At 55.5% G+C, this 115,343-nt stretch carries 103 protein-coding genes, 1 tRNA gene and 3 pseudogenes (1 of these 107 running past the window's edge); 28 read left to right on the forward strand and 79 right to left on the reverse strand.

From position 1 onward, the window contains the following. Positions 1-98, forward strand: a pseudogene (locus tag GOB90_RS06930) (IS5/IS1182 family transposase); the annotation flags it as partial. 9 nt (positions 99-107) lie between these two features. Here GOB90_RS06930 and GOB90_RS06935 read toward each other — a convergent pair. The 7 genes from GOB90_RS06935 to GOB90_RS06965 all read right to left on the reverse strand — a co-directional run bounded on the left by GOB90_RS06935 (position 108) and on the right by GOB90_RS06965 (position 8,430). Then, on the reverse strand, positions 108-1,001 hold the full coding sequence (locus GOB90_RS06935; protein ID WP_146891428.1) for a substrate-binding domain-containing protein: 894 nt from the start codon (positions 999-1,001) through the stop codon (positions 108-110). Between the two features lie 26 nt (positions 1,002-1,027). Then, entirely contained in the window at positions 1,028-2,578 is a 1,551-nt protein-coding gene (locus GOB90_RS06940) for an acetolactate synthase large subunit (protein ID WP_146891431.1), read from the reverse strand. Positions 2,579-2,640: 62 nt separating this feature from the next. Beyond that, positions 2,641-3,501, reverse strand: a complete 861-nt coding sequence (locus GOB90_RS06945) for an HpcH/HpaI aldolase family protein (RefSeq protein WP_146891436.1) — start codon at positions 3,499-3,501, stop codon at positions 2,641-2,643. Positions 3,502-3,504: 3 nt separating this feature from the next. After that, a complete protein-coding gene (locus GOB90_RS06950) occupies positions 3,505-4,851 on the reverse strand; it encodes an MFS transporter (RefSeq protein ID WP_198912621.1) in 1,347 nt (448 codons plus the stop codon). Positions 4,852-4,906: 55 nt separating this feature from the next. Further along, positions 4,907-5,761 carry an amidohydrolase family protein gene (locus tag GOB90_RS06955; RefSeq protein ID WP_146891439.1) on the reverse strand — a complete coding sequence of 285 codons (855 nt, stop codon included), beginning with the start codon at positions 5,759-5,761 and terminating at the stop codon, positions 4,907-4,909. 85 nt (positions 5,762-5,846) lie between these two features. Continuing rightward, positions 5,847-6,872, reverse strand: coding sequence for an amidohydrolase family protein (locus GOB90_RS06960; protein ID WP_146891444.1), 1,026 nt, complete (start codon positions 6,870-6,872; stop codon positions 5,847-5,849). 298 nt (positions 6,873-7,170) lie between these two features. After that, on the reverse strand, positions 7,171-8,430 hold the full coding sequence (locus GOB90_RS06965) for a carbohydrate porin (RefSeq protein ID WP_173571972.1): 1,260 nt from the start codon (positions 8,428-8,430) through the stop codon (positions 7,171-7,173). Between the two features lie 1,141 nt (positions 8,431-9,571). On the opposite strand from GOB90_RS06965, the gene GOB90_RS06970 reads away from it, so the two are divergent. Continuing rightward, positions 9,572-10,813, forward strand: coding sequence for a LysR family transcriptional regulator (locus GOB90_RS06970; RefSeq protein WP_146891450.1), 1,242 nt, complete (start codon positions 9,572-9,574; stop codon positions 10,811-10,813). 18 nt (positions 10,814-10,831) lie between these two features. Here GOB90_RS06970 and GOB90_RS06975 read toward each other — a convergent pair whose 3' ends face one another. The 3 genes from GOB90_RS06975 to tsaD form a co-directional block, all read right to left on the reverse strand. Further along, the gene (locus tag GOB90_RS06975; protein ID WP_146891453.1) at positions 10,832-11,806 is read right to left on the reverse strand and encodes a PhnD/SsuA/transferrin family substrate-binding protein; all 975 of its coding nucleotides are present in this window, start codon (positions 11,804-11,806) and stop codon (positions 10,832-10,834) included. A 387-nt stretch (positions 11,807-12,193) separates the two neighbouring features. Beyond that, a complete protein-coding gene (locus GOB90_RS06980) occupies positions 12,194-13,726 on the reverse strand; it encodes an aldehyde dehydrogenase (NADP(+)) (RefSeq protein WP_146891456.1) in 1,533 nt (510 codons plus the stop codon). A 285-nt stretch (positions 13,727-14,011) separates the two neighbouring features. Continuing rightward, positions 14,012-15,130, reverse strand: coding sequence for a tRNA (adenosine(37)-N6)-threonylcarbamoyltransferase complex transferase subunit TsaD (gene tsaD, locus GOB90_RS06985; protein ID WP_146891459.1), 1,119 nt, complete (start codon positions 15,128-15,130; stop codon positions 14,012-14,014). Between the two features lie 41 nt (positions 15,131-15,171). Here tsaD and hemC point away from each other — a divergent pair, with 41 nt between their 5' ends. After that, the gene (hemC, locus tag GOB90_RS06990) at positions 15,172-16,245 is read left to right on the forward strand and encodes a hydroxymethylbilane synthase (protein WP_146891463.1); all 1,074 of its coding nucleotides are present in this window, start codon (positions 15,172-15,174) and stop codon (positions 16,243-16,245) included. Positions 16,246-16,280: 35 nt separating this feature from the next. After that, positions 16,281-17,015 carry a uroporphyrinogen-III synthase gene (locus GOB90_RS06995; RefSeq protein ID WP_261766006.1) on the forward strand — a complete coding sequence of 245 codons (735 nt, stop codon included), beginning with the start codon at positions 16,281-16,283 and terminating at the stop codon, positions 17,013-17,015. A 4-nt stretch (positions 17,016-17,019) separates the two neighbouring features. Here GOB90_RS06995 and GOB90_RS07000 read toward each other — a convergent pair whose 3' ends face one another. The 9 genes from GOB90_RS07000 to purD all read right to left on the reverse strand — a co-directional run bounded on the left by GOB90_RS07000 (position 17,020) and on the right by purD (position 28,400). Then, positions 17,020-17,601, reverse strand: coding sequence for a gluconokinase (locus GOB90_RS07000; RefSeq protein ID WP_242011861.1), 582 nt, complete (start codon positions 17,599-17,601; stop codon positions 17,020-17,022). Next, positions 17,594-18,322, reverse strand: coding sequence for a ribose-5-phosphate isomerase RpiA (gene rpiA, locus GOB90_RS07005; RefSeq protein WP_146891470.1), 729 nt, complete (start codon positions 18,320-18,322; stop codon positions 17,594-17,596). Before rpiA ends, GOB90_RS07000 begins: the two co-directional genes overlap by 8 nt. Before the next feature lie 11 nt (positions 18,323-18,333). Then, positions 18,334-19,065, reverse strand: coding sequence for a 6-phosphogluconolactonase (pgl, locus tag GOB90_RS07010; protein WP_146891473.1), 732 nt, complete (start codon positions 19,063-19,065; stop codon positions 18,334-18,336). Further along, the gene (locus GOB90_RS07015) at positions 19,062-19,898 is read right to left on the reverse strand and encodes a Cof-type HAD-IIB family hydrolase (RefSeq protein WP_146891476.1); all 837 of its coding nucleotides are present in this window, start codon (positions 19,896-19,898) and stop codon (positions 19,062-19,064) included. Before GOB90_RS07015 ends, pgl begins: the two co-directional genes overlap by 4 nt. 2 nt (positions 19,899-19,900) lie before the next feature. Beyond that, positions 19,901-20,776: an HAD family hydrolase gene (locus GOB90_RS07020; RefSeq protein ID WP_146891479.1), complete on the reverse strand. Its 876-nt coding sequence runs from the start codon at positions 20,774-20,776 to the stop codon at positions 19,901-19,903. A gap of 40 nt (positions 20,777-20,816) precedes the next feature. Next, positions 20,817-21,815 (reverse strand): phosphogluconate dehydrogenase (NAD(+)-dependent, decarboxylating), encoded by a 999-nt coding sequence (gnd, locus tag GOB90_RS07025; RefSeq protein WP_146891482.1) that lies wholly within the window; start codon positions 21,813-21,815, stop codon positions 20,817-20,819. A 17-nt stretch (positions 21,816-21,832) separates the two neighbouring features. Beyond that, positions 21,833-24,688, reverse strand: a complete 2,856-nt coding sequence (locus GOB90_RS07030; protein WP_146891485.1) for a bifunctional transaldolase/phosoglucose isomerase — start codon at positions 24,686-24,688, stop codon at positions 21,833-21,835. Between the two features lie 94 nt (positions 24,689-24,782). Continuing rightward, entirely contained in the window at positions 24,783-26,909 is a 2,127-nt protein-coding gene (tkt, locus tag GOB90_RS07035) for a transketolase (RefSeq protein ID WP_146891488.1), read from the reverse strand. 207 nt (positions 26,910-27,116) lie between these two features. Further along, positions 27,117-28,400 (reverse strand): phosphoribosylamine--glycine ligase, encoded by a 1,284-nt coding sequence (gene purD / locus GOB90_RS07040; RefSeq protein ID WP_146891491.1) that lies wholly within the window; start codon positions 28,398-28,400, stop codon positions 27,117-27,119. Between the two features lie 120 nt (positions 28,401-28,520). Here purD and xseA point away from each other — a divergent pair, with 120 nt between their 5' ends. From xseA to GOB90_RS07060, 4 genes are all read left to right on the forward strand, one after another. Then, positions 28,521-29,981, forward strand: coding sequence for an exodeoxyribonuclease VII large subunit (xseA, locus tag GOB90_RS07045; RefSeq protein WP_173571973.1), 1,461 nt, complete (start codon positions 28,521-28,523; stop codon positions 29,979-29,981). Next, positions 29,978-30,265 carry a hypothetical protein gene (locus GOB90_RS07050; protein ID WP_146886937.1) on the forward strand — a complete coding sequence of 96 codons (288 nt, stop codon included), beginning with the start codon at positions 29,978-29,980 and terminating at the stop codon, positions 30,263-30,265. Before xseA ends, GOB90_RS07050 begins: the two co-directional genes overlap by 4 nt. A 535-nt stretch (positions 30,266-30,800) precedes the next feature. Beyond that, positions 30,801-33,293: a TonB-dependent receptor plug domain-containing protein gene (locus GOB90_RS07055; protein WP_242011867.1), complete on the forward strand. Its 2,493-nt coding sequence runs from the start codon at positions 30,801-30,803 to the stop codon at positions 33,291-33,293. A gap of 312 nt (positions 33,294-33,605) precedes the next feature. Then, positions 33,606-34,892: a PQQ-dependent sugar dehydrogenase gene (locus tag GOB90_RS07060; RefSeq protein ID WP_146886939.1), complete on the forward strand. Its 1,287-nt coding sequence runs from the start codon at positions 33,606-33,608 to the stop codon at positions 34,890-34,892. A 1-nt stretch (position 34,893) separates the two neighbouring features. Here GOB90_RS07060 and GOB90_RS07065 read toward each other — a convergent pair whose 3' ends face one another. From GOB90_RS07065 to mutY, 5 genes are all read right to left on the reverse strand, one after another. Continuing rightward, on the reverse strand, positions 34,894-36,102 hold the full coding sequence (locus GOB90_RS07065) for a Bcr/CflA family efflux MFS transporter (RefSeq protein ID WP_146886941.1): 1,209 nt from the start codon (positions 36,100-36,102) through the stop codon (positions 34,894-34,896). Between the two features lie 110 nt (positions 36,103-36,212). Then, entirely contained in the window at positions 36,213-37,247 is a 1,035-nt protein-coding gene (gene hemH, locus GOB90_RS07070) for a ferrochelatase (protein ID WP_146886943.1), read from the reverse strand. 109 nt (positions 37,248-37,356) lie between these two features. Further along, positions 37,357-37,515 (reverse strand): hypothetical protein, encoded by a 159-nt coding sequence (locus tag GOB90_RS07075; protein ID WP_173571974.1) that lies wholly within the window; start codon positions 37,513-37,515, stop codon positions 37,357-37,359. A 102-nt stretch (positions 37,516-37,617) separates the two neighbouring features. Beyond that, positions 37,618-38,256: a hypothetical protein gene (locus GOB90_RS07080; RefSeq protein WP_242011862.1), complete on the reverse strand. Its 639-nt coding sequence runs from the start codon at positions 38,254-38,256 to the stop codon at positions 37,618-37,620. Then, on the reverse strand, positions 38,253-39,419 hold the full coding sequence (gene mutY, locus GOB90_RS07085) for an A/G-specific adenine glycosylase (protein WP_146886945.1): 1,167 nt from the start codon (positions 39,417-39,419) through the stop codon (positions 38,253-38,255). The genes GOB90_RS07080 and mutY overlap by 4 nt, the downstream gene beginning before the upstream one ends. An 11-nt stretch (positions 39,420-39,430) precedes the next feature. Here mutY and GOB90_RS07090 point away from each other — a divergent pair, with 11 nt between their 5' ends. Together GOB90_RS07090 and GOB90_RS07095 are read left to right on the forward strand one after the other, a co-directional pair. Then, a complete protein-coding gene (locus tag GOB90_RS07090) occupies positions 39,431-39,928 on the forward strand; it encodes a DciA family protein (protein ID WP_146886947.1) in 498 nt (165 codons plus the stop codon). A gap of 232 nt (positions 39,929-40,160) precedes the next feature. Then, positions 40,161-40,427 carry a hypothetical protein gene (locus GOB90_RS07095; RefSeq protein ID WP_146886949.1) on the forward strand — a complete coding sequence of 89 codons (267 nt, stop codon included), beginning with the start codon at positions 40,161-40,163 and terminating at the stop codon, positions 40,425-40,427. Positions 40,428-40,498: 71 nt separating this feature from the next. Here GOB90_RS07095 and GOB90_RS07100 read toward each other — a convergent pair whose 3' ends face one another. The 9 genes from GOB90_RS07100 to hisB all read right to left on the reverse strand — a co-directional run bounded on the left by GOB90_RS07100 (position 40,499) and on the right by hisB (position 47,298). Continuing rightward, positions 40,499-41,644: a GNAT family N-acetyltransferase gene (locus GOB90_RS07100; RefSeq protein WP_146886951.1), complete on the reverse strand. Its 1,146-nt coding sequence runs from the start codon at positions 41,642-41,644 to the stop codon at positions 40,499-40,501. Then, positions 41,644-42,108, reverse strand: a complete 465-nt coding sequence (locus GOB90_RS07105) for a RidA family protein (RefSeq protein WP_146886953.1) — start codon at positions 42,106-42,108, stop codon at positions 41,644-41,646. Before GOB90_RS07105 ends, GOB90_RS07100 begins: the two co-directional genes overlap by 1 nt. Before the next feature lie 327 nt (positions 42,109-42,435). Further along, on the reverse strand, positions 42,436-42,804 hold the full coding sequence (locus GOB90_RS07110) for a histidine triad nucleotide-binding protein (protein ID WP_146886955.1): 369 nt from the start codon (positions 42,802-42,804) through the stop codon (positions 42,436-42,438). Between the two features lie 74 nt (positions 42,805-42,878). Further along, positions 42,879-43,370, reverse strand: a complete 492-nt coding sequence (locus GOB90_RS07115) for a phosphoribosyl-ATP diphosphatase (RefSeq protein ID WP_146886957.1) — start codon at positions 43,368-43,370, stop codon at positions 42,879-42,881. 44 nt (positions 43,371-43,414) lie between these two features. Then, a complete protein-coding gene (gene hisF, locus GOB90_RS07120) occupies positions 43,415-44,176 on the reverse strand; it encodes an imidazole glycerol phosphate synthase subunit HisF (protein WP_146886959.1) in 762 nt (253 codons plus the stop codon). Next, a complete protein-coding gene (hisA, locus tag GOB90_RS07125; protein ID WP_146886961.1) occupies positions 44,176-45,549 on the reverse strand; it encodes a 1-(5-phosphoribosyl)-5-[(5-phosphoribosylamino)methylideneamino]imidazole-4-carboxamide isomerase in 1,374 nt (457 codons plus the stop codon). Before hisA ends, hisF begins: the two co-directional genes overlap by 1 nt. Continuing rightward, on the reverse strand, positions 45,546-46,202 hold the full coding sequence (hisH, locus tag GOB90_RS07130) for an imidazole glycerol phosphate synthase subunit HisH (protein WP_146887103.1): 657 nt from the start codon (positions 46,200-46,202) through the stop codon (positions 45,546-45,548). The genes hisA and hisH overlap by 4 nt, the downstream gene beginning before the upstream one ends. A 29-nt stretch (positions 46,203-46,231) precedes the next feature. Beyond that, a complete protein-coding gene (locus tag GOB90_RS07135) occupies positions 46,232-46,630 on the reverse strand; it encodes a hypothetical protein (protein ID WP_146886963.1) in 399 nt (132 codons plus the stop codon). A gap of 71 nt (positions 46,631-46,701) precedes the next feature. After that, positions 46,702-47,298 carry an imidazoleglycerol-phosphate dehydratase HisB gene (gene hisB / locus GOB90_RS07140; RefSeq protein ID WP_146886965.1) on the reverse strand — a complete coding sequence of 199 codons (597 nt, stop codon included), beginning with the start codon at positions 47,296-47,298 and terminating at the stop codon, positions 46,702-46,704. A gap of 201 nt (positions 47,299-47,499) precedes the next feature. Between hisB and GOB90_RS07145 the strand changes: the two genes are divergently transcribed. Both GOB90_RS07145 and GOB90_RS07150 read left to right on the forward strand, forming a co-directional pair. Further along, complete coding sequence (locus GOB90_RS07145; RefSeq protein WP_146886967.1) at positions 47,500-48,780, forward strand: N-succinylarginine dihydrolase; 1,281 nt, start codon at positions 47,500-47,502, stop codon at positions 48,778-48,780. Further along, positions 48,777-49,874 (forward strand): arginine N-succinyltransferase, encoded by a 1,098-nt coding sequence (locus GOB90_RS07150; RefSeq protein WP_146886970.1) that lies wholly within the window; start codon positions 48,777-48,779, stop codon positions 49,872-49,874. Before GOB90_RS07145 ends, GOB90_RS07150 begins: the two co-directional genes overlap by 4 nt. A gap of 16 nt (positions 49,875-49,890) precedes the next feature. On the opposite strand, the gene GOB90_RS07155 is transcribed toward GOB90_RS07150, so the two are convergent. Further along, positions 49,891-52,323: an EAL domain-containing protein gene (locus GOB90_RS07155; RefSeq protein WP_261765939.1), complete on the reverse strand. Its 2,433-nt coding sequence runs from the start codon at positions 52,321-52,323 to the stop codon at positions 49,891-49,893. Positions 52,324-52,865: 542 nt separating this feature from the next. Here GOB90_RS07155 and GOB90_RS07160 point away from each other — a divergent pair. The 5 genes from GOB90_RS07160 to GOB90_RS07180 all read left to right on the forward strand — a co-directional run bounded on the left by GOB90_RS07160 (position 52,866) and on the right by GOB90_RS07180 (position 59,773). Beyond that, positions 52,866-53,561: a 2OG-Fe(II) oxygenase gene (locus GOB90_RS07160; protein WP_242011863.1), complete on the forward strand. Its 696-nt coding sequence runs from the start codon at positions 52,866-52,868 to the stop codon at positions 53,559-53,561. A gap of 123 nt (positions 53,562-53,684) precedes the next feature. Continuing rightward, a complete protein-coding gene (locus GOB90_RS07165; RefSeq protein ID WP_146886972.1) occupies positions 53,685-55,316 on the forward strand; it encodes an electron transfer flavoprotein-ubiquinone oxidoreductase in 1,632 nt (543 codons plus the stop codon). 114 nt (positions 55,317-55,430) lie between these two features. Next, entirely contained in the window at positions 55,431-56,180 is a 750-nt protein-coding gene (locus GOB90_RS07170) for an electron transfer flavoprotein subunit beta/FixA family protein (protein WP_146886975.1), read from the forward strand. 2 nt (positions 56,181-56,182) lie between these two features. Beyond that, positions 56,183-57,118: an FAD-binding protein gene (locus GOB90_RS07175; protein ID WP_146886977.1), complete on the forward strand. Its 936-nt coding sequence runs from the start codon at positions 56,183-56,185 to the stop codon at positions 57,116-57,118. Positions 57,119-57,415: 297 nt separating this feature from the next. Further along, positions 57,416-59,773, forward strand: coding sequence for a bifunctional diguanylate cyclase/phosphodiesterase (locus tag GOB90_RS07180; protein WP_173571976.1), 2,358 nt, complete (start codon positions 57,416-57,418; stop codon positions 59,771-59,773). Between the two features lie 77 nt (positions 59,774-59,850). Here GOB90_RS07180 and GOB90_RS07185 read toward each other — a convergent pair whose 3' ends face one another. From GOB90_RS07185 to GOB90_RS07195, 3 genes are all read right to left on the reverse strand, one after another. Next, positions 59,851-60,885: a sulfate ABC transporter substrate-binding protein gene (locus GOB90_RS07185; protein WP_146886983.1), complete on the reverse strand. Its 1,035-nt coding sequence runs from the start codon at positions 60,883-60,885 to the stop codon at positions 59,851-59,853. Positions 60,886-60,905: 20 nt separating this feature from the next. Further along, positions 60,906-62,561, reverse strand: coding sequence for an OprO/OprP family phosphate-selective porin (locus GOB90_RS07190; RefSeq protein ID WP_242011864.1), 1,656 nt, complete (start codon positions 62,559-62,561; stop codon positions 60,906-60,908). A 451-nt stretch (positions 62,562-63,012) separates the two neighbouring features. Beyond that, a complete protein-coding gene (locus GOB90_RS07195; RefSeq protein WP_242011871.1) occupies positions 63,013-65,292 on the reverse strand; it encodes a TonB-dependent receptor in 2,280 nt (759 codons plus the stop codon). Between the two features lie 651 nt (positions 65,293-65,943). Here GOB90_RS07195 and GOB90_RS07200 point away from each other — a divergent pair. The 3 genes from GOB90_RS07200 (at position 65,944) to GOB90_RS07210 (ending at position 69,698) form a co-directional block, all read left to right on the forward strand. Beyond that, positions 65,944-67,176, forward strand: a complete 1,233-nt coding sequence (locus GOB90_RS07200; protein WP_146886989.1) for an alkaline phosphatase family protein — start codon at positions 65,944-65,946, stop codon at positions 67,174-67,176. 472 nt (positions 67,177-67,648) lie between these two features. Next, positions 67,649-68,455: an NAD kinase gene (locus tag GOB90_RS07205; protein ID WP_146886992.1), complete on the forward strand. Its 807-nt coding sequence runs from the start codon at positions 67,649-67,651 to the stop codon at positions 68,453-68,455. Between the two features lie 79 nt (positions 68,456-68,534). Continuing rightward, on the forward strand, positions 68,535-69,698 hold the full coding sequence (locus tag GOB90_RS07210; RefSeq protein WP_373322101.1) for a serine hydrolase domain-containing protein: 1,164 nt from the start codon (positions 68,535-68,537) through the stop codon (positions 69,696-69,698). 18 nt (positions 69,699-69,716) lie between these two features. Here GOB90_RS07210 and nagA read toward each other — a convergent pair whose 3' ends face one another. The 7 genes from nagA to GOB90_RS07245 form a co-directional block, all read right to left on the reverse strand. Next, positions 69,717-70,823, reverse strand: a complete 1,107-nt coding sequence (gene nagA / locus GOB90_RS07215; protein WP_146886994.1) for an N-acetylglucosamine-6-phosphate deacetylase — start codon at positions 70,821-70,823, stop codon at positions 69,717-69,719. 141 nt (positions 70,824-70,964) lie between these two features. Then, on the reverse strand, positions 70,965-72,080 hold the full coding sequence (locus tag GOB90_RS07220) for an S-(hydroxymethyl)glutathione dehydrogenase/class III alcohol dehydrogenase (protein ID WP_146886996.1): 1,116 nt from the start codon (positions 72,078-72,080) through the stop codon (positions 70,965-70,967). A gap of 181 nt (positions 72,081-72,261) precedes the next feature. Further along, complete coding sequence (gene nadC / locus GOB90_RS07225; RefSeq protein WP_146886998.1) at positions 72,262-73,119, reverse strand: carboxylating nicotinate-nucleotide diphosphorylase; 858 nt, start codon at positions 73,117-73,119, stop codon at positions 72,262-72,264. After that, positions 73,110-74,645, reverse strand: a complete 1,536-nt coding sequence (locus GOB90_RS07230) for an L-aspartate oxidase (RefSeq protein ID WP_242011865.1) — start codon at positions 74,643-74,645, stop codon at positions 73,110-73,112. The genes nadC and GOB90_RS07230 overlap by 10 nt, the downstream gene beginning before the upstream one ends. A gap of 15 nt (positions 74,646-74,660) precedes the next feature. Continuing rightward, a complete protein-coding gene (gene nadA / locus GOB90_RS07235) occupies positions 74,661-75,641 on the reverse strand; it encodes a quinolinate synthase NadA (RefSeq protein WP_146887000.1) in 981 nt (326 codons plus the stop codon). Between the two features lie 86 nt (positions 75,642-75,727). Next, entirely contained in the window at positions 75,728-76,618 is an 891-nt protein-coding gene (locus GOB90_RS07240; protein WP_146887001.1) for an NUDIX hydrolase, read from the reverse strand. Between the two features lie 492 nt (positions 76,619-77,110). Then, positions 77,111-79,366 carry an amylo-alpha-1,6-glucosidase gene (locus tag GOB90_RS07245; protein WP_146887003.1) on the reverse strand — a complete coding sequence of 752 codons (2,256 nt, stop codon included), beginning with the start codon at positions 79,364-79,366 and terminating at the stop codon, positions 77,111-77,113. A gap of 240 nt (positions 79,367-79,606) precedes the next feature. On the opposite strand from GOB90_RS07245, the gene GOB90_RS07250 reads away from it, so the two are divergent. Both GOB90_RS07250 and GOB90_RS07255 read left to right on the forward strand, forming a co-directional pair. Then, positions 79,607-79,993: a glycerol dehydrogenase gene (locus GOB90_RS07250; protein ID WP_146887005.1), complete on the forward strand. Its 387-nt coding sequence runs from the start codon at positions 79,607-79,609 to the stop codon at positions 79,991-79,993. A 17-nt stretch (positions 79,994-80,010) separates the two neighbouring features. Beyond that, positions 80,011-82,197 carry a pyrroloquinoline quinone-dependent dehydrogenase gene (locus GOB90_RS07255; RefSeq protein ID WP_146887114.1) on the forward strand — a complete coding sequence of 729 codons (2,187 nt, stop codon included), beginning with the start codon at positions 80,011-80,013 and terminating at the stop codon, positions 82,195-82,197. A 164-nt stretch (positions 82,198-82,361) separates the two neighbouring features. On the opposite strand, the gene GOB90_RS07260 is transcribed toward GOB90_RS07255, so the two are convergent. The 21 genes from GOB90_RS07260 to GOB90_RS07365 form a co-directional block, all read right to left on the reverse strand. After that, positions 82,362-82,931 carry a hypothetical protein gene (locus tag GOB90_RS07260; protein WP_146887007.1) on the reverse strand — a complete coding sequence of 190 codons (570 nt, stop codon included), beginning with the start codon at positions 82,929-82,931 and terminating at the stop codon, positions 82,362-82,364. Between the two features lie 42 nt (positions 82,932-82,973). Then, on the reverse strand, positions 82,974-84,116 hold the full coding sequence (locus GOB90_RS07265; protein ID WP_146887009.1) for a baseplate J/gp47 family protein: 1,143 nt from the start codon (positions 84,114-84,116) through the stop codon (positions 82,974-82,976). 1 nt (position 84,117) lies between these two features. Then, positions 84,118-84,474 carry a phage tail protein gene (locus tag GOB90_RS07270; RefSeq protein ID WP_146887011.1) on the reverse strand — a complete coding sequence of 119 codons (357 nt, stop codon included), beginning with the start codon at positions 84,472-84,474 and terminating at the stop codon, positions 84,118-84,120. A 60-nt stretch (positions 84,475-84,534) separates the two neighbouring features. After that, positions 84,535-85,059, reverse strand: a complete 525-nt coding sequence (locus GOB90_RS07275; protein WP_146887013.1) for a hypothetical protein — start codon at positions 85,057-85,059, stop codon at positions 84,535-84,537. Further along, on the reverse strand, positions 85,056-86,051 hold the full coding sequence (locus GOB90_RS07280; protein ID WP_146887015.1) for a hypothetical protein: 996 nt from the start codon (positions 86,049-86,051) through the stop codon (positions 85,056-85,058). The genes GOB90_RS07275 and GOB90_RS07280 overlap by 4 nt, the downstream gene beginning before the upstream one ends. Before the next feature lie 403 nt (positions 86,052-86,454). Then, positions 86,455-87,366: a hypothetical protein gene (locus GOB90_RS07290; RefSeq protein ID WP_146887019.1), complete on the reverse strand. Its 912-nt coding sequence runs from the start codon at positions 87,364-87,366 to the stop codon at positions 86,455-86,457. Continuing rightward, on the reverse strand, positions 87,363-88,439 hold the full coding sequence (locus GOB90_RS07295) for a hypothetical protein (RefSeq protein ID WP_146887021.1): 1,077 nt from the start codon (positions 88,437-88,439) through the stop codon (positions 87,363-87,365). Before GOB90_RS07295 ends, GOB90_RS07290 begins: the two co-directional genes overlap by 4 nt. Positions 88,440-88,677: 238 nt before the next feature. Continuing rightward, positions 88,678-88,815 (reverse strand): hypothetical protein, encoded by a 138-nt coding sequence (locus GOB90_RS07300; RefSeq protein WP_173571977.1) that lies wholly within the window; start codon positions 88,813-88,815, stop codon positions 88,678-88,680. A gap of 26 nt (positions 88,816-88,841) precedes the next feature. Next, entirely contained in the window at positions 88,842-89,174 is a 333-nt protein-coding gene (locus GOB90_RS07305) for a hypothetical protein (RefSeq protein WP_146887023.1), read from the reverse strand. Beyond that, complete coding sequence (locus GOB90_RS07310) at positions 89,174-89,599, reverse strand: hypothetical protein (RefSeq protein ID WP_146887025.1); 426 nt, start codon at positions 89,597-89,599, stop codon at positions 89,174-89,176. The genes GOB90_RS07305 and GOB90_RS07310 overlap by 1 nt, the downstream gene beginning before the upstream one ends. Further along, a complete protein-coding gene (locus tag GOB90_RS07315; RefSeq protein ID WP_146887027.1) occupies positions 89,599-91,161 on the reverse strand; it encodes a phage tail sheath protein in 1,563 nt (520 codons plus the stop codon). The genes GOB90_RS07310 and GOB90_RS07315 overlap by 1 nt, the downstream gene beginning before the upstream one ends. Further along, positions 91,161-91,319, reverse strand: a complete 159-nt coding sequence (locus GOB90_RS07320) for a hypothetical protein (RefSeq protein ID WP_206752468.1) — start codon at positions 91,317-91,319, stop codon at positions 91,161-91,163. The genes GOB90_RS07315 and GOB90_RS07320 overlap by 1 nt, the downstream gene beginning before the upstream one ends. Before the next feature lie 25 nt (positions 91,320-91,344). Then, a complete protein-coding gene (locus GOB90_RS07325) occupies positions 91,345-93,300 on the reverse strand; it encodes a hypothetical protein (RefSeq protein WP_146887029.1) in 1,956 nt (651 codons plus the stop codon). Beyond that, a complete protein-coding gene (locus GOB90_RS07330) occupies positions 93,300-93,974 on the reverse strand; it encodes a hypothetical protein (protein WP_146887031.1) in 675 nt (224 codons plus the stop codon). Before GOB90_RS07330 ends, GOB90_RS07325 begins: the two co-directional genes overlap by 1 nt. Beyond that, positions 93,974-94,372: a hypothetical protein gene (locus GOB90_RS07335; RefSeq protein ID WP_146887033.1), complete on the reverse strand. Its 399-nt coding sequence runs from the start codon at positions 94,370-94,372 to the stop codon at positions 93,974-93,976. Before GOB90_RS07335 ends, GOB90_RS07330 begins: the two co-directional genes overlap by 1 nt. A 63-nt stretch (positions 94,373-94,435) precedes the next feature. Further along, positions 94,436-95,803: a DUF4043 domain-containing protein gene (locus GOB90_RS07340; RefSeq protein WP_146887035.1), complete on the reverse strand. Its 1,368-nt coding sequence runs from the start codon at positions 95,801-95,803 to the stop codon at positions 94,436-94,438. A gap of 12 nt (positions 95,804-95,815) precedes the next feature. Continuing rightward, on the reverse strand, positions 95,816-96,388 hold the full coding sequence (locus GOB90_RS07345; RefSeq protein ID WP_146887037.1) for a phage scaffolding protein: 573 nt from the start codon (positions 96,386-96,388) through the stop codon (positions 95,816-95,818). After that, positions 96,389-97,894, reverse strand: a complete 1,506-nt coding sequence (locus tag GOB90_RS07350) for a phage portal protein (protein ID WP_173571979.1) — start codon at positions 97,892-97,894, stop codon at positions 96,389-96,391. It lies immediately after the preceding gene. 45 nt (positions 97,895-97,939) lie between these two features. Further along, on the reverse strand, positions 97,940-99,289 hold the full coding sequence (locus GOB90_RS07355; RefSeq protein ID WP_146887039.1) for a terminase large subunit domain-containing protein: 1,350 nt from the start codon (positions 99,287-99,289) through the stop codon (positions 97,940-97,942). Further along, positions 99,276-99,734 carry a hypothetical protein gene (locus GOB90_RS07360; RefSeq protein WP_146887041.1) on the reverse strand — a complete coding sequence of 153 codons (459 nt, stop codon included), beginning with the start codon at positions 99,732-99,734 and terminating at the stop codon, positions 99,276-99,278. The genes GOB90_RS07355 and GOB90_RS07360 overlap by 14 nt, the downstream gene beginning before the upstream one ends. A gap of 21 nt (positions 99,735-99,755) precedes the next feature. Beyond that, positions 99,756-100,187: a hypothetical protein gene (locus tag GOB90_RS07365; RefSeq protein ID WP_146887043.1), complete on the reverse strand. Its 432-nt coding sequence runs from the start codon at positions 100,185-100,187 to the stop codon at positions 99,756-99,758. A gap of 1,228 nt (positions 100,188-101,415) precedes the next feature. On the opposite strand from GOB90_RS07365, the pseudogene GOB90_RS07370 reads away from it, so the two are divergent. Then, positions 101,416-101,736 (forward strand): annotated as a pseudogene (locus GOB90_RS07370) (IS5 family transposase); the annotation flags it as partial. A gap of 967 nt (positions 101,737-102,703) precedes the next feature. Here GOB90_RS07370 and GOB90_RS07375 read toward each other — a convergent pair. From GOB90_RS07375 to GOB90_RS07410, 8 genes and pseudogenes are all read right to left on the reverse strand, one after another. Beyond that, the gene (locus tag GOB90_RS07375) at positions 102,704-102,964 is read right to left on the reverse strand and encodes a transposase (RefSeq protein WP_173571981.1); all 261 of its coding nucleotides are present in this window, start codon (positions 102,962-102,964) and stop codon (positions 102,704-102,706) included. A 377-nt stretch (positions 102,965-103,341) separates the two neighbouring features. After that, a tRNA-Pro gene (locus GOB90_RS07380) sits at positions 103,342-103,415 on the reverse strand. 513 nt (positions 103,416-103,928) lie between these two features. After that, positions 103,929-104,163, reverse strand: a pseudogene (locus GOB90_RS19910) (MerR family transcriptional regulator); the annotation flags it as partial. A gap of 74 nt (positions 104,164-104,237) precedes the next feature. Then, positions 104,238-104,531, reverse strand: coding sequence for an integration host factor subunit alpha (locus tag GOB90_RS07390; protein WP_146887054.1), 294 nt, complete (start codon positions 104,529-104,531; stop codon positions 104,238-104,240). A 79-nt stretch (positions 104,532-104,610) separates the two neighbouring features. Next, on the reverse strand, positions 104,611-105,576 hold the full coding sequence (locus tag GOB90_RS07395; RefSeq protein WP_146887056.1) for a beta-ketoacyl-ACP synthase III: 966 nt from the start codon (positions 105,574-105,576) through the stop codon (positions 104,611-104,613). A 90-nt stretch (positions 105,577-105,666) separates the two neighbouring features. Further along, complete coding sequence (gene plsX / locus GOB90_RS07400) at positions 105,667-106,767, reverse strand: phosphate acyltransferase PlsX (protein WP_146887058.1); 1,101 nt, start codon at positions 106,765-106,767, stop codon at positions 105,667-105,669. A gap of 76 nt (positions 106,768-106,843) precedes the next feature. After that, entirely contained in the window at positions 106,844-107,047 is a 204-nt protein-coding gene (gene rpmF / locus GOB90_RS07405; RefSeq protein ID WP_146887060.1) for a 50S ribosomal protein L32, read from the reverse strand. A gap of 151 nt (positions 107,048-107,198) precedes the next feature. Then, a complete protein-coding gene (locus tag GOB90_RS07410) occupies positions 107,199-107,771 on the reverse strand; it encodes a DUF177 domain-containing protein (protein ID WP_146887062.1) in 573 nt (190 codons plus the stop codon). A 265-nt stretch (positions 107,772-108,036) separates the two neighbouring features. Here GOB90_RS07410 and GOB90_RS07415 point away from each other — a divergent pair, with 265 nt between their 5' ends. Further along, positions 108,037-108,540 (forward strand): outer membrane protein assembly factor BamE, encoded by a 504-nt coding sequence (locus tag GOB90_RS07415; protein WP_242011873.1) that lies wholly within the window; start codon positions 108,037-108,039, stop codon positions 108,538-108,540. A gap of 55 nt (positions 108,541-108,595) precedes the next feature. Here GOB90_RS07415 and GOB90_RS07420 read toward each other — a convergent pair whose 3' ends face one another. The 5 genes from GOB90_RS07420 to def all read right to left on the reverse strand — a co-directional run bounded on the left by GOB90_RS07420 (position 108,596) and on the right by def (position 112,500). Continuing rightward, positions 108,596-109,885, reverse strand: coding sequence for an ATP-binding protein (locus GOB90_RS07420; protein WP_408740445.1), 1,290 nt, complete (start codon positions 109,883-109,885; stop codon positions 108,596-108,598). Positions 109,886-109,996: 111 nt separating this feature from the next. Further along, positions 109,997-110,758, reverse strand: coding sequence for a response regulator (locus GOB90_RS07425; protein ID WP_146887069.1), 762 nt, complete (start codon positions 110,756-110,758; stop codon positions 109,997-109,999). After that, positions 110,748-111,263 carry a MarR family winged helix-turn-helix transcriptional regulator gene (locus GOB90_RS07430; RefSeq protein WP_146887071.1) on the reverse strand — a complete coding sequence of 172 codons (516 nt, stop codon included), beginning with the start codon at positions 111,261-111,263 and terminating at the stop codon, positions 110,748-110,750. Before GOB90_RS07430 ends, GOB90_RS07425 begins: the two co-directional genes overlap by 11 nt. 35 nt (positions 111,264-111,298) lie before the next feature. Continuing rightward, positions 111,299-111,952 carry a ubiquinone biosynthesis protein COQ9 gene (locus tag GOB90_RS07435; protein ID WP_261765940.1) on the reverse strand — a complete coding sequence of 218 codons (654 nt, stop codon included), beginning with the start codon at positions 111,950-111,952 and terminating at the stop codon, positions 111,299-111,301. Continuing rightward, entirely contained in the window at positions 111,949-112,500 is a 552-nt protein-coding gene (gene def, locus GOB90_RS07440; protein ID WP_146887073.1) for a peptide deformylase, read from the reverse strand. The genes GOB90_RS07435 and def overlap by 4 nt, the downstream gene beginning before the upstream one ends. A 210-nt stretch (positions 112,501-112,710) precedes the next feature. Between def and rpsU the strand changes: the two genes are divergently transcribed. Next, positions 112,711-112,914: a 30S ribosomal protein S21 gene (gene rpsU, locus GOB90_RS07445; RefSeq protein WP_146887076.1), complete on the forward strand. Its 204-nt coding sequence runs from the start codon at positions 112,711-112,713 to the stop codon at positions 112,912-112,914. An 11-nt stretch (positions 112,915-112,925) separates the two neighbouring features. Here rpsU and GOB90_RS07450 read toward each other — a convergent pair whose 3' ends face one another. Continuing rightward, entirely contained in the window at positions 112,926-113,096 is a 171-nt protein-coding gene (locus GOB90_RS07450) for a hypothetical protein (RefSeq protein WP_173571982.1), read from the reverse strand. Positions 113,097-113,508: 412 nt separating this feature from the next. On the opposite strand from GOB90_RS07450, the gene GOB90_RS07455 reads away from it, so the two are divergent. The 3 genes from GOB90_RS07455 to GOB90_RS07465 all read left to right on the forward strand — a co-directional run. Further along, positions 113,509-114,768 (forward strand): tyrosine-type recombinase/integrase, encoded by a 1,260-nt coding sequence (locus GOB90_RS07455; protein ID WP_146887078.1) that lies wholly within the window; start codon positions 113,509-113,511, stop codon positions 114,766-114,768. Between the two features lie 106 nt (positions 114,769-114,874). Beyond that, entirely contained in the window at positions 114,875-115,321 is a 447-nt protein-coding gene (locus GOB90_RS07460) for a helix-turn-helix domain-containing protein (RefSeq protein WP_146887080.1), read from the forward strand. A 5-nt stretch (positions 115,322-115,326) separates the two neighbouring features. Beyond that, on the forward strand, positions 115,327-115,343 hold the 5' end (the start) of the coding sequence (locus GOB90_RS07465; protein WP_198912234.1) for a hypothetical protein. Its footprint extends 247 nt past the window's final position; the window shows 17 of its 264 coding nt (coding positions 1-17); it begins with the start codon at positions 115,327-115,329; the stop codon falls past the right edge of the window.

Genomic DNA, 115,343 nt, shown 5'->3' on the forward strand with positions numbered 1-115,343 from the left:
CGAAGGATGTCGAGACAACAATCTCGTCATCCTGCGCATGGTTGATGATTGCCCATATCCGCAGAGTTCTGCGAAAAATCAATCAAACCGCTTTCTGATTCAGGCTCTCAGGCTTCGAGAGAAGCTGTCGTTTCATCAAACAGATCATCAACCGCCATCCTGGAAGGGATGATTTTCTGCTCGAATGCCCAGTCGATGGCCAGTTGCAATCCTTTCCGGTTAGCCTCCAGGCCAATCGGCGGAAACGGATCGGGCACGCCGCCTTCCGTCAGATTGCGGCTTTCCACAATCATTCGAAAAATCTCGCGGACAATATCCGGTCTCTGACGTGAAATATCCTGATGCACAACAAACATATGGTTTATCGGTACAACGTGTTCACGCTCATACCACGCCTGCGCGGCATTTTTCGCATCCGGGATCAGGAGCTGCACGCGCGGGTCTTTAGGCAGGTCGACGCCCTGAAGCGTTGCCACCAGTTCGCCGTCCAGCATCATCTGGCCAATGTCCGAGCCTTTGGGCAGGCGGACACAGTTCGGGGGATCGGTGTATTCCGCCAGATGACCATCTCCCGTTGTCATCCACGTGACTTTGTCGAGATCGACGCCGTACTCATGTTGCAGGATACCCCGCACCCAAAGGCCGGTTGTCTGAGCGTAGGTCCGGACTCCCACGCGTTTTCCCTCGATATCTTTCGGCTTCAGATCGAACAGTTCTTTATTGAAGCCGGCGCAATGATGCTGGAAGCGGCCGGAAATCGGTGCGGGCAGAAGAACAAAGGGTTTTCCGTACGCTTTCGCCTGCAGATAGGTTACGATTGCCAGTTCGCCGCAATCGTAGGCGCCTTCACGCAGCATTGCCTTGAAGCCATTATGCGCTTCTTTCGGTCCGCAGAAATCGAGATCGACAATTTCCGAGGTAACACGGCCATCTTTCATGGCTTTTGTGACCGGATAATCCGCAAGATTGGTTTTTAATCTGGTTGTATCGGCGCCTGTCATGGCGATATCTCCGTGTTCAGCAGGGTTCAGTAGAGTTTGACCTCGATCAGCGACGGACCCGGTGTTGCATTACAGCGGAGGATTTCGGCATGCAGAGCGCCGGCGTCTTCCACTCTTACGGCCGGGACGCCCATGCTTCCGGCCATCGCCAGCCAGTCGATCGTCGGCCGGTCAATATCGATCATCGCCATGGCCTGTGCGCCCGGAGTCCCTGCTCCCATGTTGGCGTATTCGGCTTTCAGGATCGCATACTGATTGTTGGCAAAAATAACGGTCGTGATATTCAGGCCCTCCCGGGCCTGCGTCCACAGAGACTGGATCGTATACATGGCGCTTCCGTCACCAACGATACATATCACTCTGCGATCCGGGCAGGCGAGAGCCGCACCGGTGGCAACCGGGGTGCCATATCCTATCGAGCCGCCCATGTTGTTAATAAGGTCGTGTGGCTTCGCGCCCATTGTGTGACTCATCGTCTCACGTCCCGTCGTCAGGGATTCATCGACGATGATGCCGTTTTCCGGAATAGCGGCGGACAGAGCCTGCGCGATGCTGAGCGGGGTAAGCGCGCCGGTCGGAGCTGCCGTATCTATTGGTGGCTGGATGACCGGCGCCACGTTTCTTATGCCCAGCGCATCTGCCAGCATACCGAGTCCGATTGCGCTGTCTTCATCTGCTTTAATCAGAGAATGAACGACAGTGTCGTCTTTTTTCAGAAGACTCGGTTTATCGGGGTAACTGAAGAATGCAATGGGCTCGGTGGTTTCAACCGTAATGATGTGACGGATCCCGGCCAGAAAATTCTCTGCCTGCGCCACCGCATAGGGAATGCGCTCAAGCGGCGTACGTCCCGCTCCCCGTTCGATGCGGCTGCTGAAGAACTGCGTCGCAAGCCGGCATCCGGTCGCCGCCGCAATTCGTCCCGCGGCCACAAGCGCCGGTCCACGTGTTGCCTTACCCCCCAGAATCATCATGGCGGGTTCGCCACTTTTCAGAACCTGCACCACGGCTTCTATCCGGCCATGATCGGGGACTGGAGGCGGCTTCCTCTCAGAGGAAGGTGGAACCACTGGTTCCCCCGCATCCTGCCAGGAGGCATCCCCGGGAAGGATCAGCGTTGCAATTTTCCCCGGGTGGCCAGAGGCCTGGGCGACAGCGGACGCGGCATCCCAGGCAATCGACTGCGACGAATCAACGCGGCGTACCCACTGACTGAGCGGACGGGCCAGTCCTTCGATATCGGATTTCAGCGGCGGATCATACTTCAGGTGAGCTGAGGAGTGCTCTCCGATAATATTCACCATACCGGAAGATGCCCGACGTGCATTATGGATATTGGCAAGGCCATTTGCCAGACCCGGGCCGAGGTGCAGCAGTGTCGAGGCTGGTCTGTCACGCATCCGATACCAGCCATCGGCAGCACCGGTCGCGACGCCTTCGAACAGACAGAGCACACTGCGCATCTTCGGATTGTCGAGCGCCGCGAGGAAGTGCATTTCGGAAGTGCCCGGATTTGCAAAGCAAATATCGACTCCTTCCCGCACCAGCGTTGCAACCAGGCTTTCTGCGCCGTTCATGATCATTCCTTCATGACATTCGAAGTGGCGACGGATCTGTCATCCTTCCCGCCAGTCCGTGTTCAGTACCCTGCCAGTTCCCGTCCTTTGCCGACGACGCCATAACTGCGGGATGGCGCGGACATGAGGAAGCGGTATCCTTCCTGCAACAGGCGGTCGAGATTGGATGCCGTCGTATGCGGGTTTCCAAGCGGAACAGAATATTTTCTGCAGATGTCAGCTATCTTTCTCATGGCGTCGATCACTACCGGGTGTTCATACTGCCGGGCATAGCCGAGTTCCTGACTCAGATCACCTTCTCCGATCAGAATGAAACCAATACCGGGAACATTGGCGAGAATATCATCTAGATTACTGATCGCCTCGGTACTCTCGCACATAAGTCCGACAAGAATTTCACCTTCCGGCGCCAGAGGCCATACATCAGCTTTTGCGTAATAATCCGGCTGACTGAGCCCCCAGTATCGGGCGGCTGTTGCCGGACCGTCACCGCGTATCCCTTTTGGTTCATAGAGAGGGGCATTTTTTGGTCTTGCATAGCGACACGAACCGACTGCGTTATAGGCCTGTTCTACTGTCGCTACATGCGGCCATATAACGCCGTAGACGCCCCGGTCCAGCACCTGTTTGGCAAAAGCCTGATTCATTTCAGCCCCGTTCGCCGGTATGCGCGCGAGGGGGGTCACGCCGGGGGCAACCGAACCGGATTCGACGATCGCTTTCCGGTTCAGCATGAACTGAAGAGCGTTACCCAGAGCGGTGACATCGTATGGATTATGCTCCATTTCAAAAACGATACTGTCATACGGGGCATCCGCCATCTCGATTGCTGCCTGCGTATCGAGTTTGGCGAAAGCGGAAAAGGCTGGCTTACCCTGTTCCCAGGCGCGGATGATACCGTTAAGGCGTTGTGTCTGTGTCATGATTTATCCTCGATGAACAAGGCTGGTTTCAAGATGCAGTGGCATACGGGGTGGTTCGTCATTTTCATCCGGCAGAACCGGTGCCCAGCGCCGCCTCAGAAGAACCAGGCAGGTCACGGCACCCACGACCAGGAAAACGAAGATCACTTCCATCGGAGCGCGATAACCCCCGCTCCATTCCAGCAGCCACCCGGACAGGAGCGGGGCAACGATCCCGGCGAGACTGGTCGAGACATTCTGGATGCCGGTTACAAGCCCGACAGCGGGCGCCGGAATCAGCGTCAGGCGGCACAGAGCCAGATGGTTGGCTGTGGCGAGTCCAAGACCGGACAGTGACACGACGTTCCAGAACAGGGCTTCGTTGACAGAATGGGAGACTGCACCAAGAAGTTCCGTGCAGGCGAGAGCAAAACCGGCAATGACGAATGCCTTTCGCACGATCACGGCATCATGCCCGCGGCGGATCAGCACATCGGCCGCCCATCCGGACGCCAGCGCCACCAGCGCGATGCCTCCAAAGCTGAAGAACGAATAAATACCCATCGTGCGAAGAGAAAGACCACGCTGTTCCACGAGATAGGCGGGCATCCATGTCATGCAGTAAAAAACAAAGTAATTATAACAGAAATTTATGATAATGGTTCCCCAGACAAGCGGACTGGAAAGCACATTGCTCAGTGGTATGGCCTTAGCGGCTGCTTTTGCCGCCGCGTCGCGTCCGCGACTGTCGTTCCGGGCAAGCAGCAACCACGGCACAAGCCACAGCAGGCCCACAAAGCCGCACAACAGGAACATGAGTCGCCAGCTGTTCAGAACAATCAGCCACGCAGCGAGAGGCGCACCGATTGCGGGGCCTATCTTGGTTCCGATCATATAGATACCGACAGCAAAACCGCTTCTGTCCTCCGTGAAGTTTGCACGGATCCAGCGATAACTGGCTGGTACAACGACAGACTCTCCGACGCCAGTGAGAATTCGCATAATTATCAGGCCGGAGAATGTCGACATCAGCCCGGTGCAGGCAGAAGCGACACACCACACGGCGAACATGATCGCGTAAGGAAACTTGACGCCATAGCGATCGACGAGCCAGCCCATCGGGATCTGCAGGAGCGCGTAGGACCAGAAAAACGCGGAAGCTAGGGCTCCCCGGCCAATATCAGTAAGATGAAACTGAACGCGAAATGAGCCCACGGCCAGTACAGAGGCGATACTTGTCCGGTCGATGAAAGCAATTACGGCACCCACAGATAAAAGAGCGAGAACAGACCAGCGCCTGAGCTCCATGGTCTCGGTTGCGGCCGTGCGGGCTGACGCCCTGACTTCGGCCGGAGCAGACTGAACAGACATAGACACGACCTTTCTTCGTAAAACGCACAGTGATGAGCGTTTATGTTTGCCCGGATCAGCCCCGGAGCCGTGGGTAGAGTCCCTCGGCCGTCTTTGCGAAGATCCATTCCCGTTCGATTTCCGACAGGCCGGACAGGCGCTCCTCTGCCATGCCAAGAATTTCGGAAAGTGTTCCTGGCGACGTGGGAAAATTGGATCCCCAGGCCAGTCTCTGCGCACCGAACACATCCACGATTTTGCGAAACAGCGTGTCCGGCGCCGCCTTACCTTTAATGGAATCCCCCATGATACGAGGGGTAAGTTTCAGAAAGATCGAACTGATTGGAGCAAGGTCGAACAGACTCTGCGCTGCCGTATAGGGGGGACCATCCGTCACATCCGGGCGACCGAGATGATCGAGAATGATCGGGACATTCGGGAATCTCTCGGCAAGGATTCTTACCTGCGGCAGTCCGACGGGCCCGGTCTGGATGCACATTGACAGCCCCAGCTCTCCGCACAGATCCCAGGCAGGAAATGAACGGGGATCATCGAGTTCGCTCGGATCGAATTCTTTCGTGCTGCCGCCGGTAAAAAGACGCAATCCGCCGAGACCGCGCTTCACCCATTTACGAATTTCTTCCACCGCATCCGGCTGAAGAACATCCACGGAACCGACCGCAACCAGACGATCAGGATATTGCGCACAGGAGTCGACAACATAGCTGTTGTCAAAACCATATGTCGTTGATGAATGCACAACGGCGGCTTTTGCGACACCGGCTTCATCCATCGCGGTAATCAGCGTTTCCACAGTGCAGGGCCGCTCCTGCGACCAGTCAGACCGCTTGCCAAACAGGGGTGCCGGCGGGTAACGCTTCTCATCGTCCGAAATAATATGGGGATGAATGTCAATATAGTGATGAGGCATGGAATCTGTTTCCTCTCGGCCGGTTCTTCCGCCGGTTTTCTGCTGAGAGCAGGCCGGCCAGGCCTGCAGATCACTCCGCTAACGCTCAGAGGCCGCGCGCCTTAAGTTTCGCATCAAGACGGGGATAGACACGCCGCGCATTGGTTTCGAAAATTTTGTGTCGCTCGGCGTCGGTCAGTTCGACGCACGCATCCAGATAACGTCTGGTATCATCGAAATACTGTCCGTTATCAGGATCTTTGCCACGCACGGCGCCGATCATCTCTGACCCGAAGAGGACATTATCGACCGGGATGACTCTGGTCAGTAACTCGACCCCCGGCTGGTGATAGACACAGGTATCGAAGAAGATATTGTTGAGCAGACCTTCGAGGGGGCGCGCGACCATCTCCAGTGACATGCCGCGATATCGTCCCCAGTGATAAGGGACCGCACCGCCGCCATGTGGAATTACAAAGCGCAGGGTTGGGAAATCTTTGAAGAGATCGGACTGAAGAACCTGCATGAAGACCGACGTATCCGCATTCAGATAGTGGGCTCCGGTTCCATGAAAATTGGGGTTGCAGGATGCGGCCACATGGATCATTGCCGGCACGTCGAGATCAACAAGTGCTTCGTACAGCGGATACCATTCCCGGTCTGTCACCGGCTTTCCGGTCCAGTAACCTCCTGACGGATCAGGATTAAGATTACAACCGACGAAGCCAAGCTCTTCAATGCAGCGTCTCAGTTCCGGAATACTGTGGGCCGGGGGGGCGCCCGGAGACTGCGGGAGCTGGCAAACCGGCACGAAATTGTCGGGGTAGAGTTCTGACACCCGGTAGACATTATTATTCGATACTTCAGCCCATTCGAGGCTGGTGCGCTCGTTCCCGAGATGATGTGACATCAGTCCGGCTATTGGCGAAAACAGTGTCAGATCAATGCCACGCTCTTTCTGAAGCCTGAGCTGTCCACTCTCCAGCGCATCACGAATCTGGTCATCGGTCAGGATCGCATCTTTTTTATCCGGCCCGTTCAGCGGGTCATCGGCCGTTTCGACCTGCCTTGCCCGCCAGTCGCGAAAGGATTTCGGTACTGTTGTAAAATGACCGTGGCAATCAATAATCATGATATCTCCGGGGCGGGATTTCGACTGTTATTTAACCTGTGAAGATCGTAGAAGACGTGGTATCAAATGGAGAAATCCATTTTGCCGCAGATGCCATAAATACCTTGCCGGAGCAGCAGGGAATCGGGGACCGGGTGACATTCCCTGACCGGGACTGGTATATGCGGCATCGGATGGTGTTTGAGCGGCAGAAGACGTCCGGTGACTTATGGCCGACAAGAGTTGATCCCGGAAAAGAAAACCCGCTCCCAAGGGAGCGGGGTGCGGCAGAGGTCTTCCTTATCCGGGGGCCAGCTTCTTATATGTGCGCTACAAGAACACATTTAATGATCAGCGGGTTTCCTTCCTCACGATTATAAATCGCACTTGGATGAACCGCATAGGTCAGTCCGCCATTGAGGTACAGTCCCGGCAGGATACGGTAAGTATAAGCCAGTGTGAAATTGTAGACAGCATTCTGAACCTTATACCCTCTCGACACAAAATAATCCTGATAGGACCGGCTGACCTTGGTTCTGTTGGCAACAAATGACAACTGATCCCGCGGGCGCGATCTGAACAGTCCGACGACGTAAATTCTTCCTTCCAGATACTGGGAATAGGAAAATGCGCTTGGGGAAGCATACATATAACTGAACCCGGCATACAAACCTCTGACCGGGTGCGCCGGATCTGATTGCGTGAACTGCTGATCTGCCAGAAAATAGGCGCCGGCGGCCTGTGTTTTTGTCTTTGGGTCAGCATAGTTTGTAAAGTGTGAGAAATTTCCAATTCCGGCCATACGTATCCAGGTTTTCTTAACTCCTGGTGCAGAGACTTTCCGATAGCCGACTTCGTTGATAACGAGGGCACCCGATCCGATGTCGTTAAAACGAATTCCGTAGCGGTTCGCGGTCTGTGCTTCATAGTTAAAGCCACCGGGAGAAGTGCTTCTCTGAATGCCGAACAGATTGTAGAAATGCCCGAAATTAACCCCCACATTTACTCCGGGGGCTCCGATTCCCGCTACACTGAGCCCCAGTTCCGTCAGAAGCGACGCAGAAGGACCCAGTGAACCTGACGAAACCGAACCGCCAACCAGCGGATTGGCAAACTGATAGTTGTTGGCCAGATATCCAACCTGGAGATCGACATGATGGCGAAACAAAGGCTGATCGACATAGGCGGCACACAGGCGCGCCAGCCCGTTCGGGTAACTTCCTACTGTTGAGCCTTCCGTGCACACCTGGACCTGCGCCAGCCCGTTTTTCATTCCGATATGCCCGAGATCATAGGTCAGAGCCAGATAACTGTTGGATGTATCGACCTCCCGGGTCTGACCAATATAGCGTTGCACGCCCATGGTCCGGGATGGCTGGTGGAGCAGGTTTCCCGCGAAAGACGCCGAGAGCAAGCCGTTAAAACCGATACCCCAATCCGCGAGAGTGGACCGGAACCCCCCTATGTTACCCAACAGGGTATCACTCACGGTGGGCACATTCACGACCCCGCGGAGGCGCAGCGCGTCAATCCGTGCTTCCTCGGCTGTTGCGGGTTTCGTTTTTACGGGAATCCCCATAACACCCGGATCCCCCTGCTGTGAAGGAACCGGCGACTCAGCGGGTTTCAGTATCAAAGGCCGCGGCGAGCTTGCCGCCGTGATTACCGGGAGGGGATACTGGCTGTCATCGCCGGCCCATGCCGCACCTGCCGGTTGCCCTAAAGAGAACCAGGTACCGGCAGCGATGATGCCAGCGGTCTGCATCCATCGACCGGGATACACGCTAACGCCAAAACAGTTTAACATACATGATTGTTCAGACACGATATTTTTCTCCTCATGCAACGCCGGGGCCCTGGCGGGCTTCTTACTTTCTGGCGGCATGGTGCCGGCGGCTTTGCACCGCATGATCTGTGTTCATCGACATAAGCAGATTGCACTCTGACATGGGAAAGTCTGCTCTAGGTTTCGTGACATTCCTGATTGATTTGATGGCATGACCAGGCCGATAATGCCGGGTGTTCTGTCGCGGACCTCTTTATTATCTGCCGTGGAATGTGAGCGGGCATCTTTCTGTCGCTCTTTGTCTGCTTACCGGATGAGGAAGCAGGTCTTCCTGCTCCGATCCGGCATCATGAGCCCGCTGCTACAGGTCGGAATGAAATAATACGCTGACCAGGAAAGGAAGCTGCCTCCTCCGCGGAGGAACCGAATTTTCAGATTTTTTAAGTTACTTCGAAAACATAATCGCTGAATTCCAGGGTGCATCAAATAATAATTTTATTATAAGCCCCGGATGAAAATAAAATTTCAGTATAATTTGCAGTAAACCCCGCTTATCGAAAAAACCGGGTAATCATTCATCCGCATATTCATTATTAAATTAATCTTATGACATTTTTTGAATTCCTTACATTGTATTATTTTAATTTGTGAACATCCATATGATTTTATAAATTTATTTAACAGAAGAAACTTTTACCCACATCCGGAGTTTCCTGAAAAATCCGGATGTGTACGCCTTATATAATGAGTGCGCTTTCTTTTTTATCGGTCAGTCTCCGGTTCTGCCAAAGCCACCGACACGAAGCCCTGTTCCGGAAGAGACGGCAAATGGTTTCCTCGTCTTTTTCTGTAATCGCCTGAGAATCGCACGCGTTATTGTGTCTGGTTTTCCCCCGGCCACTCTGTTTAAGTAGCAAAAAATAAGGAAAAACACATGCAGGTCGACAGTCGCTTTATGCAGGCTGACACAATCAGCCTGCGACAGCTCAGATTATTCGAGGGAGTGGGGCGCCTGAAAAGCATCCGTCGTGCTTCGGAAGAATGTAATCTGTCGCAACCGGCGGTGACGCAATCGATTGCGAAGCTGGAGTCGCATATCGGCGTTACGCTGCTTGATCGCGACACGAACGGCAGTTATCTCAACCAGTCCGGTTTTATCCTGCATCGTCGGACAACGCGTTTTTTCGAACAGATTGAGCAGGCTATCACGGAGCTGGGCTGTCCGGGCGACCGGGCGGGTGCCAGAGCGGTTGCGCGACGCCTGACAAAATCACAGATACGCAGTCTGCTTTTGGTAGCGGAGCGCGTGCCTTTTGCAGATGCCGCCAGGATACAGGGACTTTCGGCCGCCTCGTTACAGCGGACTTCCCGCGACCTTGAACGCAATGTCGGCAAGCAGCTTTATTCTCGTACGCCATCCGGGGTCATCGCCACTCCGGAAGGAGATACGTTCGGACGCAGGATCAGGCTCGCCATACAGGAAATCGATCTGGGCCTGAAAGAAATTGACACGGCTCGTGGTATTGCCAGCACCAGTATCGCAATCGGGGCCATGCCGTGCGGCGGCAGCGTTATGCTTGCGTCGGTACTTGACCGGTTCGTCAGGGAGTTTCCTCAGGCCAGCGTAAAAGTGACCAGTTCCCAGTCATCGGATATGCTGGCCCGCCTGCTCTGCGGGGATGTCGATATTGCGCTCGGACTGATTCCCGAAACGCTGGAAGAAGAAATACAGGCACAACCTCTCGTCAGAACCCCTTATGAAATCGTCGCGCGGCGAGGACATCCTCTGCTCCACAAAGGCTCTGTGACGATTGACGATCTGGCTGCGTGTGACTGGATTGCCGGCACGCCCTCATCGAACCGGCGAGCGGTATTCGATCAGCTTTTCGCGGGTCACGAGGGGCCACGGGCACCTATCACAACATGTTCGATGCCGGTCGTCCGCCATCTTCTGACAGTCGGGGACCGGCTGACACTGATGACATCTTATGAACGCACCTATGAAGGTGAGACATTGATGCCGGTTCCCGTGCCGGTTTCAGGACCGGTTCCGGCCATAGGCGTGATGATACGCCGCAACTGGCTTCCAACCAGGCTGCACACAAACTTCATTGAACTGCTGCATCGGGGCATGACGCATATTCAGCCACCCCGTCTGGTTGCTCAGACAGCCTGAACAACCAGACATCCGCTTTCAGACCGGGTTAAGATCAAGAAACAGCTCATCAAGCGGCATCAGGCGAGGTGTCAGCTCCTGAGCAAAAGCCGTGCGGGCAAGCGCCTCCATGGTGGGGCGATTCACTTCGAATCCATAGGGAAGCGGATCAGCCCCGACGATTTTGCGCAATCCGGCATACCGCTTGTCGGACGCTGTCGTCGCGGTGCCGTCTTCGAGCCTTGCCAGCCATTCGTTCTTGGCGGTCGAGAAGGCTTTGAAGAGCGAAGCGGCGACCCATGGATGCTCTTTCAGGATTGATTCTTTCACGACTATTGTTCCATGCATCGGATAGATATGCGTCCGCGCGTACCAGTCGGCTTCCAGCTCCTCTGCGTTCGGGAACAGATCCGGGTAGTCGTTTTCCACTTCCTTCCATCCCCCGGTCGGAGACCCCGTCCGGCCGATACCGGCATTTCCTTCGAATCCTGCAGCGAGTTTTCCGGCCGCCATCATCCCTGCCAGGGTGTCCCCTTCTGCGACATGCACGACATTTGATGGAAGTCTGAGCTGCTGCACGTGTTCCTCGTCGTCGACGACCCAGGTGACTTTGCCACTGTCGAGACCGAACTCTTCAATGAGAACACTTCGTGTCCACACACCGGTCGTGACGGAGTAGGCGCGGACGCCCACTTTTTTGCCTTCGAGATCCTTCGGAACCACAACGCCCGAATCCGGGTGCACCAGAAGGCCGGAGTGATGAAAACGCCTTGTCACAAAAACAGGCAATGCGACAAGCGGAATCCCGTAAGAGCGGGCGATAATATAGGTTGTCGGTGCAAGCTCGCACACATCGAATTCCAGCTGGCGGACCATCCGGCGGAAGGCTCCGATCTGCGGCTGCACTGTCACGAATTCCGCATCCACACCCTCGATCGGAATGGAACCGTTCCGAATAGCCGAGGTATGCGGAAATTCAGCGATGGCGATTTTCAGTCTGAGATCGTTCGGCAACGGATTTTACTCCTGTGAGTCGGCGGTAATGCCGTGTTTCACTGTCAGTAAGCCACGGCCTGTCATGCCCGACCCGATAAGAAAATGCGCTGAAAGGATAGGAGTTCAGCAGAACGAAGCGGCTCTGAATTTCAGAAAAAGACGGAGCGGCCACATCCGATTGATTTTTTTCATTGCTTCGGGCGGCAGCCGGTCGTGGCGTCGCAATAAATCCCGGATGCCTGTGGAGATACACACTGTCTCGTCGGCTGACATTCCGGAAAACTGCCTCTGCCGTAAACATCTGTTCGCATGCACTGCTCTGTCGCAGTGCAAAACGGGAAAAATCCGGTCGCCGTCAGAGTATGTCCGACGCAGATACGGGCTTTTCCCTGTAGTCTGTTCTGGTCAGTGTTTTGCGATCTTTCCATCAATCATACGGTTGATTCCCAGTGGATTACCGTCTCTGAGCGCGCGAGCAAGCAGCGCCTGTGGCAGGTCCTGATAACAGACAGGGCGCAGGAAACGTCGGATCGCAAGAGTGCCGACTGACGTGGTGCGACTGTCCGAGGTTGCCGGGAAAGGGCCTCCATGCACCATTGCATCCGCGACCTCGACGCCGGTGCCGAAGCCGTTCACCAGAATACGTCCGGCCTTTTCCTCAAGCACGGGCAATAACGTCGTGACGACAGGGTGGTCAGGCTCGTCCATGTGCAGTGCAATCGTGAGCTGCCCTTCAAGATGCGCGAGTACATCACTGAATGCCCCGGCATCCGGCACACGGACCAGCAGAGAAGATGGCCCGAACACTTCATCCTGCAGATGGCCGTCTTCCAGGAACCCGGCAAGATCCGTCTCGAACAGGGCCGCCTGTGCGTCATGGGGGCCGGACGGCGCGTCGCCACGGGCGAGGGTTCGGACGCCCGCATGCGATGCGAGCCTGCTCACGCCCCTGTCATAAGCCGCATGAATGCCGGGGGTAAGCATCGTCTGTGGCATGGCTCCTTCGATACTGGCCGTAGCGCCCGCGATAAATGCGTCCAGTCCCGGGCCGTCCGTTCCGAGCACCAGTCCCGGATTGGTACAGAACTGCCCGGCGCCGATCTGCAGGGACGTTGCGAATGCCTGTCCAATGGCCGAGCCACGGCTGGCGAGCGCTGCGGGGAACAGCAGAACCGGGTTGATCGAACTCATTTCAGCATAGACTGGGATCGGCTCGGGCCGGCCTGCGGCAGCCTGCATCAGGGCGAGCCCCCCCTGACGCGAGCCGGTAAACGCCACGGCTTTAATGCGCGGATCGGTGACCAGCGCCGCACCGAGCTCGATTCCCGTTTCGACGACCATACCGAAGACTCCGGCGGGGAGATCACAACGGGTGATCGCCGCGCGGATCGCTGTGGCCACTATTTCCGATGTCCCGGGATGAGCCGGATGGGCTTTGACGATCACCGGGCAACCGGCGGCCAGAGCTGACGCTGTGTCGCCTCCGGCAACTGAAAAAGCCAGCGGGAAATTCGAGGCTCCGAACACGGCCACCGGGCCGGTACCGATGTTGCGCAGCCGGAGATCGACACGCGGCAGAGGCTGGCGGTCTGGCCGGGCCGGGTCGATCCGGGCGTCCAGAAAGTCGCCGTCGCGCACGACGCGGGCAAACAGCCGCAGTTGTCCGCAGGTCCGGGCACGCTCACCTTCGACCCGCGTCCGGGGCAGACCGGTCTCGACCATCACCCGTTCAATCAGCGCCTCGCCCGATTCCATAATTTCGGCGGCGACAGCTTCGAGAAAGGCTGCTCGTGTCTCCAGCGACGTGTTGCGGTAGATGCGGAAAGCTGCCGTTGCCTCGGCACAGAGACGGTCGATATCGGCTTCGTCTGACAGGGCGATACCCGGATCAATCGGTTTACCGGTTTTAGGATCGGTAGCGTGGATGAGATCGGTCATAAATTATGCTCCCGTTCGGGAAAGGGGCAATAAGCGGGAAGAAATAAGGAGAATGCCCGCAACGTGACAGGACTGCGGCGGAGCCATTGTCTCCCTGCCTTCTGTCTTGTCCGTAAAAACCGGTCAGAGCGACCCCGTAACCATCGATTTTATCGAGGCTGTCGTTAAATCAATCCACTGTCGGATTATGCCTCGTTCGGTGAACCGGAAATGTAAGGTATCTAACGAGTTCAGTCGGCCGAATTCGCCGACCGTATGAAATGAAGAGGGCGGGCAGAGACCGGATCAGACCGCTCCGAACCGCTCCGCCATCTCTGCCAGCGGCCATCGCGGACGCGGACGCATCGCGCGGTTATCGGGAAGAGGCAGGCTACGCCGGCCGGCTTCGCGGCAGATTTCGAGGGCGGCCCATCCGACCATGACGGCGTTATCCGTGCAGAGCCGGAGCGGCGGGGCGACGAATGGCAGGCCGTGGCTGCCGGCAAGGGCTGTAAGGCGGCTCCGCAATGTGGCATTGGCCGCCACACCGCCTGCCGCGACGAGTGCCGTGGGGCGTTCCATCATCGCCAGAGCATGAATAATCCGGTCTTCGATGACATCCGCGACGGCCTGCTGAAAGCTGGCGGCGAGGTCGGCGGCGACCTGGCGTGGCAAGGGCGCCGACCCGTAAGGTTCGAGCTGTCGGGCGATGGCGGTTTTCAGACCGGAGAAAGAGAAGTCGCAGCCGGCGCGGCCTTTCAGGGGACGGGGCAGAGCGAAGGCAGCGGGGTTTCCTTCCCTTGCGAGTCTCTCCAGGGCCGGGCCGCCGGGCCACCCGAGGCCGAGCATTTTGGCGACTTTATCGAAGGCTTCGCCGGCGGCATCGTCGATTGTGCCGCCGAGACGACGGTAGTGTCCGATACCTTCCACGGCGAGGCACTGACAATGGCCACCGGAGACAAGTAGCAGCAGATAAGGGAAGGTCAGATGCCCATCAAAAACACCAGGCAGCCTTGCCGAGAGCGCATGTGCTTCAATGTGATTGACGGCGATAAACGGCTTTCCGAGCGCGATGGCCAGGCCTTTTCCGAAGCTGGCGCCAACGATCAGGCCACCGATCAGGCCGGGGCCGGTGCTGGCGGCGACGGCGGCGAGATCGCTCCGCGCGAGGCCGGACGATTCCAGGGTTTTTCTTGCCAGATCGGGCAACAATGCCAGATGCGCCCTTGCGGCAATTTCGGGCACGACGCCCCCGAATGCGACATGATCTTCCTGGGAGACCAGGCGTTCGGCGAGGACGGTTCCGTCCGGGGCAAGGATGGCGCAGGCGGTCTCGTCGCAGGAGGACTCGATGGCCAGGAGGGGACCTGCGGGAGTCGCTGCCGGCACGGGATACGCGTTGCCATCGAGGCTGTCTGGCGTCATGTCACCTTTCCTTCATCCTGCGCTGGTAATAAAGACGCCACATGGTTTCCGCACAGCCAACCTCACCGTCCCCGTCCGCAGCGCTGCAGAAAATTGCGGCGCAGGCGGCAGCCCGCAAAAAGGCCGCTGTTCCGCAGCACCGGCGGCAGCAACTGCCGCTCCGCGTGGGCACGCGGGGCTCCCCGCTGGCCTTATGGCAGACGCGAGCCTTTCTGACACGCCTGACCCGGTTTTGTCCCGTTCTGCGGGACATGAATGCTTTCCAGGAGCATCTGATCAACACCACGGGCGATCAGATTCAGAACCGGGCGCTGGCGGAGATCGGCGGCAAGGGTCTGTTCGCCAAGGAAATTCACGAGGCGCTTCTGGACGGGCGGATCGATTTCGCGGTCCACAGTCTGAAAGACCTGGAGACGACGCTGCCGGAGGGGCTGGTTCTGGCCTGCACGATGCGGCGCGAGGATGCGCGGGACGCGCTGATTCTCGGGCCGGGGCTGACACCGGGCAACGATCCGGCTGATCCTTATTCCGCCCTGCCCTATGGCGCGCTGGTCGGCTGTGCCTCGGTGCGTCGTCAGGCGCAGATGCTGCATGTGCGACCCGATCTGCGTTTCGGGCTGCTGCGCGGCAATGTGCAGACGCGGCTGGACAAGCTGGCGGCCCGTCAGTGCGACGCGACTTTGCTGGCGCTGGCCGGCCTGCGGCGTCTCGGAATGGAAGACCGGGCTTCGATCGTGATCGATCCGAACGTGATGGTACCGTCCGCCGGGCAGGGCATCGTTGGCGTGACGGTGCGCGAAAGCGATATTGAGCTTCGTGAACTGCTGTCGGCGATTGAAGACTATGAAGCGCGGGCGGTTTCGACGGCGGAGCGGGCTCTGCTGGCGGAGCTTGACGGGTCCTGCCGGACCCCGATCGGGGGGTATGCCCGCCTGCTGACTCCGGTGGCGGGACCGAAGAGTGAACTACATCTGACGGGCCTTGTTGCCTCTGAAGACGGGACGTTTCTGCTGAAGCGTGAGATCGTCGGGCCGGCCAGGGATGCGGAGCGGATGGGTCGCGAACTGGCACGCAGTCTGCGCGCGGACAGTCCGACCGATATTTTCACGGACTGAAAATGGTCTGCGGGGCGGACCGGAGCGGAGGTGTCGTGAGCGATCCTGTTCTGTCGTCCCGCTTCCGCAGAGGGGTGCTGATCGCCCGGCCTGAGCCGGGTCTGTCCGAGACGGTCAGAGCTGTTCAGGCCCTGGGATGGATTCCGTTTGCGGCACCGGCGCTGGCGATCAGCCCGGGGACTGTGCCCCGGCAAAGCGGGATCGTGGCGGCTCTGGTGACCAGTTCTCAGGCGATTCCGGCGCTTATCGATGCTGTGGATATGCATGTTCCGGTTTTTGCGGTGGGTGACGCGACGGCGAAGCGGGTACGGGAGGCAGGCTTCCGGTCGGTGGAAAGTGCGGGCGGTGATGCACGGAAGCTGGCTGAGCTGGTGCGGACGCGTCTTGTCCCGTCTGCGACTCCGGTGGTGCTGCTCTCCGGCAGCCGGCAGGGACTGGAACTGGCGGCGGCTCTGCGGCAGGCAGGTTTTAAGGTACGGCGGTGGATTGCTTATACGGCGTCTGCCGTGCGCACGCTTCCCGTTGATGTTTTGCGGGCGCTGGAGGCCGATGAAATCGGCGTGGTGCTGGCTTATTCCGCGCGAAGCGGCGCGGCGACGACGGCGGCCATTCGTGCGGGCGGTTACAGTTGCGACCAGATACGCGGAGTTGCGATTTCAGAGAATGCGGCTCGGGCGCTGGGAAAAAACGGGATTGTTTCTGTCGTGACCGCAACGCACCCGGACGCGGAGAGCGTTCTGGATGCGCTGGGGCCTGCACCGCGAGACTGAAGCCTCAGAGTTCGTGGTGTTTTCTCTGGTCTGCTTTCAGGGCCTCCAGGGCGCGTGCGATTTCTTCGGCGGGCGTCTCGCAAACGTCCATCTCTATGGCGTGCTCATCGCGACCGGGCATTTCGAGCGTTTCCAGTTGGCTGCCCAGCAGGCTGGGCGGCATATAATGGTCTGTCCGCAGCGCCATCCGCTGTGCGAGGATGTCTTTTGGAACGCGCAGGAAAAGAAAGGTGATGTCCGTTTTGTGCGCCCGGAGGCGATCACGGTAGATACGTTTCAGAGCCGAACAGGAGAGGACGCCGCCGGTACCGGCCGTGGCGCAGGAATCGAGCCAGGCGCGGCATTTATCCAGCCAGGGCCAGCGATCCTCATCCGTCAGCGGAATACCGGCTTCCATTTTTTCGACATTCGCGCGCGGGTGCAGACCGTCGCCTTCCTGAAACGGCCAGCCAAGAACATTATGCAGGCCGGTCGCCATCGTGGTCTTCCCGGACCCTGAGACGCCCATAACGACCACCACACGCGGGCGCAGATGGAGTTCGGCTTTGACAGATGTGACGGCATCCTGCCGCGGCATATCAGACATTACTTGCACCACCAGTGACGGTCAGATGAGCGAGACCTTTCGGCCCGCATATGACGGCTTCCGCCGCGAGCCCGGTGAACAGGCCGGAATCCACGACGCCGACGACGCGACGAATGGCGTCTTCAATAGCGGGAGGATCGGAGATCGTGCCGAAATTACAGTCGAGGATCAGATTTCCGCCATCGCTGACGAAGAACTGGCCGGTCGGCGTGCGGCGCGGGGAAACGCGCGCGCCGAGAGCGCCGAGATGGCGTTCGGTGCTTTCCCAGCCAAAGGGCGTGGCTTCGACGGGAACGAGGGTGTGCTCACCGAGATGGTCGACGAGTTTGCTTTCATCAGCCACGATGATGAACTTTTTCGAAGCCGCCGCGACGATCTTTTCGCGCAGCAGGGCGCCTCCCAGTCCCTTGATAAGGTTGAGCGTTCCCCGCTCGACTTCGTCCGCGCCGTCGATGGCGAGATCGACTGATTCGTGCTGAGCGAAACTCGTCAGGGGAATCCCGAGACTGAGCGCCAGCTTTTCCGTGGCGACCGAAGTCGGTATTCCCAGGAAGCGCAATCCCTCGCGATGCCGGCGTCCGAGGGCCTGGACCAGAAAAACGGCTGTGGTGCCGGTGCCCAAGCCGACGATCATGCCCTCCTGCACCATGTCGGCCGCGAATTCCGCCGCCTGTTTTTTATATTCCTGTGCCTGATCGTTTATGACCGTCGCAGAACTCATCTTCTTTTTCCTTATGCTGCGGCATCTTTATCAACGATCCACTCGATCCGGCCTTCCGAGGTGATATGGCTGGCTGGCTCGGCGGGATCGCCTTTCCGGACGCGTGCACAAACCGCTGCCTTGGCGGCGCCGGTGACCAGAAACAGCACATAGCGGCTGGAGGCAATCGCGGGATAGGTCAGAGTCAGGCGTGTATGTGGCGCGTCATCGGGGGTGCAGGCCGCGACCCAGCGGGTTTTTTCCTGAAGAACAGGCTGGCGCGGAAATAGCGAAGCGGTATGTCCGTTTTCGCCGAGACCCAGCAGGACGACATCGAAAAGCGGCTTGTCCTTCCGGAGGGTTGCCGCGCCGTACTGTGCTTTCAGGACCGTCTCGTAGGCGCGGGCGGCGGCGTCCGGATCGCCCTGATCGGGCATCGGGTGAATATTTTCCGGCGGGACGTCCACCTGGGAGAACAGAATTTTCTGAAGCATCCCGCGATTGCTGTCGGGGGAATCGGCCGGGACGAACCGATCGTCACCGAAGAAGAACTGCGTGCGTGTCCAGGGAAAGCGGGTGGCGTAGTCGGGCTGCGCCATCATGGCGTAGAGACGCTTCGGAGTGGAGCCGCCGGAGAGGGCGATACGGAATACATCCGTGGCACGGAGTGCTTCTTCAAGAAGGAAATCCGCGGCATGGCGGGCAACGGCTTCGCTGTCGGAGAGGACGATCTCCTTTGCGGAGACGACATCATGACCGTTCACTGGCTGTCTCCCAGGACATACCGTTCGATGGCGATGGCAAAGCCTTCATCCTCACACGATTCCGTCACATGGCTGGCTTTAGCCTTAACTGTGTCGTTTGCCTGCCCCATGGCCACCGAAAGTCCGGAGACCTCGAACATTGGCACATCATTCGGCTGATCGCCCAGCGTGGCAATCTGTGAGGCGGGGATATCAAGCAGTCGTGACAATGTCCGGACGACGCCGCCTTTATTGGCATCCCGGTGCGTGACGTCGAGGTAGTAGGGCTGCGAGAGGGCCGCGAAAGCGCTGTTGCCGAGTGCTTTCCGCGTTTCCGCTTCCAGGCGCTTCATGGCGTCCTGGTCATCGCTGACGCCAGTGATTTTGACGATATTGTCCGTAATGGAATCGATATCCGCGCGAACGGTCGGGTCGAATTTCACTGTCCAGCGTTCGCGGGCGACATGGGGATGACTGATATCAGGGACAATCCAGTCGTTGCCGCGATAGAGCCAGACATCGATACCGGCTTTATGCATCAGGGCCGTTGTCTTTTTCACACAGTCCGGTGACAGGGTCAGCGACCGGACGACGGAAGAATCCGGATTGACCATCAGACCGCCATTGAATCCGGCGATCGGGGTATCGATTTCAAGCGGCCCGATCAGCATGTCCATGCCGCGCGGCGGACGGCCGGAGGTGATGGCAAACCGGATGCCGCGTTCCCGAAGGACGCGAACTGCTTTGATGGCCCGTGCCGTCAGCACTTTTTCCCGCGTAACGAGGGTACCGTCCACATCCGCCAGCACCAGACGGATGCTGACGCTGTCGGGCTGTTTCGCGGCAGCGGTCATTGTCACTTCACCGGGGTAAGGGTTGCGGGAACACGCGGCAGCACGAACTGTTCGATTGCTCTGGCCCAGCCATCCTGCTCGTTGGTAACGGTCTGCACATGCGCGTAGGAGGCAACCTCATCGGTCGCGTTGCCCATGGCGATGGCGAGTCCGGCAATGCTCAGCATGGGGATATCGTTCCGCATATCGCCAAGGCAGGCGATTTCGTGCACCGGGATATTGAAGAGGCGCCCCATTTCCCGAAGCGCGTGTCCCTTATTGGCTTCGAGCGGTGTGATATCCAGGTAATAGGGCGCGGACCGGGCAACGCTGGCGCGGCCTTCCAGCATCTGACCGATTTCGCCTTCCAGGCGCTCCAGCAGATCATAATCGGCGCTGGAGCCTGTCACTTTTCCGACTTTCCCTTCCCAGGGCGTAAAGTCTTTTGTCTCATGCGGCGTCGTGCGGATCACACGCGCTTCGTGCGGGACGTAACCGATGCTGGCATCCCGGACTATCCAGTCATTGCCGCAGAAGAGCCATGGATCGATTTCATGCACATCGAACATGTCGATTGCATCGCGTACCGCTCCGGCATCGAGGCTGAGGGAGGAGATCAGGTGTCCGTCGGCATCGAAAATCGCGGCCCCGTTGAGTCCGGCGTAAGGGGTTCTGATCTTCAGCGCATCGAAATACATCGAGATGCCGTGAGGTGCGCGGCTGCTGACGAGGCAGACCGGCACGCCCGTCGCGTTCAGCTTTGCTATGGCGTCCAGGCTCGCATGCGTGACCTGTTTTTCAGGAGTCAGCAATGTGCCGTCCATGTCCGTGACGACAAGGCGAACCGTGTCGGTCGGGGCCGGCTTGGCGTCGTGCCTGGCAATATCGTCAGTTTTCACACCTGAATCTCCCGAAAGGCTGAACGGCGCCCGTTTATGATCAGTTCTTCTGTTCGACGTGCCCGCCGAACCCGAAGCGCATGGCGGACAGCACTTTTTCGGCGTAGTTATTACCGGTGCGCGAGCGGAAGCGTGTGAACAGGGCGGCGGTCATGACCGGCACCGGCACGGACTCCTCGATCGCGGCTTCGATGGTCCAGCGACCTTCACCGGAATCCTGAACCTGTCCGGTAAATTCGGACAGTTCCCCGTTTTTCGCCATGGCTTCGGCTGTCAGATCAAGCAGCCAGGAGGAGACGACGCTGCCGCGGCGCCAGACTTCGGCGATGTCGGCCATGTTGAGCGGGAAGCGCTGATCCTCCGGAAGCAGCGGAGAATCCTTGCTTTTCATGACGTCGAAACCTTCGGCGAAGGCCTGCATCATCCCATATTCGATGCCGTTATGGACCATTTTCACGAAATGACCGGAACCGGCGGGGCCACAATGGAGGTATCCCTGTTCGGCGCGGGGATCGAGACCGGGGTGATCGCGGCCAGGGGTGACGGGCACGTCGCCTTTGCCGGGGGCGAGAGCGTTCAGGATGGGATCAATATGCTTCGCGGCCTCGGGTGTGCCGCCATACATCATGCAGTAGCCACGTTCGAGACCCCAGACGCCTCCCGAGGTGCCGACATCGACATAGTCGATGCCTTTTCCGGCCAGTTGGGCGGCGCGGCGGACATCGTCCTTATAATAGGAGTTGCCGCCGTCGATCAGGATATCGCCTTTGCCGAGGAGATCACTGAAATCGGTTACGGCTTTTTCGGTGATTTCGCCCGCCGGGAGCATCAGCCAGACGATCTTTTTCGGTCCCTGCAGTTTCGAGGCGAGATCGGCCTCGCTTGCCGCTGCGGAGGCCCGACCGTTTTCGCCATGGGCGACGATTTTCTGAATGGCGGACGGGTCGCGGTCATAGACCACGACATCATGTCCGTGCCGGGTCAGTCTGACAGCGATGTTGCCGCCCATACGGCCAAGGCCGACGATACCGATCTGCATGGTTTTCTATCCTTTTTTCAGATTGCAGCGCGGATCGCGGAGGCGAGCTTTGCCAGGCCTGTTTTCAGATCACCTTTGATATGAACGCGCAGAGCGCGGCGACCGCGTTCAGCGAGGACATCGAAATCGCCACGCGCCTGCGCCGCTTTCACCACACCGAAGCTGTAGCGCTCTCCCGGAACGGGCAGATCGTGCGCGTCATCGGCTGTGATCTGCAGGAACACACCGCTGTCAGGGCCGCCTTTATAGGCCTGCCCGGTTGAGTGCAGGAACCGTGGTCCGAATTCTGCTGCTGTCGCAACGGTTTTTGCGTCCCGGATGGCCAGCCGCGTATGCTGAATCCACTCGATTGTGGCCCGGTCACGCTCGATATAAGCGAGCAGCCCGACATAATCTCCAGCCTTCACGCGGTCGAAATGCGCTTTCAGGATGATCTGCGCGGTTTCTCCCCGGAGAGCCGCCACATTTTTCTTATCCGCGAAGAAGGCAAGATCGCCATCGGTCGCGAACGGCGCTTCCGGCGGGAGGTGTCCGGTTTCGTTATAGGCTGCTGTCAGCTTCTTTGTTTCGATCTTGCTGGCCTCGACATCCGGCTGATCGAACGGATTGATCTTCAGGTAAGCACCGGCAACGGCCGTCGCGATCTCCCAGCGGAAGAACTCCTGCGCGATCTGGCGGCGGTCATGCAGATTGATGGTAACGACCGGCTCACCCGCGTCGATCAGCGTACGGACGGCTTCGTCCTGCTCATGCGAATGCTCGCTGGCCAGACGGAAATAAACGAAGAGACGGTCCTTGCCGTAATGCTTTGGCCCGGCCAGCGTCTCTTCGTCGATGGGAATCAGACCCTTGCCGAGTTTACCAGTGGATTCAGCGATCAACTGTTCCGCCCAGGCGCCGAAATCAGCGACCTGTTTCGTTGCGATGATGGTGATTTTGTCGCGGCCGAATTCCGTCGCGCCGACGCCGAAAACCGTGCCGAGCAGCACGCCCGGGTTGATCGCGGGCGGCACGCTGCTGTCGCAGGCACGAACGCCGTGCAGCGCGTCTTCAAGAAACAGCTTCAGCGGCACGCCGGACGCGGCGGCCGGCACCATGCCGAAATTGGACAGGACGGAATAACGACCGCCGATCTGCTTCTCACCGGAAAAAACTTTCCAGAACCCGTCTTTTTTGGCCAGCGCTTCCAGCTTCGAGCCTGGATCGGTCACGGCGACGAAATGCTGGCCTGCTTTTTCGCCCAGCGCCTTCTTCGCCACATCGAAGAAATACGCGAGCATGATGTTCGGCTCCAGCGTGCTGCCGGATTTCGATGAGACGATGAACAGCGTGTGGGCCGGGTCAATTTTCTTCTCGAATGTCCGGACCTGCTGCGGATCGGTGCTGTCCAGGACATAGAGATGCGCAAAACCTTCGTGTTTTCCGAAGGTTTCCGCAAGGACTTCCGGGCCGAGGCTTGAGCCGCCCATGCCGAGCAGCAGGATCTGCTTAAAGCCGCGCGCTTTCACCTCCGACTGGAAAGCTTCCAGTTCTTTCAGGTGATCATAACGGTCATCGACGATGTCCAGCCATTTCAGCCATTTCGCCTCATCCCTGCCTGTCCAGACGGATGCATCACGCGCCCAGAGCTTGCGGATCGTGCCGGCTTTGCGCCATGTATCGAGGCCTTTTTTCACGGCTTCACCGAAGGCCGCGGGCAGGGCAAGTTTTGTTTCCGGCAGCTTCTTTCCAAGGATAGCGTTTTCCTTGGTGCCCACGGAACCGAGCAGACTATCGAATGCCTCGGCGAAGGATGCGACGCCTTCATCGACGAGTGTGCGGGTGACGCCGTCGAGATCGAGCCCGAGGCGCTTTGCCTCTTTCATGACATGCGCGGCGTCTTCGACGTTTTCGGCCAGGGAGGCGCGGCGTTTGCCGTGATCGCGGTAAGCGTCCAGCGTCGCGGGCGGGATTGTATTGACGGTTTCCGGGCCGATCAGTTCCTCGACGTAAAGCACGTCGCTGTAGGCCTTGTCCTTGGTGCCCGTGGAGGCCCAGAGCAGACGCTGCGGCTGGGCGCCGGCGGCTTTCAGTTTTGCCCAGCGGTCGCTTTTCATCACGCCCAGCCAGTACTGGTAGGCCATTTTCGCGTTGGCGATGGCGACCTTACCGCGAATGGCGGTCAGAGCTTTGCTCTCCGCGTCACCCGCTTTCACACGGCGGTCGATTTCCGCGTCGATCTTGCCATCGATACGGCTGACGAAGAAGGAGGCGACGGAGGCTATGCCTGCGACGGAGTGACCGGCCTTTGCGCGGTCCTCAAGTCCGGAGAGCCAGCCTTCGACGACTTTTTTGTAGGCGTCGAGCGAGAACAGCAATGTGACATTGATGTTGATCCCGTCCGCAATCGACTTTCTGATCGCCGGAACGCCTTCCTCAGTGCCGGGAATCTTGATCATGAGATTGGGTTCGGCGACGGCTTTCCAGAGGCGCGCGGCTTCGTGTTCGGTGGCCTGCGTGTCGCGGGCCAGGTAGGGAGACACTTCGAGGCTGACATAGCCGTCGAGCGCTTTCGTCTCATCGAAAACCGGCTTCAGAAGTTTAGCGACTTCCTGAATGTCGGTGATGGCGAGGCGCTCGTAAAGCTGGCCGGCGGAGACGATGTCATGCGCCAGAATGTCTTTCATCTGTGCGTCGTAATCCGTGCCTTCGCCCATGGCTTTCTGAAAGATCGCGGGATTGGACGTGACGCCTTTTACACCGTCTTCGGTGATGAGTTTCGCCATGGACCCGTCACGCGTATAGCCGCGCCGCACGAAATCCAGCCAGGGAGACTGATCGAACTGTTCAAGATCACGCAGCGGACTTTTTGCAGTGCTCGACGTGGCGTTCATGGCAACTCTCCTCTTTCTCAGCATCAGCAACGATACTGAAACACTTCAATCGAAAAGCTCCGTGCCGCAATGGCACAGGGCGTCATATCAGATGTCAGACACCCGCCTGTTTTTTCGCGGCAGCCACAACCGCGTCGACCGTGAATCCGAATTTCTTCATCAGTTCCGGCGCGGGCGCCGATGAGCCGAAGCCATACATGCCGATCGCCTCGCCGGTCAGACCGACGTAGCGATGCCAGCCAACGGTCGATGCGGCTTCGATCGAAACACGGCCTGTCACGTCCGGCGGCAGGACTTCGTCACGATAGGACTGCGGTTGTTCCTCGAACAGTTCCCAGCAGGGCATGGACACGACACGGGCGGCGATCCCGTCCGCGATGAGTTTTTCGTAAGCCTCGACGGCCAGCCCCAGTTCGCTGCCGGTCGCCATCAGGATGACGGCCGGTTTTTTCCCGCTGTCGCCGAGAATATAGGCGCCTTTCGCGAGACCGCTGGCCGGAGCGTATTTGTCACGGTCGAGCGTGGGCAGGTTCTGGCGGCTCAGTGCCAGCGCGACCGGGCGATCCTTAAACGGGATCAGCGTGCGCCAGGCTTCCGCCACCTCGTTGGCGTCGCCGGGGCGCATGGTGATCATGCCGGGTGTCGCGCGAAGCTGCACGAGTTGCTCGACGGGCTGGTGGGTCGGACCGTCCTCACCCACGCCGACGGAGTCATGCGTGAAAATGAAGATCGACGGGATTTCCATCAGAGCCGAAAGCCGGATCGGGGCCTTCATGTAATCGGAGAAGATCAGGAAGCCGGCGCCGTAGGGACGCAGGCCGGACAATACGATGCCGTTGACGATGGAGCCCATCGCGTGTTCGCGGACACCGAAATGCAGGTTACGTCCCGCGTAGCTGCCGTTCCACTCGGCGGGCTGGAAAGCGCCACCATCTTTAATAAGCGTCTTGGTGGAAGGCGCCAGATCAGCCGCCCCACCCAGGAGCCAGGGTAGTTTTTTCGCGACGGCGTTGAGCACTTCGCCTGAGCTGGCGCGGGAGGCCACGCCTTTCGGGTCGGTCTTGTAGGTCGGGATTTCGGAATCCCAGCCTTCGGGCAGGCCGCCGGAGAGGATCAGTTCGATCTCTTTCGCGAGATCCGGATACTCCTTTTTGTAGGCGGCAAAGAGTTCGTTCCACTTTGCGTGGGCCTCTTTCCCGCGCGCGCCGAGCTTCTCCTGAAAACGCTCCATGACGCCGTCAGGAACGTAGAAGCTTTTATCTTCCGGCCAGCCGTAAGCGCGCTTGGTCTCGCGGATCTCTTCCGCACCGAGCGGCTCGCCGTGCGCGGCGGCGGTGCCTGCCTTGTGCGGGGCGCCCCAGGCGATGATCGAATGAACGAGGATGAAGGTCGGGCGGGTTTTTTCCGCCTTTGCCTGCTCAAGCAGCTTCAGAAAGCCTGCCGTGTCGTTCGCGTCTTTCAGGACGAGAACCTGCCAGCCATAGGCTTCGAAACGCTTCGCCACGTTCTCGGTGAAGGCGATGTCGGTCGAGCCTTCGATGGAGATGCGGTTGGCATCGTAGATCCAGGTAAGGTTGTCAAGCTTCAGATGCGCCGCGGTGGAGGCGGCTTCGCTGGACACGCCCTCCATCATGTCGCCATCGCCACAGATCGTATAGATATGATAGTCGAACAGCGGATAACCGGGCTTATCAAAACGGGCGGACATCCATTTTTGCGCGATGGCCATGCCGACCGAGTTACCGCAACCCTGACCGAGCGGGCCGGTGGTAGTCTCCACGCCGGTTGTATGACGGTATTCCGGATGCCCGGGGGTTTTCGAACTGAGCTGACGAAACTGCTCGAGATCACCGATACTCAGCGAGGGTTTGCCGGTGGGTTTGCCGTCTTTCACGTCGCGGATGCCGCTGAGGAAGATCAGCGAGTAGAGCAGCATGGACGCGTGGCCGACGGAAAGCACGAACCGGTCACGCCCCGGCCAGACAGGATCGGCGGGATCGCAGATCAGGGCGTCCTGCCACAGGGTATAGGCGACAGGGGCGAGGGCCATGGCGGTGCCGGGGTGGCCTGAATTCGCCTTTTGCACCGCGTCCATCGACAGGGTGCGGATCGTGTTGATGGCTGTCCGGTCAATGTCGTTTGACGCTGCGCCACCTGTCTCGGGCGCATGAACCGCTCCGGCGCACCCTGGACCGAACTCACTGGCATGAAGAAAACGCATTACAACCGATTCCTCTGTAACAGGCCTTCAGCGGGTTCCTGTCTTTTCGGGACCGGAAACACCACAGACTTAAAAACTTGGCTTACATTCCCACGGCGCCGATCGACCGGCAAGGCGAGGCGCGAAAACGGGGAATTCGTTTGCTGGCCGCGTGAACACAAGCACATTTGCGGCGGACGGTTGCGCCGATCACGGGCTTGTGAGGTTTTACCGGCCTTCTTCGGCAAGGGCGCGGGCACCGATATCGGTGCGCCACACGGCATCGTCCCATCGGATGGCCTCCACGCCCCGATAAGCGCGGACCAGAGCGTCCCGCAATGTGGGCGCGGTGGCACAGACGGTCAGGACCCGTCCCCCGGACGCGACCAGATCGCCTTTTGCGTTGCGTGCGGTGCCGGCCTGGAACACGCGGACACCGGGAATGGCTTCGGCCTCTTCGAGACCTTCGATGGTGCCACCTTTGATATAGCTGCCCGGATAACCGCGCGCGGCCATGACCACGGCGGCCGAGGCCTCGTCCGAGAAGCTGATCGTCACCTCCGGGAGAGACCCTTTTGCGAGAGCGGTAAGCGCGGGCAGGAGATCGGTGTTCAGGCGCATCAGCAGCGCCTGGGCTTCCGGATCGCCGAAGCGAACATTGTATTCGATCAGTTTCGGGCCGTCGGTGGTGAGCATGAGGCCGGCGAAGATGACACCGTGAAACGGCGTGCCGCGCCGGACCATTTCCTTCAGCATCGGACGGACCATCAGGTCGAGCGCGTGGTCCTGGGCGGCGCGATCGAATCTCGCGGGGGGCGAGATGGCGCCCATGCCACCAGTGTTCGGGCCGGTATCGCCGTCACCGATGCGCTTGTGGTCCTGGGCGGCGCCGATAAGCACGGCGGTTTCGCCGGAGCAGAACGCGAACAGGGAGACCTCCTCGCCGACCAGACATTCTTCAATGACCACCGAGCGCCCGGCGTCGCCCAGTTTATCGGAGGTCATCAGATCGCTGATCGCCGTTTCGGCTTCGGTAACGGTCTGCGCGACGACGACGCCTTTTCCGGCTGCCAGGCCGTCCGCCTTGACCACGATCGGGGCGCCGCGGCGGCGGACCATGGCCATGGCGTGGGCGGGATCGTCGAAGCGTTCCCATCGGGCAGTGGGGATGCCGGCGGCGTCGCAGATTTCTTTTGTGAAGGTTTTGCTGCCTTCCAGAGCGGCGGCGGCCTGTGTCGGGCCGGCGCAGGCGATACCGGCTTCCGCGCAGGCATCGGCGAGGCCGGCGACGAGCGGGGCTTCCGGACCAGGGACGACAAGGTCGATGGCTTCCTGGCGGGCGAATGCGATCAGTGCGGAGACATCGCCGGAGGCGATGGCGACATTGGTGCCGCACAGGGCCGTGCCGGGATTGCCGGGCGCGATAAAGAGCTGTGTGAGGTCCGGCGAAGCGGCCAGGGCCGCTGCCAGGGCGTGTTCGCGTCCACCCGATCCAACCAGCAGAACCCGCATCGTTTCACCCTTTCCGCACTGTCCGGCACAGCGTCGCCATTCTGATGTCGCACCCTGCGCGGGGCTGCCTTTCCGGAGCCTCTTGTTGAGACTGCTGCGTCTGTAGCATAGGGTCAGGCCATGGACGATGCCCCCCCTCCCGCGCCTTTCGGCAATGTTCCCGAATACTCGGTTGCTGAAATCTCCGGCGCGATCAAACGGACGCTTGAAAGCACGTTCGGGCGCATTCGCGTGCGGGGCGAGATCACGGAGTTCAAGCGCTACAGTTCCGGCCATCTTTATTTTTCGCTGAAGGACGAGGGCGGCAAGATTTCCGGTGTGGTCTGGCGCGGCTCCGTCTCGCGGCTCGGACTGGTGCCGGAGAACGGTCTGGAGATCATCGCGACCGGGCGGATTTCCTCTTATGGCGAGCGGTCGAGCTATCAGCTGATCGTCGAGAAGATGGAATATGCCGGCGAGGGCGCGCTGCTGGCGCGGATCGAGCGGCTGCGGTTGCGGCTGATGGAAGAGGGCCTGTTCGACCGCGAGCGGAAGAAGCGGATTCCGCGTCTGCCGAAGGTGGTCGGGATTGTCACCTCGCTCCAGGGCGCGGTGCTGCACGATATTCGCACGACGATTGCGCGGCGGTTTCCCCGGCATCTGCTGATCTGGCCGGTGGCGGTGCAGGGCGAAGGAGCGGCGGCGCAGATCGCGGCGGCCATTCAGGGCTTCAGCCAGCTCGGAGTGTCCGGCCCGGGCGCGTCTCTGCCCCGGCCGGATGTGCTGATCGTGGCGCGGGGCGGCGGCTCGCTGGAAGACCTGATGGCGTTCAACGATGAGAGCGTTCTGCGGGCTGTTGCGGCCTGCCCCATTCCGCTGATTTCGGCTGTCGGGCATGAGACCGACACGACGCTGATCGACTATGTGTCCGATATGCGCGCTCCTACGCCGACGGCGGCGGCGGAGCTGGCCGTGCCGGTGCGCGATGAACTGCTCGCGGATCTTGCACACCGTTCGGCGCGGATGGGAAATGCGCTGACCCGGATCTGGCAGACGGCGCGGCTGCGGCTGGACCGGGCCGCGTCCGGTCTGCCGGATCTGCCGTCGCTTCTCGATACGGCCCGGATGCGGCTGGACGACCGGGCGCACCGGCTGGAACTGGCGTTGCCCGCGCTGCTGGAGCGGCGGCGGACGGCGCTGATGGTAGCCGAGCGGCACATGCCGACGCCGCAGAGTATGATTGCCGAGCGGCGGGCGCGGCTGGCTTTACGGGCGGCGGCGCTCGATGCGGCGGCGGTGGCGGCCCTCCGGGCGACGGAGGCCAGGCTCGGGCGCAGCCGGCTCTCCCCTGCCCCGCTTCAGGCTCTGTGCCGGGAGCGGCAGGCGCGGCTGACGGGTCTGGGCGGGCTGCTTGACTCCGTTTCACCTCAGGCGGTTCTTGAACGTGGCTATGTGCTCGTGAGGGATGCCGCCGGCGAGCCGGTCACACGGGCGAAGAAACTCCCGGCGGGAGCCCGCGTCACGCTTGTATTTGCCGATGGCGACAGGGCCGCGCGTATTGAGGGTCGCAAAGATACACCGCAAGGACACCTGGACCTGTGAAAAAGAATTTTCTGGAGTCGAAGCTCGAGAGCCTGAAAGCCCCGGCGATGGATACGAAGCTCGACCGGCATCCGGCCGCGAAGCTGGTTGTCATCGGGCTGATCGTTCTCGCGGCGCTTGGCATGCTCGTCTATATCGTGACGTCTCTGATCTCGGCCTATCACGCGTCCACGCAACCGGGCGCGATCCGGAACCAGACGCAAAGTCTGGATTGCCGGATGATCTCTTCCGATAAGCCGGGCGGCGATCCGGCACGGTGCGCGACGGACCGACCAACCCGGTAAACAGGTCTGCGTCTGTCTCCGGCTCGCCTGATGCCGGGACACAGCGCCGCCCGGTTTGTATCGGGTGCGACCTGTAACAGGAGCGACCGGTGATCCGGTCCGAAGGTTTTCTTCTTCCGCGCAAAACCCGGAGCTGAACGGCACGTTGCTGTCCTGCTTACGACGGGACACCGCGTGAATTATCCGATGTCTGGCGGCGGGTATGACCTTGTTCTGTCCGCGCCGGGTGGTTTCATATTTCGAAAACGTAACGCTTTGTGTCCCTGAAGACACAGTTATGCCGGATACGCCTGGGACGGCCCGACAACAAATACACATCAACTCATGGTGATGATATTAAACACGGAATTATGTGGTTTGATTAAAAAATCAACCATGAAATTTCGTGGATTATGGAGCCATCACCGTGCCATCACTCATTGCGCCAGCCACGATCTTTGTCCGTGCCCGCCGCAGAAAATCCGTTCTGAGAGGCGGTTTGCGGCACACGTTGCTGGCTGCCTCCATCCTGCCGTTCTCGCCGGTCGTGCAGGCTATGGCCGCCGACGAAACAGGCAGCGCCACGGTGCGGCCGGCTGTCTCCGTCCGGCACCATCGGGTGCCGGTCAGCGCGAAAGCGCGGCCGGCAGCGACCCTCGCGCGGGTGCGGCCGGCGAGCGCGACCGCAGTAAATGCGTCGTCCACTGCCGGTTTGCCGCCGCGCTCCATTGATGCGGCCTCTGACGCCGGCGAGACCGTTATTGTGACCGGCACGCGCGAAACCGGCAAAAAGGCGCGGGACAGCGTAGCGCCGATCGATATTATTTCGGCGAAACAGCTTTCGCAAACCGGGCAGCCGAATGTGCTCCAGGCGCTGGCTCAGGTGCTGCCGTCCCTGACGATTCCGACAGGCGGCTTCGATACCGGCGCTCTGACGCGCTCCTTCAGTCTGCGTGGGCTCAGCCCGAATGAGACCCTTGTTCTGGTGGACGGCAAACGCCGCCACACGACGGCGAATCTTTACGCGGATGGCGGCCCGCAGCAGGGCTCGACACCTGTCGATGTCAGTCTGATTCCGATGTCCGCGATCGACCATGTGGAAATCCTGCGTGACGGTGCGTCCGCGCAGTATGGTTCAGATGCCGTCGCGGGCGTGGTCAATATCATTCTCAAAAAGCAGGATCACGGGTTCAGCGCCCAGTCGATCACCGGCATCAACGCTGCGGAAGACGGTTTTCAGCAGGGCGTGGATCTGGACGGTGGCGCGAAGCTCGGTGATCGCGGCTATGTGCATGTGAGCGGCGAATTTTTCCACCAGGATCACACCTATCGTAGCGCGCCGGATGCCAGAACCGGGACGAAGGTGAACAAGGTGCTCGGGCAGCCGGAAGAGACGCGCGAAAGCGTGGCGGTCAAGGCGGGCTATCACATCACGGAGGATATCGAACTCTACGGGCTTGCCACCTACGCACATCGTCATGCGGAGTCTTTCCAGAATTATCGGCTGGCCAGCTCTCTCGCGAACTATCCGGCCTACGCGGCCATTTACCCGGATGGCTACTCTCCGCTGGAAACCCTGGACGAGAATGACTGGGAGGTCACGGCGGGTGTCAGGGGCATCTTTCGTGGCTGGAACTGGGATCTGTCCTCGGTTTACGGCCGGGATTACGACCAGATCGGTCTGAAGCAGTCCGCCAATCTGGCGCTTTCGACCGCGACGGGCCAGACGCCCACTCGCTTTCCGAACGTGCAGGGATTCAGCAACTCGCAGTGGAGCAACACTTTCGATCTGAGCCGGGCGTTTCACGTTTCGGGCTGGCCGCACAGCATCAACGTGGCCGGCGGTGCGACCTATCGCTATGAGAGCTATTCGGTCGGCACCGGCGAGCCGGATTCGACTTACGGCAGCGGGTCCGACGCTCTGGCCGGTATCAACGCGGGCAATGCCAGCAATTCCAGCCGCGATGTGGTTGGCGGTTATATCGATGTCGCCACGCATCTCATGAAAAACTGGCAGCTCGATCTCGCGGGCCGGTTTGAGCATTACACCGATGTCGGCGATACGGAGACCGGAAAAGTCTCGACCCGTTATGACGCTTTCAAATGGCTGGCTTTCCGCGCCACGATTTCGAACGGCTTTCATGCCCCGACACTGGCGCAGGAGCATTACAGCTCGCTGACTCTGTCCCCCACGGCGGCGCGGGGTCTGATTGCCGCGAACTCCCCCGGCGCGCTGGCAAACGGCGCGTCCCAGCTCAAGCCGGAACGCTCTACCAACGCAACGGGCGGGGTTATCATCGAGCCGGTCAAAAACCTGCACATCACTGCCGACGTGTATCAGATCAATCTGCGCGATCAGATCCTGCCGGGCGGCAACATCACCGGAGACCAGGCGCGTTCCGCGCTGGGGCTGAACGGCTTTACCCTGCCAGCGGGATCGGAGAGCTGGTCGGCTTCCTCGCTGTCCGCGAACTGGTTTGCCAATGTGGCCAGCACGCGCACGCAGGGCGTGGACATTACCGCGACCTACCCGACTCAGCTTGGCAGTATCGGTATCATCAACTGGGATGTTGCGATCAACCTGAACCGGACCCGTCTTTCGCATCAAACCATGAACAGTCAGACCGGCCTGCCGCTGCTGAGTGCCCAGAGCGTGGCCTACATCACCACGGCCTACCCGCGCAGCAAGATGATCTGGGGCGGCCGGTTCACCAGCGGCAAATGGACGGTTGGCGTGCATGAGATCCGTTATGGCCAGACGACCTCCGAGCTGACCTATTATGGCGGCACGGGCAATACGAGTTCGCTGTCCAGCACGATCTTTCGCGAGTTTCGCAACACACCGAAATTCGTCACCAATCTGGACATCACCTACCGGGTGAACCGGAACTGGTCGTTCACGCTCGGCGCGAATAATATCTTCGACGCACGGCCGAGCCGGGTGCCGGACGGCAACCGTTATCTGGGCGCTCCGGAATATTACATGAGCACGTCTCAGCTCGATATGAATGGCGGGTTCTATTATCTGCGGGCCAATCTCACTTTGTGAGAGCGGCTCTGTCCGGCGTGTGTCCACCGTGCAGACAGATGCCGGATGCGGGGAGTTTTGCAGGATTTTATCCGGAGCGGACGATGTATTACCCGGTTGGTCCCGGTTCAGGCAGCTTCCCGCCCTGTCTCCGCACCGCATAATTTGCGCTGATTTTTCTGAAAACGGACCGCGATGACTGCCTGCCCCGATCTTCACTTTTTCTGCGATCCGCTGACGCTCCGTGACCCCGGCGCCAGTTACGGCGTTGCGGCTGGTGGAGACCAGGATCACGCCGCACCTTGCGGGTGATCCGTACGGTGCGGGGACCTCATGCTGGCAAAAAAACATCTCGTCCGCTTTACGGGGCCAGGACGTCTGCGCTCTGTTCTGATTTTTCTGTTTCTGGCAGTGTTTATTCTGGCAGTTTTTCCGGGTCTGCCCGCGGGACAGGTTCGTGCCCGGCCTGATTCCTACATACCGCACGGGGCCTGTGATGCTTTTCCCCGGGCCGATCTTCTGACACCTGACGGGCTGTGTGTCGGCGTCCTCGCCACCGGACTGGGGTTTCCGCGTGGCGTCGCGGTAAAGGACGACACCATTTATATCGCCGATATGGGCGGCTGGCAGCCTGGTCAGGGTCGTCTGCTGGCTCTGGGTCAGAACGGACATGCGGCACCGAGGGTTCTGCTCAGTGGGCTGGATCGCCCCGACGGGCTGGTGTTCGGCGCAGACGGTCAGCTCTATATGGGATTGCCGGGCCATGTCGTGCGCGTCGGCCTCCATCCGGACGGCACGGCGGAGATGCAGCAGGTTCTGACGGGTCTGCCCGTTACAGGACGGAATATTCTGACTGTCATGGCACCAGATCCGCGCGGAGATCTGTATGTCAGTGCCGGGTCTTCCACAAATAACTGCGAATCAGAAACGGGAAAAGCGCCCGATACCACCCGGCGTTGTCCGGAACTGGACGAGCCGGTTCCGCGCGCCGCGATCCTCCGGTTCCGGCCTGGCACCACGACGCAGGCAGCCGGGCGGGGCGATGTGATGGCGACGGGTCTTCGCAATCCGGTGGCAATGACGGTGATGCCGGGGGGCACCCTTCTGGCCGCCGTCAATGCCCGTGACAATATCGACAGTGCCGATCCCGATCTTTCCGGTAATGATCTGCCGCACGATACGTATCACGTCATTCAGCGCGGCCGTGATTACGGCTGGCCCTATTGCTACGATAAAGGACGCGCGGCACCGGAATATCCGGCGCATATCTGTGCGGCCACGACCTGGCCCGATCTGTTATTGCCCGCTCATTCCGCTCCTCTGGGCATGATTTTTTACAACGGGACCACGCTGCCGGGTCTGAGGGATCACGTTCTCATCGCGTATCACGGGTATCGGGATCAGGGTCATCGCGTGGTCAGTCTGGCGATCAGGCCGAACGGGAAGCCTGCCGGAGACCCGCAGCCGCTCGTATGGGGCTGGCAGGATCTCCCGGACGGGGCCGGGCCTGCGGGCTCGCCGGCGGGACTTGCTGTGATGGCGGATGGCAGTGTGCTGATCACGGAGGATCATAACGGGGCATTGCTGCGGCTGGCGGCGGAGCGACCTTCCGGCCGGTAAGCTATCGCGGTGTATGAAAGGCCAGCCGGAAGCAGCAGACCGTGCCGCCGAGACAGGTCAGCAGCAGAACCAGTCCCATTGGCACGGCGCCGGCTGAATGGCTGATCCCGACCAGCGGCGCCGCGATCGCGCCGACAAGGAGGGGCAATGCGCCAAGCAGGCCGCTGGCGCTTCCCGCTCTGTGTCCCTGATGCTCTATGGCGAGCACGAAGGTCGATGTCAGGACAATCCCGATGCAGATCATGTAAAGAAAAATCGCGATGACCAGCAGAGCGAGCGGTCCTCTGATCAGTCCCAGAACGGTAATCAGGACGCTTACCGTCGTTATGGTCAGCACGGCGTAACGCAGGATCTGTCTGATTGAGTCCGGGCCGGAGGCGCGACCGACCAGCCAGCTTCCCGCGACCATCGCCAGTCCGTTTATCCCGAAAAGGATGCTGAAAACCTGCGGGCTGACTCCGTAGAGTGTCTGGTAAATAAACGGCGTGCCCGCGACATATGCGAAACTGCCGCCGTGGATCAGTCCGACCGTCAGGGCGTAACCGGTGAATTCGCGATCGCTGAACAGGCTGTAAAACGTGCCGAGTGTGGTGCGGGACGAATGGACGTGCCGGCGCGACGGATCGAGTGTTTCATGCAGTCTGAGCAGGGTCAGCGCCGATGCGATCAGACCGACAGCGGCGAGAAACAGGAACAGCGTGCGCCAGGTTGCGGACGGGGCGAGAAGGATGGCGCCACCGATCATCGGGGCGACCATGGGCGCGATGGCTGTGATGATCATCAGCCGGGAGAAGAATCGTGCCAGTGCGGTACCGGAAAACACATCGCGGACAATGGCGCGGGACAGGACGAGACCGGCCGAAGCGGTCAGTCCCTGCATGAAGCGGGCGATGATGAAGGTGCCGATCCCCGGCGCGGCGGCACAGAACAGCGATGACAGGGTGAACAGGCCCATCGCGATAACCAGCGGTCCCTTACGGCCTTTGGCGTCACTGAAGGGGCCGACGGCCAGTTGTCCGGCGGCAAGACCGAGCAGCGCGCCGGTCAGACTGAACTGGACGGCAGTCTGACCAGCGTGAAAATCATGCGCGATGCCCGGAAAACCAGGCAGATAAAGGTCGATATTGAGCGGGCCTAGACAGGCCAGCAGACAGAGGATGAGAAAGAGATCGCGTCTGGTGGCTGGCGGGGCTGTCGGAACGGTGTGCATTGGCCGGCACTCTGAAAGGACCGGCGCGGGGAGCGGCGGCGGCTGGTCTGTTCACCTGGAAAGCAGACCGGACGCAAGCGGAAAGTTGTCCGGACGAGACCGGTCCGGCCTCAGGCGGCCCAGCCCTGAATCTCCGACCGGGCCAGCGTCTCCAGGAGGTCGATTGCTTCCCGACTGCCGTTCAGACAGGGGATGAGGGTAAGCTCCTCCCCTCCGGCCGCGAGAAACTCGCTACGCACTTCGTTGCCGATTTCATCGAGTGTTTCGATGCAGTCCGCCATGAAGCCCGGCATGATGACCGCGATCCGCTTAACGCCCTTCTCGGGCAGACCGGCGATGAACGGGGCTGTGTACGGCTCCAGCCATTTCGCCGGCCCGAAACGTGACTGGAAGGTCAGCGGCATATCCTGTTCTGTCATGCCCATGGCTGTCCGCAGTGCAGCGACAGTCCGCTCGCAGTCCTGACGATACGGGTCGCCTTTGGCGACGTATTCGTTCGGCAGGCCGTGAAACGATGTGACGATCATTTGTGGCGGGGCGGACAGAGAAGACAGCGCCTGCCGTGCAGTCTCCGCGAGCGCCCTGATATAGGCGGGATGATCGGCGAAGGCGGGCAGCGTGCGGACAGCGGGCTGACGTCGCAGTTTCATCAGAAAGCGAAAGAGCTGATCGTTCGCGGTGGCGGTCGTTGTCGCGCTGTACTGAGGATAGAGCGGCATGAACAGGATACGGTCGCAGCCTGCGGTCATCAGTTCCCCGACCGCCTGCGCAACGGAGGGTTTTCCATAGCGCATGCCCCAGACGACGCTGATGTTTTCGGCGCTGAATCGTTTTGCCAACTGGTCGGACTGCTCGCGTGTCCAGGTGCGGAGCGGACTCTCGTTGCGATCCGTGTTCCAGATCCGGCGATAGGCCGCGCCGCTTTTGCGAGGGCGCACTGTGAGCACCACGCCCTGCAGGATGGGCTGCCACACCGCAGGCGATGCCTCTATGACACGCTGGTCGGACAGGAACTCGGACAGATACCGGCGCACGCCGGAAAAACCGGTGTCGTCAGGAGTTCCGAGATTGGCCAGGAGAATACCGACGCGGCCCTGTCCCATGGGGGCAGGCTCTGATGCGCCTGAAATATGCAGGAAGCTCATGCCGTCCTGCTTACAGGATTCGTATCACCCGTAAAATCCGGTGAATGGCCCGCCCGGGGAAATGGTCTGCCGCCAGCCGGGGTCAGATGGAAAAAATTTTGCGTCTGTGTCAGCGCTGGCGTATGCGCACCGGAACATATCGCGGCGCAGCGCGGCGCGCGGATAAATGCCCCAGGAACACGGTTATTCCGGCCACGACGGCCAGAAGCCCCGTTTCGACAATATTCAGGTGCGGCACGTATGACGCGATGTCGTTGAAGAAAGACACTTCGCAGCTCCCACGTTTCAGCACACAACCGCGCATGACGCACGATGGCAGGCTGTTCGCTTTTGAGTAGGGCACGCCGCATCAAGGGATGCAAGCCTGAAATCATACAGGACGGCGGCTGGCCACCACGGTTAACTGAGGGTGGTCGTTCAGGGCGGGCAGAACGAGGTGGCTGCTTTCACCGGGTGACAGGGCGCCGAGCTGCGTCAGGAACGGGCTTATCAGATCCAGCGGATAAGTGCGGCCGGCCATCAGGACGGAAAGTCCTGTTTCCGGTTGCGGCGCCGGAATTTGCAGCCCGCTGCTTTTATCACGCAGGGAAATGCCATTCCCGGGGAAAAAAATCCGGGCGGTCCGGGCCGGGATCGGCGCATAACATTCCCATCCCTCGTGACGGCTGCGATCGAACTGCACTTCGCCGTCGGGCTGACTTGAGAAAAAGCAATTCCGTGAATCGACGTAAGGACCGGTCCGATCCGTGATTTTCAGCGCGATTGCGGCACCTTTCAGCGTGACCGGTTCAATCTGCGGCAGGGGCATCGGCGCTGTTGTCCGTTTCACCAGCACGAAAGGGACGTCGGCACGTTGCGGATCAATGTCGAGGATCAGGCCGGGCTTTCCGTCCGGGCACGTGTCGGGTGCCAGAGCGACGATGCGATCATGGTGAGGATCATTGTGCAGGAACCGGCCGAAATAATCCATCAGCCAGATTTCACGATCGGAGTTCTGTTCCTGCCTCAAGCACCTTCTCCCTCTGTCAGTTTTACATTCCGCATGGTCCCTGATTTTTTTGATGGCGGATCGCCATCCCGGCCGGCGGCGCCGATAAAATCCAGCCCTGTCTCCACGCATTTCCTCATAAGCGACGAGAGTGCATTTTTCTGAAGCTCGTCGGCCCGCACCAGGAAACCATCACGGTCGTCGGGATTGGGCATGACGGGGAGTCTTGCCGCGTACACCGCAACAGAAAGCGAGAAATGGGTGAAAACGTGTTTAATTTCTCCCGCGGCTTCCCATCTGATCCGTCCGGTTTTTCCGGCGGGCCGGTCAGAGAACGGGGCATGGATGAACGCGTCTTCCCGGTTCCATAGAGCGCACAGCCATTCTGTTCCCGGCAGTTCAACCGTTCCGCCGAGCAGACCTGATGGCGGGCGTTTCCGCATCAGAAGCCGTCCTGCGTCGTCGATGAGAAGAAAATGGACGCCGTAGCGGGCCGGGCGGTCGCCTTTGGGCGCGCGACGCGGCAGCAGGGCCTGGATGCCGGATTTTTGCGCCGCGCAACCGCCCTGCCAGGGACACAGGACGCAGGCCGGGGAACGCGGCGTGCAGATACCGGCGCCAAGATCGAAAAGGGCCTGCGCGAAATCGGACGGGCGGGCCTGCGCGGCTTTTTCACGGTTGAGGGTCGCGGCCTGCGTGGCCAGCAGCTTTCGGGAACCGGGCAGCGGGGCTTCGATGGCGAAGACGCGCGCGGTAACTCGCTCGACATTGCCGTCCACGGGGATGACAGGAATCCCGAAGGCAATCGCCGCGATGGCAGCCGCCGTATAGGGGCCGATCCCCGGGAGGGCTCGCAGGCTTTCGACATCCCGGGGAAAGCCGCCGTTTTCGGCGACGATCCCGGCACAGCGATGCAGATTCCGGGCGCGGGAGTAATAGCCCAGGCCGGCCCAGAGCACCAGGACGTCATCGACCGGAGCAGCCGCGAGGGCTTCAAGGGTCGGGAAGCGCTCAAGGAATCTCTGATAATACGGGATGACGGCGGTGACCGTTGTCTGTTGCAGCATGATTTCGCTGATCCAGACGTGATAAGGGTCAGCCGGATGGCCTGGCAGCGCGCGCCAGGGGAGCGCGCGGCGGTTCCGGTCGTACCAAGTGAGAAGCGCGGTTGAACTTAAGGTCACAGGAGCGTGTTATGAAAGCCACGAAGAAAGTCGGCAAGGGTGACGCGGTGAAAACGGAGCCTCCGAAGCGTGCTTTCACGGCCCGCAGTCTGTCGGCGCTTCTTCCTGCTGTCACGCGGCCTGCGTTCCGGAAGCGGTCCCCGGCGACGGTGACGCTGTTTCTGGAGTGGGGCAGTATCGTCGGGCCGGCCTATGCGTCCCGCACGCTGCCGAAGAAGCTCACGGCCGGGATGCTGACCATTGCCTGCCGGGGACCGGTTGCGATGGAATTGCAGCACATGCAGGCCGGTCTGATCGACCGGATCAATACATGGTGCGGTCCGAACACTGTCGTACGGCTCCGGCTGACGCAGGATTTTCAGGCTCCGGCGGACTCGGGCAGGACAAAACGGGTAAAACCGGCAGCGGTTGCCCCGGTGTCTCTGCCGGACATGCCCGAGGGACCATTACGGAGCGCGCTTGAGGCGCTGGGGAGCCGGATCAGCGAACGCGGCGGGCGACGACGGTGAAGGCGGCCCGGTGCCGAGGCATCGGGTTCAAGAGATCTTCCCGAAACGCATGGCAGGCATACAGATAATGTCGAATTTTTGACATTGCCGGACATGAAAAAGCCAGAGATGACACGCAACTTTTCCGACCGGGAACTATTTTACGGTTTGGTCATGGAGACATGCGAGATCAGCACGCTTTCAGGACCCGGCGCAGGCCGATTCGTGTAGCCGGTTGTGCCGGCGGGAGTAGATGATGGATTATGATGTGGCTGAATTGCCGGTTTCCGGGCAGTCGGCCGAGGCTGTGTCGGCACAGGATCCGCTTGTGCGGTCCGATCTCGATTTTCTGGCGCGCTGGGAGCACATGTCGCCCCGCGATACCGGAGCGATGCTTCGGGCGAGCCTTTTGCGGCGGACGAGTCCTCATCTGGTGCGGAAGGCCGGGGAGCCGGATGATGCCGGTCGTCAGGATGGCATGGAAGCAGCGAGGTCCGGCACCAGCAGCCAGGGTCAGTGATCTGTCTGCATCCCGGCTTTCTCTGAAAACACTCCGGCCAGCCAGGGTGAAATCCCGTCGTTCCCGTGCTGTCAGTTCTCTTTCCGGTAAGGCGAGAACGCGAGCAGGGCTTCGGCATCAGCCATCACCGCAGGCCGTTCCTCTTCGAGAAATGTCGCCACGGCATTGCGAAACCCGGTATTTCTGATGAAATGCGCTGAGAATGTCAGCGCGGGAAGATAGCCCCGCTGGATTTTATGTTCGCCCTGCGCTCCTGCCTCGACGCGGGCCAGGCCGTGTTCGATAGCGAAATCGATGGCGCGATAATAGCACAGTTCGAAGTGCAGGAACGGCCATTCTCCCACACAGCCCCAGTTCCGGCCATACAGCGTATCGCCACCGAGAAGATTGAGGGCGCCTGCGACGGGTGTGCCATGATGTTCAGCGACCATGAGGACGACTTTGTCGCCCAGTCTTTCCGACAGCAGAGAGAAGAACGGGCGGGTCAGGTAGGCCTGACCCCATTTTCGGTCGACTGTCGCGTGGTAAAATCTGAAAAAAGCATCCCACAGAGCTTCGGTGATTTCCCGGCCTCGATAAGTCCTGTAGTCAAGGCCGCAGGCATTGGCATCGCGGCGCTCACGCCGGAGCACCTTACGTTTGCGGGAGGAGAGCGCCTCCAGGAACGCATCGAAGCTGTCATAGCCGTGATTATGCCAGTGATACTGCATCCCGAGGCGCGGCAGCCAGCCCCGGTCGGAAAGACTTTCATACTCCTGGCTGGTGCAGAACGTGACGTGAGCAGAGGACAGGTCGAGTTGCTCGCAGACCTGCGCCAGAGCCTGAATCAGGGCGCCCCGGGTGTCGGCGGGTGCATCGGGACGGACCAGCAGTCTCGCGCCCGGAACCGGGGAGAACGGGACGGCAATCTGGAGTTTCGGATAGTAGGTGCCGCCCGCATTTTCGAATGCCTGTGCCCAGCCACGGTCGAAGACATATTCGCCGTAGGAGTGGGACTTCAGATAGGCCGGTGCAACCGCGACGATCCGACTGTCGGAATCGCGCAGTTCGACATATTGCGGCAGCCAGCCGGTGCGGGGCGTGGCCGACCCGCTGTCTTCGACGGCTGAGAGAAAGGCGTGACTAATGAACGGATTGTCTGCTCCCGCGCAGGCATCCCAGTCTTCGACCGGGATATCGGCAATTTTCGTATGAAGCGAGACCGCCCATCCGGACATCAGCTGACCTCGAACATCCCTTCGACTTCGACTGGCGCATCGAGGGGCAAAGACGGGACGCCGACAGTGGAGCGGGCATGGCGACCGGCATCACCGAAGACATCGACGGCGAGATCGGATGCGCCATTCATGACCGTGGCGTGCGCGGTGAATTCGGGCGTGCAGGCGATGAAGCCGCCCAGACGGACGACACGAGTAACTTTCGAGAGGTCGCCCACGGCTGTTTTCAGCTGTGCGAGGAGATTGATCAGGCAGTAGCGGGCGGCTTCCGTGCCGGTTTCCAGCGCAACCGCGTCACCGAGTTTACCGGTGGCGAGGAGCTTGCCATCTTTCAGGGGAAGCTGGCCGGAGATGACGATGAGTGAGCCGGATCGGGTCCAGGGAAGGTAATTGGCGACGGGCGTTGCCGGTGTCGGCAGAGTGATCCCGAGGGAAGCGAGGCGGGATTCCGGGGTTTCGGACATCGGTCGATCCTTGAGTCAGATGAGCGGAAATGAGGGAACAGGGTGCCTGCCTGGGTGGTTCGGGGCAAGGGTGAAGCAGGATTTTCTGCCGGGGATTCCGGCCCGTTTTTGCAGCGAGAACGTGTCGGATTCCGGATGAGGCAACAGCCGGGCGTACGTGAAGTTTTCCGTAGCAGAGGCAGACATGGAAAATGGTCTCTGCGATCCGCAGGGATGCCTGAAGCGAAAGAGCCGTTCGTCCAGGCCAATGATAACCCGTCCTGCCGGCTGGTGATGTCTGTCTGGCGAGATCCGGACTATGTCTTTATCTGCTGTCGGATAAGAAACTTACGGTGAGACGAGAGCGCCGAGACGACGACCGCCGAGAAGATGGACGTGGAAATGCGGGACTTCCTGGCCGGAATCGGGGCCGACATTGCTGATCAGGCGGTAACCGGGTTCGTCGAGACCAAGAGCTGTGGCGACGTGGCCAACGGTGCGGGTAAAGCCGGTTATTTCATCCTCTGAAGCCCTGGCGCTGAAGTCCACGAAGGACACGTAAGGCTTTTTGGGAATGACGAGAACGTGGACCGGGGCTTTCGAGCCGATATCGTGGAAGGCAAGAGCCCATTCGTTTTCGAAGACTTTTTTGCAGGGGATTTCCCCGCGCAGAATTTTCGCGAAAATGTTTTCGGGATCGTATGCGCTCACCGCCATTGTCTGCTCCTGAATGATTTTTAACTCAGGGCGAAGGGAGGATCGGAAACCTACTGCCCTGACAAATAATTTTCTCAGCTTTTATGACGCGGCCGGGAGGCTTTTTCAGCGATACCGCTTATGCCCTGCCGCCGCTCCAGCTCGGCCCAGACCTGCGCGGGGGTGACGTCGGCATCCACCCACAAAACGATAAGATGATAGAGAACATCAGCACTTTCTCCAACCAGCTCATGTTGGCGTCCGGCAACGGCCTCGATGAGACATTCGACGGCTTCCTCGCCGAATTTCTGGGCGATCTTTCCGGTGCCACGGGACAGGAGGCGGGCTGAATGACTGAGGGAGGGGTCCGTACCGCGACGACTGGTGACGACATCGAACAGACGGTCAAGAATTGAGGCGTTTACGTTCTCTTCAGGGATGGGTGCGACCGGGTGTGTCGCCGCGCTCTTTTTACCCGCCGGTTTCTGCGCGGCGGCTTTCTCTGTTTTTTTCGATTTCCCGGCGGCTTTACCCTGGACGGGCTTGCCTGTTTCGGCGGAGGACTTTTTCGTGGAGGTGCTGGGCATGGTCAATCCGGTCAGAGGCGGGGCAGGACATCAGATATCATAAGTCAGGAGACCGGACGAACCGGCAGGCCGGCGGCGGCGAGAGCGTGTTTCACTTCCGGCACGGTAAACTGGCCGAAGTGAAACACGCTCGCGGCCAGAAGGCCAGTGGCGCCGGCCCGGGCGCCTTCGACGAAGTGCTCCAGGGTGCCAACGCCGCCGGAGGCGATGACGGGCAGACGGACGGCGGCGTTGACGGCACGCAGGAGATCGAGATCGAAGCCGGACCGGGTGCCATCGCGGTCCATGGAAGTGAGGAGAATTTCGCCGGCGCCGCGTTCCGCGACGTTGCGGCACCAGTCGAGCACGTCGATGCCGGTGGGAGTCCGGCCTCCGTGCGTGAAGACTTCCCATCCGCCTTTACCGTCCGAGCGGGCATCCACGCCAACGACGACGCACTGGCTGCCGAATTTACCGGCGGCTTCATTGATCAGTTCGGGGCGCTTCACGGCGGCGGAGTTCATGGCACATTTATCCGCGCCGGCGAGCAGAAGACGCCGCATATCAGCGGTTGTGCGGACGCCGCCGCCGACGGTGAGTGGCAGGAATATCCGCTCGGCGGTGCGGCTGACCACATCCAGTATAGTGTCGCGATTTTCGTGGCTGGCGGTGATGTCAAGAAAAGTGAGTTCGTCGGCTCCGGCAGCATCATAGACGGCGGCCTGTTCAACGGGATCACCGGCGTCGCGCAGGGAGACGAAGTTGACGCCTTTCACCACGCGGCCGTTTTTCACGTCCAGGCACGGGATCACCCTGAGTTTCAGCATCAGGCCAGAACCCTGAGCGCATCGGCGGGGGAGATTCGGCCGTCGTAAAGGGCGCGACCGACAACGACGCCTTCGATACCGGCCACATCATCCGCGACCTGCTTCAGGGCGACGAGATGATCGAGTGAGCCGACGCCGCCGCTGGCGATGACGGGGACGGAGACGGTTTGCGCGAGTTGAGCGGTTTGCGCGAGGTCAAGCCCTTCGAGCATGCCGTCCCGGGTGATTTCAGTGAAGATGATTGCGGCCACGCCGGCGTCCTGCATCCGGAGGCCCAGTTCGGTGGCCTGCATATCGGAGACTTCAGCCCAGCCTTCTGTCGCGACATGGCCTTGCCGGGCATCGATCCCCGCGACGATGCGGCCGGGGAAAGCGCGGCAGGCCTCGCGCACGAGTTCGGGGTTCTTCACGGCGACGGAGCCGAGGATAACCCGACTGACGCCGGCTTCGAGCCAGGCGGCGATGCCGTCCATATCGCGCAGGCCGCCGCCGAGCTGGACGGGGACTGTCGCGTTGGCAACGATCTGGCGGACGGCTTCCGTATTGGCCGATCGCCCCGCGAAGGCGCCGTTGAGATCGACGACGTGGAGGCGCCGGAATCCGGCCCCGCACCAGGCGCGGGCCTGGGCGCCGGGATCGTTGGAATAGACGGTGGCATCGTCCATTTCCCCCCGGCGGAGGCGCACGCAGGCGCCATCCTTGAGGTCGATCGCCGGATAAAGGGTCAGGGAGCGGGTGGTCCGGGACGGGGCAGTCTGGGATTCGGGCATGGTTTCCGGGTCTTTGTTCTCGGGTCGCGTGTCCGGCGCGTAATGCGTAATGCGACTCTGGTCCTGGAGACGTCTGACGAAATACAGGCCGCGCCGGATGTGGCCATCCACAAGCGCGTAAGCCGGATGGGTACCCCACAGTTCGAAGCCCCGGCTTCGGAACAGGGCGATTGCGGCGGCCTGGCTTTCGCGGACATCGAGATTGAGGAACTGATAGCCCATAGCGCGGGCGCATTGCAGAATTTCGTCAAGCAGGAGACGTCCGAGGCCGAGCCTGCGGGCGTAGGGCGCGACATGGAAGTGCATGAGGCTGGCGTTCATCGCCTGGGCCTCATTATTGCGCGGCGGACGAACGAGCTGGGCGGAGCCGACGATAGTGCCGTTTTGCCGGACGACGAAGAGGGTTCGCTCGGGAACAAGCATGACGCCGCGGAAGTAGCGCTCCAGCGCGGTGCGGCCCTGCGGTCTGACCCAGCCGAAGCCGCCGCCGTCGAGAATGGCGGCATCCGTGGCTTCGCACAGGGCGTGGATGTCGTCCTCTGTGAGAGACTGCACACGTTCGGAGGTGAGATCGGCGGCGCTGCTGTCGGGTGTGAAATTCATGTGTCTTCCCCTGCCCTTTCAGGCTTCCAGCGGAGGAAGTTCGCCAGGATGCGCAGACCGGTGGCCTGACTTTTTTCGACGTGAAACTGGGTGCCGGCCCGGTTGTCCCGGACTACGATGGCCGGGACCGGGCCACCGTAATCCGTTGTGGCCACCAGTTCATCGGGGCTGGCGCCGGACAGGGCGTAGGAATGGACGAAATAACCGTGAGGGTGTGATCCCAGCCCTTCCGTCAGCGGATGCGGGCGGGAGAAAACGAGTTCATTCCAGCCCATTTGCGGCAGACGAAGACCGGGAACATCCATCGGCGCGATCTCGCCGCTGACCCAGCCAAAGCCCGGGGTTGTGCCGTGTTCGAGGCCGCGTTCGGCCATGAGTTGCATGCCGACGCAGATGCCGAGAAACGGTGTGCCGCCTGCGGCGGCCGCATCGATGGCTTCGCGCAGGCCAGGCACGGCGGCGAGGCCCCGGGCGCAGTCGGCGAAGGCGCCCTGCCCCGGCAGGACGATCCGGTCGGCGGCAAGGACGGCGGCAGGATCGTTTGTGATGGTGACCGAAACGGGCAGGCCCGCGAGTTCCGCCGCGCGTTCCAGCGCCCGGGCGGCGGAGGCCAGATTACCGCCGTCGTAATCGATGACGACGACCGACTGCATGGTGATGTCGCTGCGTAGGGCCTGACTGCTCAAAACACGGTTCCGCCAGCCGGGCGACCGTAAGCAGCGGCAAACGGGTCGGGCACGCCGCTATGGCCTGTCGGGGAAACCGGAGCGGCACCCGTGCCGGTGCTGCGGCCGGTCTGATCCATGTAGCGCAGAAGGGCGGCGGCGGCGTTCGGTCCTGCGACGACGCCATCCGGGGTGAAACCGTGCACCTTCATCTCCCATTCGATCAGCTCATCGGCAAATACGGCGAGCGCCAGACGGCCGGAGGCAACGACGGGCAGCCACAGCCATGTTCCTGACACGGCGCCCACCGCGAGTATCAGCAGGGCGCCGGCCACCATTCCGACGACACGCCCTCCGAGAGCGGCTAGTCCGATCCAGCCGAAGAACAGCACGAGCCAGGCAGTGTGCTGACGCACCAGCACGGGCAGCCCGTCATTCTGTCTTCGCCGAGGGGTGACCGGACCGGGCAGCCAGACCGAGTATATCTTCACAGGATCCCCTTTGTGGACGGAATCGCGCCTGCCGCGCGGGGATCGTATTCGACGGCCATGCGAAGAGCGCGAGCTGTGGCCTTGAACGCGCTTTCGGCGATGTGGTGGCAATTACGTCCGGTTTTTTTTGTGACGTGGAGGGTCATCATCGCGGCCATGGCGAAAGCCCGGAAGAATTCTTCGAACAGTTCGGTGTCCATTTCCCCGACTGTTGAGGCCGGAAATTCGACGGACCAGGCGAGAAACGGCCGGCCCGAGAGGTCGACGACGACTTCGGCGAGGGCTTCGTCGAGCGGCACAAGAGCGGAACCGAACCGCCGCACGCCGCGCTTATCTCCGAGCGCTCTGCCGATTGCCTGACCCAGAGCGATGCCGGTATCTTCGACGGTGTGATGAAAATCGATATGGAGATCGCCTTTCGCGACGATGTCGAGATCGATCATGCCGTGCTTCGCCAGCGCGGTCAGCATATGGTCGAAGAAACCGATGCCGGTATCGACGGAGGCGGCTCCGGTTCCGTCGAGACTGACGGTGACGCTGATATCGGTCTCGCCGGTGACCCGTTGCAGTGAGGCGATGCGCGGTTCGTTCATGCGGCGACTTTTACAGGATGACTGCGGCCAATGCCATCGGGGTTTAGGTTAATTCATGTGACCGGAATAGTCGGATCTGCGGTACGTGCATGCGGGTGACATGTCTATCGTGCGTCTGTTCCCTGTCTCCTGTATGGGAGGGCTCACGGGAGCACCGTGACACTTTATTAATACGTGGCGCCACAGGACGGAGGCCGCTTTATGCGCGAGATCAACTTCGACGGTCTGGTCGGACCCAGCCATAATTATGCCGGGCTGTCCTTCGGAAACCGGGCTTCGGCCAGCCATGCCGGCGAGGTTTCACGCCCCAGGGTCGCTGCCTTGCAGGGTCTGGGCAAGATGCGGCGCATGATGGAGCTGGGACTGCGGCAGGGCGTTCTGCTGCCGCATGAGCGCCCGCTGACCGGCTGGCTGCGACAATTCGGTTTCAGCGGAACGGATGACGCTGTCTGCGCGGCGGCGTGGCGTAACGAACCCGGTCTGCTGCGGACGGCTCTGTCCGCTTCTCCGATGTGGACGGCCAATGCCGCCACGGTTTCTCCGGCGCCGGATACGGCGGATGGTCGCTGCCATATATCGGCGGCAAATCTGTGCACCATGCTGCACCGGAGCATTGAAGCACCTGAGACGACGCGGCAACTTGGCCTTCTTTTCGCCGACACGGACCGTTTCGCGCTTCATCCTGCGTTACCGGCCGGGATCGGTGATGAGGGCGCGGCCAACATGATGCGGCTTTGCCCGCATCACGGTGCGCCTGGTCTTGAGATTCTTGTCTATGGCGAGACGCGTCCGGATGGTTTTCCCGCCCGCCAGTCGCGCATTGCAAGCGCGGCTGTGGCCCGCCGCCATGGTCTGGCGGCTGAACGCACTTTGCTGGCTCGCCAGAGCGATGCGGCGATACAGGCCGGCGCGTTTCACAATGATGTGGTGGCTGTCGCGAATGAATCCGTTCTGCTGGTGCATGAGCAGGCTTTTGCCGATCAGGGGCAGGTTTACGATGCCATCCTCCGGCATGTGTCGTCCGCGACGATTCTTGAGGTGCCGGCTTCTCTTGTCAGTCTTGAAGATGCGATCCGCAGTTATCTGTTCAATGCGCAGCTTATTACGCTTCCGGAAGGCGGAATGGCGCTCATTGTTCCGGATGAATGTCGCAGGACGGGCGCTGTCGCGGCGTGGCTGGATGCGGCGACCTCCGGAAACGGACCGGTTCGTCGGGTTGAAAGCATGAATCTGCGGGAATCGATGCAGAACGGGGGCGGGCCTGCGTGCCTCCGTCTTCGGATCGTGTTGGATGATGTTGCCGAAGCGGCGCTTGACCAGCGGTTTTTGCTCGATGAAGCGAAGCTGGAGGGCATTGCGACTGTGATTGACGACCGCTGGCCGGAGCGGATCAGCCCGGACGATCTCGGGCATGCGGATTTGTGGGAAGACTGCCGCAACGCCCGACGCGAGTTGCTGGATTTTCTGGGATTTGCGGCGTGAAGGATGCGATTTTTTTGCGTGACGGAATGACCCCGGCTTCTGTGCCCGACTGTGGCGCAGACCTGTATGATCCATGGATCGTGCGGGTTGCGCGTCTGGACGATCTGGATCGTCTGTTCGCTCTTGCCGCCCATACCGGGGGCGGTCTTCTCAACCTGCCCTGTGACAGGTCGGCACTGAGAAAGCGTCTTGAGTGGTCGGAAAACTCCGTCGACAGCGACCTCAGCGCGCCGGACAATGAACTTTATTTTCTTGTGCTCGAAAATGAATCCAACGGAACGATAGCGGGCTCCGCCTGTATTTTTTCGCGTATCGGGACGCCGTGGCCATTTTACAGCTATAAAATTGCGACTCACACCCATGTTTCGAGAGAGCTTGGCCGCACGTTCTCCTCACGTCTTCTTCACTTGGTGAATGATTTTGACGGCGCGTCTGAAGTCGGCGGACTGTTTCTGCACCCTGACTATCGGACCGGCGGGCTCGGCTCTCTGCTTGCCCGCAGCCGTTATCTGTTTATCGCCCGGCACCGGCGCCGTTTTGCGGACCGGATTATTGCCGATCTGCGCGGATATGCTGGTGCGGAAGGCCCACCATTCTGGAATGCTGTCGGGCGTATCTTCTTCGGTCGCGATTTCGCTGAGGCCGATCATTATAACGCGCTCCATGGAAATCAGTTTATTTCTGACCTGATGCCGCGTTATCCGATTTATATCGATCTCCTTCCCAAAACCGCGCAGGCCATGATCGGGCGCACGCATGACCTTGCCATTCCGGCGCGAAAAATGCTGGAAATGGAAGGTTTCGTCTACGATGGCTATATCGACATCTTTGATGGTGGCCCCACGCTTTCTGCCATTACCGATCATTTAAGGACGCTGCGTCTGAGTCAGCACGCCGTCATTGGCACAGAGGCAACTAACTTCAGTCATATCGATATAAATCAGGAAGTGGTTCTGATTGCGACCGGCTATCTGCAAGCCTTTCGTGTCTGGCGTGACTGTGTGACCGGACGCAAAAGCCAGATTGTTCTGCGGAACAGAACCGATATCAGCAGCGGAATGGAAGTGCTGTATATTTGCAGGAACCCGGCATAACGTCTCTGTCTGATTTTCAGGCGTTAATATCTTGCACGACAGTTATGTGATCTTTTCTGGCTGTTTTCGATTCATTTTCAGCCATTCGTGATGCATCTGTTTCAGGCATCGGGCGACCAAGCAGGAAGCCCTGCATTTCATCACAACCATGTCCCTGCAGAAGAGAAAGCTGCGCTCCTGTTTCAATACCTTCTGCTGTCACACGAAGCTTTAACTTGTGACTCATGACGATGATGGATTCAACGATGGTCCAGGCGTTCGGATCATTGGTGATTTTATTGATGAATGTTCTGTCCACCTTGACCTTATCAAACGGAAAATTGTGGAGGTAGGCGAGGCTGGAATAGCCTGTTCCAAAATCATCAAGCGCCACACGCACACCGCGTTTACGCAGATCTGTCACAAGAGCCAGAGCTTTTTCCATGTCTTCCATCAGAAGACTTTCGGTCACCTCCAGTTCGAGGCGACATGGCTCGAGTCCGGTCTCTTTAAGAACCGAACTGACCATTTCCACAAGATCAATACGCTGAAACTGCGTCGGCGACAGATTTACCGCTATACTGATATCAGATGACCAGGTTGCAGCAACTGTGCATGCCTTACGCAAAACCCATTCGCCAAGCGGAACGATGAGTCCTGTTTCCTCCGCCAGCGGGATAAACCGGTCAGGGGGGATCATTCCCCGTTCCGGGTGTGGCCAGCGGGCCAGAGCTTCAAAGGCCGTTATTTTTCCGGCACTGCTAAAAAGTGGCTGATAATAGATTGTCAGTTCGCCACGACTCAGCGCACCCCGAAGGTCGAGCTCCAGGTCGTGTCTTTCCCGAAGATCGGCATCCATTCCTGCCGCAAACTCACAAACCTGACCCTTGCCATGCAGTTTGGCCTGATACATGGCAATATCAGCACATTTCAGAAGCATCTGAGCGCTGTCACCGTCGCGGGGACTTATGGCGACACCGATGCTCACCCCGACATAGGCGTCGTGTCCACTCAGCTTGAACGGCTGCCACAGACACGCGAGCAGGCGTTTTGCCAGCTGGAGGGCATCGTCTTTCGTTCTGATAGTACGAAGGATGATGATAAATTCATCGCCACCGAGCCGGGCAAGATAATCGGAATCTCTCAGTTGTTTCTGAAACCGCGCGGCAACCTCTTTGAGAAGGATGTCGCCGGCATGATGCCCTAGCGTGTCATTGACAGCTTTGAATCCATCGAGATCAAGCCCGAGAATGGCTGACTGCACACCTGACTGGCGGGAGGTCTCAATAACCTGAGATAATACCATTTCCAGACCACGCCTGTTGGGCAGCGACGTGAGAGAATCATGCAATGCGAGATAACGAATATGTTCTTCCGCCGCCTTTCGCTCCGTGATGTCACGCACCGCGAGCACAGCCGCCGGCTGCCCGTCCACATAGGCCATCTCACGGGTCAGAACCTCTACCGGAATGCGTCGCTTTCCCGGCCCGATCAGCTCAAGCTGCTCGGGCGCGAACAGAGCAGCTGAACCGCCACCGGACAACATCTGCTGAGACGGGGGCGTAACAAACAGGTCCGGCATGTCACGGTGTCTGAGCGTCGTCAGATCCAGCCCGGTCATTTCCTGTATGCGCTGGTTGGCATCGATAATTTCCGTTCCGCGGCAGATAAGCAGACCTTCAAATGTGCCGTCGGCAAGGTGCCTGATGCGCTCCCCTTCCCTCTGCTGGGCGACCGCAACCCGGACATCGAGAAACGATGCAATGCCGACGAGAAAAATGATCGCGATGAACTCAGACAGGGCGATGACACCGATCGGGGAGAAGGACGCGCTATCCGGTGTCTGGATGACAGTCATCCATTCGCCAAAAGGCAGCACGGACCCCATTGATCCCAGCGGGAGAACGGTCAGCGTCAGGGCAAGCAGGATACTTGCAAAAAACCGAGGGCGACTGGCCGCAGGGCTGCCGAGTTCCCAGAAGGCGAACCCGCAGAGGGTTGATCCGAGAACCATGACGCTCAGCACGGCGGAAAGATCGTAAGCCAGCACAAATGGCTTCACGATTGAAACGAGAATTGTGAAGGCGGAAAATGACAGCCCGAATGCGAGTGCGCAGCCTGCAAGAATGACTGTTTTTATGGTGCGCTTCGGACAAAGATAAAAATAGGCCGACACACAGGCCATGGCGAACATGACGACAGCCGCGATTGCGGTCGTCGGCTCCGGGATGTGCCATGAAAGATAGGGATAGCTTGACCAGAGTGTATCAAAAAATGAAGTCAGGCCGGCAATCGTAATCGCGATTCCGAAAAGAATGATTTGTGTCTTCAGCCTGAATCTGGCGCTGGCGAGAAACCGGATGGCAAACGTGCCGCAGAGAAACGCAAACACGGTCACAGTGAGATGCGACATCGCATGCTGTTCACTGAGAAGGAATGTAAACAGCCGCTCCATGCATCTGTCTTTCACGTGAAATCATGCGCGATCTCACGCACTTAAGGCTCCACTTAAGCAGTCACACGTTAATGAGGTGGTAAAAGAAAATCCGGCTGTTGCTTTCCGGAAAGCAATCGGGAGATCGTTGCGTTTCAGCTGTCGTCCTTTACGGCACGACTTCACCCGGAGCGGATATGTTCAGGCGCATATTTCAAAGCCGACTGCTTCTTTACGTCTGAATACACTGACTGGTCCGGCCCCGAAGATTGCTGCCATTCTTCGGTCAGGCCCGGAGAGGTCTCAATGTTCTTCGGGCTGTCCGGAGAGCGGCCCTGCTGGCAGCTGTCGGCTTCTTTTTTACGGTCCGGGCAGAGGCTTCCGAACGTACGCGCGCTCTGTGCGTTGAAATGTCCGGACAAAGACGCCTCGCCTTTGACCGGACGATTTGCTAGGACGTGCGTTCTGTCTGCGGGCAGCGAATTAAAAATCACCGATGCAGCGCGGGTGCCTCTGCCGGCCCCGGATCGGATGGCCCAGGACCGGCGTTTTACTGGCTGGCCGGGAAGGATGACGAGATGATGCAGACCACACAATCCCGTCCGGACAAGGCCGATGAGGCCGCTGCCTGCGCGACCGCGATCGGACACTTTCTCAGAACGGTCGGCACGGCACGGGAATCTGACGTTCCTTTCCGTCACTGGACGCTGGACGATGTGATCCCTGATGCGGGCTGCGAGGCTCTCGTTGCGTGGGAGCCGACGGATGGCTCGGTCGCAGGAGATACCGGAGGACGGCGTGAGACGCGCAACGGTGCCCGGGTCTTTGTCGAGCCGGAAGCGCGGAGCCGGGATGCCCGGCTGGACGTGATGGCCCGGATGTTTGACAGCCCGGAGGCCCGGTCGGCGATTACGGCGCTGTGCGGAGTATCGCTGGACCATACGGCGCTTCGCCTGGAACTCAGTCTGGACACGGATGGCTTCTGGCTGGAGCCACACACGGATATCGGGGCGAAGAAACTGACCCTGCTGATCCCGCTTTCGATTCATCCAGAAGCAGAGCAATGGGGTACGGATCTGATGAATGCGGACGGCGAGTCGGTTGTTCGCAGTTCGGGGCGGTTCAATACGGGTACGCTTTTTGTTCCCGGCGATGACACCTGGCACGGATTTGCCCGGCGTCCGATTGAGGGATTGCGTCGCGGACTGATCGTGAATTTCGTCGATTCAACGTGGCGTGCCACCCGGGAGCTGGCGTTCGGGCCGGCGGTCTGACCGTGTCGCGGAACTCAATTGCCCTCACAGGTCAGAACAGGCCGCTTCGATCCGGTGCAGCATGCTGACTGACGGCGCTTTTCTTCTTCCCCACCACAATCCTGTTTATGGAGAGCAAGTGTTATGAGCGAACGCGAGGCGATGGATTTTGATGTCGTCATCGTGGGAGGCGGGCCGGCCGGTCTGGCTGCGGCGATCCGGATGCGGCAACTGGCTCCTGAGGCGACCGTCTGTCTGATCGAGAAAGGCAGCGAAATCGGCGCGCATATCGTGTCCGGCGCCGTGATCGAACCGCGCGCGCTTGAGGAACTGCTGCCCGACTGGCGCGATCTGGACTCACCGATTCAGACGGCGGTGTCGGAAGAGGAGATGTATTTCCTTACGGAGACGAAGGGACACAGGATTCCGGCTCTGGACCGGGTGATGCCGCATCTGGCGAATCACGGAAACTATGTCGTCAGTCTGGGCGAGGTCTGCCGCTGGCTGGCCACCCGGGCCGAGGAAATGGGGGTTGAGATCTATCCCGGTTTTGCCGGAGCCGAGGTTCTGATCGAGAACAACCGCGTGGTTGGCGTGGCGACGGGCGACATGGGGATCACCCGCGAGGGTGAGCACGGGCCGAATTACGCGCCGGGCATGGAACTGCGGGCGAAATACACATTGTTCGCCGAAGGATGCCGGGGCTCACTGACCAAACGGGTCATGGCGCATTATGATCTGCGCAAGGGCGTCGATCCGCAGACTTACGGCCTGGGGGTCAAGGAAGTCTGGGAGATTCCGCCGGAGAAGCATCGGCCAGGCCTGGTGATGCACAGTTTCGGCTGGCCACTGGACGACCGCACCTATGGCGGGGCCTGGCTGTATCATTTCGGCGAGAATCTGGTGTCCTACGGGTTTGTAACCGGCCTGGACTATGAGAACACCTGGCTGTCACCGTTCGACGAGATGCAACGTACCAAGCTGCATCCGGTGTTCCGGCCACATTTCGAGGGCGGACGGCGCCTGATTTACGGGGCGCGGGCACTGTCGGAAGGCGGCTTGCAGTCGATTCCGCGTCTGACCTTCCCGGGCGGGGCTCTGATCGGGGATTCAGCGGGATTTCTGAACACGCCGAAGATCAAGGGCACGCATACGGCGATGAAGTCCGGCATGCTTGCGGCTGAGGCTGTGGTTGAGGCTCTGGCGACGGATCGGGTGGAACCGGGGTCTTTCACGCAGCGGGTCCGGACGTCCTGGCTGTATGAGGAACTGAAATCAGCTCGCAATGTTCGTCCCGCATTCGCGCGCTGGGGCATGAAGGCCGGCGCGCTTTATGCCGGATTTGATGCGATGGTATTGCGCGGCAAGGCGCCGTGGACCCTGCATTTCCGTCATTCTGATAACGAGACGTTGCAGCCGGCCTCCCTGTCGGAGCCGATCAGCTATCCAAAGCCGGACGGCACGGTGACATTCGACAAACTGTCCTCGGTGTTCCTGTCGAACACCAATCATGCGGAGGATCAGCCGGTTCATCTGCATGTAGAGAATATGCCGCTCTGGAAGACGGTGAACTGGGATGTCTTCCGGTCGCCGGAGAGCCGGTACTGTCCGGCGGGTGTATACGAAGTCGCCAGTCAGGAGACTGATCCCCGACTGGTCATCAATGCGCAGAACTGCGTGCATTGCAAAACCTGCGACATCAAGGATCCGGCGCAGAATATTGACTGGGTGACGCCGGAAGGCGGCGGCGGTCCGAATTACCCGGCCGGGATGTAAATTCCGGTCATCTTACGTTAAAGGTAACAGCTAATTCAGGTGGAACGGTAGCCGGGCGTGGATTTCTCTTTGCCTCGCCCGATCCCACCAGCAACGGGTACTGGCAGGAAAACCATGAAAATTCTCGTCCCGGTGAAGCGCGTCGTCGATTACAACATCAAGGTCCGGGTTAAGTCCGACGGAACCGGCGTTGAGACGGCGGGCCTCAAAATGTCGATGAACCCCTTTGATGAAATTACTGTCGAAGAAGCGGTGCGGCTGCGTGAAAAGGGTGCCGCGACGGAAGTCATCGCGGTGTCCATCGGTGTGCAGCAGGCGCAGGACACGCTGCGCACGGCGCTCGCCATGGGGGCGGATCGCGCCATTCTTGTGCTGAGCGAAGAGAGCCCCGAGCCGCTTGCCGTAGCAAAAATTCTGAAGGCGCTGGTCGAACGTGAAAAACCGGAACTCGTGTTTCTGGGCAAGCAGGCGATTGACGACGACATGAACGCCACCGGTCAGATGCTGGCCGGACTGCTTGGCTGGCCGCAGGGCACCTTTGCCAGCAAGGTCGAACTGGTGGATGGGCGGCTTGAGGTGGCCCGTGAGATCGATGGCGGAACCGAGACCGTCTCGCTGACTCTGCCGGCGATCGTGACGGCTGATCTGCGCCTGAATGAGCCCCGCTATGCTTCGCTGCCGAACATCATGAAGGCGAAGAAAAAGCCGATGGAAACGTTGCAGGCCGACGATCTTGGTGTGGACACGACACGTCGCCTGACAACGGTATCCGTTTCCGAGCCACCGACCCGCAAGGCGGGGGTAAAGCTGAACTCTGTCGCCGAGCTGGTCGAAAAGCTGCGTAACGAAGCGAAGGTGATCTGATCATGACCGTTCTTGTTTTTGTCGAGACCGAGGCCGGTCAGGTTCGTCAGGCCTCCCGTTCCGCGATTGCCGCCGCCACGAAGCTGGGAGAAGTTCACGCGCTGGTTGCCGGTGATGTGGCGGCGAGCGATGCCGCCTCGGCAGCCGCGGCGAAAGTACCCGGCGTTGCGAAGGTGCTGAAGGCCGGAGCGGATGTTCTGGCACATGAACTGGCTGAACCACTGTCGGATCTGATTGTCGCGCTGGCTGGCGACTATACGCATCTTATCGCGGCATCGTCGGCAGTCGGTAAGAATGTGATGCCACGTGTCGCGGCGCTGCTTGATGTGCAGCCCGTTCCGGACGTGATGGCCATCGTCGATGCCGACACGTTCATCCGTCCGGTTTATGCCGGTAATGCGCTTGCAACGGTGAGGTCGTCCGACACGAAGAAGGTACTGACGATCCGGGCGGCAAGCTTTGATCCGGCGCCGGCTGAAGGCGGGGCTGCGCCTGTCGAGGCCGTGGATGTGACCGTGAAGGATACGACGTCCCGTTTCGTTTCAGCTCACACGCCAGCCAGCGACCGGCCTGAACTCGAGTCTGCCCGTGTGATTGTATCAGGTGGGCGGGGACTGCAGAGCGCCGAGAATTTTCATAAATATCTTGAGCCTCTGGCTGATAAGCTTGGTGCCGCCATTGGCGCGTCCCGTGTGGCGGTGGATTCGGGCTATGCGCCGAATGACTGTCAGGTCGGACAGACCGGCAAGATCGTGGCGCCGGAACTATATATTGCTGTCGGTATTTCGGGGGCGATCCAGCATCTGGCCGGCATGAAGGACAGCAAGGTGATTGTTGCGATCAACAAGGACCCGGATGCGCCGATTCTTCAGGTGGCGGATTACAGTCTGGTTGGCGATCTGTTTGAAATCGTGCCTGAGCTGACGGCCGCGCTTTAATTTTATTGCGGATTCTTCAGACCCGCCTACATCGCGTCCGGTTATACCGATGCGCGCTTTCCGGCGATGAGCGTTCGGGATGCGCGCATTTTTTGTTTCGTCTCTCTCACCATAGGAACCCGCTGTATTCCCGGACGAGGCTCCCGATGAAAGTCCGGTCACAGCCGGGTCTGGCGAAAAACTGCCGGATCGCGAGCGGCATAAGCTCAGACTCTCCGCTGCGGATGCTCCCGTTAACGGATGAGTGATAAATAAGCGGCAACCTGGATCATCCCCGAGACCAGGATGGCCTTTTCCATGTACGACGTTCTGCGCGATTATGATCCCGGCATGATTCTTGGCGCCGCAGGCCTGTGCACTGTGTCGATGCTGATTGTCATCAGAATGTTATGTCGCGCGGCTGTCGTAAGAGGCGCGCCCAGAACAAAGCGCATTCTGCTGGCTGCCGCCGTGGCCGGAAACGGGATATGGGCGACCCATTTCCTTGCCATGCTTGGTTGCCGCTCTTTCCGGAGCGCAACTTACGATCCCGGGCTGACCCTGGTTTCAATGGGGCTGGCGTGCCTTCTGTTCCTCGCGGCCTGGTGGAATGAGCGGCGCAACACGGGCTCGTCACGGTCGCCACTGACTGCATTTCTTATGACAGCGGCTGTCGGCGGAATGCATTATATCGGAATCGGCGCGACGGGCGGCGGCGGTCTTTCTGACATGACAGCCGGCCGGGTCCTGCTTTCCCTGGGATCGGGCTTTATGCTGTTTTATGCAGGCTGCCTGCTGCTCAGGCGGGAGCGCGGAGCACGGAGAAGTCTGGCCGCCCTGCCCTGGGTCGTCGGGGTCTGCTCACTGCACTTTATCGGGATGCCCGCAGGCATGCCTGAACATTCCGTCATGCTGCACAACGCGACAGCAGCCAGCGATACGGTTCCTCTGGCAGAACTTGTGGGCGCGGGAACAGTGACGTTCCTTTTGCTCGCGCTTATTTTTCTCGGCTTTGAATATCGTAGCAGTCTGCGCAGACGCGAGGAAAACACGCGCACCAGGAGTTTTGCCGATGCCGCAATCGAAGGGCTTGTTGTTACAGATGGCACTCAGATCATCGATGCCAATGATGCATTCCGAAAGCTGATTTCGTGGACACGCCATGAAACCAGCACCCTGGGCAACTATTTTCCGGAACTGATTCCAGGAAATAATCTTGAGACACTGATCGCCGAAGAAAAACCCCGGGAAATGTCGCTGATGACAGGCAAGGAAAATCCTGTTCCGGTCGAGGTTTATGCGCGTGATGCAAAGTGGAACGGTCGTATCCGGACCATTCTGGCTATCGTCGATTTACGGGCACGTAAAGAATCTGAAGCGGCGCTGAAGGCGGTTTTTTTTCGGGACACTCTTACGGGCATTGGGAACCGTCCATTCTTCGTTTCAAAACTGACGGAATTTCTGTATCATCCGGACAAACGTAAGCGGATCGCGGCCTTCCTGATTGACGTCGACTGGTTTAAGAACATTAACGAAATCAGCGGCCATACCGCAGGCGATGCCGTTTTGGCGCATATTGCTCAGGGAATTTCCCGGTTTGCCCCGAAAGACGCCGTAACGGCGCGCATTACCGGCGACGAATTCGCCATCGCGTTTCCTGCTGACGGGCATGACATTCCGGTATTTGCGGCGCAGCTGAGTGATGAACTCAAAACACCCCTATACAATACGCATGGCATCATACCGGTTTCTGTCAGTATCGGATTTGCGGTATCCGACCGTGAAACGCCGGACGGTGAAGCTTTTCTGCATTGTCTGGAAGTTGCGCTTCTCGCGGCCAAAGAAGCCGGCCGCGGCAATGTGCGTGAGTACGATCATAACTTTGATACATCGTTGCAGGATCGGTTCCGAACAGAGCGGGAAATCCGGCTTGCCATCGATAACAACGAGTTTTTTCTCGAATACCAGCCGATCATGTGCACAAGGAGTCACCGGCTGACCGGTTATGAAGCGCTGATCCGCTGGGAGCATCCGCAGCGCGGGCGTATTCCTCCCGATCGGTTCATTGGCATTGCCGAAGAGTGCGGCCTGATTGCGGAAATTGGCGAGTGGGTGGTCCGACGCGCCTGCGCCGATGCTGCGCTCTGGAAAAATGGTCTGAGCGTCTCGGTCAATGTCTCTCCGCTACAGTTCGCGACATCAGATCTGCCTGCGGTCATAACGGCAGCCATCCGGGATGCCAGGCTTGATCCGAAACGACTGAGCATTGAAATCACGGAGATTACACTTCTTCAGCATGCTGATCAGAACAAAGAGATTCTCCGCAATCTGCGGAAGCTGGGGGTCGGAATTGTCATGGATGATTTCGGCACCGGTTATTCCAGTCTGAGTTATCTCCGTGATTTCCAGTTTGATAAAGTCAAAATAGCCCGCTCTTTCATCCGCGATATGCTTCAGCAGCCTCACTCTGCTGCCATTGTGGATGCCATTCTGTTGCTGGGTAAAGGTCTCGAAGTTGATATCGTTGCTGAAGGCATAGAGACTTCTGAACAATTACATTATCTCGAAGAGCGCTCATGCACATTTGTGCAGGGTTATTTTATCGGACGACCAGATCGGGAAATTGCTGAATTTCCGGCCGGCGGCCTGCTCAGTGAAGTAGAAGAGGCAGTCTGAAAATGGATATCCTCTTATTTTAGTGATAAAATAAGAGGATATCTCAGCACGTTACAGAAAAAATCAAATTAGCTGATTTATTTATAAAGCTGATCGAATATACCGCCATCAGAGAAATGCGTCTTCTGAACAGAGTCCCATCCCCCCAGACTTGCGATATCAAATGTTTCCATTGTCGGAAAAACATCTTTATGCCGTGCAAGAATCGCTGAATCACTCGGTCTGAAGTGGTGTCTGGCACCAATTTCCTGTCCCTGTGGGGTAAACAGAAAATCGACATAGGCCTGAGCGACAGCTTCAGTTCCATGCGCCTGAACATTTTTATCGACAACAGCGACGGGGGGCTCTGCCAGAATACTGACTGACGGCAAAACGATATCAAACTGGTCCGGCCCGATATCCCGTGCCGCCATCAGTGCTTCATTTTCCCATGCAATCAGCACATCACCAAGATGGCGCTGCACAAAAGAGTTTGTCGCACCCCGCGCGCCCGTATCAAGCACAGGGACGTGTTTGAAGAGTGTCTTCAGGTAAGTTTTAGCTGCGTCTTCGGAATTATTATTTGCCCGCAGAGCCCAGCCCCATGCAGCAAGGTAATTCCACCGCGCCCCGCCGGAGGTTTTGGGGTTGGGCGTGATCACCTGTACATCGTCCCGGATCAGATCCGGCCAGTCGTGGATATTTTTCGGGTTTCCCTTGCGAACCAGAAAGACGATCGTGCTTGTGAATGGCGTGGAATTATGTGGCAGTCGCTTCTGCCAGTCAGTGGACAGCAACCCATGCCGGGCAAGAATATCGATGTCATATGCCAGACCGAGCGTCACCACATCAGCCGGCGCTCCTTCCAGAACGGAACGGGCCTGCGCACCGGAGCCACCATGGGATGTCCTGACCAGTGCGCGATCGTCGGGATGCTGTTTTGTCCAGTCCGCTGAAAAGACGCGGTTGATTTCGGTGTAAAGTTCACGCGTCGGATCGTAGGAAACATTCAGGAGTGTGTAAGTCGCGGCACGGGCCGACCGGGGCTGCATGCCGGCGAGAGTGGCTGTACCCGCCATTATGGCTCCGGACAGGAGCGAACGGCGGGAGAGACGAAAACTATTGAGAGACATCGTTATATATTCCGGTTTAATCAGAAAGTTGCCTGGACACGGCCAACGATTGCGCTTCCGGTCCGACCGAACAAATTAACATTGCCGGAGACGCCTTTAGAGCTTGAGACGATGTATCGGGCATAATCGAGCATAAATTTGATGTGCCGGTTCGGATACCAGTTGAAGCCCCCCTGCCAGACTGTCTGCTGATTGCCGTCGATCCCTTTTCCTCCCTGATTCGGCACATCGTTCAGATTCGTCACGCTCCAGCGACCGCTGACTTCCAGCGCACCCCAGTGATTATGCAGAGGGTCAAAATCATATTCGACCCCGGGCGTGGTAAAGGCAGCGGTCTTCTCGTTGTAGGCACGGGGATGGCCGAACAGCGTGTAGTTTGCGGCCACGTACCAGCCATCGAACCCGAGTGATGGAAGGATTGCCCCCATTGACTGCTGATTACGCTGCACGCCGATATGATAGTATTCGCCTTTCAGCAGGAAACGCCTCCACCGAAAGCCAAATTGTGGACCTGCCGCCCATATCTGCGCGACATTACTCAGCGCTCCGGAGGTGACGAGAGAAGTCTCCCCCAGAGGAACCTCCATATTATCACTGAAAGTATAGTTTCGCCCGGTTGAATTTTCGTTGACCTTGAACGCTGCCGTTCCGCTGGCACCGACATGCACATCGATGTCTTTCGTCACATAAGGGCGACCGACGAGACGCACCATTCCGCCTGTCTGACTGTCGGTAATCGTAGTATCTTTCGTTCTGTCGCCGAATTTCTGGCCAGTGAAATAGGCTGCGGCGAGCCAGCGCTTTTCATAATGCTCTCCTCCGACACTGAATCGCGCGACACCTCCGGCCAGGTTACGCACCAGATCCACGATCGTCGCACGTTCCAGAAATTCGAAAGCATTTGCACGCTCGGCACTTTCTTCTTCCATGCGCGGCTGGAAATAACCGACAGTCAGCGTGGTATGATGCAGCCCTGTGTAATTCAGGTTCGCTTCGAACAGACCGACCGTTCCGTCGACCGAACTTGAGCCGAAATCCGGTGTCACGTTGACGATCCAGTCTTTGTAACGCCAGCTCATATAGATACGCAGACGACGGGCGTTCTCAGTCAGCTTGTTGAAATTTCCTGCTGCCTCCCCCCCTTTCGGTCCTGCCCCCAGAAAACCACCGATATCTTCCTGCGCGGTCAGACCGATAGAGAAAGCATAAGCTTTATCTTCAGACGCGATTGTCGGACGTCCATTGGGAAAGCCGATCTGTATTCCTCCGACCTGGACCGTTTCGTCTTTTGCGGTCGCGGCTCTGAAATCAGACCACGACTCGGCAGGCCCTTCCGACGACACAAGGCGGCTGTCGGCAGCGGAGCGCGGACCCTCGGGAGCGATCGGCAGATGATGCGTCGCTTCCTGCTGTGCGAAAACGGGTGTTGCGTCGGGTGCGCCGGATGAATTCACCTGCCGATGAACGCGACTCCCCGCCACGCGCACACGGGGCTCCGCCTGGCCATCTGTACGCTCGTATCGTGCAATACGCAGTTGAAGATGCTGAATCTCCCCCTGCATTTCACGCCGCATGGCGGCGAGTTCTTTTCGAAGAGAAACGACTTCCGCATCCTGAGTCGCGGCATACAGTTCGCATGGAAACGTCATCGTGATCGCGGCAGATGCTGTCAGCATGACCTGTCGGAGAGAGAAAGACATCCGGATTACCCAAAATAACTACGTTCCATCGTTGTTATCTACATACGACGTTACGGTACGGTAATCCTCATTGTGATGAATGGCAATTGATGTTCGGATAATTATTATATTACAGTTTATTTTAGTGAATAATCCTGTGCGACTTCGTCTGGCCAAGCGTGATTGCGTAACAGGGGAAGTCTGTCGCGGCATTGCAGCAGCAACTCGTGTCGTGTCCGGTCTGAAGGCCGTTACGGGACGCTCCGCCAGGTCTCCCGTCGCACAACAGAGGCGCTCATGTCTCCATCTCGCTGCTCATGACGGCAGATCAGTGTTGCGAGGAAGCGGCCGTCTTTACTCTGCTTATGCCGTACTCCTGTCATAAAAAAACGCCGGAGAAGCCCCGGCGTTTTCGTACAGACCGCTGAAGTAGAATCAACGATGTCGATCAGAAGTCGACGCTGGCCGATCCCATCACCATGAATGGTGCCGCGACGGAGAAGGTCGTTGAATTACTGCCGGCGATTTTCGCTCCATACAGACCGGTGGTGGCGAACGCGTTTGCTGATGTGCCGTTGACGTAGCCGAGATAACGACGGTCCGTAATGTTGCGAAGGTTAAGTTTCAGAGTTGGCGCCTTCATCGGTCCCCAGTCTTTGAAACGGTAGCCCAGATTTATATTCATCGTGATATAGCTTGGGATATGCTGATCATTCACGAACGTGGAATACTGTCTGGCGACGTATTTCAGACTGTAGCTTCCAAACAGATGGCCGTCATCATAATCCAGATTGAGACCGAACATGTACGGAGGCGTCTGTGGCGTGAATTTGCCTTTACTCAACACATACTGCCCCGTGCCGGCCGCGGCGACATTACTGTCAGAGCGGGAATCGATGTATTCAGCGGAGAAATAGGGGCGGATGTGATAGAAAATCGGGCGTGTACCGATTTCGAAATCGACACCGTCCGCATGGCTGTTGCCGCCGTTGATACTGCGTGAATAGCTCTGACCGTTTCCGGCATTGACGGTCTGTGTGTAAAGACGGTTTGTGAAATTATAATGGAAATAGCTGATGGAACTCATCACCGTCGATCCCTGATAGCGCCAGCCAAATTCATCAGAGATTGAAAATTCCGGCTTCTGGTCCGGATTTGCCTGAGTGGCATAACCGCCGCGCGCCACGCTGTAAGCGCCTGAATCATACAAAGACGTATTCATTGGGATCCGGAAATTGGTCGTCGAGGATGCGAAAAGCTGATTTTCATCGTTGATTTTATAGCGGAAGGCTACTGCGGGAAGCGGCTCCTGCCATGAGCCGTTGATATAAGGGCCGGTCGATGTGTCCGGCAGAAAATTGTGCCCTTCGCGATTGACGACTGAGTATTTCAGGCCGCCTTCGATATTCAGCCGGCCGTTCAGCAGCGACAGACTGTCGGCGATGAACATCGTATGAATACGGGTCTGGGTGAGCGAGTCACGATACTGTGCCGTATCGCCGTTCGCGAGGATCATGTTCGGACCGCCGCCGTAAAGATCGTATGGTTTTCCCGTGCTGTAATTGACGAGACTGTAAGGGCCTGTCTGGATCTGCTTGGAGTATTCGAACCAGTAACCGACCGATGCCCGATTGATTCCGGTTGTAAGTGTCAGCTTTGTGACGGCGCCAGGGCGGTACGTCTGAGTATTGGACGGATTATAAACAACCAGGGACTTTGTATTTGTCGCATTATGATCGCCGATTGAGGCTGTCATCGTCTGCGCGCCCCACTGCTGGCTGGTCAGGCTTTCACTATAGGCACCGCCACCGTTGCCGTCTCCGTACCAGAAATAAGGTGTCTCTGTCAGGGTCAGATGATCGGTCAGCGTAAAGGTTGACGGAGCACTCGCGTAGATATTGGTGAATGGATTACGGTGCAGTTCGTAATAATTCGCGCTGGGACTTTTCGGATTCCATGTGGCAGAATAAGCATATTTGCTGCCGTATTCTTTCCACGTATCCATATACTCGGTCGGGAAAAGCTGGCTGGTCGCCTGGTTCCCGATCAGTGAGAAGCTGATTTTGTTTCCCTTCCCCCAGGCGCTGACCCATTTGGTCTCGCCGTGCAGTTTGTTCTGACCACCCGGACCGCGCCAGGAATTTTCAGCTGCATCGGAGAAGGAAATGAAACCCTTGACGTTCGTGTTGCCTATATAGCCGGTATCGAGACGGCCAAAGACGCGGCGCGCATTATAATTGCCATAAGAACCAACAATTTTACCGCCCAGCTTTTCCTTCGGGTCCAGCAGATACATATCGACGGCGCCACCGGTCGCACTGATATGCGGGCTGTCGAGATCCGCCGAGCCCTGCTCGACATTGATGGACCGCAGATTTTCCGGATCGACGATTTCCTGCGGATAAACAGCATAGTTTCCGATATCGTTGATCGGAAACCCTTCCAGCGTAAAGCCGATCTGGCTTTCGGTCAGTCCACGCATCGACATATGCCCGCCGGACAGGCCCATCGGATCGGTCGAGGTGGTGTTTACGCCGGGCAGCATTTCGATCAGCTGCATCGGGTTGAGGCCGGCGGCCTGCTTTTCGATGTATTCGGAAGTGACGGTCGAACGCGATTTCGGCGCGTCCTCTTTAATCATCAGCCCGGCGGCAACATTGGCGCGCCGTTTGCCACGGACTTCGACATTCTCCGACTTCTGATCGGTCGGGGCCGTGGCGCCCATCATGGACGGGGCGTTATCGTCGACCACGGCATGTGCCGCCGTCGCTTTTTTGCCTTTTGTCGTCTGGCCGGAGGACGTGGATGATGTTGCCGCCAGAACTGCGGCGGAAGGAGCGACAAGGGTTATCAGTGCCGTTGTCGTAAGAAGGCATCGGGTCAGGATGGGCATGGTTGCTCTGTTCTGATCATGGGCCAGGGGCTGTCCGGGAAGGGACGCGCAATCATTATTGCGTCAAAACATGACCATCTGGTCAGGATTTCACGCACAGATCACTTGCGTTTCCGCAATCGGGCTGCGGATGATCCCTTAGAACAGAACTGGTCATTTTTTTATTACAGTTTTTTTTCATTACAACGTCCGGCGCAATCTGTTGCATATTAGTCACGAATTTTTCCAGTGATTAGCCCGGCTATTTCTTTCGATATCATAACAATTGTATCGAAAGTGAATGAACGACACCGGGCTGACACGGATCTCTTCATACGATACTGGCGAAGATGTCAGAGGGATTATGCGTTTACACTTTGCAAAAAAACGTCATGATTACAGAACGGCTTTCCTGGTATCACCCGACCGGCGTTTTCTTTACTTCCATTATAACAGGCACGCCGTTAAACCGAGTCATTTCGTATCACATCCGGAACAATTTTCTCAATGACAAAATTCCTGCTCACGCTTTTTGGCATGGTGCTTCCTGTTCTGCTCAGCGCCTGCTCTGCCGGACAACCGGCACCTGTCACCTGGGAGGGGAAACCCGCCGTCATTCTGGTTTCCCTGGACGGGTTTCGAACGGAATATCTTTCCAGAGGGCTGACGCCACATCTTCAGGCGCTTGCCGATGGTGGCGTGAGGGCGCGGGCGATGCGACCTTCTTTTCCATCCATCACTTTTCCCAACCACTACACGCTAGTGACAGGGCTGCGACCCGATCATCATGGCATCGTCGGGAATTCGATGTTCGATCCGGTCATGCCGGGTGTTCATTTCTCCATGGCCAGTCACGAATCATGGTGGTGGGATGAAGCCGAGCCGATCTGGGTGACGGCGGAAAAGCAGGGCCTCAACGCGGGGACGATGTTCTGGCCGGGTTCAGAAAGTGTCATTCATGGCAAAAGACCGGATGAATGGGAGAAATTCGACTCCCATATGTCCGATGACACCCGGGTTGATACGTTGCTGTCGTGGTATGATCGTGGGGTGGCGCAACGGCCGCGACTGGCCACACTTTATTTCAACGCCGTTGACAGCGCGGGACATCATTTCGGACCCGGTTCATCCGAGGTAAACGCGGCGCTTCGTGATGTGGATGAGGCCGTCGGGCGCCTGGAGGCCGGACTGAAGGCGCGACACATTCCGGCGGATATTATTGTTGTGGCGGATCATGGCATGGCGCCGGTCGGTGATGACCAGGTCATCGCCATGGACAAAGTGGCTCCGGCGGCGTCCTGGCGCTGGGTGACCGGCGGCGCTTATGCCGGGGTGGATGCGTTGCCGGGACAGCAGGCAGTCCTTGAGACGGCGCTTCTGAAACCGCATGACCATATGCAGTGCTGGCGTCGGGATCAGATTCCGGCGCGGTTTCATTACGGGCATAATCCCCGGGTGCCGGGTTATATCTGTCTGGCGGAAACCGGCTGGATGATCAGGCGTGATGGCACGAAACCGGAGCATGAGGATCGCGGTGAGCACGGATATGATCCCGCATTGCCGGATATGAGCGCACTGTTTGTCGCGCAGGGGCCGGATCTGAAAGCGGGAACAGTGCTGGAGCCGTTCGATAACGTGGATGTTTACTTCCTGGTCGCGCATCTGCTTGGCGTAAAGGCGCTGCCGGGTGACGGCTCGCTCGATACGTTCCGGCCTGTTTTATCGGATCATCCAAGCTGAGGGAGGCGTCCGGACAGTACTGGCTTCACCGGATGAATCCTGATGCGGTCCGCAAGTGTCGGCCACATATGAAACATCTCTTTGCGATAGAGTGACTGTGAACTCCTCAAGCCCATAGCCAAGGCGAGTGATCCCGGCTTTGTCCCCGGATCACTCCTCGCCGCGAGGATGAGAAAAGTCCGTGGTACTGTCGCACCAACGGGTCGTGGAGCGAATTTTCTCGTCAGACGTGGCTTCCTTTCTACCCGTAAGCCGGACACACGCTGGCTACCCGTAACCGGACACACGCTGGCAGACTCCTTCAAGGAAAGGCGGGAGCATTGCCGGTGGGGTTTGCGCTGTTCGCCCCCCCCCGGCCGGAGAGATCACGACGCTGCAAAAGGCGGCTTGCGGGTATCTCCTTTTCCTCTGCTATAAGATCAGTTCCGGCTGACAGAGGAAATTTAATGACTATGCCGCGACGATCCGCCCGATGAGTAATGATTTTGACGCTTCTCCGTGGGTACACTCATCGCCGCCAAAAAATCTTGCATTCGTTGCGACCGAAACCGCCAATGCTGAAGAAGCCCTGGCAAGGCTTGTGCGTCGTTACGGCAACTGCCCGGTTGAAGAGGCTGAAGTTATTATCTGCCTGGGCGGGGATGGTTTCATGCTGGAAACGCTCCGCCTGGTGATGGACCAGCCGGTGCCCGTATATGGCATGAACTGTGGCTCTGTCGGGTTTCTGATGAACCCGTTTGACGAGGACGATCTGCCCGGGAGGCTTATCGCCACGCAAAGCGCTGTTTTACATCCTCTCCACATGCGCGCGACCTCTGCCGATGGCAGTGTTCATGAAGCGAACGCTCTGAACGATGTCTTTCTGTTTCGACAGACCCGACAGGCCGCGAAAATCCGGATTGACGTGGATGGCCGTGAGCGGATGCCGGAACTGATCTGCGATGGCGTCCTTGTTGCGACGCCGGCAGGGTCTACGGCTTATAATCTTTCAGCGCACGGGCCTATCGTGCCTCTTTCCGGCAATCTTCTTCCCCTGACACCGATCAGCGCCTTCCGGCCTCGTCGCTGGCGCGGTGCGCTGCTGCCCTCAAACGCCGTGGTGACATTCTCCATTCTGGAAACGGAAAAACGACCTGTCGCCGCAGTCGCCGATTTTACCGAAGTCAGGGATGTCATATCCGTTGTTGTCAGAGAAAATCCTGTGCAGTCGGTCATGGTGCTGTTTGATCCCGGACAAACGCTTTCCGAACGTATTATCACCGAGCAGTTCTCTGCATAGAGGCCATCGCCATGGACCTCATTTTCCGCATTGTCGCTCAGGGAGCATGATCATGAACGGATGGACGAAAGCAAAGAACATGGCCCGACGCACATTTCTGCGGCAAAGCTCATGCGCGGGTATGGTCATCAGCGCTGCGAGCCTGACTGCGTGTGCAAAAGAGAGCCGATCCGCAGATTTCGACGCGCCGGACCGGCTCCTGCGTGATGCAGTGGAGCGCGGCAGTATCCCGGGCGTGGTCGCGGCGATTGGTCATAACGGCGTGATCGTGCACCGTGTTGTCATGGGACGGCGTGCTCTTGTTCCGGTTCCCGAAGCGGAAACATGGGACACCCGCTTCGATATGGCTTCTCTGACCAAAGTGACCGTCACAGCCCCTGCGGTCATGCAACTCTGGGAGCAGGGGCTGTTTCAGCTTGACGACCCGGTCGCACGTTATCTTCCGGAGTTTGGTCAGAATGAAAAACAGGGCGTCACAATCAGGCATCTTCTCACGCATTTCTCCGGTCTGCCACCTGATGTTGATCTGACTGACGCCTGGACAGGCAAAGATGAGGCTGTCAGTCGTGCGATGCGCGCCAGACTGACAGCCCCGGTCGGTACAAAATTTATTTATAGTGATATCAACTTCATCACTCTCGGCTTACTGGTGGAAAAACTCAGCGGATTATCCCTGAATGTTTATGCAAACCAGCATATTCTTGCACCGCTCGGGATGACTCAGTCGGGATTCCTGCCGGATGCGTCTCTGCGTCCGCTCATTGCGCCGACGCAGTATGATGAAGACCGTATTCCTCTGCGCGGTGTCGTTCATGATCCGACGGCGCGCCGTATGGGCGGCGTGGCAGGTCATGCGGGGTTATTTTCATGCGCACAGGATATGTCTCTCTACGCCCGGAATCTGCTGGACCGTCGCGCGGGACGACCAAGCACTTATCCGCTGAAGAGTGAAACTGTGCTCATGATGACAACGCCTCAGCAGCCTGGGACACAGGATCTGCGCGGGCTTGGCTGGGATATCGGATCGCATTATGCGACGCCACGAGGAGATATCTTCCCGGTGGGGTCCTTCGGGCACACGGGGTACACCGGGACATCCCTGTGGATGGACCCAACCAGCGACAGTTTCGTGCTGATCCTGACCAATCGCGTGCACCCCGCGGACACGCATGGCAAAGAAATTGTCCGGCTGCGACACGATGTCGCCACAGCGGCAGCCAGAGCCTTGGGACTGACGGCGTGACCGGAAACGAATGACAGATCAGACTGTTCTCTGACCACCCACCCAGACTTCATCAACGTGAAAATCACGGTTCAGAACAACAAGATCCGCTCGCAGGCCGCATGAAACTGTTCCGCGATCATATAATCCCAGGTAACGCGCCGCATTGGTGCTGACCAGAGCCGCGGCCTGCGGCAGCGACATGCCGCCGCTTTTAAGTGCGTTTCTCAGTGCGACATCGAGAGTCAGCACGCTTCCGGCAAGCGAGCCTCCGGGAAGACGCACGGCTCCGTCACGGATCATGACGTCCTGGCCACCGAGCTGACTCGGTCCTTCGGGCATGCCGGCCCCACGCATTGCGTCTGTGACGAACAGAAGACGCGAGCCCATAACACGATGCGCAAGACGAAAACTCGCCGGATGAACATGATGGGTGTCGTAGATCATCTCAGCGTAAGCCGCTTCGCTGCACATCAGTGCCGTAACGGGACCAGGCCGTCTTCCCTCAACCGGGGCCATCGCATTGAACAGATGCGTTGCACCGACGGTGCCCCCTGCCGCGCAAACGGCGCAGATGGCCCGCATGGCGCCGTCATAATCCGTCACGGTATGACCCAGGCTCACGCGCACACCGGCCCCCGCGAATGCCGGAATAGCTGTTTCGGCGTGTTCCAGTTCCGGGGCAAGCGTGACCACACGGACCACACCGGTTGCAAGAGCTTCTGCCACGCGCTCCGGAGAAGGAGAAATGGCGAAAGGGGGCTGCGCTCCAAGTTTGTGCGGACTGACAAACGGGCCTTCCAGATGCACGCCATGCACGCGGGGACCACTTTTGATTCCCGTCCGGCACACCTCCGCGACAGCGTGCAGGGCGCTCATCACATCCGCCCAGGGCCGCGTGATGGTGGTCGGCAGAATTGTTGTCGTTCCGTGAGCCATATGATAACGTGAGAGATGATGAATGGCCTCCACGCCGTCCATTGTGTCCGCGCCATCGCCGCCATGAACATGGCCATCAATGAACCCCGGCAGGATGTACCGCTCAGGGGCAGAGGTGTCCGGAACAATTTCGTCGATACGACCCTCAAATGAAAGACAGCCCGGCAGAATCCGGTCCGGCAGGACGATCTGGCCGGAAAGTTTCATTTTTCACTCCTTTTAAGGGACGATGTCGTATTAATCGCGCGTGGAGAGGCCGTTTTTCAGACCTGCTCCCGGAAAAGACAGAATGACACCTCTGGCAGAGCCGCGGAAGCCGGCTTTGGCAAGTGGTTATCATGAGTGATCTTAATACTCGACAACTGTCCGGATGCTTTCCCCTTTAGCCATCATATCAAAGCCCTCATTGATACGCTCAAGCGGCAGCGTATGAGTAATGAGATCGTCGATGTTGATCTTATGATCCATATACCAGTCAACGATTTTCGGGACATCCGTACGCCCCCGGGCGCCACCGAATGCAGAGCCGATCCAGCGGCGACCTGTCACAAGCTGGAACGGACGTGTGCTGATTTCCTGCCCTGCCGCGGCTACACCTATGATGGTGGAAACGCCCCATCCACGATGCGCGCATTCGAGCGCCTGACGCATCAGTGTCGTATTGCCTATACATTCAAACGTGTAATCGGCGCCGCCACCCGTCAGCTCGATAATATGGCCGACCAGATCACCATCCGGTCCCAGATCTTTCGGATTAACGAAATCGGTCATACCGAATTTACGCGCAATGCCTTCGCGCGCCGGATTGATGTCCACCCCGATGATTTTGTCCGCGCCGACCATCTTTGCGCCCTGGATCACATTCAGGCCGATGCCACCGAGGCCGAAGACAGCCACAGTCGATCCCGGCTCGACTTTTGCTGTAAACAGTACGGCACCGATGCCGGTGGTCACACCACAACCGATGTAGCAGACCTTATCGAACGGGGCGTCCTTACGAATTTTTGCCAGTGCGATTTCCGGCAGGACAGTAAAATTCGCGAAAGTCGAGCAGCCCATATAATGATGAAGAGGCTGGCCTTTGAACGAAAAACGCGAAGTTCCGTCGGGCATGACACCTTTACCCTGGGTGGAACGGATCGCGGTGCAGAGGTTGGTTTTGCGCGACAGGCAGGACTTACACTCGCGGCATTCGGGCGTGTAGAGAGGGATCACATGGTCGCCAGGCCGGAGATGTTTCACTCCAGTTCCAGCCTCGCGAACAATCCCAGCTCCTTCGTGCCCCAGAATAGCCGGAAACAGACCTTCAGGATCCGCTCCTGACAGGGTGTATTTGTCTGTGTGACACAGGCCTGTCGCCATGATCTCAACAAGAACCTCGCCCTCATGTGGCCCTTCGAGCTGAACCGTCTCGATCTCAAGGGGATGGCCTGCCTCAAAGGCCACCGCGGCGCGTACGTCCATCGTTTATTCCTCTTTTCAATTGCGGTCTGAATTCAGTGAAGGCGTTGTATATACCCGAAGATGAATAGCAGCCGGTTGCATGACTTCATATGCCTGAAGCTGAATCATTCTCCCTGAGTAATATTTCTTCTGATCTGTTTCGTGTTATCCACTATAATGGAACACAGTCCGAGAGATGTGCTCAGACAGGAATATCGAGACCTATATCCAGAGCCTTTACACTGTGAGTAAGCCAGCCCAGTGAGAGGACATCGACGCCTGTTTCAGCAATGGAACGGGCTGTTTCCGGCGTGATACCACCGGATGCCTCGGCGATAGCGCGATTATTGATGAGAGCAACAGCCTTTTTCAGAGTCGGAATATTCATGTTATCGAGAAGGTAAGCATCGGCAATATCGCAGGAAAGTGCTGCCTTGAGCTGGTCGAGCGTATCGACTTCCAGTTCTATTTTGACGAGATGCCCGGTCCGCGAGCGAACTGTTTTAAGAGCTGTCGTGACATCGCCACCACAAAGAATGATGTGGTTGTCTTTTATCAGAATAGCGTCATCAAGACGGTACCGATGATTGTAACCTCCTCCGGCGCGAACAGCGTATTTTTGCAAGGCCCTTAGTCCGGGAAGGGTTTTTCTGGTGCAGGCAACACGAGCTTTCGTGCCGGAAATGGCATCTGCGATCTGTCGTGTTGTCGTCGCGATTCCGCTGAGGTGAGAAAGGAGATTAAGGGCTGTCCGTTCGCCCCCAAGAACTGTTTCTGCTTTCCCTTCCACCGTGGCGATGAGGGTGTCAGGGGAAAGTTCGTCGCCATCAGTGATCTGTGGTTCGAAGCGGATTTCAGGATCAAGGAGGGTGAATGCCAGGCGAGCGCCCTGCAGACCAGCGAGAACTCCTGCTTTACGAGCCCGAAATTCTGCCCGCAATGTTTGCCCGGGCCGGACGAGGGCCTGAGTGGTAATGTCGCCACCGATTCCGAAATCTTCAGCGAGAGCGCTGCGGATAACCGGTTCCCACAAGAGATCAGGCAGAATCATTACAGACATTGTTCGGGAACTTTCGCAAAAGTGAGGTCTCTGACAGTAATCGTTTGCCGAAGGGCGCCGTCTCCGAAACTCTCTTTGCTCTTATGCATCGGAGGTCGCGCCGCTGAAACGTCATCGGCACGATAATGACTGCCTCTGCTTTGATGACGGTTTAACGCCGCCTGAGCAACCAATGCCGCTATCAGCGCATTCTGATCACAATCAGTATGTGGACTGAGTGTTTGCAGAAGCTGTTTCAGACCAGCAGCATTTCGCAGGATTCCGGCATGCTGCATCAGCATATTCCCGACAGTGAAGCTGGCGGACAATCTGGCAACAGAAGCCGGGCAGGCCATCTTTCCCGCTCCGGTCCGGATGCCTTTCAGATCCCGCGCAACCCACTCTCCGCTGACAAAGGCCTCAAGCAATGAGTTGCTCGCCAGCCGGTTGGCACCGTGCAGGCCATTGCACCCGGCCTCGCCTGCCGCCCACAGCCCGGGAAGAGAACTGCGCCCCCGGCCATCCGTCGCGATACCTCCCATATGATAGTGCATGGCCGGACGAACGGGAACGGGCTGCTCCTCCGGATTAATACCGACAGCAAAACAGGCCGCCGTAATACCAGGAAACAGTTGACTGAAAGGGCCCGCCGAAAGGGAACGCGCGTCCAGAAAGACTTTGTGCCCTTCCTGCTGATGAGCGGCAATGGCGCGCGCAACCACATCGCGCGGGGCGAGTTCGTCGGTGAAGTTTTTCCCGGTTTCATCTACGAGACGTGCCCCTGCCCCACGCACAGCTTCACTGATCAGTGGTCGCCGGCCCGGATATGCTCCGGCATCAAGAGCGGTCGGGTGGAACTGCGTGAATTCCATGTCAATCAGCTCGACTCCGGCCCGTGCAGCGATCGCCAGAGCGGAACCGCTGCATCCCATGGGGCTTGTGGCTCCGGTATACAGCGCGCCAATACCACCGCTTGCGATGATGCAGGCCCGGGTGGAAATAAATCCCTGGCTGGTTGAAACACCCCCGATTGCTCCATTTTCCATATGGAGCCCTGTGAGCTCAGTATTTTCAAGAACTGTAATGCGAGACGTATTTCTCACCCGCGCGATCAGTGTTTTCATGATAGCCGCGCCGCTGGCATCACCATTTGCATAAACAATGCGCGGTCGTGAGTGCGCGGCTTCAAGATGCAGTGACAAAGCGTTATCGGACGTTCTGGCGAAGGGAACACCCCACTCCAGGAGTGTCTCAACAGTTCGCGGGCCGGCGGCCGTAATCCGATTCACAATGACCGGATCACAAAGACCGGCACCGGCCGCCATGGTGTCGGCAGCATGGAGACCCGGAGAATCATCGGGACCAACGGCAGCAGCCAAACCACCCTGCGCGAGACTGCTGGCGGCATTATCGCCAGGCAGACCGGCGGAAAGCAGGACGCAGGGGCGATCAAGATGCAGGGCCGTCGAAAGCCCGGCGAGACCGGCGCCGGCAATAACGGGCAGGTCAGTATAACGGGACAGAATATCCATATTTTCTGCCTTCATGATCGGGTTCAGACGTCAGGCAGCCAGCATACGCTCGACGGCCTGACGGGCACGATTCTGAAGATGCGCAGGGATAGAAACGGATGTTTCCATCGTTTCCAGAGAGTGCCTTATCCCCGCGAGTGTTATACGCTTCATATGCGGACAGAGATTACAGGGACGCACGAAGCTGGTTGCAGGAAAAAAAACCGAGAGATTGTCGCTCATGGAGCATTCCGTGACCAGAAGCACTTTCCCGGGCTGTTTTTCAGCGATGTAGTCCTGCATCTGAGCCGTGGAACCGGAAAAATCAGCTTCCGCAACGACATCCGGCGGGCATTCAGGATGAGCGATAACAGTGACACCTTTATGTATACGCCGGTATTGACGGATTTCCTGCGGCGTGAAGCGTTCGTGAACTTCACAGTGGGCAGGCCAGGTGATCATTTCGATACCGGTTTCGGCTTCGATATTTCGGGCGAGAAACTCATCAGGAATCATGATGATCTTTGAAACACCCAGGCCTTCCACAAGACGTTTTGCGTTGCCGGATGTGCAGCAGATATCGGATTCCGCTTTGACAGAGGCCGTGGAATTTACGTAGGTCACAACCGGGATACCCGGGTGAGCGGCCTTCAGAGCACGGACATTTTCAGCGGTGATTCCTTCAGCAAGGGAGCAGCCGGCGCGTGTGTCAGGGATCAGGACAGTCTTTTCCGGATTCAGTAACTTGGCAGTTTCCGCCATGAAATGCACCCCGGCCATGACGATCACACTCTGATCCAGTGTCTGGGCTGCACGGGCCAGAGCGAGGCTGTCTCCACGAATATCGGCGACACAGTGGAAGATCTCAGGTGTCTGGTAATTATGCGCGAGGATGACAGCGTCGCGCTCTTTTTTGAGGCGCAAAATAGCTTCGATGTCGTCCGCATAAAGCCGCTCCCAGTCGTCGCGATGCATGAGATGCGAGACAGGTGCATAGAGTGCGGCACGGTTGTCGGTGAGAGTTTCTGACATGGTCGCGCTCCTGCGCGCTATTATACTCAACATGAGCATATATAAGACACTGCGTCATTGATGCAAGTCCCGGCATATACACGTTTTCATGAGGCAGCTACGATCGGCTCCAGCGGCAGTTTCGCTCCGGCGAGATAACAGTGTTCGGCTCCGGCCGGATCAAAACGATAAAAACGTGCCGGTCTTCCCTGCCCTGCCTGCTCATAACGGCCTGTTTCAGTGACCAGGTGCTGGCTGAGCACAAGACGCCGAAAGTTCTGTTTGTGCATGGGACGTCCGGCTAGGGCTTCCATCGCCTGCTGAAGCTGAAGCAGGGTGAAATGGTCGGGCAAAAGGTCAAATACGGCGGGCGTATAACGAATACGGGCGCGGATGCGGGACATGGCGGTGGCAAGCACCCGACGATAGTCTTCATCCATGCTCTTACTGTTCAGCATGAAACCGGCAGAAAAGCGAGATTCAGCAACCATACCGGCTTCCCACAAAAGTTCATATCGCTGAAGGACAAGTTCGTCGTCCCAGGAATGTCCATCAAGGCCAAAGGCTATGACGCAACGACGATGACGGTGAGTATGCGCGGCTGACCAGTCGCTGATATGGGCAATGATGCGGGTCAGAAGCGGGTTCACGTCACTGCTGCGGCGGTCTTCCCAGGGCAGGTAATCGTAGACAGACCGCCAGTCCCCTTCTTCGCTCCAGATGCTGGCCAGTGCCATATAAGAAATGCGCACCAGCCGTGTTCCGCTTTCATCCAGCGTATCCCCAAAAGTATAGAGCTGTTCGATATGACCAAGTCGAATACCAGTCTGCTGCTCGACCCTCGCCCGGAGGTCTTTTTGCAAGGATTGATGACCTGACTCTGCGGGGCCTGATGGCAGAGACGAGCCATCCCGGAGCGTCAGAATACCGGGATCACCATGCCTGATGGTCATGAGGACGGCAACAAGATCGGCACTACACAGGCCTGGAGTCGTCATAAAGTTAGCAGCATTCCCTCAGATGGCTGATTACGCAAACACAGATTTAGCATACAGCCGGTACAGCGCAATTCCTGCACGCGCACCCTGGGAAAGCTTTTTTCGGGGAAAATTTAAGAAGATAACAAGAAACCGAATTTTTATTTATTTCGATTTATATCTCACACCAGAAAACACTCTGGTCTATTCCAATTATGTAAAGGCTTCGAGCAATGAACCGACACTCTCGACATTACCACAATGATCCTCTCAGTTCAGATGTCTGGAAGAGCTTTGAGAAAAACATTTTACGGCTGGATTGAACTCAGGACTACAGGGTGAAGGGAACAGGGGGGTGCTCCGATGTTTCGACAGCCCCTGTATCCGGAGACCACTCCCAAACGCCCGCACTGACGGCCAGAAAGGGTCTGCTTTTTCGCTGTATCTGCTGTGACCCAGACTACATCCGAGGGCACTCCAACGATTTTCGCCCTATCGGGACCACAACCAGAGTTAGTTGATAATCAGCATACGGATCGACGATGAGCGTTCGACAACATTGATGGCGACCTCTTCACCTGTACGGACGATCCGTACAGTAAGAGACTCACCTCCAACCGCAAGATTGAAAAGAACAAGCGTGTCTATCGATTCCGGCAGGCTGGGTCTTACAAATTCAACAGTGACAGTTCCGGGATCGTAACGCAGCCCGAGAATGGCCTGAAGAAGAGCAGGAAGGGTCGCTGCGGCCCAGGCCTGCGGAGAGCAGGCAACGGGATAGCGTACCGGCCCTTCAGAACGTGAACGTGTAAAACCACAGAATAGTTCAGGGAGTCTTCTGAGATCTGTATAAAGGGCTGCATCAAACAAAGCCTGAAAGATAAGGGTCGCCTCTTCCCGAAAACCATGTCGCGCGAAACCCATGGCAATCAGGGCGTTATCATGAGGCCATACGGACCCGTTATGATAAGCCATCGGATTATAACGGACCTCCCCTTCCGGAATGGTGCGAATGCCCCATCCGGAAAAGGAATTACGATTCATAAGGGTGCTGACAACCTGCGCCGCACGGGTAGCCGGCGCAATATCAGTTAAAAGAACATGTCCGGCGTTTGAGGAACGAATGGCACATTGTTTTTTATTTCCATCAAGTGCGATAACATAGGTTCCGATATCGTCGTTCCAGAATGTCAGATTGAATGAGACGCGAAGCGCGTCAGCTTTTTCATCCTGGTGGGTGGCATAAGCTGTCTGCCCAAGACGACGTCCGATCTGAGCAGCGGCACGCCTGGCGGCATAAACGTAAGCCTGAACTTCGCACAAGGCGATGGGACCTTCGGCGAGAGTCCCGTCGGCGTGAAAAATGCTGTCGTAGCTGTCTTTCCAGCCCTGATTGACAAGTCCGTCCCTGTTGCGTCGACCGTATTCGACGAAACCGTCTCCGTCCCGGTCGCCAAAACGCTCGATCCAGTCAATTGCACGGGTAACATGGGACCAGAGTTCGCTGAGTGTGCCAACATCGCCGGTGCGTTCAAGGTAATCACCGGCAAGCATGACAAAAAGTGGCGTGGCGTCGACAGAGCCGTAATAACGGCGGAAGGGCACCTCACCGAGTTCGGCCATTTCGCCAAGACGCACTTCATGCAGGATTTTACCCGGCTCGGCATCAGCCTGGGGGTCTTCCTTATCCGCCTGGTTCAGGGCAAGATATTTCAGTACGCCTTTGGTAATAAGCGGGTCCAGCCAGAGAGTCTGCATGGATGTAATGAGGGCATCGCGTCCGAAAACCGTGCTGAACCATGGCACACCCGCATAGGGGTAAGGTCCGGTTTTTTTCTCGGTCAGCAACATATAGATGTCGCAGATCGAGCGGCGGATTGCTTCATTAAAGATTTCGTTTGATGTGGCGATGGCCGTGGCGCGGGACGAGGCCAGACGGAGGGCACGGCGCGCCGCGACGGCACCCTGAAGAAAAGCACGACCGGGAGGAACTGTGCTGCAACTTGTCGGATCGCACTGAACCTCGACATGGATTAGAATTTTCTGTCCTGGCTCAATAGAAAAATCAAATGTGGCATGATCGGAAGACAAGGTTTTCGGTGTGGGTGAAAACAGTATCCGAGTTGTTCGGATGCGGTCATCCAGCCCGCGATAGGAGAGGCTGACATCACTCTCACCCAGCTCAGGCTCCAGATTTTCACCCCGTTTTTTCCGTTTCATGCCACGGGCTTCGAACAAATCCGCAAAATCCGCGAAAAAGCGCAGATCACAGGAAATATCGTGACGTGCAACATCGAAATTGCGGATTTCAATCCGTTCGAAACATTTCCCTTCCCACAGAAACCGGGAACGCAAAACATGCAGGAGATCGTGAGCGAGCCGGGTTCCATCGTTCAGCGCGAGGGTTTCATTAGTAAGGTTGACCGACAGCATCACATTATTTTCACGCACGACAGCAGACAGCAGGACGGGCCGCTGACCTCCGAGCCGGAAGGTAAGACCGGACAGGTAACGCGTGTCATGATAGTAAAGCCCGTCCGCGATATCCTGCCCCCAGAGTATATCGCCAGTCTGATCAAAAACTCCGAACAGATCACCCTGCTTAAGGGCATGGATACGGCGGCTGGCGAGCAGGGAGCTGCCACCAAGCGAAAACTCATCAAGCTGAGAGGGTTCCGGAATCGTATGTGGAGAGGGTGGCGGTGTGTCGGCACGGGCCGATGATATCACGTCATCCGGATGCTTTGAGTTGATCTGAGTTTCCACCATGGGAACCGACTCTCCCTTTCTGCCTGCTGCGCTGGCCCTGATCGCGACATATTCGATATTTGATGAATCACCTTGGGTGACGACTCACCTGCACATACCCGCAACCGTATCACTATTCTCCACAATCTGAACGCGCGGGCCGGGACAAGGTGACGTCAACTCGCGAAAATTTTTCTTTCTTTCTTCAAAGCTAACAGGCTGTTCATGCGTTGTTCGCCTGACCTTAACGGAGATGTCTTGATGGCAACCCTTCATAAGCCCCGGAACGGGGCGGAATGGGCCACCGTTTGTGTGGCTGTTCTTCTCATTCTGCTTGGCCTTCCGCTTTTCATCATGGGCATACAACTCGCTATGATCGGCGGATCTTTTTATTATGTTCTGTTTGGAGCAGCCCTGATTGTAGCCGGCGCGTTAATGCTGACGGGCTCCGTTAACGGAGCCTTTCTTTACCTTGCGGCCTGGGCACTGACATGGCCCTGGGCATTCTGGGAAGTGGGTATGGATGGCTGGGGGTTGCTGCCCCGCCTTTTCGGTCCGACGATCATAGCCATTGCCGTTGCGCTGACCATTCCGACTCTGCGTCGCATCGGAAGCCCTGTGATGTCGTCGCGCGGGAGCATGGTATGATACATAAAACGTCCCTCATGACAGCAACGATCCTGTTCGGAGTTGCTGTCATCCCGGTTGCTTTGACGGCTGTTCCCGCAGCTTTTGCCCAGACGCCCCCGAGTAACAGTGCACCGGGACCGGGAAATGCTACAACCGGCCATGATGCGGAAAAAAGTTCCGATAAATTCGATGCGCCGTCGCCCTATGCACCGCAGGCACCCGGTGTGAATGCAGCAAACATTCCGGACGGACCACCAGCAGAACCGAGCGAACCCACACCTGCCGTCAGTCAGATCAGCAGCAACCCGGATCATGACGACTGGCCAGCTTACGGACGCGACTCAAATGCTACGCGCTATTCGCCACTCGACCAGATTACACCCGAAAATGCAGGGCGTCTGAAGCGCGCTTTCGTTTATCACACAGGCAGCAAGCCCGCACCGGGACAAATCAACAAATGGGCGGCCGAGACGACACCCATCAAGGTGGGAGACGGACTTTATACCTGCTCGGCGCTTAACGATATCATCAAACTTGATCCGGCGACCGGCAAAGAAATCTGGCGCCATAATTCGGACGTCAAATACGACAGCATTCCCTATACAGCAGCCTGTAAGGGAGTGGTTTATTACACCGCTTCGACCGTGCCGGAGGGGCAACCGTGCCATAATCGAATTCTGGTCGGAACCCTCGATATGCGGCTCATTGAAGTGGATGCTGACGACGGCAAACTCTGCGAGGGCTTTGGTTATCACGGCCAGGTCAATCTCATGAAAGGCATGGGCGAGTCAGTGCCTGGTTTCGTGGCCATGACGGCTCCTCCACCGATTGTGAACGGAGCAATTGTCGTCAATCACGAAGTTCTGGACGGACAGCGTCGCTGGGCGCCCTCAGGTGTGATCCGTGGCTACGACGCCGAGACAGGCCGCTTTCTGTGGGCCTGGGATGTAAACCGGCCAGATCAGCATGGAGAGCCTCAGCCCGGACAGCACTACAGCCGGGGCACGCCGAATTCCTGGGCAGCCATGACAGGCGATAATGAGCAGGGACTGGTCTATGTTCCGACCGGCAACTCGGCGGCAGACTATTACAGCGCACTGCGGTCTCCGGAAGAGAACAAGGTCTCATCGTCAATTGTCGCGATTGATGTAAAAACGGGCTCCCCTCGCTGGGTGTTTCAGACAGTGCACAAAGATGTCTGGGATTACGACATGGGATCTCAGGCAACGATGTTTGATTTTCCTGGCAAGGACGGACCTGTTCCGGCACTGATCGTACCGACGAAGCGGGGACAGACTTTTGTTCTCGATCGGAGAGACGGCAAGCCCATTCTTCCGGTCGAAGAGCGGGCCGCGCCGACGCAGACGGATGTTCCCAACGATCCACGGTCTCCGACGCAGCCCTGGTCTGTCGGGATGCCACGTCTTGGCGTGCCTGATCTCAAGGAAACGGATATGTGGGGCATGTCTCCCATTGACCAGCTCTACTGCCGGCTGAAATACCGGCGGGCCAAGTATCAGGGTGAGTTTACAGCGCCTGAAATCAGCCGGCCCTGGCTGGAATATCCCGGCTACAATGGCGGAAGTGACTGGGGCAGCATGGCATACGACGCCCGCTCGGGTGTGCTGATTGCCAACTGGAACATCACACCGATGTATGACCAGCTCGTGACGCGTAAAAAAGCTGATCAGCTTGGGCTGATGCCTGTTGATGACCCAAACTTCACTCCATCTTCCGGAGGAGCGGAGGGCGCGGGTGCAATGGCAGATACTCCATATGGCATCGTCGTTTCTCCTTTCTGGAACGAATTTACCCATATGATGTGCAATAAACCGCCCTATGGAATGCTGACGGCGATTGATATGCACACACAAAAAGTTCTGTGGCAGCACCCGCTGGGCAGTGCCCGGGCAAACGGACCATGGGGGCTGCCGACACATCTGCCTCTGACTATAGGCACACCAAATAATGGCGGACCTGTGATAACCGCAGGCGGTGTGATCTTTGTTGCTGCAACCACCGATGATCTGATCCACGCTTTTGACGCGAAGACGGGAAAAGAACTCTGGAATGACGTGCTGCCCGGCGGCGGACAGGCGACACCTATGACTTATGAGTATAAGGGGAAGCAGTACGTGGCCATCATGGCGGGCGGGCATCACTTCATGATGACACCGGTAAGTGATGCACTCGTGGTCTATGCTTTACCAGACAGCAAATAATTCCGGGTTCTGATCCGGGCTTAACTGCTGCCTGTCTCTTTCGGTCACCTCGGCCGAAAGAGACTTTTTATAAAGCATCACTTTTTTACCGTAGCTGATCTGGAAAAATGGGTCACACCCATCCACCGGGATCAGAACATAAGCGTAAATTTTACAGAGCTGAATTAATCCGAAGCGATCGCAATGAAAACATCGATTCCTTCTGCTTTCGTTTTAATGATAGCGGCAGAAACATCTTCACTATCTGCTCCAGCCGGGCACTGTACAAATACCGTACCCGGCGATGTCCGGGAGCCATACCGCGTGGACGCCGATCCGTAAGTATCCCGCCCCTCGCAGACACAATCCGAAGCTCGCCAGGGTTCGAAGATCAGCGCTCCGCTCACAATCTGACTAATCTGATATTCAAGTGCAGCACGAGTGTTTCTCTGTGCCAGAAATTCATTCTGTATTCTTAAAATATAGGCAGAATCCGTCTCGCCAGACAGTCTTGGCAGATTATCACCAAAATAATCAGCAGCTGCCATATCAATAAAATTTCCGGTACTTGACTGTAACCTTGTCTGCTGACTCGTATAGGACAGCAATTGCCAGAACATCGCCCACGGCCATGCCAGACCAGCGAGAACGCCGTCAAGGACCGGCGTAGCATTTTCCGACACAGCCGGAAACCATCCTGCAGGCAATACAGCTCTTATTCTGGCGGCTATATCCTCCTGATCGCCTACTGCCATAGCAAAAATTCTTTCTGTATCCAGAAGCTCTGAGACATGTAATTAAGCATCAGTATCATTAACTGTTACCGATGTTACGCGGACAACAGTGCCTGTCGAACCACCTATATCAGCAACAACACCATTCACTGTGACAACCCCCACACTCGTTACAAGACTTCCTGCCGACTGAAGTGCTATACTGGAAATAGTAGTGTACTGACATACACCCCCTACAGTAAGTGCATTGATGTAAGCGGTAATGGCACTGCTTACCGCCGTCTGAACAGAAGCTAGTTCCACCCCTGCGGCCAGAGATACCGGAACGACAATAACGGCTGCAATAACCGTAGCCCGCACAGTCGAAGTTTCGACACCGCATGCCCGCGTCGCTTCAATTGCGCTTTCAACGGACGTTAATGTTGTATCAGGCACATCGCCAGATCCATCATCGATAGTCGCAAAAAAATAACCTGCCCTGTAAAGTCCGTCGGGTGTTTCATTTTGAATGACCTGATATGTCAGATTCGATGCAACTCCTGAAATAGATGCTTCCACAGCATCCAGAGTCGCAGACGACAGAGAGGAAAACCATAACACCATACGACTTTTAACTGCAGAATCTGTCTCTTCATCTGACCCATTACTTACAGCAGAAAGATTCGTACAGGTGTCAATTCCGGATATTTGTGTTCCAAGGAGATTGATAACTCCGGCTGACACATTGCCGACAGATCCTGTTGTATTACATTCTATCGGACACGTTATGGACGACACACCCTGAGCACGCACGTATCCACCTGCGGTAGCTGACCAGTACTGATTGTCTGTATCCTCGGTAACAGTGAATGAAATTGTTCCATCAGATGTTTTGACAACCGCCCCCACCGGAACAACCGCTGAAGTCGAAGTTGGCGAAAGACTGATAAATGTTTCCACAGTAGTCGCCGCAGTCGCACCCAGACGAGTCATTCCATATTGTGCAATCCACGTATCCACGTCGGAACCAAACGATGATGCAAGCCTGGTAACTGAAAGTACCTGCAGAATAAGATACTGAATCCAAAGTGCCACGGTCGCATTGGCTTCCATGAGAGCTCTGGCAACTGACCCGGTCGTAAAGTCAAGAAGGGACGAACATGCCCCCTGAGCTGCTGCAGAAGAATTCGAAACCAGCGTAGAAAAATTTTGAAGAGATAAATTCATTTTATAATTCCAGCGTAACTGTACCGCCAGTCGAATTACTCACATAAGTAATGACTATCTGAATTTCGCCCAAACTGACACTGTTAACGGACACAGCAGGACTCGGATTAGAAGAAACCACAGCTTCCAGCGTCATTTGTTGAAGTATAATAGCCTGAAGATCTGCAGGCGTATCAATGCCACCAACTCTTCCGGGAAGTCCGGCACCGTAAGTAAGGGAAAAAATATAATCTCCGGCATTCGTGGTTAAACGCCGCAGTACACGCTGCATACCGACGTCATCTCCTGTCGCAACTTCAAGCTGCCCCGTTTCTGTGATTATCAGGTCAGAGCCGCGAACATGAAATAAATCTGCCATGATAGATAATTTTATTACCTTGTATTTAACTAATTATATTTTTCTAATCAAAACTAGAACTTATTGTGGCTCTTCCGTTACGCTCCCACCTACCTGCACTCCTCCATGAATGTGTTGCTGAAGCGAAATACCAGAAGCTTTAACATCTCCCGAAACGGTAACGTCGCCCTCTATCACAAAATTACCATTTACTTTGATTCCATCACTCATCAGGACAAATTCTGTTTCGCCAACTTTTATTCCAAACTGACCGGGACTGAGCTTACTCCCGTCCAGACACGAAAACGTAGCGGGCTGCGTTACGGCATCGAAAACTCTCGCTACAACAACGTAATTGTCTCCATCCCCCTGTGCTGTTTCTATAAGGACATGATTACCAATTTGCGCTGGCGCATAGCATAACGCTGTTCCGACTGAAGCCGCGGTGTCGCAAATCCACCCCGTTTCGCTATTCTCCGGTTGCAGGAACACCTTTACCAGCCCTGACGACGGATCGACAGCACTCACCACTCCAAATCTTGCCCGTCCAATTCGATTGGTATGAGAGTGCATCATCATATCCAGAGCACCACGGACATTTCTCACGTACCATCTCCTGTTGCGTTGCGCATTCTTAAAGTAATACTCTTGGAAACTGATTTGCTATTATAAGATAATGTCACATCATCCACAGTATAAATCACGGAATCAAACGTCGTACCCGTACCTTGTAGCCTGATGCGTTGCCGGGGGAGAATGTCGAGTTGCGGATGAACATTCATCCTGATCATTCTTTCATGTGCAATCAAATCGTTAAAACGCAACTGCGCTAAAGTCAGGCACTGGTCCTGAGTAGTGCCAACAGGGGCCGTAAAATTGTAACGACTGGAACTCCCGCTGCTGCTAACGGGATAAGTTGCAGAATGAACTGCTCTCTGGCGCGCATCCCAGGCTGAAACCGTTACAGAAGCGTCTCCGGTATTAGTGAAACGTCGAACCAGAATCATATTACTTACGGGCCCGACCGGGGATGATGAAGCTGTCGCCGCAGCAGCCCAGTCTAAAGTCATTATTGAATCCGACGTGTCCGGAACGCGGAAATGCAGTGTTTTGTCATCAACCCACAAATCGTAACCGTATTCATGCTGCATACCCACACAGAAGTCCCAGCCGGTCTGAAACTGATGCATTCCTGAAAGACCATGGGCTTTATGTTCGTATTGATAAAACTGGCCAACCAGACCGTCAGTAGCGTCAATATCTGCCTGCAATCCAACCTCTGAGGCTAACGTCGTCAAAGCTTCTGATGCCGTCATGTTAAGGAAAGAAGAGCCCGACAGTTCGTATTCTATCAGGCGTGAAGCCCAGTCACGACCGCTGGCAATAACAACTCCTGTATCCGGGCGATATTCTACATAATCAACCAGACCGGAAAAAATTTTAGTAACAGGCGCACTCCCTTCCGGAACCGAAGCCGATATAAATCCTCCATAAATATCGATTTCAATTTCTTCAGATGAGCCATCAACCGGATCAAACCACGGCGATATTGATTCATCAACAGGTATAACTACAGAAAATACGCCTGACTCCGCCATTCTTGATCGGTATATTTCAAGTCTCTGGGGTGTAGGCAAATCCACTCCACCTGATTTCAGTGTTATTCTTGGCCTGATAACACCCGAAAACTCTGCGACCTGTTGATTTATAGATACCATACGTCTTCACTATTTATTATTATTGTATCTCGTGGCATTGTGTATTTAAGCTCCACAATCATAGCTAAGCATCAATCCCCCCAGTCTGACTGGCGTCAATCGGCGGCAGAACAATTGTCTGAAGTGATGTTATCCATGTATCAGAAAGATTATTTAGACTCATAATCCGGTTTGCCTGTGTTGCATCCCCGAGAAAGCGAGCAGCTATATGCCACAATGAAATATCACTTGGACTTACCAGAATCGACTGTGACAATTTTTCTTTCCATACATTAAATAAAAATCACTCAGTAACAATAGTTCCGTTAGAAATTCCCACATTTCCGATTGCTCGAGAAATATATGAATTTACTTGTGCGGTCGATGCAACAATACCGGAATGAGCAACGCTGGCAACCAGCGCACCGGAGTCAGGCACAACATCCGTCCCGGCATTTGACGTAATGGACGATATCTCCGTTTCCGATGTGGCCATTACTGATGAGACTTCAGATTGCCCGGATGTAAGCTCTGTTCCTACAGTACTGATTGCACTCTGACTACTAACAGATGATAAGGCACCAGCATCAGTCGCTATACCCGATAAAGTTGCGGAAGCCATAGATATCTGACTCCCCGCACCAAATAAATTTACCAGAGGTGTAATTTCTCCAGTATAGGTAGAAATAGCAGAAGAAACTGAAGAAATATACGACCCAACAGTGTCGACCAGATCGCTGATGCCATCAACAGCAGAACTGGCATCATCTCCTATCAGACTACAAAGCGCTGACTTCGTACTATTGACTGCATTTGTCACAGACGGAATAACTTCGCATGAGATGTTATATGGAATAACAGTTCCATTGTCCGTGTATACACATTCAAATGACGTGATAGTCACCTGCCGGGATAAGCCAGCACCTGTAAAATCATGGATACCACCAGCCTGAACCATAGCAGCGAGCAAATTTGCACGACTTAAACCGTTAAAACCACGAAAGACACCGCTCCAAACCAGCGGTTTTTCATAATACCCTGCCAAGGTAACAGTCTTTCCTCCGCCAGGACGATGCATAATTGCCGCATCCTGATAGCCACCCCACTTCAGAAAAGAAGGCACTTCTGTATCGAGAAATATTACAGTTCCCAGAGTAAACGACTGTCCGCCAAGAGCAGATGCCACTGCTCCTGCTACACTCAAAAAACCGCTCATAAATGTAATCCGGGATAGCAGGGGGTACTCTGCACCCAGGACAGAGGCGAAGTCGTTGGAGCAGCAGAAAGACCCTCACCAAACTTCTGGATGACGGCATCTGCAATTTCAGAAACATTAGATACATGGAATTGCTCCGGAGGATCCGGTATTGTCTGTTTTGCTTCTGATTTTCGAGGAGCAGAGTATAAGGCTTTATAACCATCCCCATTCTGTCTGCTCTCAAAATAATTGGTCTCAGACGGTCTTTTGCTGGTTGCAAAATCTCTTTTGTCTTTTGCAATCGCACCAGATCTGACGAATGACTTCGCCAATGAGGCATTATGCCTGTGCGTAGCATACGTCATATTCATAAGCTGCTGACTGGAGATTCCCTGAGATGATTTACGATCTATAGTTTTTCCATCCAGTTTACCGGTGCCGTATCTGATGTGTCTCACACTACCTGAAGGAATCACCAGGACAGAACGCCCCCGAAAATGCAGCCGGATTGCACCGGGTTTTTTCGTAATATTCATATGATTAAGTGAATATTCAGAAGAATAATCATTAGTAAAAGTATTTTTTTTGTCTTTTGATTTAATAATATTTTTATCAGATATTTTTAACTCATGGTCTCTTACCGTAATTCTCCACACTCTACTCAGATTGGAATGTTGCTTCTTTCCATTATCGAAGCGGTGTATTAATATCCTATGCTCAGACACTCTTGCAGTTCGCCCTACATTCCCCTTGTACAGCACAGCTTGCGAATCTGATAAGATGGCAGGCTTTCCGACATAAATTAAATTATTGTGCCTGTTTTTTCTTGCCTGACATATTGAACCATCACGATTTAACGGCGATAATCGATTTTTTTTTGAATTACCATGAGAAAATACTGAAGCAGTGACATCTGCCTGACGAATAGCGTTCCTCACTATCATACCACTATTTGGATATCGACTACCGCCGTGTTTTTTCGATAGATAACCTGAATTTCGGAGCATAGAAGAGTTCACCGATACAGGTGGCCTCAGTCCGGCTTCATTTCGGCTCAGATGCTTATCATTTACTAAAATCAGATGCTTCATGCGATAGGGCCAGGTCAGAGCATGCGCTCTGAATATTTTATCCGAAAAGAGCAACTGTTTACGCTTTGAACGCAGGCTTAACGATAGCCGTGGTTTTGATAGACTACGCGAAATATTTATTTTTATGTTTGGCCTGTTATTGGTGCGCTTTTCGATTGCAAGCATATTCCTTCTAATACCAATCACGCGCCCTCACAATAAATATTATATTCAAAAATTGTTTATTTATTTCTATTTTCTAATCTGTCCACACACCGCGTTCCCAGCAATATTCCCCCCCATCCAGCCGACCCGCAATAACGAGGGCCGCCGCGCGAACTCGCCAGTCCCAGTTGAGAATGACATCATAGGGAACATTCGCGCGGAGAAGAGCCATGATTGTCCAAAGGGATGGAGAGGAAGCTAGTTTTTTATGTCATCCATCTGTTGCGATGGTTTTTCTAAAGTTTCAGAGGAAATATAATCTTCAACTGCATTAATTCCATCTACACCCAGAATATTTGCCAGATCTTTGATGCCTTCTTTGTTCCGGGGAAATGGCAAAGGAATTCCATCTACCGAACGCACAGAGCACCATAACTGCGCAGCATTCAAATACATTTCATTCCCGGCGGCTTCACTACCACATGCAAGAATAAAATCCAAAACCTCACCAGGATTCATTTCCCGGTACTCTAATTTTTTTCCATTTTTTGATGTAATATAGTAAGATTTAGAAGACAAATTTTCCGGCATTATACAGACCTCCTCTGACTAGCAAAGAAATCGACCGTCTGAGCTACAATATTCTCGGAGTCAAATTTTCCTGCATTTGAAAACGTCAAAGTTAAACCAGAATATTCATATTTTGACGTTGATCCATCTGCCTCCTGGATATAGCAATAAAGTACACCAGATGAAATTGTGCTTGCATTCCAGAATGCCAACTCATCTGCATTGAACAATGTATCTAAAGCATAATTCCCTCTGTCAATGGTAAAACTTCCACGCCACCCTGATGGAGTGTTGAATTCTATAGGAGGCTTATTTAGTGGATTTGTTCTTTGAACTTTAATTTCCTGACGAACCTGAAAATCAATTACATCCTCCAGATCAATCCGTGCGCCATTCCAGATCAGAATAATAGATCCCTGTCGACCTATTGTATACGGTGTTGTCATTATTGACTTGAGACCGTTACATCGGCCCCTCCATTTATATTAACAATGAATTTGCGATTAACGCCAAAATATGTAATACTTATATCAGCTTGCAGGTAACCCAACGCTGTTCGTGATTGAGGATTATTTGTTGATGAGCACGTGACAGAATAAGCAGTGCTACCAGTAGTAGTTCCTATGATACCCCGTGACTGCAGATCCGATAGAAAGCCAGTAAGTGTCGCTTCAACATTAGAAAAGAGCGTAGGAGACATCGCGAGGCCAATATATATTCCCATACCATTCGAAATGGTTTCGGCAATAAAATTTGTCACTCTGGTATATTCATCCCCATCAATTTCGGGGTTACTTGACACATTAAATCCACCTCGTACGCACCAGTATGCGCCGCCAGGAGCAGGATTACAAATAACATCAAGGCCATTTTCAAATAAAGAAGTAAGCTCAGCAGAAGAATAAGTCATTGTCTGTCCGTCAGACACCAGACCGGCTTTCTGGCTACCAACTATTCCATATAATTGCTTATTAAGGCTGGGCAATTCAGGTGACAACATGGCCAGACATCCCGCGACAAAACCATGAGGTGCTACCAGACGTGTCAACGAATTTTCAGAATCGTACCAATAAAGCCAGTCACCAAGCATTACTTTTAATGCGTAACTATCAACAGCAGCAGTGACCCGATTTGATACCGCGTCAGCAATAGACTCACCCGATGGACCGGAAGTGATCATATAAAGACCTTCCGCTAATCCAAAAGATATCTGCGCAGTCCATGTTGATGAATCTGTAACACCAGACAAAACGCCGATACTGCAACTCTGTCCACGTAGTGCGTACATGCCCGTTCGTGTCGTACCGTCTGACCCTAGAAGACTTTGAGCTGTCACGCCGGAATTTCCGTCTTCGCCGCTCGCGAACGTCTGTGAGGAAACAGCAGAAGGAGCGGCGCCAGAATTAGTCCCCGCAGAGGCCACTACTAATGCACTAGCTCCCCTGGCAGAAGATTGTCCGCTATTAACTGCGCTGATAAGATCAGACCAGAATGATGCGTTACCATCAGAAGCAGATAAATTATCAAATGCTTCAGGTAATGCATTTGGCATCTGAAACACGAGCTTCCATGTCCCTGGAGCTGAGCCTGTAGTCAGATCGGCAGTAATTGTATTTCCTGCGGTACCACTATATTTCGCGGACAAAAGAACAGGATAAGTTGCTGAAGTGGAATCATAAAGCATCGCACAAGAAGCCGCAACATCCGTTCCATCGGTAACACGCACACCGACGAAATCGCTTGCTCCCTGAACAATTGCAGCAGATACCGGAGTCGCCAGATCAAATGCAGTTGTTTGCATTGGACCAAAAGCTTCTATTCTTTCTTGGGATGTGCCAAACACTACTGGCGTATTTACAGGACCCCATGTGGCCGTACCAACAACGCCTATAATATTTGTTGATGCCCCTGAGAGTGAAGTACTCGCAGGAGTTAAAATCTGCACATACAGATCTGGAACAGTTAATGCAGCTGTATTAAGTGACCCACCTTGAGATATTACACCCATTATAATTCTCTCTTACTCTCAGAAATACCTATTTTATTATTTTTTGGCAAATTTATATATCTAACAAATTTAATCTGATCAGAACCAGTGATACTAGAAATAACTGTACTGTTTTCAATCAAATCTCCTTTTTTATAATTACCAAAATCTGAAACCACTAATAAAGCTTTTCCCATGTTTTCTCTACGCTATAAAAGGAATATCTGGATACACGCCTTCGCGCGCTGCATTATTTATAGATGACCCTATTACAGAAATACGATCTGTGTTTCTGCTACTCGCAGAGTAAGTCGCAGAGTAAGTAGGAGATAACCAGCCACCTTCAGTAAACTGATTCCATGCATAAATAAGCCCAACTCCCGCCGGACATTCAGATGCATTTTTTATAAATGTTGTCATATTCATAATATGTGATGCAATATCAGTAGCGGTCCCCGCTTCATAATAATTTTCTGACGACAGCTCAGAACTTATTGGATAAAACGCCTGCGGATTCTCAATAAGAGGACGCTGATCCCATCCAGTCATCGCGGTAGGAATCATCGGAAAACCAGAATTTACTCTATCATTCCAATCAGTTTCAGCAGCATTTACCAATGCGGAATAGGTTTGAGGACTGCCAGATAAACGAGGATTGCAGTAGGCACCGGCAGCATCGGCCCCCACACTCTTCGCAATATCTGCGTTATCATAATCCGAAATAGCAGAATCAGAAAGATATACAATATACGGATTTTTATTATGTGCTTCAAGAACAGACTCACGAATAAAACCGATTGCCCGACTAAGACCACCCGGCAACTTGGCCAACTGACTATTCCCCCTGTTAATTATAAAATACAGCGGTCGGCCACTCAGGACTGTCATATATTCATCGCGGCCCATCAGCATGATATCTCTTTTAAAAGTATCAGTATAACCATCGCAGCTTGTCGTATCAGCCCAGTTCGATGGCTGACCTATCATACAAAACTGAAGCCCTTTTTTAGAATTACTAGATAGATAAAATGATAGAGCAAGACTTAAAGAATCATTTTCAGGATACGATTCAAATGCCCAGAATGATAATCCACATGAGATTGCATCAGAAATTTCCTGATTTATCGATTCCTGTGTAGCTGTCGGCCAAGCGACCTCGTTTTCTGCACTTATAATCGCATTTCCAGGCAAACGATAAAACCATTCTTCGGAATTCAGGGCTGCCGCGCATTGTTCATCAATAACATTAGACATGTCATGCCACGCGTCGAATCTGATTGCGCCTAAGGGAGGCAGAACCGAAGACATATTCTCTCCCCCAACACCAAAAGCCCAATCAGAATTAACAATTCCTACAGGCCACAAGGCCGGAACTGAATTAACAGACTGCGTCCATCCAATTTCAATTTTCCATAATAAATTTAGTCTATATAAATTTGTATTCAGGTTACTGTCATCCACTTCTCTTCCTGCAAAAATAAAATATCCAATTTCATTTTTATCAGTCTCCGTTAATTCATTCTCAAGAACCGCTGTCATTACAGCTTGTTCGAGAATATCCCTAATCAGAATAGAAGGGGCAAAAATTGAAATATTAAATGTCTGTTCAGTTCGTGACAATTCACGAGTGACAACAATACTCTTCCCTACCCTACCATACATTGTATGGGGTGCAGCAACCGACAATGTCGAATCAGAACAAAGCACGCTGACTTGCCCGATATTTTCGACCACAGCCTCAATCAACTGAGCAATAAGCTCAGCTGTGTAGCCGGTTTTCACGGCTACGGGATAAGCAACATTATCAATCACTATGCCAGCTACACCGTCAGATGCAGCCACCCCCTGAAATGTAACAGAATCTCCAGAAATTGCATTTTGCGAAGATATTCCAAAGGTATTATTACAAGAGCGGGCATGCCATCCCCGATTGTATCGTGTTTTATCGACAGCAGTCCCTGATTTTTGATTAATAGTTATCCAGCTAACTGCCGGCGAAGATTTAAGATCTTTACCAAGCTCGGTTTCTTGCGGCCACCCACGACAGATTTTAACATCATAACCGATAGCAGATGTCATGCTATCGATCAAAGAATCCGGATAAATATAATCAGCTAGTATTTTTGCCAGTAACGCTTCAATTTCACAGACTTTAACCATTATACCTTATCCGTAATCACATTAAGACGATATCCGAATATGGTTTTTTCTAGATTGTAAATGTGATACGAATTTGATCCGGATATTTTGATACGTAGCCCCTGATGCAATATAATTCCTAGTATAACAGGCATTAAGATCTTAAATCCACTAGTCTGGATATCTGTACCAAGGTGCGTCAAAGGACGTCCTCCGCCTCCACTTTCCTGCATGGAAACAGGCCAGTTTTTGGCTATAAGCCGATCATGCGCCCATACTGGCCCTTCGGAAGCACGAAGACCCATTAAATTATTATCAGATGAAATATCACTTTCGTAAATTGAAATAACTTCATTTTTTAAAACAACCAATACAGGTCGATCAGATTCTATCTTGGATACAAAATAAATTTCTTTCGCATCACGTCTTTCATCTGATACCTTAACGAGATAATCTCCAACACATAATTCCGATATATCGATTAAAGCAAATAAGAAATTATGTTCCCACGTTATTGGAGTTGTCCCTGACATTGATGCTGAAATGTCAAACAGACATTTTATAAGAGCAATGTAATTATCCCTGAAAGGACCTGATGTATCTGAAACTCTGTACAGCTTTACATTTCCGCCAGGAACACCAGCTACCTTCGCCAATCCTGATGAAATTTTTTGTTTTATACAGACAGCTTCCATCAGACAATAAACCGTATCGCTCCGGAATTCCATTCTGGTCCGGCTTTAACTCCAAGAAAGTGGACCAGTTCCAGCCTCTGCTGGTAAAATAAGGAAATTCTCTCTGAGACTTCCGTTTTATTATGTGTCCATACTGAAGCTTTATCTGTGTCAATGTTTTGTGCTGCCTGAGAGGGGCCCAACTCAAGACAAGAAAGAATATTGAGCATAGAACGCGCAACCTCTATCTCCGCATTCGAGAGATTATTTATTTTATACTCGAAATCTCCATATTTTGCGAAATATGGCCACGAATACTGTATATTGCTTTCATCCCCTTTAACTGGATACCAGCAATACCTTCTCAAATTGACTTTTTCCACTTCAGTCAGATTAATCGAGCGTAGTCCGCTGGTCATTACAGATATCCAAAAGTAAGTTTCTGAATTAGTGATTCATCGACAATGAATCACTAATTTATATTACAAGCTTTCGATAATAACGCCTCTTTTAAGATAGCTATTTGTAGATGTTGGAATGATAGAGGGGTTTACTGTCGCATCAGTCGGAAGAGCGAAACCACCAATCCAATACCATGACTGAGCGATAATTTGTTTTAGCCGATCAAGAGGCTCCCGTGTAATCATCATAATACCGTCGACATTCTCTATCAACGCTTTGTCGCTGTCAGGGATATCCAATGCACCATTATAATCCCCTTCAATGAGAGCTCCCTGACCGCAGACAATAGCACGATGGACAACACCGGCTCCTAACGATGCCTGCAAAGGAGCCTCAGTCGTCGGTATAAATCTTACCCCAAGAAGCTCGACAACCGACCCGGCACGATATGTCTCGCTTCCATATGCGCCCCGGTAAAGATACTTGAAATCACCATCTCTGAAGAGACCAAGCATCTGCTGATCGTCCAGGTAACAATGATAAGCACCGTCAATGGTTGGAACGTTATTCATCCGAAGAGCTGCAACAGCCGCAAGAACTGTCTGGATTCCAAGCGTGTCCCCAGCGATGTAGGTGCTGGAACCATAATTTCCTGTAGGAGCAACGAGCTGCGCAGTCGTAAGCCTGTTATTCGGACGAAGCACAAGAGGAGCTGTAGAGGCTACCACAGCGTTACCCGCCGTGGCGTCCGCCACCGAAACAGAGGTAGAAAAAATCAGCTTTCCTGACTGGCCTAACGGTGCAGTCGATGTGTTGACTGCATCAGAGCTGACCCCCGCCAACGTGTAAGCATTGCTCCCCACGGTAACAGTCATTCCGGAAGATTGTGCGACCGAAATTACCTGTCCCGCAGAATTCAATAGCCGTTCAAAACCCCGGATATCATCAACAGATACCTGTGTGCCGGATGCAGACAGCGTAGCCGAAACACGCGTATTTCCCCCCATGTAGCCACCCACACCGGAATCACCACCGCCAAACAGGGTATTACGTGCAATACGATCAAGAGACTGAAGAGCCTGAATTCCATTAGTGTTTGCATTAGCAAGAAACTGGTCAGCAATGCCAACTCCCTCACTAACTACATTCAGATCAATAGTGTCACCATATTGATTAATAGTTAGTGTATACTGTTCCACCGACCAGGTCGAAGGCGTTAGTCCGTTGTCGAAATTTGTATTCTGAGTCGGATTCATCGGCGTCGTTACTGGTGCCTTTAAACCTTTCCGTGTTTTTGTAATACTTTCACCAATACGGTTCGGAAAAATCTCACGGTCTGCAATCGCCCGGAAAGCTATGCGAGATTGAAGTGCAGCACCGAATTCACGAGCAAGATAGCCTTCCTGAATAATTGGCTGGAGCTGTGCAGGAAAATTGTCAATAGCCAAGAGTTAAATCCTTTAGTTAAAACGGCGTGAATATGAAGGTGCAATCTTTTTAAGCGATGCCCGGTAATCCGACTCGGTCATTTCCCGCACTGACGTCGGACCAGCGGATTTAATTTTTGGAGCTGCTAAAAGCTTTGCAGTTCCCGTCAATTTTCCCTCTTTTTCGTAAGATGAAAACAGAAATGGCTTACATGTCTTCATCTCTTTAAATGCATCTTCCACTCCGAAAACATTTCCGTCAGCGTCAACTGAAATATTTGAAGCATTGAGCAGCGGGAGACAGTCCATATCTACAAGTCCCGACGTAATAGCTGCTGCTTTAATAGCCGAGCTTCGACGCACCTCCGCCATTTCGGCAATTTTTGCATCAACTGTCGCAGCTGCATCGACACGTGCGCGCTCAAGCTCAGCTTCCATTGCAGAATTTTTTGCTCGAGCTTCCGCCAGATCAGCCTGAACCTGTGCAAGCTGACCTGAAAAGGCGTCAGCCACACTATCCGCAACCGATCTGCTTCCACCATTGAGGTCGCCGTTACCCGCAACGCCATCATCGAGCGCGAAAAAAACATTATCAAATAATTTCATTTATACCTCAGTTGGATCGCGGTCCTGAACCTGTCCGTCCAATGCTTTCAAACGTTCATCATGCGCTTTAATATCATCAAGTATTTTATTTTTTTCCTCGCCGACATGCTGAACATGCGTTGCCGGACGCATCATCCTGATCGCTGTATCCACTGATACTGCATTCGCAGAACGTGCTGCCTGCACTGCATTGGCCATAGTCTGCATGTCCCCAAAAGTTGGTTCAAACCATGGAGGCCAGACCAGTGAAATATTTCCGGCCTCAATGGGACCGTGGAATTTGCCACCAATATTTAATTCCGGAACAACCTGGCTGATTCGACAGATAAGGTTCAGAACCGAAACAAACCCAAACTCCCCGTATGATCGACGGAGGCGTCCGGTGAGCCACGTTAATCCGAGACACATCAGTTCCATGGCCCTTCCCGACTGTGCCGCCGTAACACGATCTCCATGAGCTCTGTTTCCATGCATGGCTTCAAGTGCCAAAGCACGCAATGCTTCCCACATATTCAGAGATGCCGCCGCACCAGTGCCGTTTATTTCAAGAAGTTTTGCCTCTCCTCCCTGTGGAAGAGAAATCGCATGAGATGCGTCTTTTGGAATCTGTTGTGGCATCATGCCAGGCAACTGATATTCGTCAGCAGAAAGAACCATCGTCGGATCAGCAGAGTATCGCAATCCGCGCACAGTTTGAGAGAGCAGGTAATCAGCATCAATCATCGTATCGATACCGGCGGCGAATGTACATTTTCCATCAGGCGACCCTGGATCTGTTCCAGGAAGGTTTTTGATCCATACAATCGGAACAACCCCTAATCCGTGACTAACTGATCTTACGTCATCACGCATCAGCCCATCTTCCCCACGAAGCGGACTATCTAATCTGACAGGCTGATACCAGATTGTCTCATTTTCTGTAAAATCCCGGGTAAACCAGTAATTACCGGGAGGGTGATCTCCGAATCCTGCTCGCAGGAGTCCATCCGCATCAACAATATATTGCTCTCTGACTCTGAGAAGTTTTCGCACGTCAAAAAGGGAAAATGTTGGCTCCAGAAAACATGTTCTTTTAATTTCGATAACAAGCTCACTGTCTACCGCCTGAATCAGAATGGCCACAGACCCGACCGAACCCATTACGGCCGCCTGCTCCATGACTGACGAGAGATTTAAATCTGATATAATATTTCGTAAAAGATGCTCCCGGTCATTATCATCAGCCCCCTCTTTCGTCTTCGTAACTACGGCGGGCCAGTGTGATTGACTAAAAAGAAGAGATACTGAATCATCGACAACCGTACTGCACAGATTGCTTCTTATAGAAGGGCGCCGTCGATTAATTGGTATATAAGTGGTATCCGCATCACAACTTTTAAAAAATGGGTACGGTATATGGTCGTATAATGTGCCATCAAGAACTTTTTCAAACGCTAGAAGTTCTCGGGTACGACGTGACAGTGATGATGGAAACATCATCGTTTTTTTTAATTCAAACCAGTCCAATTTCTCGCCTATCTAATGTAAATATTTTATAGTTAAAATATAAAACTACCTATCAAGAATATTTCCTTTTAATTCATTTGAATCAGTATTTGAAAATCTAAAGAAAAAATAATATCCGGCTGCATCCACAAGATGGTCAAAACCACCACCTTTATCCGGCTCAGAAGTCCCGTTACGATAAACATATTTCTCGTAACTCTCGATACTGAGGTGACATCGAGGTGATATATAGGCTCTTCTTTCACCAATAGAATTTTCAAACATGGCATTTGTGATATTTAATCTGTCCCTTACAGCCGGAGCTTTCTTCATAACATTTACATTCAGCCCAAAAGATTTAAGAATTGAGAAGTCGGTCTTTCCGCAAGACGATGTTCTTCGCGCCTGACCTGAAGGGTCCGGATATATTGTTATATTGTCACATGAAATATGATTCTCGCCTGAAAACGATTGTGTTAATACACCATACCTTTTTATAATCTCCCTTGCCATTTCGTCTGTATTCGAAGTTGGCAATATAATTTCATCTATTTGATAAGATATAGTATTGTTGTTTTTGTCCTTTTTTTCTTGCCATACAGTAGCGGACATTGGGTTAACATTGAAGTCGAGTCCTATATGGACTGCATAGCTTTTATCATAAAATATATCTTTTAAATTGTGCTCGCGGGAAAATGCATAAATACACCGCCCGCAAAATGTCTCAAATGATGCTTCATACTCTTGTCGAAACTGACGAATATCCAGACATCTTTTGGCATCTTCTATTTCCTGTTCAGGAACATTTCCTCCGTCAAGCGTGGTATATGAACAAGACCACCATCCGGATTCTTTTTCAATTCCATCCTGACCCTTTAAATATAAATCATGGAAATGATCTCTGCCTCTTGGCGTTCCGATAAATAACGCATGTCCCTGAGTTGTAGAAAGCATTGGTCGAATAACCTCTGACCAAGCCTCTGGCTTAACATTCGCCCACTCATCACCTAAAAAGAAAAACAGCCCCGTTCCACGTAATGCATCAAAATTTTCTAAACCAACAACTCTGATAATATGACCGTACGGATTGATTTCAAGAGAGAGATCCGTCTCCCGCGGAGGAGATTTCAACCATGATCGAGGGATAATATTTTTTAAACGAGGCCAGAATATTTTCTTAGCTTGTTTGTAAGTAGGTGCTCCATACCAAATTTCATCTTCAGGTTTAATATTATTTGATACAGCAAGCCTGACAGCGCGTCGCATCTCTTCTGCTGCCTCAAATGTTTTACCAAATCTACGTCCGCAAACAGCAACTCTGAAGCGTGAATCTGATTTCCATCCAGCCTGATAAATATTCATTTGGGGGTTTGTTAGAGCATGCCGCTTTTCATTAAGTTTTTTATTTCCTGCCAATATTGACAACCTCAGGTGGCGGATCTGCCTCTATCTCCATTTTAACGGCCTGCAGATCATCCCGAGACAGAGAACTAACCGCACGAACTAAATCCGTTTTTTCTGCTCTGGCAAGTCTGCTTGCTCCATCCTTTAAAACTGCTGCAATAAGCTGTGCATTTGGAACTCGGTCAACTATTGGCTGACCATCTGCATCAGTAACAATTTTTCCTTTTTCTCCACGCCTGAATCCAGGCATACCTCCAAAAGCTAATTCACGGACAGAAGCAGTCAATTCATCATGAAAAAGATATCTGGCCATAGTCAGACGCTCTCTTTCATCGGGATTTTTTTTTAAAAAGTAATAAAGATCATCAAGTGGTCGCCCTAGCAATCGCATACAATGAGAACTATTACCCGTTTTTGCGACACAGTCACATAACGCAACGAATTCACCGTACGCCATCGGGTTTCGCGTTCGCCTCATTTACAAACTGGTACGACGCGCAGGTGCGCGCTTCCTATTCCAAACTGAGCTTGAACCAGACGTCATGCCTGTAGAAAGAGCTAGTGGACTTTCTCCGCTAACACCATAACTATTTTCATTATTGCGGGCGTTATATTCCATAATGGATATTTCTTCAATACTATCAATGTCTTCAGGATGTAAATGTGCGCAAACCTTCATTTCATTGATTATTTTTGATCTGCCAATTACACATAGTGCATATAAATTATTTTCAGAAAGTTTTTTTTCGTTTAGTTCTGCAAAATTTTTAACACAAAAAAGTGCTCTATGATTGTATTGTACGTTAATTTCAATTGGGACAAAAATTATACTTCCTGCAATAGTTTTTTCTAAAATTAAAGCATAACGCTGTCTGAATTCAATGATATCACCTCGGCCTATTTTTTTCATACGGACAAACGCCTTCTTACTCTCAAAGACGAAAACGAATCTTCATTTTGGGTTCTGAAATATGACTTAATGCCTATAGCATCACATGTTATGTCGCTTCCGGTGCGCAAAGGCTCCCAGCCCGCCTCTTTCCGGCGCTCAGTGGCATTTTTCATTGCCCCGCAGGATATACCCATCTGAACTGAAAGCCTGTGTATATAGCTTCTACTTACACCAAGGTGCTTTGCTATAGCTCTGATAGACATTCGCTTTTCCTGACAGGCCGGAAGCGCTCGGACACAACGCTCTCTCTCTATATCTTCAAATTTCCTGGCCATATTTATCACCCAAATACATATTTTATGCATATCCAGAAAGCGCAATTACTATCTAGATTGATTATTTATTTAGACCCAAGCAAAAATTGCAATAAAAACAAATGAAAAATTACACTCGCCTTATTTTCTTATTTGTCTCTATATTACTTTTCAACTCAGATCTCTTTTCCCTTCCACAAAAGACATTTGAAAGATTTCACGCACCACCACGCGCTCCGTCAGCCTCATAGTATCATATAATATTCATATGAAAACTATTTTTTTAAAATGTCCAAATGAAATTTCATTCTGCAATTTTTAATTTTCTCGAAGAGAAAAAAGTTTTTATGGATAAATTTTATTTAATGATAATTTCCGTAATATTTATTTTAAATTAATTTAATTAATATAATAAAATTTAACTATAAATATTTTTATATTGTTACACACAGAGCATCGCAGTTAATAAATATAACTAAATCTGATTAATTCTATCCACGAAAATTATATCATATCCTACGCGGTGTGTTGTTCGTTTTTGCATAGGCTATAGTAGTTCTTTTTGACGGAATGATTATCACAATACTCCCCCTGCCAGCTTTTCTGAAAGTGGATCAGCATCAAAAGTCTTATCAGCGATTATGGCCTTGGAAATGTGCCTTTAACTGATCGTGGCTGTCATAATGGAAGTGTCTGGATGAGGATGGTATGTATCCGATATGGCGCGACGCAGTAGGTGTTCCGGAGACGCTCAGGCCATTTTTCTACCAACTTGTCTGCGAGTTACGTCACCATAAGCCTGCTCGTCCGATCGATGACGATATGAAAAAAACCAGTCGAATAGCTCCTACGGCGTGTCGTCAGTTAAACGTGCCGGTGAGTGAGGGTTGTACTTTCTGACTGTCTGTGGTGACTGTTTTCCCGGTTTTTTGGGGAGGCAGGCGGACATTACCCAGGCTGAACCGCTTCTCGAAAATATCGAACCGGGCGCCTTCCTCGCCGATAAGGGGTATGATGCGAACAGGTTGATCGACAAGCTGACGCAGCGTGGAATCACGCCTGTCATTCCGCCAAAAAGTAATAGGAAGACGATACGGGAAACTGACTTTGCCCTTTATCGGGAACGGAACCTGGTCGAGCGCTTCTTCAATAAGCTTAAACAGTTCCGTGCTGTCGCCACCCGTTACGACAAGCTGAAAGCAACGTTCCTCGCCGCAGTCCAGTTCGCTTCCATCATCATCCTGCTTAACTGACGACACGCCCTAAGGCACTACCGCTTTGATTTGTCGCCCTCAATGCCAGACAGACGTGAGATCCCATACATTGAAAACAGTGATGCCGCAGCTGAGCATGTCTGATGTGGAGCAGTTGCCTGCAAGGCATAAAGACAGTCGTCTAAAGGCAACAAGGGTATGACAACGAAAGGCGGCCACCATTGCTTTATCCGCCGGACAAGAAAGTTGAGCACGGCTCTTTGAGCGGCCGCCTTTTGATCCTCAGAACGCTGACATTCCCGCCATTTTGCCACTGTCGTCAGGTTAATCTCAAACTCCCGATCAGCGCTTGGAGCGACCCTCCCGATCGCTGTATTGCTGTTCGTACACGTGCGTGGGTATGCCGCTTCTATAGCATATCTGCCCCCAAGATTTCTTTCCACCGCGTGAAAATAATACATCATCAAAATACACGAGTAAATAACCAGCTTACCGGCCCTTTGAAACTGTCCGAAGAACCGAAGCGCCTCTTTATAACTTACTAGATTCACATTATTCCAGCCGACCACAGCATGCGACTTAATCACGCTCCATGCGTTTCAACATAATCTATGAGACCAATGAGATTGAGCATCGCCTGATAAAACCAAATCATCCTCAGTGGTTTAGGGCTTGTGGGGATTCATTGTGAGTGGATGAAGCCCGCTGCGAGGCGGATCATGCCGCTGAAGCTTTTGTCGATTTTGTCGGCATGCACGGCAATGCGTTTGAATTCTTTGAACTTACAGAAAAAGTTTTCGATTAAATGCCGCCGTTCATATATTCCCGGTCAGACTGTAGCCACTTTGAACGTCTTGAATGCTGGGAGATGACAGCCATGACGCCCCTTTCATTCGTTCAGCGATGATAGCCTGTCGAACGCCTTGCCGGCATGAATTCGAGACCGGCAATCAGCGGAAACACACGAGACTGCCCGGAGCATTCGTCAACACGAGAGTTTTCGTTGTCATGCCGTTCTTCGAGCAGCTTGAGGATTGCCTCTGAGTCTCCCTTCTACATCCTGACCGTAGCGGTGGACTTTCACTATCGTTTCGTCAGCCATGGCATATTCCATGTCCGGATCCACCCACCGGACAAAATATCGAAAATCCGTATTGAGCACATCGGCAGCACGCCAGTCGTTGAAGTGACGGAAAATGCTGCTCCAATTACCGAACACAACAGGCAGATCACGCCATAAACTGCCCATTCGGACAATCCACAGCATCGCCCCCCTCCCCCCTGAAAAGGTGGGCAGTTCTGCCCTCTCCATCCTGGATCAATCAGTTTTCGAAGGCAGCGTGATTCTATCAGCGCCCACTGGGCATCCGACAGTGCAAAGCGTTCTATCCATAAGTAGAAAATTCACGAATTGTACCGTATCAACGACAATACAACACGGTCATTAAGCTGATACCTTTCCGCAGCAACCTACTTGCGACAACCGACACTTTCTAGTTTTTTAATAAACTTCCGCAGAAAATATTGAATATAATATTTATCTATACTTAATTTTTTCAGTATAAATATGTAAGAATGTTCAACAAAGAGCAGAATTTACGTCATAAGATAGATTATTACTATCAATATAACAGAAAGCAATTATCGGGCAGGCGGGATTCGAACCCACGACCCCCAGTCCCCCAGACTGATGCGCTACCAGACTGCGCTACTGCCCGTCCATTTCTATTGACAGCAATATAGCGGAAGATTCGCAACATGACAAGCTACCTGAAGATATCAAGCCCCAACACAGATTAATCAACTCTCTCATCTGTATTTAAATTTTTATATAACAACATAATTCTAAATATATTCAGTAACTTATAGCTAATTATATAAAATATAAGTTATTAAACTAATAGATTATATAAATAAATCCCAATGTTCACACATTACATTTCATAACAAAAAAAATAATTACTCGATATTTAAAATTAAATCTTTAATAAACTGAAGTTCAGTTAAGATATTTAGCAAACCACTGCGTAAATGACTATTTTCCTCACAGACACACTGATAGTCTGACAACGACGTCAAGTTCTTGTTAATGCTCGGCAACGCTACTGCTTTTTCATCGCTGCATTTTTCTTGTGGAGACGCATCGCCAAACAAATATTCAGTATTAGTAGGATTTTTAATACTCTCTTTTACATCTGCCTGATCAGAGCCAGCAGTTTCCTCACCCTGCCCGTGCAACACTCGCTGCACACCTTTGATGGTGTACCCTTTGACATATAAAAGATCAGCAATAGATCGTAAGAGGTCGATATCTTCCGGACGGTAGTATCGACGCCCTCCTCCCCTTTTCAACGGGCGGACCTGCTCGAACCGAGCCTCCCAAAATCTAAGGACATGCTGTGGGATTTTTAGTTCATCTGCCACTTCGCTGATTGTACGAAACGCCAGCGGGCCTTTTCTGCTTTGCCCGTTCGCCTCACATTCGTGCCAGTTGTCAGAAGATGCGGCAGAGTTATTTTCTCCCCGAGCCTGACTTTCGCTCATTCTTGTCCGCCATTCGCGCGAGAACGAAGGATCTGGCTGGGACGAAAAACAATCACGGATCTTGGAAGAATCGGTATTTCCACACCTGTCTTAGGGTTCCGACCACTTCGGCGCCCCTTACGGCGAACCATAAAAGTTCCAAATCCGCTGATTTTAACAGAATCACCCGCTTCCAGAGCTTTCGCCATGGTCTCCAAGACAGTCTCAAGAAAGGCGACGGATTCAGTCCGCGACAATCCCACCTGGGTGTAGATCTGCTCTGCAAGGCTGGCGCGCGTCACGGTGCTCATAACAGTATGGTAACACGCTGAAACGGCCGGTCAATTCCAACCATTTTCACCAAACCAATTTTCAGACTTAACCTCACGCTCAAATGCGCGCCAGTGCCGATCCCCAGGTAAGCCCTCCCCCGAGCGCCTCCATCAGAATGAGGTCCCCGGGACGGATTCTTCCATCCCTGACAGCTTCATCGAGTGCCAAAGGAATAGAAGCTGCGGACGTATTAGCGTGACGGTCGACTGTTACGACCACGCGTTCCATCGGAAGCGCCAGTTTCCGCGCAACCCCTTCAATAATACGAATATTAGCCTGATGCGGAACAAGCCAGTTGACGTCGCTATAAGTCAACCCGGCAGCTTCAAGTGTCTCATCAACGGATGATGAAAGCTTGGAAACAGCATGGCGAAAAACATCACGACCACTCATTCTGAGAAATCCGGTATGTTCCGGTCGCCCTATGGCACCATCGACATAGAGGAGATCACCAGTCGCACCATCGGCATGAAGATGTGTAGCGATCAGACCACGGTCAGCTTCATCATTCTCCGCTCTGAGCACAACAGCACCGGCGCCATCTCCGAAAAGGACAGCCGTTCCTCTGTCTGACCAGTCCAGAATTCGGGAATAAACCTCACTCCCGATAACAATCACGCACTTTGCCTGCCCGGCGCGAATGAAAGCATCGGCCGTTGAAAGAGCGTAAATAAATCCTGAACAGGCAGCTGCAATATCAAATCCGAAGCCGTTTTTCACACCCAGTTCGTTCAGTACACGAACCGCGGTAGCAGGAAAAACCTGATCCGGCGTCGAGGTCGCGACAAGAACAGCGTCAACACATTCAGGAGCAATGCCCGCAAATTCCAGCGCCCGTTTCGCAGCACTCGACGCCATACTGACAGCCGTTTCATCTTCGCTGACAATATGCCTCTGTCCTATCCCGGTCCGTGCCCGTATCCACTGATCCGACGTATCGAGTCGCCGCGCCAGCTCATCATTTGAGACGATACGTCGTGGGAGATAGCTGCCGAAACCGGCGAGTGTTGAACGTGTTGCCATCAGAACACCTTTAAGGGTCAGGATCAGAAGTCCTGCCCTTCAGCGCGCAGGAGCAGCCCGGTTTATCGGACGCGAACGAGGCCGCATCAATCAGACCACAGCTTCCTGCTCCTGCTCGACATTAGAACGATTTGCAGTCAGCGAAGCCATTGGCACGAGACGCACGCGAATACTGTCGTTAAAATCGTGTGTCACCATATCCATGGCGACATCAACCGCAGCCGCAAAACCCTCAGCATCTGTTCCGCCATGCGACTTAACGACAACGCCGTTCAGCCCAACGAACACAGCACCATTATAACGCCTCGGGTCCAGCCAGTCCTTCATACGTTCCAGAGCAGGACGCACCAGCAAATAAGCGACACGCCCCAGCAGGCTGCTCGTAAAGACCTTACGAAATAAACCGGACGCCATCTTCATGGCCCCCTCGCCGGTTTTCAGCGCAACATTACCTGTAAAACCGTCAGTCACAACGACATCCGTCGTTCCGGCCGTTATATCGTGGCCTTCAACAAACCCATGAAACTGCGATGCGAGAGGACTTTCGCGCAACACTTCCGCTGCCTGGCGAAGCTTTTCATCACCCTTAAGCTCTTCGGCACCCACGTTCAGCAGACCGATTGACGGCGCGGGCAAGCCCAGAACAGCCTTGGCGAAAGCCTCACCCATGACTGCGAACTCAACGAGATTACGCCAATCACATGCCACGTTCGCTCCCAGATCAAGCATCACGACATCGCCCTTCATACTCGGGCTGATAGCCGCCATTGCAGGGCGCGAAATCCCCGGTAATGTTTTGATGATAATCTTTGCCAGCGCGAGCATAGCTCCACTGTTTCCGGCCGAAACAACGCCCGCAGCATCTCCGGCAGCCACGGCATCCATGACCATACGAAGCGATGAGTCTCTGACTCGCAGGGCCGCCGTCGGCTTCATATCCATACTGATAGAAGATGCAGCATGCCGGATCTCGCAGATCGCGGCTGCCTTAGGGTGACGCGCAAGAATTGGCTTCAGACGATTTTCATCACCAAGAAGCAAAATCCGTACACCCGGATGCCTGTCAGCGGCAATCGCCAGACCTGCAATAACGACATCCGGCCCGCCATCTCCGCCCATGGCGTCGATAGCCAGCGCAAATGGCTCACCCTGCAAGCCCGACAACTCGTCGGGGCGGTCAATCTCACTCATGAATGGTTTCCGCCATCCCGTTTCAGGCCGGCAGCTGCCACATCAAGGTTGAAGCTCTTCAAACCGACGGGCCGGCTCAGGCGCGGACAGCGACTTTCAGGGCCTTGCCGGCAGCAATAACCTCACGTCCATCATAATGCCCGCAATGGCTGCACACATGATGCGGGCGCTTCAGTTCACCGCAGTTGCCACATTCGGCAAAGGCTTCAACACGCAATGCCTCATGACTGCGACGCATACCCCGGCGAGAGGGCGAGGTTTTTCTTTTAGGTACTGCCATTGGTCAGGCTCCAGGGAAACGATAACATGCCGGAACCGCCCTCGGACAGGCCCCGACAAAAACTGCAATTGAGCGGGGGCCTCTATCAGACCCACCGGGTTTCTGCAAGAAGTGAAGCACCGGATGAGCACCCGGCTTCGAAGTCATAAAATTATTTTTTGGGCCGTTTTAACTGAGCGAGCCCCGCAAACGGACGCCGCACAGGCTCGTCAGGCAGCGAGCTGACTGTGTCTGGCGACAGGTCCTTATCTGCTGTCACTCCGGCAGGATACCCGACTCCGGGGCGTCGTGGATATGGATCGAGATCAAGCGCAAGCTGCTCGACCGCAGCTTCGCCGAGATCAACGCTGTCCCCATCGTACGGGATCTCGTCAATCCCCTCATAATCACCACTCTGATCCTCACGGAATTCAGACACAGGAACGAATCGAATAACAAACCGCTCAGCAATCACGTCCTCGAAATCGTCCAGAGTCATAACGCAGGTCTGCATGAGCCTCGCGGTAAGAGCACCTTCGGCCATGATGGCCCCCCGAGGCTGAGGACTCAATCTGTAACGGCAGGTCAGACTGGCAACAGCCGGAATATCCAGCCGCCGCGCCACACGGGCACATTCCGCCGAAGTCGCTTCAACTGTAATTTCACGCGGGGTGTCCTGCCGGGCATCACGCAGTGACCGCAAAAGAACCGGGCGAGAAAATTCCGGCGGCCGGGCATCTGTCACAATGTGTCTCCTTCAGGGAACAGGGGCTGACAAACGGGAATCATACAAGTGTTTCAGACAAGAGTCGCCACTAACCAATTGACAGAACTCAGCGTATAAGGCACCGCACAACAATGCCTTAAAACCTGAGTAGTCATGCACTCAATAAGGATAGCAGATTAACCCGATGTCGAATTGCGACGCCTCCATCCAGACTTTGCCTGCCACCACTGCGGGAGCTCGCCTTCGCACGACAGCACGCTCTTTCGCCTTCGTGGGGGGCGTCATGCTGCTGTCCGCCTGTTCCGTTTTCCAGTCCACGCCAATGCCGCGCGGTTCGCTTATTGAAGCCGATGACTATAAGCAGCTGAAGCCCGGAAGCAGTAATCGTGCGGATGCACTCGATCTGCTGGGCTCGCCCACAGCAAGAGCCACGTTTGATGATAACACGTGGATTTATGTCTCAATGATGACGGTCCCTCAGCCAGCCAACTTCCCAAAGATCACGAAGCAGCAGGTCGTGGTCCTGAATTTCGATCAGGCTGGCACATTGCGCGTACTCCGGACGCTTAATCTGAAAGATGCAAAGCACCCGGGCATGATCCAGGAAAAAACACCGACACCGGGAACGAAGATCAACATTCTTCAGGAAATTCTCGGAAATGTTGGCCGCTACAACCCGATGTCGGGCATGATGGGCGGCAATTCGTTTGGCGGTGGCGGAGCAACAGGACCGATGGGCAGCAACAGCGGTCCGGGCCATGCCGGCGCAGGCAATTCACTGCCTTGATCGGGTAGTTTATTCTGGCCGGTTATAAACGCCGAAACAGCATCTCAGCCCGGTTCTATCTGGGCAGTACGATCCGGACACTTAATCCGTTCATGCGGCTTGTTGCCAGTCTGATATCGCCACCATGTGCCCGAACGATGTCACGGACAATCGTCAGACCAAGGCCTGTTCCACCCCTGGCACCGCTTGCGAATGCACGAAAAACATCTTCTCGCCTGTCCGGAGCAATACCCGGACCATCGTCGTCGATTTCGATGATAACCGTATTCCCTTCATCGTAAGCGGACAGCCAGACACCGGCATTATGCCGACGGGCATTCTCCACCAGATTGGTCAGCATTCGCCGCATTGCATCCGGCCTTGCCTCTAATACGAGGCCGGGGACACAGCTGACAGAACGGACCATGGTGCCGGCCCGGGCCGCCGATCCCGCTACCTCTTCCAGCAATGATCCGACATCCAGCCGCTCCGGCAATTCAGCGCCTTCACCACGCGCGAATGAAAGATATCCCTCAATCATGCGCTCCATTTCGGCCACGTCCGCAATCATATCAGTAAAGTCTTCCCGAAGCAGACCGGCATCAACGACGCCGCTCCGGGGCAACATGGCCAGAGAAAGCCTGAGCCGTGTGAGCGGAGTTCGCAGATCATGCGACACGCCAGCAAGAACCGCCGTTCGCTGTGATACGAATCTGAAAATACGGTCCTGCATGCGGTTAAAGGCAATCGCGGCCTGCCTTACCTCCCGTGCGCCTTCCGGTCTGATCGGTCCGATATCACGCCCCAGTCCGAACTGCTCTGCCGCATTGGCCAGACGACGGATTGTCCGGACCTGATTGCGCATGAAGGCAGCCGCGATCGCGAAAAGAAGCAGAGAACTTCCCAGCGCCCACAAAACGAACAGCCATAACTGCCCGACATCAAGACGTTTGCGGGGCGTATCAACACTCAGAACACCGTCCGGGAGCTGTATCGAAATAAAAACCGTATGCGGGTCTTTCAGCCAGTCGATAAAAAACGGGTATGCAATGGCGCTCTGTAATTCGTGGACGAGATCTTCATCCATTGGCCCGACAACGTGGGTCGAGCCCAGTTTCCCCAGGTGGTCACCCGGATGCCACTCCATCACCAGTTGGGTCCTGGTATGAGCCTGCCTGATCAGCCACGCCCGATCCCCTCGTCCGTGATACCGTTCCAGCAGATCAAGCGAGAACGAGATCTCCGAGGCGATGCCTTCCGATAATCTGCGCGACATAACACGCAGATAATTCCCGTAAAACAGTTCGAGCGCGATCCCCTGCGTCACAAGCATGGGTATCAGAACGATAAGCAGGGAACGAACCAAGAATGAGCGGGGCAGGACACGGCGCACGGAACGATCCAGTCCCTCACTGCTCCAGAATTGTTGCCACCGTTTCACAGGCTCTTCGATTCGGAAAACATCCGGATCACCCGCTTATACACCCGGCTTCAGTACATACCCTTTCCCGCGAATCGTATGCAGATAGCGCGGCTCACGCGGGTCCGGTTCGATTCTGCGGCGCAGCCGGGTAACCTGCACGTCAACGGCACGTTCTCCGATCTCCGCCATATCGAGTTCCTCCGCGATTTCCTCACGTGACAGGACTTCATTCGGGCGTCTGGACAGGGCGGCGAGCAGCGCTGCTTCTCCGCCGGTCAGATGCACAGTGCCATGTTCTCCCGCAAGCAGACCGCGCGCGGGATCGAACTCCAGCACTCCGAGCCTGACCACCCGCAGGTTCTCGCTCGGCGCGGGTGGCGTCAGACGACGCAGATGAGCTTTCAGGCGCAGAAGAAGTTCCCGGGGTTCAAAAGGCTTGCCAAGATAATCATCGGCGCCGGCTTCAAGACCAGTGATCCGGTCTTCGGCTTCCCCTCGCGCGGTTAAAAGCAGAATGGGTATATCAAGCCCGCGCTCCCGCAAGGCACGCGTGAGCTGAAGCCCGTCTTCACCAGGCATGGTGACGTCAAGCACGAGCGCATCTGGCAACATGAAACCAAGCGCCTGCCGGGCCTCTGCGGCGGAGGAAGCGGCCGTGACCCGAAAACCATTTTCCACCAGGTAGCGTCTTAACAGGCGCCGTAATCTGACATCGTCGTCAACCACGAGAATATGGGCCCCGGTGACACCGTCATCACGTGCTTCCGGGCGCAAATACCGATCCTGGTCTGAAAAACCCGTATTCTCACTGACCATCCCGCGTCTTCCCCTTTGACGGATCTTTCAGCTGAGACCCGCTTGTCAGAAAAATACGGCTTTCGTCCGACAGCATTCCAAGCAAAACCTGCCTGAAGCCCAGCACGGCCGTGCCGCCAGCCTCACGATAAGCTATAACCAGCTGTTCACGCTGCACCGCAAACAGGCGCGCCTCCGCAGCCTGTCCGCTCTCTGTCAGCGTCAGAAAGCGCTGGCGACGATCCTGGCGACCAGGCTTTGACAAGACAAGCCCACGCTCCTGCAGCTCACCAAGTGTGCGCGTCAGGCTTTGCTTCGTTACGCCAAGCACATCCTGAAGTGCTCCCACAGTGAGCGCCGGATGTAAGGCCAGAATCTGAAGCACGCGATATTGCGCCGCACCAAGACCGAGTTCGTCAAGAACCGGAGCTATAACCCGCCCAAGTTCGCGCCAGGCGAGAAGCATAAGCTCCTGCGCAAAACGGATCTGCTGTTCACGCAGAAACAGGAGGCCATTTCCGGGCATATTATCCCCGGCTGATTTCCCTTGCCTGAATTCACTCACGCAGCGCGTGCGGGCTGATGGGAGGAGAACATTCGTTTTGCATCGCCAATACGACGCACTCCTGCCAGGCCAGCGTCCAGAATCCGCGCCACAGCCTCTTCGTCAGCGCCGCCGAGCCATGCCATGAACGTCGGCATGTAAACGCCAGCGAGACTTACCCGCTTTGTCGCCCATGTTATTCCCGCGGCATCATCCTCTGCGGCTGTCCAGATCGCGTTTATTGTACGTGACAGGATTCGCCCGCCATGACCGACACAGGGCAGCGCAACGGTGGCCACAGTTCGTCGCTCCGCTTCCCGGTAAGGTTCAAGAACAGCAAGCCGTTCCAGCACAGCACTACGGACACGCCAGCTCAGGCGGGGCTCTTTTTCAGCCCTGCTTTCCATCCGCCTTAGCATTTCGCGGTCGACGAGGTCAGCCCAAGCTTCAATGAGTTCCGTCTGACCACCGGGAAACAACAGATCCGCATCCGGTCCGGCGCTGTCCCGGAGAGCCGGGATCGTCCAGCCTGTTGCGCCCGCCCGACTCGCCAGCGCCCACAACGCCGCGTCCCGCTCCGCGCTGACGTCTGGCCGGCGAGGAAGCAGCACCGGAACCAGCCGATAGCCCGCATTTGCCATAAGGGCCGCCGCTTTCATCCCGAAGATCACAGCATCATCTCCGCTGCGGTTTCCGGAGTCAGATACCGGCTGAATTCTGCCTCAAATCCCATCATACCTAAATTTTTCATCCGCATTGGATAAAGGATACCGTCAAGGTGGTCGGCTTCATGCTGAATAACATTCGCGTGAAAGCCCCGGGCAATTCCGGAGACCACCCGGCCATCGCGGTCGAAACCTTCATACCTGACCTGTGAATAACGAGGTATCCACCCCCGCAGGCCCGGAATGGACAGACATCCCTCAGGGCGCAGCACCTGCTCGTCACCTTCGGGAATGATAACGGGGTTAATCAGAATCCTTACGCCATCTTCCTCATCACCCGTCCCCTGCTGCCGGGATTTTGGAACATGATAGACAAAAATTCGTTTTGAAACATAAACCTGTGGGGCGGCAAGCCCTACTCCCGCAGCGTCATGCATCGTCTCTATCATGTCATCAATGAGCGATTGTATGGCCGGATCGTCGATATTTCCGACAGGCGCGGCTTTTTCAAGCAGAACCGGATGACCCATTTTAGCTATTTTCAACAACGTCATTGACGACCTCGTTCCATCCTGTCCGAAAGAATAGACTGCTTCCTCTAAGACAGAAACGCCTGCAGAATCGAATTGTCTTTTCTGCCCGGTCTGTGTTAAGCACCCGCCACTTTGATGCGTGGCCCCGATGACGGGGCCCGCCCATCTTCAATAAGACATGAATCCGCTATGACACCGGGTCAGCAGATTTTTTCGGGAGAAAACTAGCCAGTGCAGGTTCTCGTTCGCGACAATAATGTCGATCAGGCTCTCAAAGCACTCAAGAAAAAGATGCAGCGCGAGGGGCTTTTTCGTGAGATGAAGCTCCGCCGTCACTACGAGAAGCCGTCCGAGCGTCGTGCCCGCGAGGCTGCAGAAGCCGTGCGCCGCGCCCGCAAAATGGAACGCAAGCGTCTTGAGCGCGAAGGTTTCTGATCAGAATATCATCAGATTCTGGTCATAAAAAACCCGGCTGCGCCAAGCGTAAGCCGGGTTTTTTTATGACTGATACCAAGCAAAACATTTTCAGGAGTCTCACCAGCCTCCGGGACTTGCAAGAAAGGTGCTGTCAAATCGCAGGCAACTCTCTTCACAGTCAGCCAGCGGGATTCATGCATTTTCCCCCGTCCTGGGAGAAGCAGACAGAGCCTGGAATAACCACGTAAGCGGCAAAGCGCTGCTCATACAAAAATGGATGATATTCTCTGTTCAGAGACAGAATACTCTGAATGTTCAGTCATATTTATGACCAACATTTTGCAAAGAATTTATTTGTCTGATTTTCATCGCAATCTGGAGCGGGCGAAGGGATTCGAACCCTCGACCCCAACCTTGGCAAAATTGGCAGAACCATACGCCGGGGTGCGCCTGACTCCCATAATTTACTATAAAACAACATATTACATGAAATCTCCTACTCCGTAATGCGCTCGGATTTGCTCCGGTTTTCGACCATCTGCTTACAAAATGCTTACATTCTGTCGCTACCCCCGATAATGTAAGCAGGAAGCACGGTGACGGGGAAGCCCCATGGCGAAATTGACGAAACGGGCTGTCGATGCCCTGAAGGCTCCAAAGCAAGGGCAAGCGTTCCTTTGGGACAGCGAGTTGCGAGGATTCGGTGCCAGAATCATTCCCTCTGGCTTGAAGACCTTTATCTTGCAATATCGCAATGCCGACGATCGCAGCCGTCGCATTGCGCTTGGTCGATTCGGAGCCATCACCGTCGAACAAGCCCGTGATCTTGCGAAGATCAAGCTGGGCCTGCTCGCTCACGGAAAAGACCCGGCAGCAGAGGTCGAGGCGCATAAGGCAATCACGGTCGCCGCCCTTTGCGACTGGTATCTCCAAGAAGCTGCGGCCGGGCGGATCATCGGACGTCGGAACCGGCCGATCAAAGCCTCGACGCTCGCGATGGATAAGAGCCGAATCGAGACACACGTCAAACCGCTTCTCGGCAAGAGGCTCGTTCGCTCGCTGAAAGTGGTTGATATAGAGGGAATGCAGGCCGACATTGTGGCCGGCAAGACGGCCAAGCCCCGCAGCACCAAGCGAGGCGGCGCCACGACGGGCGGCCCAGGTGTTGCCTCGCGAGCGGTTTCGACTCTGCAAAGTATCCTCGGTCACGCTGCGCGCCTTGATAAGATTGCTACTCATCCCTGCCAAGGCGCGCGACGGCTTGCGGGAAAGAAAAAGCAGCGGAGGCTGAATATCCTCGAAATTGGGAAGCTCGGCGACGCCATGCGACATGCTGAGCGTAACGGTGAAAACCCGATCGCACTAGCAATCGTACGCTTCCTGCTACTGACCGGCTTCCGAATTTCCGAAGCGCAAGGGATGCGGCGCGCATGGGTTCGTCCCGAGGGCGGCTATATCGACTTCGCCGACACCAAGAGCGGCGCCCAGATTCGAGCCATCGGACCGGCCGCAATGCAGGTTCTTCAGAACCAGCCGATCCGTAAGGAGTCGCCATATGTCTTCCCGTCCGATATCAGTGAAGGACATTATACAGCGGCGAAAGCCTGCCTTGAGAGACTCTGCGCTTCGGTCGGCATCGAGGATGTCACGCCACATACTCTGCGGCACACCTTCGGCAGCGTCGCAGGTGATCTCGGCTTCTCCGAATTAACGATCAGGGCGCTTCTCGGCCACGCCGCGCAAAGCGTGACCCAAGGCTACGTGCATATCGACGAAGCCCTGAAGTTGGCCGTTAGCCGCACCTGCGACAAGATCGCTTTGCTGTTGGATGGAGAGAAGAAGGCGGGCCGGGCTGAGGGGCTGGCAGCGTGACGGCATCGGGGGGACCAAAGACCACTTGCGGCCGGAATACCTCGCCGACCGGTTTCAGTTATTGCAGTTAAGGGCGCACGCGACTGGATGCGTAGGAGAACCCGTCGTGGCAAGCCACGTCGTCACGTTCGCCGGTCTGTCCGACCAGGACCGCAAGAAGGTCGCCCCTCTGCCGAAGCTGGTAGAAGGCGATCGTTTCGAGTTGCATGTCCGGCGCCGGAACGGGCAGGATCAGACCATGTCCTTGCCGCCGGCGGCAGCCAGTGCCGTCGAGGCATTGATCGACCACCTGCTCAACGGCGAGCGGGTGGCGGTCCTTTCGGAAGATCAGGAATTAAGCCCCACCGAGGCGTCCACCATCCTCGGTATCTCCCGACCGCTCGTCGTACTGCGGATGGATCGCGGCGACCTTCCGTTCCGCTATATCGGCAAGCACCGCCGCGCGTCGCTCAAGGACGTGCTGGCGTTGAATACGGAACTCGATGTTCGGCAGAAGGCCATCGAGGATTTGGCCGCCGACTCCGAGAATCTCCATCTCCATTATGGCATTTAGTCCCGTTGTCGCAATCTACGAC

Source organism: Acetobacter oeni, assembly GCF_011516825.1.
Taxonomy (GTDB): domain Bacteria; phylum Pseudomonadota; class Alphaproteobacteria; order Acetobacterales; family Acetobacteraceae; genus Acetobacter; species Acetobacter oeni.

Bases quoted from the DNA above. Each gene is read 5' to 3' on its own strand.
- GOB90_RS07455 (WP_146887078.1), top strand. From the start codon at position 113,509: ATGGCGAAATTGACGAAACGGGCTGTCGATGCCCTGAAGGCTCCAAAG.
- GOB90_RS07265 (WP_146887009.1), bottom strand. From the start codon at position 84,116: ATGAATTTATCTCTTCAAAATTTTTCTACGCTGGTTTCGAATTCTTCT.
- GOB90_RS07345 (WP_146887037.1), bottom strand. From the start codon at position 96,388: ATGAAATTATTTGATAATGTTTTTTTCGCGCTCGATGATGGCGTTGCG.
- GOB90_RS07195 (WP_242011871.1), bottom strand. From the start codon at position 65,292: ATGATGGGCGCCACGGCCCCGACCGATCAGAAGTCGGAGAATGTCGAA.
- GOB90_RS07330 (WP_146887031.1), bottom strand. From the start codon at position 93,974: ATGGAAGCTGTCTGTATAAAACAAAAAATTTCATCAGGATTGGCGAAG.
- GOB90_RS06980 (WP_146891456.1), bottom strand. From the start codon at position 13,726: ATGACCGATCTCATCCACGCTACCGATCCTAAAACCGGTAAACCGATT.
- gnd (WP_146891482.1), bottom strand. From the start codon at position 21,815: ATGCAGATCGGTATCGTCGGCCTTGGCCGTATGGGCGGCAACATCGCT.
- GOB90_RS07165 (WP_146886972.1), top strand. From the start codon at position 53,685: ATGAGCGAACGCGAGGCGATGGATTTTGATGTCGTCATCGTGGGAGGC.
- GOB90_RS07145 (WP_146886967.1), top strand. From the start codon at position 47,500: ATGCGCGAGATCAACTTCGACGGTCTGGTCGGACCCAGCCATAATTAT.
- GOB90_RS06970 (WP_146891450.1), top strand. From the start codon at position 9,572: ATGCAGGTCGACAGTCGCTTTATGCAGGCTGACACAATCAGCCTGCGA.
- GOB90_RS07090 (WP_146886947.1), top strand. From the start codon at position 39,431: ATGAAAGCCACGAAGAAAGTCGGCAAGGGTGACGCGGTGAAAACGGAG.
- GOB90_RS07295 (WP_146887021.1), bottom strand. From the start codon at position 88,439: ATGAAGCATCTGATTTTAGTAAATGATAAGCATCTGAGCCGAAATGAA.
- GOB90_RS07365 (WP_146887043.1), bottom strand. From the start codon at position 100,187: ATGAAAAAAATAGGCCGAGGTGATATCATTGAATTCAGACAGCGTTAT.
- GOB90_RS07415 (WP_242011873.1), top strand. From the start codon at position 108,037: ATGCTGCTGTCCGCCTGTTCCGTTTTCCAGTCCACGCCAATGCCGCGC.
- GOB90_RS07310 (WP_146887025.1), bottom strand. From the start codon at position 89,599: ATGACAACACCGTATACAATAGGTCGACAGGGATCTATTATTCTGATC.
- GOB90_RS07450 (WP_173571982.1), bottom strand. From the start codon at position 113,096: ATGCATGAATCCCGCTGGCTGACTGTGAAGAGAGTTGCCTGCGATTTG.
- tkt (WP_146891488.1), bottom strand. From the start codon at position 26,909: ATGCGTTTTCTTCATGCCAGTGAGTTCGGTCCAGGGTGCGCCGGAGCG.
- GOB90_RS07300 (WP_173571977.1), bottom strand. From the start codon at position 88,815: ATGGCTCTTCTCCGCGCGAATGTTCCCTATGATGTCATTCTCAACTGG.
- GOB90_RS07065 (WP_146886941.1), bottom strand. From the start codon at position 36,102: ATGCACACCGTTCCGACAGCCCCGCCAGCCACCAGACGCGATCTCTTT.
- GOB90_RS07315 (WP_146887027.1), bottom strand. From the start codon at position 91,161: ATGGGTGTAATATCTCAAGGTGGGTCACTTAATACAGCTGCATTAACT.
- GOB90_RS07095 (WP_146886949.1), top strand. From the start codon at position 40,161: ATGATGGATTATGATGTGGCTGAATTGCCGGTTTCCGGGCAGTCGGCC.
- GOB90_RS07260 (WP_146887007.1), bottom strand. From the start codon at position 82,931: ATGGCAGTAGGCGATCAGGAGGATATAGCCGCCAGAATAAGAGCTGTA.
- def (WP_146887073.1), bottom strand. From the start codon at position 112,500: ATGACGTTGTTGAAAATAGCTAAAATGGGTCATCCGGTTCTGCTTGAA.
- GOB90_RS07180 (WP_173571976.1), top strand. From the start codon at position 57,416: ATGTACGACGTTCTGCGCGATTATGATCCCGGCATGATTCTTGGCGCC.
- GOB90_RS07290 (WP_146887019.1), bottom strand. From the start codon at position 87,366: ATGAGCGGTTTTTTGAGTGTAGCAGGAGCAGTGGCATCTGCTCTTGGC.
- GOB90_RS07205 (WP_146886992.1), top strand. From the start codon at position 67,649: ATGAGTAATGATTTTGACGCTTCTCCGTGGGTACACTCATCGCCGCCA.
- GOB90_RS07115 (WP_146886957.1), bottom strand. From the start codon at position 43,370: ATGCCCAGCACCTCCACGAAAAAGTCCTCCGCCGAAACAGGCAAGCCC.
- hisH (WP_146887103.1), bottom strand. From the start codon at position 46,202: ATGCAGTCGGTCGTCGTCATCGATTACGACGGCGGTAATCTGGCCTCC.
- GOB90_RS07105 (WP_146886953.1), bottom strand. From the start codon at position 42,108: ATGTCCGAAACCCCGGAATCCCGCCTCGCTTCCCTCGGGATCACTCTG.
- GOB90_RS06955 (WP_146891439.1), bottom strand. From the start codon at position 5,761: ATGCCTCATCACTATATTGACATTCATCCCCATATTATTTCGGACGAT.
- GOB90_RS07055 (WP_242011867.1), top strand. From the start codon at position 30,801: ATGGCCGCCGACGAAACAGGCAGCGCCACGGTGCGGCCGGCTGTCTCC.
- GOB90_RS07185 (WP_146886983.1), bottom strand. From the start codon at position 60,885: ATGTCTCTCAATAGTTTTCGTCTCTCCCGCCGTTCGCTCCTGTCCGGA.
- GOB90_RS07175 (WP_146886977.1), top strand. From the start codon at position 56,183: ATGACCGTTCTTGTTTTTGTCGAGACCGAGGCCGGTCAGGTTCGTCAG.
- GOB90_RS07210 (WP_373322101.1), top strand. From the start codon at position 68,535: ATGGCCCGACGCACATTTCTGCGGCAAAGCTCATGCGCGGGTATGGTC.
- GOB90_RS07000 (WP_242011861.1), bottom strand. From the start codon at position 17,601: ATGTCTGATATGCCGCGGCAGGATGCCGTCACATCTGTCAAAGCCGAA.
- nagA (WP_146886994.1), bottom strand. From the start codon at position 70,823: ATGAAACTTTCCGGCCAGATCGTCCTGCCGGACCGGATTCTGCCGGGC.
- GOB90_RS07395 (WP_146887056.1), bottom strand. From the start codon at position 105,576: ATGGCAACACGTTCAACACTCGCCGGTTTCGGCAGCTATCTCCCACGA.
- rpmF (WP_146887060.1), bottom strand. From the start codon at position 107,047: ATGGCAGTACCTAAAAGAAAAACCTCGCCCTCTCGCCGGGGTATGCGT.
- xseA (WP_173571973.1), top strand. From the start codon at position 28,521: ATGGACGATGCCCCCCCTCCCGCGCCTTTCGGCAATGTTCCCGAATAC.
- GOB90_RS07305 (WP_146887023.1), bottom strand. From the start codon at position 89,174: ATGCCGGAAAATTTGTCTTCTAAATCTTACTATATTACATCAAAAAAT.
- hisA (WP_146886961.1), bottom strand. From the start codon at position 45,549: ATGAATTTCACACCCGACAGCAGCGCCGCCGATCTCACCTCCGAACGT.
- GOB90_RS07160 (WP_242011863.1), top strand. From the start codon at position 52,866: ATGATGCAGACCACACAATCCCGTCCGGACAAGGCCGATGAGGCCGCT.
- GOB90_RS07230 (WP_242011865.1), bottom strand. From the start codon at position 74,645: ATGAAGGCAGAAAATATGGATATTCTGTCCCGTTATACTGACCTGCCC.
- hemC (WP_146891463.1), top strand. From the start codon at position 15,172: ATGGTTTCCGCACAGCCAACCTCACCGTCCCCGTCCGCAGCGCTGCAG.
- nadA (WP_146887000.1), bottom strand. From the start codon at position 75,641: ATGTCAGAAACTCTCACCGACAACCGTGCCGCACTCTATGCACCTGTC.
- GOB90_RS06940 (WP_146891431.1), bottom strand. From the start codon at position 2,578: ATGAACGGCGCAGAAAGCCTGGTTGCAACGCTGGTGCGGGAAGGAGTC.
- GOB90_RS07255 (WP_146887114.1), top strand. From the start codon at position 80,011: ATGACAGCAACGATCCTGTTCGGAGTTGCTGTCATCCCGGTTGCTTTG.
- GOB90_RS06945 (WP_146891436.1), bottom strand. From the start codon at position 3,501: ATGACACAGACACAACGCCTTAACGGTATCATCCGCGCCTGGGAACAG.
- GOB90_RS07200 (WP_146886989.1), top strand. From the start codon at position 65,944: ATGACAAAATTCCTGCTCACGCTTTTTGGCATGGTGCTTCCTGTTCTG.
- plsX (WP_146887058.1), bottom strand. From the start codon at position 106,767: ATGAGTGAGATTGACCGCCCCGACGAGTTGTCGGGCTTGCAGGGTGAG.
- GOB90_RS07325 (WP_146887029.1), bottom strand. From the start codon at position 93,300: ATGGTTAAAGTCTGTGAAATTGAAGCGTTACTGGCAAAAATACTAGCT.
- hemH (WP_146886943.1), bottom strand. From the start codon at position 37,247: ATGAGCTTCCTGCATATTTCAGGCGCATCAGAGCCTGCCCCCATGGGA.
- tsaD (WP_146891459.1), bottom strand. From the start codon at position 15,130: ATGACGCCAGACAGCCTCGATGGCAACGCGTATCCCGTGCCGGCAGCG.
- GOB90_RS07015 (WP_146891476.1), bottom strand. From the start codon at position 19,898: ATGACCGCTGCCGCGAAACAGCCCGACAGCGTCAGCATCCGTCTGGTG.
- GOB90_RS07110 (WP_146886955.1), bottom strand. From the start codon at position 42,804: ATGGCGGTGAGCGCATACGATCCCGAAAACATTTTCGCGAAAATTCTG.
- GOB90_RS07375 (WP_173571981.1), bottom strand. From the start codon at position 102,964: ATGCTGTGGATTGTCCGAATGGGCAGTTTATGGCGTGATCTGCCTGTT.
- GOB90_RS07270 (WP_146887011.1), bottom strand. From the start codon at position 84,474: ATGGCAGATTTATTTCATGTTCGCGGCTCTGACCTGATAATCACAGAA.
- GOB90_RS07425 (WP_146887069.1), bottom strand. From the start codon at position 110,758: ATGGTCAGTGAGAATACGGGTTTTTCAGACCAGGATCGGTATTTGCGC.
- GOB90_RS06960 (WP_146891444.1), bottom strand. From the start codon at position 6,872: ATGATTATTGATTGCCACGGTCATTTTACAACAGTACCGAAATCCTTT.
- rpiA (WP_146891470.1), bottom strand. From the start codon at position 18,322: ATGAGTTCTGCGACGGTCATAAACGATCAGGCACAGGAATATAAAAAA.
- hisF (WP_146886959.1), bottom strand. From the start codon at position 44,176: ATGCTGAAACTCAGGGTGATCCCGTGCCTGGACGTGAAAAACGGCCGC.
- purD (WP_146891491.1), bottom strand. From the start codon at position 28,400: ATGCGGGTTCTGCTGGTTGGATCGGGTGGACGCGAACACGCCCTGGCA.
- GOB90_RS06965 (WP_173571972.1), bottom strand. From the start codon at position 8,430: ATGGGGATTCCCGTAAAAACGAAACCCGCAACAGCCGAGGAAGCACGG.
- GOB90_RS07030 (WP_146891485.1), bottom strand. From the start codon at position 24,688: ATGAACGCCACGTCGAGCACTGCAAAAAGTCCGCTGCGTGATCTTGAA.
- GOB90_RS07245 (WP_146887003.1), bottom strand. From the start codon at position 79,366: ATGGTGGAAACTCAGATCAACTCAAAGCATCCGGATGACGTGATATCA.
- GOB90_RS06950 (WP_198912621.1), bottom strand. From the start codon at position 4,851: ATGTCTGTTCAGTCTGCTCCGGCCGAAGTCAGGGCGTCAGCCCGCACG.
- GOB90_RS07390 (WP_146887054.1), bottom strand. From the start codon at position 104,531: ATGAGCACCGTGACGCGCGCCAGCCTTGCAGAGCAGATCTACACCCAG.
- GOB90_RS06935 (WP_146891428.1), bottom strand. From the start codon at position 1,001: ATGACAGGCGCCGATACAACCAGATTAAAAACCAATCTTGCGGATTAT.
- GOB90_RS07250 (WP_146887005.1), top strand. From the start codon at position 79,607: ATGGCAACCCTTCATAAGCCCCGGAACGGGGCGGAATGGGCCACCGTT.
- GOB90_RS07170 (WP_146886975.1), top strand. From the start codon at position 55,431: ATGAAAATTCTCGTCCCGGTGAAGCGCGTCGTCGATTACAACATCAAG.
- GOB90_RS07240 (WP_146887001.1), bottom strand. From the start codon at position 76,618: ATGACGACTCCAGGCCTGTGTAGTGCCGATCTTGTTGCCGTCCTCATG.
- GOB90_RS07220 (WP_146886996.1), bottom strand. From the start codon at position 72,080: ATGGACGTACGCGCCGCGGTGGCCTTTGAGGCAGGCCATCCCCTTGAG.
- hisB (WP_146886965.1), bottom strand. From the start codon at position 47,298: ATGAACGAACCGCGCATCGCCTCACTGCAACGGGTCACCGGCGAGACC.
- nadC (WP_146886998.1), bottom strand. From the start codon at position 73,119: ATGTCTGTAATGATTCTGCCTGATCTCTTGTGGGAACCGGTTATCCGC.
- GOB90_RS07280 (WP_146887015.1), bottom strand. From the start codon at position 86,051: ATGGCGGAGTCAGGCGTATTTTCTGTAGTTATACCTGTTGATGAATCA.
- GOB90_RS07360 (WP_146887041.1), bottom strand. From the start codon at position 99,734: ATGGCGTACGGTGAATTCGTTGCGTTATGTGACTGTGTCGCAAAAACG.
- GOB90_RS07100 (WP_146886951.1), bottom strand. From the start codon at position 41,644: ATGTCCGGATGGGCGGTCTCGCTTCATACGAAAATTGCCGATATCCCG.
- GOB90_RS07190 (WP_242011864.1), bottom strand. From the start codon at position 62,561: ATGCTGACAGCATCTGCCGCGATCACGATGACGTTTCCATGCGAACTG.
- GOB90_RS07060 (WP_146886939.1), top strand. From the start codon at position 33,606: ATGCTGGCAAAAAAACATCTCGTCCGCTTTACGGGGCCAGGACGTCTG.
- GOB90_RS07430 (WP_146887071.1), bottom strand. From the start codon at position 111,263: ATGCCCGGAAATGGCCTCCTGTTTCTGCGTGAACAGCAGATCCGTTTT.
- GOB90_RS07335 (WP_146887033.1), bottom strand. From the start codon at position 94,372: ATGACCAGCGGACTACGCTCGATTAATCTGACTGAAGTGGAAAAAGTC.